This is a genomic window from Nocardia australiensis (assembly GCF_020733705.1).
Classification (GTDB): Bacteria; Actinomycetota; Actinomycetes; order Mycobacteriales; family Mycobacteriaceae; genus Nocardia; species Nocardia australiensis.
Window position 1 is genome coordinate 747,095 of record NZ_JAJFZM010000001.1, and the last position, 115,343, is coordinate 862,437.

77 protein-coding genes and 4 tRNA genes (2 of these 81 running past the window's edge) are annotated in these 115,343 nt (G+C 65.5%); 29 read left to right on the top strand and 52 right to left on the bottom strand.

The features are described from left to right. From LKE06_RS03385 to mftA, 7 genes are all read right to left on the bottom strand, one after another. Positions 1–17,818, bottom strand: partial view of a non-ribosomal peptide synthetase gene (locus LKE06_RS03385; protein ID WP_227997138.1) — the 5' portion only. Its footprint begins 7,580 nt before the window's first position; only the first 17,818 of its 25,398 coding nucleotides appear in the window; the start codon lies at positions 17,816–17,818; its stop codon lies off the left edge, out of view. Beyond that, entirely contained in the window at positions 17,818–35,799 is a 17,982-nt protein-coding gene (locus LKE06_RS03390) for a non-ribosomal peptide synthase/polyketide synthase (protein ID WP_227997140.1), read from the bottom strand. Before LKE06_RS03390 ends, LKE06_RS03385 begins: the two co-directional genes overlap by 1 nt. Before the next feature lie 460 nt (positions 35,800–36,259). After that, a complete protein-coding gene (locus tag LKE06_RS03395) occupies positions 36,260–37,630 on the bottom strand; it encodes a GAF domain-containing protein (protein WP_227997142.1) in 1,371 nt (456 codons plus the stop codon). Positions 37,631–37,756: 126 nt separating this feature from the next. Continuing rightward, positions 37,757–39,238 carry a mycofactocin dehydrogenase MftG gene (gene mftG / locus LKE06_RS03400; protein ID WP_227997144.1) on the bottom strand — a complete coding sequence of 494 codons (1,482 nt, stop codon included), beginning with the start codon at positions 39,236–39,238 and terminating at the stop codon, positions 37,757–37,759. An 18-nt stretch (positions 39,239–39,256) separates the two neighbouring features. Further along, positions 39,257–40,657, bottom strand: coding sequence for a mycofactocin biosynthesis glycosyltransferase MftF (mftF, locus tag LKE06_RS03405; RefSeq protein ID WP_227997146.1), 1,401 nt, complete (start codon positions 40,655–40,657; stop codon positions 39,257–39,259). Between the two features lie 335 nt (positions 40,658–40,992). After that, the gene (mftC, locus tag LKE06_RS03410) at positions 40,993–42,540 is read right to left on the bottom strand and encodes a mycofactocin radical SAM maturase (RefSeq protein WP_227997148.1); all 1,548 of its coding nucleotides are present in this window, start codon (positions 42,538–42,540) and stop codon (positions 40,993–40,995) included. A 14-nt stretch (positions 42,541–42,554) separates the two neighbouring features. Beyond that, entirely contained in the window at positions 42,555–42,653 is a 99-nt protein-coding gene (gene mftA / locus LKE06_RS32855; protein WP_227999262.1) for a mycofactocin precursor MftA, read from the bottom strand. 329 nt (positions 42,654–42,982) lie between these two features. On the opposite strand from mftA, the gene mftR2 reads away from it, so the two are divergent. Continuing rightward, positions 42,983–43,621: a mycofactocin system transcriptional regulator MftR2 gene (gene mftR2 / locus LKE06_RS03420; RefSeq protein ID WP_227997150.1), complete on the top strand. Its 639-nt coding sequence runs from the start codon at positions 42,983–42,985 to the stop codon at positions 43,619–43,621. A gap of 61 nt (positions 43,622–43,682) precedes the next feature. Then, a complete protein-coding gene (locus LKE06_RS03425; protein ID WP_227997152.1) occupies positions 43,683–44,738 on the top strand; it encodes a ferredoxin--NADP reductase in 1,056 nt (351 codons plus the stop codon). A 9-nt stretch (positions 44,739–44,747) separates the two neighbouring features. Here the strand turns inward: LKE06_RS03425 and LKE06_RS03430 are convergent, their stop codons facing one another. The 3 genes from LKE06_RS03430 to LKE06_RS03440 form a co-directional block, all read right to left on the bottom strand. Next, positions 44,748–45,488, bottom strand: a complete 741-nt coding sequence (locus LKE06_RS03430) for a DNA alkylation repair protein (protein WP_227997154.1) — start codon at positions 45,486–45,488, stop codon at positions 44,748–44,750. A 92-nt stretch (positions 45,489–45,580) separates the two neighbouring features. Continuing rightward, positions 45,581–46,342, bottom strand: coding sequence for a glutamate racemase (locus LKE06_RS03435; RefSeq protein ID WP_227997155.1), 762 nt, complete (start codon positions 46,340–46,342; stop codon positions 45,581–45,583). 12 nt (positions 46,343–46,354) lie between these two features. Beyond that, complete coding sequence (locus LKE06_RS03440; RefSeq protein WP_227997156.1) at positions 46,355–47,581, bottom strand: NAD(P)/FAD-dependent oxidoreductase; 1,227 nt, start codon at positions 47,579–47,581, stop codon at positions 46,355–46,357. A 175-nt stretch (positions 47,582–47,756) separates the two neighbouring features. Here LKE06_RS03440 and LKE06_RS03445 point away from each other — a divergent pair, with 175 nt between their 5' ends. The 3 genes from LKE06_RS03445 to LKE06_RS03455 all read left to right on the top strand — a co-directional run bounded on the left by LKE06_RS03445 (position 47,757) and on the right by LKE06_RS03455 (position 50,053). Continuing rightward, a complete protein-coding gene (locus LKE06_RS03445) occupies positions 47,757–48,113 on the top strand; it encodes an SPW repeat protein (RefSeq protein ID WP_227997157.1) in 357 nt (118 codons plus the stop codon). Then, positions 48,113–48,751, top strand: a complete 639-nt coding sequence (locus tag LKE06_RS03450; RefSeq protein ID WP_227997158.1) for a TetR/AcrR family transcriptional regulator — start codon at positions 48,113–48,115, stop codon at positions 48,749–48,751. Before LKE06_RS03445 ends, LKE06_RS03450 begins: the two co-directional genes overlap by 1 nt. Positions 48,752–48,859: 108 nt before the next feature. Beyond that, entirely contained in the window at positions 48,860–50,053 is a 1,194-nt protein-coding gene (locus tag LKE06_RS03455; protein ID WP_443678126.1) for a lipase family protein, read from the top strand. A gap of 86 nt (positions 50,054–50,139) precedes the next feature. Here the strand turns inward: LKE06_RS03455 and tuf are convergent, their stop codons facing one another. The 7 genes from tuf to hppD form a co-directional block, all read right to left on the bottom strand. Continuing rightward, positions 50,140–51,330 (bottom strand): elongation factor Tu, encoded by a 1,191-nt coding sequence (gene tuf, locus LKE06_RS03460; RefSeq protein WP_227997160.1) that lies wholly within the window; start codon positions 51,328–51,330, stop codon positions 50,140–50,142. Between the two features lie 138 nt (positions 51,331–51,468). Then, positions 51,469–53,571 carry an elongation factor G gene (gene fusA / locus LKE06_RS03465; RefSeq protein ID WP_227997161.1) on the bottom strand — a complete coding sequence of 701 codons (2,103 nt, stop codon included), beginning with the start codon at positions 53,569–53,571 and terminating at the stop codon, positions 51,469–51,471. 137 nt (positions 53,572–53,708) lie between these two features. Then, a complete protein-coding gene (gene rpsG, locus LKE06_RS03470) occupies positions 53,709–54,179 on the bottom strand; it encodes a 30S ribosomal protein S7 (protein ID WP_040739280.1) in 471 nt (156 codons plus the stop codon). 1 nt (position 54,180) lies between these two features. Continuing rightward, positions 54,181–54,555, bottom strand: a complete 375-nt coding sequence (gene rpsL / locus LKE06_RS03475) for a 30S ribosomal protein S12 (protein ID WP_067527016.1) — start codon at positions 54,553–54,555, stop codon at positions 54,181–54,183. Between the two features lie 346 nt (positions 54,556–54,901). Next, a complete protein-coding gene (locus LKE06_RS03480) occupies positions 54,902–55,453 on the bottom strand; it encodes a DUF3558 domain-containing protein (protein WP_227997162.1) in 552 nt (183 codons plus the stop codon). Between the two features lie 26 nt (positions 55,454–55,479). Continuing rightward, positions 55,480–56,007, bottom strand: a complete 528-nt coding sequence (locus tag LKE06_RS03485) for a DUF3558 domain-containing protein (RefSeq protein WP_227997163.1) — start codon at positions 56,005–56,007, stop codon at positions 55,480–55,482. 69 nt (positions 56,008–56,076) lie between these two features. Further along, on the bottom strand, positions 56,077–57,279 hold the full coding sequence (gene hppD / locus LKE06_RS03490; protein ID WP_227997164.1) for a 4-hydroxyphenylpyruvate dioxygenase: 1,203 nt from the start codon (positions 57,277–57,279) through the stop codon (positions 56,077–56,079). 141 nt (positions 57,280–57,420) lie between these two features. Here hppD and LKE06_RS03495 point away from each other — a divergent pair, with 141 nt between their 5' ends. After that, positions 57,421–57,945, top strand: a complete 525-nt coding sequence (locus LKE06_RS03495) for an Lrp/AsnC family transcriptional regulator (RefSeq protein ID WP_227997165.1) — start codon at positions 57,421–57,423, stop codon at positions 57,943–57,945. Between the two features lie 171 nt (positions 57,946–58,116). Here LKE06_RS03495 and LKE06_RS03500 read toward each other — a convergent pair whose 3' ends face one another. After that, positions 58,117–59,091 (bottom strand): NADPH:quinone oxidoreductase family protein, encoded by a 975-nt coding sequence (locus LKE06_RS03500; RefSeq protein WP_227997166.1) that lies wholly within the window; start codon positions 59,089–59,091, stop codon positions 58,117–58,119. Between the two features lie 150 nt (positions 59,092–59,241). Between LKE06_RS03500 and LKE06_RS03505 the strand changes: the two genes are divergently transcribed. From LKE06_RS03505 to LKE06_RS03515, 3 genes are all read left to right on the top strand, one after another. Continuing rightward, the gene (locus tag LKE06_RS03505; protein WP_227997167.1) at positions 59,242–59,538 is read left to right on the top strand and encodes a type VII secretion target; all 297 of its coding nucleotides are present in this window, start codon (positions 59,242–59,244) and stop codon (positions 59,536–59,538) included. Next, complete coding sequence (locus tag LKE06_RS03510; RefSeq protein ID WP_227997168.1) at positions 59,535–60,686, top strand: transglycosylase SLT domain-containing protein; 1,152 nt, start codon at positions 59,535–59,537, stop codon at positions 60,684–60,686. The genes LKE06_RS03505 and LKE06_RS03510 overlap by 4 nt, the downstream gene beginning before the upstream one ends. Before the next feature lie 428 nt (positions 60,687–61,114). Then, the gene (locus LKE06_RS03515; protein WP_227997169.1) at positions 61,115–61,846 is read left to right on the top strand and encodes an acyl-[acyl-carrier-protein] thioesterase; all 732 of its coding nucleotides are present in this window, start codon (positions 61,115–61,117) and stop codon (positions 61,844–61,846) included. A 57-nt stretch (positions 61,847–61,903) separates the two neighbouring features. Here LKE06_RS03515 and LKE06_RS03520 read toward each other — a convergent pair whose 3' ends face one another. Beyond that, a complete protein-coding gene (locus tag LKE06_RS03520; protein ID WP_227997170.1) occupies positions 61,904–63,574 on the bottom strand; it encodes an FAD-dependent oxidoreductase in 1,671 nt (556 codons plus the stop codon). Between the two features lie 179 nt (positions 63,575–63,753). On the opposite strand from LKE06_RS03520, the gene LKE06_RS03525 reads away from it, so the two are divergent. Continuing rightward, entirely contained in the window at positions 63,754–64,245 is a 492-nt protein-coding gene (locus tag LKE06_RS03525; RefSeq protein ID WP_227997171.1) for a SixA phosphatase family protein, read from the top strand. A 7-nt stretch (positions 64,246–64,252) separates the two neighbouring features. Here the strand turns inward: LKE06_RS03525 and LKE06_RS03530 are convergent, their stop codons facing one another. Beyond that, positions 64,253–64,456: a hypothetical protein gene (locus tag LKE06_RS03530; protein ID WP_227997172.1), complete on the bottom strand. Its 204-nt coding sequence runs from the start codon at positions 64,454–64,456 to the stop codon at positions 64,253–64,255. Between the two features lie 58 nt (positions 64,457–64,514). Here LKE06_RS03530 and LKE06_RS03535 point away from each other — a divergent pair, with 58 nt between their 5' ends. The 4 genes from LKE06_RS03535 to LKE06_RS03550 all read left to right on the top strand — a co-directional run bounded on the left by LKE06_RS03535 (position 64,515) and on the right by LKE06_RS03550 (position 67,365). After that, positions 64,515–64,883: a VOC family protein gene (locus tag LKE06_RS03535; RefSeq protein WP_227997173.1), complete on the top strand. Its 369-nt coding sequence runs from the start codon at positions 64,515–64,517 to the stop codon at positions 64,881–64,883. Positions 64,884–65,143: 260 nt separating this feature from the next. Continuing rightward, on the top strand, positions 65,144–65,863 hold the full coding sequence (locus LKE06_RS03540) for a GNAT family N-acetyltransferase (protein ID WP_227997174.1): 720 nt from the start codon (positions 65,144–65,146) through the stop codon (positions 65,861–65,863). 204 nt (positions 65,864–66,067) lie between these two features. Further along, positions 66,068–66,379, top strand: coding sequence for a GNAT family N-acetyltransferase (locus tag LKE06_RS03545; RefSeq protein WP_227997175.1), 312 nt, complete (start codon positions 66,068–66,070; stop codon positions 66,377–66,379). Next, entirely contained in the window at positions 66,376–67,365 is a 990-nt protein-coding gene (locus LKE06_RS03550) for a pirin family protein (protein ID WP_227997176.1), read from the top strand. Before LKE06_RS03545 ends, LKE06_RS03550 begins: the two co-directional genes overlap by 4 nt. A 280-nt stretch (positions 67,366–67,645) precedes the next feature. On the opposite strand, the gene LKE06_RS03555 is transcribed toward LKE06_RS03550, so the two are convergent. The 15 genes from LKE06_RS03555 to rplJ form a co-directional block, all read right to left on the bottom strand. Beyond that, entirely contained in the window at positions 67,646–71,599 is a 3,954-nt protein-coding gene (locus LKE06_RS03555) for a DNA-directed RNA polymerase subunit beta' (RefSeq protein WP_227997177.1), read from the bottom strand. A gap of 108 nt (positions 71,600–71,707) precedes the next feature. After that, positions 71,708–75,217, bottom strand: a complete 3,510-nt coding sequence (gene rpoB, locus LKE06_RS03560; RefSeq protein WP_227997178.1) for a DNA-directed RNA polymerase subunit beta — start codon at positions 75,215–75,217, stop codon at positions 71,708–71,710. Positions 75,218–75,661: 444 nt separating this feature from the next. Beyond that, positions 75,662–76,420, bottom strand: coding sequence for a hypothetical protein (locus tag LKE06_RS03565; protein ID WP_227997179.1), 759 nt, complete (start codon positions 76,418–76,420; stop codon positions 75,662–75,664). 11 nt (positions 76,421–76,431) lie between these two features. Next, the gene (locus tag LKE06_RS03570) at positions 76,432–77,295 is read right to left on the bottom strand and encodes a hypothetical protein (protein ID WP_227997180.1); all 864 of its coding nucleotides are present in this window, start codon (positions 77,293–77,295) and stop codon (positions 76,432–76,434) included. Between the two features lie 53 nt (positions 77,296–77,348). Then, positions 77,349–78,590, bottom strand: coding sequence for an MCE family protein (locus LKE06_RS03575; protein ID WP_227997181.1), 1,242 nt, complete (start codon positions 78,588–78,590; stop codon positions 77,349–77,351). Further along, positions 78,587–79,810 (bottom strand): MCE family protein, encoded by a 1,224-nt coding sequence (locus LKE06_RS03580; protein WP_227999263.1) that lies wholly within the window; start codon positions 79,808–79,810, stop codon positions 78,587–78,589. Before LKE06_RS03580 ends, LKE06_RS03575 begins: the two co-directional genes overlap by 4 nt. 14 nt (positions 79,811–79,824) lie before the next feature. Beyond that, entirely contained in the window at positions 79,825–81,093 is a 1,269-nt protein-coding gene (locus tag LKE06_RS03585) for an MCE family protein (protein ID WP_227997182.1), read from the bottom strand. A 1-nt stretch (position 81,094) separates the two neighbouring features. Further along, positions 81,095–82,114, bottom strand: coding sequence for an MCE family protein (locus LKE06_RS03590; RefSeq protein ID WP_227997183.1), 1,020 nt, complete (start codon positions 82,112–82,114; stop codon positions 81,095–81,097). After that, on the bottom strand, positions 82,115–83,191 hold the full coding sequence (locus LKE06_RS03595) for an MCE family protein (RefSeq protein WP_227997184.1): 1,077 nt from the start codon (positions 83,189–83,191) through the stop codon (positions 82,115–82,117). Next, positions 83,188–84,537, bottom strand: coding sequence for an MCE family protein (locus LKE06_RS03600; protein ID WP_227997185.1), 1,350 nt, complete (start codon positions 84,535–84,537; stop codon positions 83,188–83,190). The genes LKE06_RS03595 and LKE06_RS03600 overlap by 4 nt, the downstream gene beginning before the upstream one ends. Beyond that, complete coding sequence (locus LKE06_RS03605; RefSeq protein ID WP_227999264.1) at positions 84,534–85,334, bottom strand: MlaE family ABC transporter permease; 801 nt, start codon at positions 85,332–85,334, stop codon at positions 84,534–84,536. Before LKE06_RS03605 ends, LKE06_RS03600 begins: the two co-directional genes overlap by 4 nt. 69 nt (positions 85,335–85,403) lie before the next feature. After that, complete coding sequence (locus LKE06_RS03610; RefSeq protein ID WP_227997186.1) at positions 85,404–86,198, bottom strand: MlaE family ABC transporter permease; 795 nt, start codon at positions 86,196–86,198, stop codon at positions 85,404–85,406. Between the two features lie 11 nt (positions 86,199–86,209). Beyond that, positions 86,210–87,286, bottom strand: coding sequence for an ABC transporter ATP-binding protein (locus LKE06_RS03615; protein ID WP_227997187.1), 1,077 nt, complete (start codon positions 87,284–87,286; stop codon positions 86,210–86,212). Between the two features lie 258 nt (positions 87,287–87,544). Then, entirely contained in the window at positions 87,545–87,925 is a 381-nt protein-coding gene (gene rplL / locus LKE06_RS03620; protein ID WP_227997188.1) for a 50S ribosomal protein L7/L12, read from the bottom strand. A 65-nt stretch (positions 87,926–87,990) separates the two neighbouring features. Continuing rightward, positions 87,991–88,536, bottom strand: a complete 546-nt coding sequence (gene rplJ, locus LKE06_RS03625; protein WP_227997189.1) for a 50S ribosomal protein L10 — start codon at positions 88,534–88,536, stop codon at positions 87,991–87,993. A gap of 339 nt (positions 88,537–88,875) precedes the next feature. On the opposite strand from rplJ, the gene LKE06_RS03630 reads away from it, so the two are divergent. Further along, positions 88,876–89,094 (top strand): hypothetical protein, encoded by a 219-nt coding sequence (locus LKE06_RS03630; protein WP_372477278.1) that lies wholly within the window; start codon positions 88,876–88,878, stop codon positions 89,092–89,094. Positions 89,095–89,106: 12 nt separating this feature from the next. Here LKE06_RS03630 and LKE06_RS03635 read toward each other — a convergent pair whose 3' ends face one another. From LKE06_RS03635 to LKE06_RS03685, 11 genes are all read right to left on the bottom strand, one after another. Next, complete coding sequence (locus LKE06_RS03635; RefSeq protein WP_308188291.1) at positions 89,107–89,610, bottom strand: NADPH-dependent FMN reductase; 504 nt, start codon at positions 89,608–89,610, stop codon at positions 89,107–89,109. A gap of 184 nt (positions 89,611–89,794) precedes the next feature. Next, positions 89,795–90,508, bottom strand: coding sequence for a 50S ribosomal protein L1 (rplA, locus tag LKE06_RS03640; RefSeq protein WP_227997191.1), 714 nt, complete (start codon positions 90,506–90,508; stop codon positions 89,795–89,797). Between the two features lie 103 nt (positions 90,509–90,611). After that, on the bottom strand, positions 90,612–91,046 hold the full coding sequence (gene rplK, locus LKE06_RS03645) for a 50S ribosomal protein L11 (RefSeq protein ID WP_227997192.1): 435 nt from the start codon (positions 91,044–91,046) through the stop codon (positions 90,612–90,614). A gap of 54 nt (positions 91,047–91,100) precedes the next feature. After that, a complete protein-coding gene (nusG, locus tag LKE06_RS03650) occupies positions 91,101–91,898 on the bottom strand; it encodes a transcription termination/antitermination protein NusG (RefSeq protein ID WP_372477344.1) in 798 nt (265 codons plus the stop codon). Between the two features lie 121 nt (positions 91,899–92,019). Next, positions 92,020–92,412, bottom strand: a complete 393-nt coding sequence (gene secE / locus LKE06_RS03655; RefSeq protein WP_227997193.1) for a preprotein translocase subunit SecE — start codon at positions 92,410–92,412, stop codon at positions 92,020–92,022. Between the two features lie 46 nt (positions 92,413–92,458). Then, positions 92,459–92,531 (bottom strand) — tRNA-Trp (locus LKE06_RS03660). 230 nt (positions 92,532–92,761) lie between these two features. Beyond that, positions 92,762–93,826 carry a fused (3R)-hydroxyacyl-ACP dehydratase subunits HadA/HadB gene (locus tag LKE06_RS03665; protein ID WP_227999266.1) on the bottom strand — a complete coding sequence of 355 codons (1,065 nt, stop codon included), beginning with the start codon at positions 93,824–93,826 and terminating at the stop codon, positions 92,762–92,764. A gap of 187 nt (positions 93,827–94,013) precedes the next feature. After that, entirely contained in the window at positions 94,014–94,184 is a 171-nt protein-coding gene (rpmG, locus tag LKE06_RS03670; protein ID WP_011211653.1) for a 50S ribosomal protein L33, read from the bottom strand. Between the two features lie 42 nt (positions 94,185–94,226). Beyond that, positions 94,227–94,302 (bottom strand) — tRNA-Met (locus tag LKE06_RS03675). An 85-nt stretch (positions 94,303–94,387) separates the two neighbouring features. Continuing rightward, positions 94,388–94,460 (bottom strand) — tRNA-Thr (locus tag LKE06_RS03680). 143 nt (positions 94,461–94,603) lie between these two features. Beyond that, positions 94,604–95,095, bottom strand: a complete 492-nt coding sequence (locus tag LKE06_RS03685; protein ID WP_227997194.1) for a YajQ family cyclic di-GMP-binding protein — start codon at positions 95,093–95,095, stop codon at positions 94,604–94,606. Between the two features lie 170 nt (positions 95,096–95,265). Here LKE06_RS03685 and LKE06_RS03690 point away from each other — a divergent pair. Further along, a tRNA-Tyr gene (locus LKE06_RS03690) sits at positions 95,266–95,348 on the top strand. Positions 95,349–95,478: 130 nt separating this feature from the next. On the opposite strand, the gene htpX is transcribed toward LKE06_RS03690, so the two are convergent. Together htpX and LKE06_RS03700 are read right to left on the bottom strand one after the other, a co-directional pair. Further along, positions 95,479–96,360 carry a zinc metalloprotease HtpX gene (gene htpX / locus LKE06_RS03695; protein ID WP_227997195.1) on the bottom strand — a complete coding sequence of 294 codons (882 nt, stop codon included), beginning with the start codon at positions 96,358–96,360 and terminating at the stop codon, positions 95,479–95,481. A gap of 95 nt (positions 96,361–96,455) precedes the next feature. Further along, a complete protein-coding gene (locus LKE06_RS03700) occupies positions 96,456–97,478 on the bottom strand; it encodes a polyprenyl synthetase family protein (protein WP_227997196.1) in 1,023 nt (340 codons plus the stop codon). Between the two features lie 196 nt (positions 97,479–97,674). Here LKE06_RS03700 and LKE06_RS03705 point away from each other — a divergent pair, with 196 nt between their 5' ends. From LKE06_RS03705 to LKE06_RS03735, 7 genes are all read left to right on the top strand, one after another. Beyond that, complete coding sequence (locus tag LKE06_RS03705) at positions 97,675–98,973, top strand: geranylgeranyl reductase family protein (protein WP_227997197.1); 1,299 nt, start codon at positions 97,675–97,677, stop codon at positions 98,971–98,973. 122 nt (positions 98,974–99,095) lie between these two features. Beyond that, positions 99,096–99,518, top strand: coding sequence for a helix-turn-helix domain-containing protein (locus LKE06_RS03710; protein ID WP_227997198.1), 423 nt, complete (start codon positions 99,096–99,098; stop codon positions 99,516–99,518). 63 nt (positions 99,519–99,581) lie between these two features. Continuing rightward, complete coding sequence (locus tag LKE06_RS03715) at positions 99,582–100,013, top strand: VOC family protein (RefSeq protein WP_227997199.1); 432 nt, start codon at positions 99,582–99,584, stop codon at positions 100,011–100,013. 50 nt (positions 100,014–100,063) lie between these two features. Next, entirely contained in the window at positions 100,064–100,507 is a 444-nt protein-coding gene (locus tag LKE06_RS03720; RefSeq protein WP_227997200.1) for a DUF3592 domain-containing protein, read from the top strand. 71 nt (positions 100,508–100,578) lie between these two features. Continuing rightward, positions 100,579–101,721 (top strand): glycosyltransferase family 4 protein, encoded by a 1,143-nt coding sequence (locus LKE06_RS03725; protein ID WP_227997201.1) that lies wholly within the window; start codon positions 100,579–100,581, stop codon positions 101,719–101,721. A 67-nt stretch (positions 101,722–101,788) separates the two neighbouring features. Further along, positions 101,789–102,499 carry a demethylmenaquinone methyltransferase gene (locus tag LKE06_RS03730; RefSeq protein WP_227997202.1) on the top strand — a complete coding sequence of 237 codons (711 nt, stop codon included), beginning with the start codon at positions 101,789–101,791 and terminating at the stop codon, positions 102,497–102,499. 104 nt (positions 102,500–102,603) lie between these two features. Further along, positions 102,604–106,848: a bifunctional nitrate reductase/sulfite reductase flavoprotein subunit alpha gene (locus LKE06_RS03735; protein ID WP_227997203.1), complete on the top strand. Its 4,245-nt coding sequence runs from the start codon at positions 102,604–102,606 to the stop codon at positions 106,846–106,848. 120 nt (positions 106,849–106,968) lie between these two features. On the opposite strand, the gene LKE06_RS03740 is transcribed toward LKE06_RS03735, so the two are convergent. Continuing rightward, the gene (locus tag LKE06_RS03740; protein WP_227997204.1) at positions 106,969–107,235 is read right to left on the bottom strand and encodes a maleylpyruvate isomerase N-terminal domain-containing protein; all 267 of its coding nucleotides are present in this window, start codon (positions 107,233–107,235) and stop codon (positions 106,969–106,971) included. A 177-nt stretch (positions 107,236–107,412) separates the two neighbouring features. Here LKE06_RS03740 and LKE06_RS03745 point away from each other — a divergent pair, with 177 nt between their 5' ends. Beyond that, positions 107,413–107,628, top strand: a complete 216-nt coding sequence (locus LKE06_RS03745; RefSeq protein WP_227997205.1) for an Rv3202a family protein — start codon at positions 107,413–107,415, stop codon at positions 107,626–107,628. Positions 107,629–107,652: 24 nt separating this feature from the next. On the opposite strand, the gene menD is transcribed toward LKE06_RS03745, so the two are convergent. From menD to LKE06_RS03760, 3 genes are all read right to left on the bottom strand, one after another. Further along, the gene (gene menD / locus LKE06_RS03750) at positions 107,653–109,296 is read right to left on the bottom strand and encodes a 2-succinyl-5-enolpyruvyl-6-hydroxy-3-cyclohexene-1-carboxylic-acid synthase (protein WP_227997206.1); all 1,644 of its coding nucleotides are present in this window, start codon (positions 109,294–109,296) and stop codon (positions 107,653–107,655) included. Between the two features lie 175 nt (positions 109,297–109,471). Further along, entirely contained in the window at positions 109,472–109,918 is a 447-nt protein-coding gene (locus tag LKE06_RS03755) for a DUF6918 family protein (RefSeq protein ID WP_227997207.1), read from the bottom strand. Positions 109,919–110,004: 86 nt separating this feature from the next. Beyond that, entirely contained in the window at positions 110,005–110,661 is a 657-nt protein-coding gene (locus tag LKE06_RS03760; RefSeq protein ID WP_227997208.1) for a PaaI family thioesterase, read from the bottom strand. Between the two features lie 104 nt (positions 110,662–110,765). Between LKE06_RS03760 and LKE06_RS03765 the strand changes: the two genes are divergently transcribed. The 5 genes from LKE06_RS03765 to LKE06_RS03785 form a co-directional block, all read left to right on the top strand. Continuing rightward, positions 110,766–111,659 carry a 1,4-dihydroxy-2-naphthoyl-CoA synthase gene (locus LKE06_RS03765; RefSeq protein WP_227997209.1) on the top strand — a complete coding sequence of 298 codons (894 nt, stop codon included), beginning with the start codon at positions 110,766–110,768 and terminating at the stop codon, positions 111,657–111,659. After that, a complete protein-coding gene (locus tag LKE06_RS03770) occupies positions 111,659–112,051 on the top strand; it encodes a VOC family protein (protein WP_227997210.1) in 393 nt (130 codons plus the stop codon). Before LKE06_RS03765 ends, LKE06_RS03770 begins: the two co-directional genes overlap by 1 nt. Before the next feature lie 286 nt (positions 112,052–112,337). Further along, a complete protein-coding gene (menE, locus tag LKE06_RS03775; protein WP_227999267.1) occupies positions 112,338–113,462 on the top strand; it encodes an o-succinylbenzoate--CoA ligase in 1,125 nt (374 codons plus the stop codon). A gap of 229 nt (positions 113,463–113,691) precedes the next feature. Next, complete coding sequence (locus tag LKE06_RS03780; RefSeq protein ID WP_227997211.1) at positions 113,692–114,681, top strand: ATP-binding cassette domain-containing protein; 990 nt, start codon at positions 113,692–113,694, stop codon at positions 114,679–114,681. Beyond that, positions 114,678–115,343: the 5' portion of an ABC transporter permease gene (locus LKE06_RS03785; RefSeq protein ID WP_227997212.1), read on the top strand. Its footprint extends 186 nt past the window's final position; the window shows 666 of its 852 coding nt (coding positions 1–666); the start codon lies at positions 114,678–114,680; its stop codon lies off the right edge, out of view. Before LKE06_RS03780 ends, LKE06_RS03785 begins: the two co-directional genes overlap by 4 nt.

The following is a 115,343-nucleotide window of genomic DNA, read 5'->3' on the forward strand; positions in this document are numbered from 1 at the left end:
CACCGGTCACGTAGCCGACGAGGTGATCGCCGGTGGCGGTGATCCGCGCGGCGGCCTGCGTGACACCGGATACCGAGGCCAGCGCGGCCTCGATTTCGCCGAGTTCGATGCGCTGGCCACGGAACTTCACCTGGAAGTCGGTGCGGCCCAGGTATACCAGCTCGGCAGTGGCGCCGCCGGTGTCCCAGCGAACGAGGTCGCCGGTGCGATACATCCGTTCGCCCGCGCTACTGAAGGGGTTGGCGACGAACCGGTCCGCGGTCAGATCGGGCCGCCCGTGGTAGCCGCGCGCGAGTTGCGCGCCCGCCAGATACAGCTCCCCCGCTACACCGGGCAGCGTCGGGCGCAACCGCGAATCCAGCACGTAGACCCGGCTGTTCCATTCCGGCCTGCCGATCGGCATGACAGCGCGATCGACCTCACCGGTGACGTCGCGGTAGGTAATACTCACCGCGGCCTCGGTGGGGCCGTACAGATTGTGCAGCCGAGCCGTACTGACCGCGCCGAACGCTCGCACGGTTTCGGCGGGCAGCGCCTCACCGATGACGAATACCGTGTGCAGGGGGGTGAGCGCGCTGGGGCGGGCCTGTCCGGCGAAAACGCTGAGCATGGACGGCACGAAGTCGGTGATGGTCACGCCGTGTCCGGCGATGACGTCGGTGAGATAGCCGGGATCGCGATGGCCGTCGGGGGTGGCGAGGACGAGCGTGGCGCCGACGCGCAGTGGCAGGAAGTAACCCCAGAGCGACACGTCGAAGGTGGTCGCTGTTTTCTGCAGGTACACGTCCGCGGCGCACAGTCGGTATTCCGACTGCATCCAGGTCATCTGGTTGACGATCGCGGCATGGGAAATGCTGACGCCCTTGGGTTTTCCGGTCGAACCCGAGGTGAAGACGACATACGCGGGATTGTCCGGATGGATCGGCGCGATCCGCTCGTCGACCGAGATCGGATAGTCCGAATAGCCGTCGAGATCGACCGCGTCGACACTGATAGCCGGGCCGGTATAACCGTAATCGGCGCGATCGTTCGCGGTGGTGAGCAGCGCGACCGGTCGCGCGGTGTCGAGTATGTGCGCGATGCGGCGCGCCGGATGATCGGGGTCGATCGGCACGTAGGCGCCGCCGGCCTTGAGTACCGCGTACATGGCGATCACCAGATCAGACGAACGCCGGATCGCCAGTGCGACAAGGACTTCCGGACCCACACCGGCGGCGATGAGATGTCTGGCAAGCCGGTTGGTTCGCCGGTCCAGTTCGCCGTAGGTCAAGGTGTTGGCGTACGTGCTCGAGTCGGAGTCATTTTCGGGCGCGAAGATCAGCGCGGGCTCGTCCGGGGTGGCCGCGGCCTGCGCCTCGAACTCGTCGAGCAGCATCTCCGAGACAAAGGCGGTGTGGGCCGAATCGTTCCATTCGGTGACAACCCGGTTCAACTCACCGGATTCGAACAGGTCGATATCGCCGAGCACCTGGTCCGGGTCGGCGGTCACGGCGGCGAGCAGCCGGGTGAAGCGGGCGGCGAGGGTCGCGACGGTGGCGTCGTCGAAAAGGTCGGTGGCATAGCTGAATCGCAGCGCATCGCCGGTGACGGTCAGCTGGAGATCGAATCGTGTTGTCTCGTAATCGAAGTCGTGTTCGGCCAACGTCACACCCGCTAATTCGACCGCGACCGGTGCGAGGTTCTGGAAGAAGAGCGCAACCTGGAACAGCGGGTGGCGGGCTTCGGATCTCGGCGGATCCAGCACTTCGACCAGGCGCTCGAAGGGCACGTCGGCGTGCGCGAACGCATCCAGATCGGCATCACGCACCCGGCTCAGCAAGGCCGCGAAGGTGTCCGAACCGGGCACTGCGGCGCGCAACACCAGGGTGTTGACGAACATGCCGACCAGATCGTCGAGCGCGGCATCGCCGCGACCCGCGATCGGCGCACCGATAGCGATATCGTCGGTGCCCGACAGCCGAGCCAGCAGCGCGGCCAATGCGGCATGCATCACCATGAATTCGGTGGCGTCGAATTGCCGTGCGATGGTGGCGATTCCGTCGCGGGTCGGGCCATCGAGGGCGACCGTGGTGCTGGCGGCGGCATGGCTGGCAACCGCTGGGCGCGGCCGATCGCCCGGCAGGTCGAGCTGTGCGGGCAAGCCGCGCAGAGTGGCTTCCCAATACCGCAGCTGCCGCGCGGCCACCGAATCCGGATGGCCCTCGGCGCCGAGAACTTCGCGCTGCCACAGCGCGTAATCGGCGTATTGGACGGGAAGTTCGGTCCAGATCGGCGCGCAACCGGCGGCACGTGCCGCGTACGCGGTGGCGATATCGCGAGCCAACGGCCCCATCGAAAAGCCGTCCGCGGCAATGTGATGCACGACAAGCGCGAGCAGGTGCTCGCTGCGCGATAGCCTGGCCAGGCCGATGCGCACCGGTACGTCGCTGGTTACGTCGAAGGGCCTGGCCACCAGTTCCAGCAGCGCGGCATTCACATTCGCCGGGTCGATGGCCACAATGGGCGGCACATGAGTGGCATCGAGGATGTGCTGGAACCCGGTGCCGCCGATGTCCGGGTAGCTGGTCCGCAAGGTTTCGTGCCTGCCGACCACATCGGCTAGCGCGGTGGCGAGCGCGCCGGCGTCGAGCGGTCCGGTCAGCCGGATAGCGACCGGGATATTGTTCACCGTCTCATCCGGATCGAAGCGGTTGAGGAACCACACGCGCTGCTGCGCGGGTGAGAGCGGAACCGATTCCGGTCGCGGCCGTGTGCTGAGCTTCGGGCGGCTGCCGATGCCTGTGAGTCGTGCCGCGCGGGCGGCCAGCCCTGCGACAGTAGGGGTTTCGAACAGCAGTCGCACCGGAATGTCGGCGTCGAGCGCCACGCCGAGCCGCGCGGTCACCTGGGTCGCGATCAGGGAATTACCGCCGAGGGCGAAGAAATCGTCGTCGGCTCCGATCCGTCCGATACCGAGCAGCTCGCCCATGATTCGCGCGATCGTGTGCTCGGTGCCGGTTTCCGGCGCGCGATAGGCGACCGTATCGAAGACCGGTGCGGGCAAGGCACCTGTGTCGAGCTTGCCGGAGGCGTTGAGCGGAAAGGCATCGAGCACGACGAACGCCACGGGCACCATGTACGCGGGCAGCGCGGCACCGATTTCGGATCGCACGCCGTCGAGGTCGATGCCGGAATCGCTGGCGATCAGGTATGCGACGAGCTGCTCGCCGAGCCGATCGTCGGTGCGCACCACGACAGCCGCCTGGTCGATGGCATTCGACGCGGTGAGCGCAGCCTCGATTTCGCCGAGTTCGATACGCAGGCCGCGCAGTTTCACCTGGAAGTCGGTGCGGCCCAGATAGTCCAGCACGCCGTATTCAAGTCCGTCACGGCGGACCGCCCGCCAGCTGACCAGGTCGCCGGTGCGGTACATCCGCGCACCGGGCGGGCCGAACGGGTCGGCCACGAAACGCTCGGCGGTCAGGTCCGGGCGTGCCACGTAGCCGAGAGCCAACTGCGCACCGGCCAGATACAGCTCGCCGGGGACCCCGGCCGGTACCGGTCGTAGACGCGCGTCGAGCACCAGCAGCCTGGTGTTGAACACCGGCCTGCCGATCGGGACGGACACGGTGTCGGCGTCGGTCACCTCGTGGTAGGTGACATCGACGGCCGCTTCGGTCGGGCCGTACAGGTTGTGCACATGGGCGCCGGTCAGTTCCCGTGCCCGTTGCGCGGTCGAGGCGGGCAGTGCCTCCCCGGAGGCGAACAGCTGCCGCAGTGTGGCGCATTCACCTGCCCGCACCGCGCTCAGGAATATCGCGAGCATCGATGGCACGAAATGCGCGACGGTAATGCGTTCCCGCGCGATCAGCCCGGCCAGGTAGCCGGGGTCGCGGTGACCGTCGGGCCTGGCGAGCACCAATCGCGCACCGATCTGCAAGGGCCAGAAGAACTCCCACACCGACACGTCGAAAGTAGCGGGTGTCTTCTGCAACACCACATCGGTGCCGGTCAGCCCGTATTCAGCCTGCATCCACACCAGTCGGTTCACGATCGCGCCATGGCTGACCGCGACTCCCTTCGGACGGCCGGTCGAGCCAGAGGTGAAGATCACGTACGCCGGGTGACCCGGCGTCGGCTCGCCGATCCGATCCGACGCGGTCAATGGGGCCGGCGCGTATCCGTTCAGATCCAGGCGGTCGATCCGAACCTGACGCACGAGAGTGGTTTCCAGGTCGCTGCCCGATGTCAGTACGCACAGCGGACGAGCGGTGCGCAGCACATAGTCGATGCGGTCGGCCGGGTGATCGGGATCCAGCGGGACGTACGCGCCACCGGCGACGGTCACCGCGTACATACCGACGACCAGGTCGATAGAACGCCGCATGCCGAGCGCGACGAAGGAATCCGGTCCGACACCGTTGGCCACCAGCCAGCGGGCCAGGCGATGCACTCGACCCGCGAACTCGCCATATGTCAGGGTCACGGAGTGACTCGATGGGGGGTGGCGGTCGGGCGACGGGTGGGCCAGCGTCACGGAGTGACTCGATGAGGGGCGGTGGTCGGGCGACGGGTGGGCCAGAGCTGTTGCCTCGAAGGTCAGCGCCACCGCGTCCGGTGTCCGCATCACCTGGTTTTCGAACAGCGAGGCCAGCGTGCCCGTCGCCGTCACCGGGTAGGCGGTGTCGTTCCACCGCTCCAGTACCAGCGTGCGCTCCGTGGCGTCGAGCAGTTCGATATCACCGATGCGGATGGTGGCGTCGGCGACGACGGTTTCGAGGATCCGCACGAATCGCGACGCGAGTGTGTCCGCGGTGGTGCGGTCGAAAAGATCTGTGGCATAACGCAGGACGGCGCGCAGCGCGGTTCCGGTGCCGGCCCGATATTCGGTGAGCTCGAGGGCGAGATCGAATTGTGCGCCTGGGTTCTCGATGGGGTAGGCCGACACCTCGAGGTCAGGTAGCCGCAGGACGGTGTCGTCACGATGCTCGAAGGTGAGCAGTGCCTGCACGATCGGTGAATGCGCCTGCGATCGAACCGGATTCAGCTCATCGACGAGTCGCTCGAACGGCAGCTCGGCATTGGCGAAGGCGCGCACATCGGTGTCGCGCACCCGGCCGAGCAGTTCGGTGAAGGGTACTGCGGCCGGCACTTCGGTGCGAAGGACCAGCGTATTGACGAACATGCCGACGAGGTCGTCGAGGGCCTGCTCGGCGCGTCCGGCGATCGGGGTGCCGATCGCGACATCGTCGGTACGGGCCAGCCTGGCCAGCAGCGTGGCGTACGCCGCGTGCACGACCATGTAGGACGAAACTCCGTGCGCACGGGCCAGTTTCGCGACGGCGTCGGTCAACTCGACCGACACCACGAACTCGACGGCGGCGCCGCGACCGGAGGCGACCGGTGGGCGGGGTCGGTCGGTGGGCAGCTCCAGCACCGGCGCGAGACCCGCGAGCTCGGTGCGCCAATGCGCGATCTGCTGCGCGAGAACCGAATCCGGGTCGTCGGCCGAGCCGAGTACCGCACGCTGCCACAGCGTGAAGTCCGCGTACTGGACCGGCAACGGCTGCCATTGCGGCGCGAGATCCGCGGCGCGGGCGGTATAGGCCACCATGAGATCGCGGGCCAGCGGTGCGGTGGAGACGCCGTCGGCGGCAATGTGATGCACCACCACCGCCAGCACATGGTCGTCGGCTTCGAGCCGGAACAGACGGGCACGCACCGGAATTCGGGTACGTAGGTCGAAGCCGGTTACGGCGATTTCGAATATCGCGCCGGGCAGATCGGCCTCGGCGGTCTCGAGCAGCGGCAGTTCCACCCCGGCGGCGTCGGCTCCGGCCAGTACGACCTGTTCGGGACCATCACCATCGGAAGGGAATACCGTGCGCAGCGATTCGTGCCGATCGATCACATCCCGCAATGCCGCCCGCAGCGCCTGCTCGTCGAGTGCGCCCCGCAATCGAATGGTCATCGGGATGTTGTAGACCGCCGAATCGGGATCGAGGCGATTGAGCAACCACATCCGGGTCTGGGCCAGTGACAATGGAATACGCGACGGCCGAGGCATCGCTACCAGCGGCGGCAGCTTCGCCCGCGGCGTCCGCGTCGCGCGGACGGCAAGCTCCGCGACGGTGGGTGCCTCGAATACCTCTCGCACGTTCAGCTCGCAGCCGAGGGCGGCATTCGCCCTGGCTACCAGCCGCATGGCCAGCAGGGAATTGCCGCCACGCGCGAAGAAGTCGTCATTGGCGCCGATCGGCACATCGGCGCCGATCAGGTCACCGATCAGGGTCGCGAGCACGGACTCGGCGCCCTCGTGTGGCGCGCGGAATTCTATTGCCGGGCCGGTGAATTCGACGGCCGGCAACGCGACACGATCGAGCTTGCCGACGGTGGTGCGCGGCATCTCGTCGAGCACCACCACATGCGCCGGAACCATGTAACCGGGCAGCTGGGCGCGCACCGAATCGAGCACCGCCTCCGGCGACAGTCCGGCTCCGGACACATAGCCGACGAGCCCCTCGGTGCCCGCGATATCGCGGGCCAAAACCACTGCGGCATTGGCGACCCCGGTCGCGGCTAGCAGGGCCGATTCGATTTCGCCGAGCTCGATGCGCTGGCCGCGCAATTTCACCTGGAAATCATTGCGGCCCAAGTAGATCAGATCACCATCGCGGTTCCAGCGCACCAGGTCGCCGGTGCGATACATCCGCGCGCCGGGGACACCGAACGGATCGGCCAGGAACCGCTCTGCGGTGAGACCGGTGCGGCCCTCGTATCCCCGCGCCAACTGCTCACCCGCCAGATAAAGCTCACCTGTCACACCGGTTGGGACCGGGCGCAGTCTGGCGTCGAGAACGTAGGCGCGGGTGTTCCAATTGGGTTGGCCGATGGCAACATCCGGACCGCGATCGGCGTCGGTGAATTCGTGGTAGATGGTCGAGATGGCTGCCTCGGTCGGCCCGTACGCATTGTGTATGGCACCGGAGACGTTGTGCACAGCTCCACCGACATGCTCCCGCAGCGCCGCCAGCAGCTCCGGCGACAGCGCTTCGCCACCGCAGTGCAGGTGACGCAATGAGTGCAGCGCGTCCGCGTGGCCCTCGGCGATCAGGGCGGCGAGCACCGATGGCACGTGCTCGGCGATCGTGATCGCGTGCGCGCGCATCAACCCGGCCAAGTAGTCGAGGTCGAGATGTCCACCGGGTCGTGGTACCACCAGCGGCGCACCGACGGCGGCGGGTAGGAAACACTCCCACACCGACACATCGAAACTCAGCGGAGCACGCTGCATGATCCGATCCGTGGCGGTGACCTCGTACCTGGATTCCAGCCAGCGCAATTGGTTCATGATGGCCCGGTGACTGGTGGTCACGCCCTTGGGGGCGCCGGTCGAACCGGAGGTGAACAGCACGTAGGCGGCATTGTCCGGCCGCAGCGGTGCACGGCGGTCGGCGCCGCGAATCGGGTCGCCGCTGTAGCTCGCGAGGTCGAGCCGATCGACCGACACCAGCCGCGCACCGTCGGGAACAGGCACCGTCGCACCGCCGACAGCGAGCACCAGTCGCGCCGAGGCCGTGTTCAGAATGTGCTCGATGCGATCGGCGGGGTAGTCCGGGTCCACCGGCAGGTACGCGCCGCCCGCCTGCACGATCGCGAACATCGCCACGATCATGTCGACCGATTTGTGCGCGGCAAGCCCGACGATCGCATCCGGGCCGACGCCTTCGGAAATGAGCCAGCGGGCAAGGCGATTGGCTCGATCGGCGAGTTCGCCGTAGCTGATTCGGGTGCCCTCGAAAATGACCGCGATATCGTCGCGACTCGCCGCGACCCGCCGGTCGAGCAGATCGCCGAGGGTTTCCCGAGGCAGCCGGTGCATGGTGGCATTGCGGTCGGCCAGCAGCTTGCCACGCTCTGCCACCGACATCAGTTCGACATCGCCGACGATCGTGCGTGGGTCGCGCACGATCGCGCGCAGGACTCGCTCGAAACCGGCGAGGAATTCGGTGACGGTGGGCTCGTCGAACAGGTCCGTCGCATAGTGCAGGTGCACGTCGATGCCGTCGGCGGCACCGTCGGCGTCGTAACGGTCGGTCAGCGTCCAATCCAAGTCCAGTTGAATGGGGCCTGGGCCCGCGTCGATCGCGGAGATGTCGAGACGATTGAGCCGGAAATCCGGTTTGGCTTGGTTCTGCAGGGTCAAAGACACCTGATACAGCGGTGCGTGTGCCTGCGAGCGCACCGGATTCAGCACCTCGACGAGCTGCTCGAACGGCACTGCTGCGTGGTCGAACGCGGCGAGATCGATGTCACGAACCCGCGCGAGCAGTTCCACGAGCGGCGCGCCGGGGTGCACCTCGGTGCGTAGCACGAGCGTATTGACGAACATGCCGACGAGATCGTCCAGCGCCTGCTCGCCGCGACCCGCGACCGGCGTGCCGATGACGATATCGGTGGTCGCGGCAAGCCGGGCGAGCAAGACCGTCAGCGCGGTGTGCAGCACTATGAAGGGTGAAACACGGTGTGCGGCAGCGATATCCTGGATTCCCCTATGCAGCGCGCGGTCCAGTTCGCCGGTTATCGCGGCGCCCCGATAGCTGGCCACGGCGGGGCGCGGACGGTCCGTGGGTAAGGTGATCACCTCGGGTGCATCCGCCAAACACCTTGTCCAGTAACGCAATTGATGAGCAAGCACCGAGGACGTGTCATCGCCGCTGCCGAGCGTGGCACGTTGCCAGATCGCGAAGTCCGCGTACTGCACCGGTAGCGCGCCCCATGCGGGCAGCAGGCCCGCACAGCGCGCCACATACGCGGCGGCCAGATCACGGGTGAGCGGGGCGACCGACCATCCGTCGGCGGCGATGTGGTGCACGACGAACACCAGGATGTGCTCATGCGCGGTGGCCGGTTCGCTCGGCGCGTTCGCCACCCGCAGCAGGCGCACGCGCAGCGGCACCTCGGCGGTGACGTCGAACGCGGTCCGAGCCATCCCTGTGACGATCCGTTCCAGGTCACCGGCACCGATGGACTCCGCGACCAGCTCGACCAGGCGGGTGCCCGCGGGCAGCACCAGCTGCGTGGCCGCACCGTCACGCTCCGGATAGAGGGTGCGCAGCGTCTCGTGACGGCCGATCACGTCGGCGATCGCGTCCTGTAGCGCGGGCACATTCAGTGCGCCGGTCAGCCGCAACGCGAACGGAATGTTGTATCCACCGCCGCGCGCGTCGAACCGATTGAGGAACCACATGCGCTGCTGCGCGATCGACAGCGGAATCACGGTACCTCGATCCTGCGGTACCAGCGGCGGCAACGGCTGCCGCCGCGGCCCCGATTCGGTAATGCGGCGGGCCAGCTCACGCACGGTCGGCGCGTCGAAGACCGCGCGCACCGCTACCTCGGCACCGGTCGCCTTGGTGAGCCTGGCCGCGAGCTGGGTCGCGATGAGCGAGTTTCCGCCGAGGGCGAAGAAGTCGTCGTCCGCGCCGACGCGTTCATACCCGAGCAGTGCGGCGAAAGTTTCCGCCACAGTGGCCTCGGTATCGCCTATGGGGGCGCGGAATTCGACCGGATCGAGGACGGGTTCGGGTAGCGCACTGCGGTCCAGTTTGCCGACCGGGGTCAGCGGCAGCTCGTCGAGCACCACGATCGCCACGGGCACCATGTGCGCGGGCAGCGTCTGCGCGGCGAATTCGGTGAGCTCCACCGGATTCGGCGCGCGTCCAGCCTTGCCGAGCACGTACGAAACCAACATCGTTGTGCCGGTGGGATGTTCGCGACCAAGGGTGGTCGCGAAGTCGACATCCGGATGCCCGGTCAGCACCGCGTCGATCTCGCCGAGTTCGATGCGGAAGCCACGGATCTTCACCTGGAAGTCCGAGCGGCCGACATAGTCGAGCGCACCGTCGTGCCAGCGCACCACATCGCCCGTGCGATACATGCGGGCTCCGGGTTCACCCCACGGGTCGGCCACGAAACGGTTCGCCGAAAGCCCGGGGCGGTTTCGATAGCCGCGCGCCAAACCGCCGCCCGCCAAATACAATTCGCCCGCGACGCCCGGCGGAACCGGGTTCAGTCGCGCATCCAACACCAGCGCCGACATGCCGTGCACCGGTGTACCGATGGTGATGGGATTACCCGCGACCAATTGCGCGTAGGTGGAGATGATCGTGGTCTCGGTGGGCCCGTAGCCGTTGAAATAACGTCGGCCCGGCTGCCATGCGGCCAGCAGTTCCGGCGTCGTCACATCGCCGCCGACCGACGCGACCAACAGCTGGCGCGCATCGGCGGGAGCCACGGTGCCGAGGACCGCCGGGGGGATGATCGTGTGCGTGACGCCCTCGGCGCGCAGCAATGCCCCGAGGGCGTCACCGCCGATAATGTCCGGCGGCACGATCACCAGGGTCGCGCCGACCGAGAAGGCACACACCCATTCGAGCACCGACGGGTCGAAGCTCGGCGAGCAGATATGCAAGAACCGGTGCTGTGCGTGCAGCCCGTACAGGCCGATCGCGTAGTCGGCGAGGCCACCGAGACCGGCGTGGGTCACTGTGACGCCCTTGGGTAGCCCCGTCGAACCGGACGTGTAGATAACGTAGGCCGGGTGCCGCATCCGCAGCGGTGTCCAACGGTCGGCATCGGTCACCGGTGCGGCGGAGGCGCTCGCGCACAGCTCATTGGTCGCGGGATCGTCGAGCACCAGCCATGTCACATCGGCGGGCAGCGCGGCGACCTGGGCGGAGCCGGTGATGCCGAGCACCGCCTCGGAGTCGGCCAGCATGTGCCGCACCCGTTGTGCGGGATAGTTGGGGTCGACCGGAACATGCGCACCCCCCGCCTTGGCCACCGCGAGGACCGCGGCGACCATCTCGTAGGAGCGTGGAAGGGCTATGGCGACAAGGCTTTCCGGTCCGACGCCGCGACCGATCAGTACCCGCGCAAGGCGCGAGGAATAATCGTCGAGCTCGCCGTAGCTGATCGAACGGCCCGCGTAACGCACCGCGACCCGTTCCCGGCCCAACCGCACACCGCGCGTGAGCAACTCCGGCAGCAGTGCGGTGGCCATGACCTCATCGCCGTGCACGTGAGTGAGCGCGGCGTATTCCGCCTCGTCCAGCAGTGGCAGATCACCGACCGGGGCATCGGGCCGGGCGACGATTTCGGTGAGCAGCCGGGTGAAGCGTTGCGCGAATACCCGCACGGTGGCCTCGTCGAACAGGTCGCGAGCAAAGCTGAACTCGGCCGATAGACCATCGGAGGATTCGCGAATGGCTAACGCCAGATCGAACTTCGCGGCATCGAACTCGACATCGACGACCTCGACTCGTAGGCCCGGGAGTTCGAATCTATTGTCGGGCAGGTCCTCCGAGGTCAATGCGACCTGGAACAGCGGGTGGCGGGCGGTGGAACGCACCGGGTTCAATAGCTCGACCAACCGCTCGAACGGCAGGTCGGCGTGTGCGAACGCCTGCAGGTCGGTGTCTCTGGTCCGGTCGAGCAAGGCGCCGAAGCTCGAGTGTCCCGGTACGTGGGATCGCAGCACCAGGGTATTGACGAACATGCCGATCACGTCGTCGAGTTCGGTATCGCCGCGACCGGCGACGGGGGTGCCGATCGCGATATCGTCGGTGCCCGACAGTCGCGCGAGCAATACCGCGAGCGCGGTCTGCACAACCATGAACATGGTGGCGTTCTGTGCGCGCGCGAGCTGCCGTAACCCTTCTCGCAGCTCGGCGTCGAGCGAAAATGCCACGCGCCCACCGGCATACGATGGTGTCGAGGGCCGGCGCCGATCGGTGGGGAGATTCAGTTCGTCGGACAGTCCCGCGAGGGTGACGCGCCAATATTCGGCCTGTGCCGTAATGAGGCTGTGCGGATCGGATTCCGAGCCGAGCAGCGCACGTTGCCACAGGGTGTAGTCCGCGTACTGCACGGGCAGCGGTGTCCAGCTCGGCGCGCGACCGGCGATACGCGCGGCGTAGGCCATCATGACGTCCTGGGTGAGCGGTCGGATCGACCAGCCGTCGGCGCTGATGTGGTGAGCAACGAAAATGAGCACGAATTCCGGAACGGGGCCGGTGATCCGGAACAGCTCGGCCCGCAGCGGGATTTCGCTGGTCACGTCGAACCCGGCCGCGACCACGTCGGTGAGGCGCGCGAGCAGCTCTCCTTCGGCTACCGGCGTCAACGTGAGGTCGGTAATCGCCTGTGTGGCAGGCATAATCAGCTGGTGGGCGATGCCATCGCGCTCCGGGTAGATCGTGCGCAACGACTCGTGCCGTTCGATCACATCGGCGAGGGCGTGGTGTAGCGCGTCGATATCGAGTTCACCGGTCAACCGGACGGCGACCGGAATATTGTGCACCGCCGAGGCGGCATCGAACCGACTGAGGAACCACATCCGCTGCTGCGCCAGCGACAAGGGAATCAGCTCGGGGCGCCGCTGGGCAACCAGCCGGCGCCGTGGTGCGGCCGTCGCGGTCATCTCGGCGACGATGGCGGCGAAACCCTCGACCGTGGACGCCTCGAACAGTGCACGAACCGGAACACGTAAACCGAGGGCGGCCCCGGTCCGCGCCGTCACCGCGGTGGCATCGAGCGAGCTGCCGCCGAGTGCGAAGAAGTCATCGTCCAAGCCGACCCGCTCGACCTCGAGCACCTCCGCGAACACCGACGCCACCAGGCGTTGGGTCGTATCGATCGGCGTACGGAACCGCTCGGCCCGCAGTTGCGGAAGCGGTAGCGCCCGGCGATCGAGCTTGCCGCTGGTGTTGAGCGGGAACTCGTCGAGCTCGACCAGCGCGGTCGGCACCATGTACCCGGGTAACCGTCGCGTCAGGCCCGCCTTCACCGCGTCCAAATCGAGTTCGCCGCCTGCCGCGCGAATCACATAGCCCGCCAGGTAGTCACCGGTTTCGGCGCTGACCAGCCGCACCACGGCCTGACTCACCTCTTCGGCGGCCAACAGCGCGGTCTCGATCTCGGCGAGCTCGATGCGCTGGCCACGGAACTTCACCTGGAAGTCGACCCGACCGAGATAGCCGAGTTCACCGTCATAGCTCCAGCGCACCAGGTCACCGGTTCGATACATTCGCCCACCGCTGCCACCGAAGGGGTTGGCGACGAAGCGATCAGCGGTGAGATCCACGCGGCCGTGATAGCCACGGGCCAGCTGGTCACCAGCCAGATACAGCTCGCCGGGCACGCCGATCGGCACCGGGTGCAGCCGCGAATCAAGGACATATACCTGGGAATTCCACTCCGGCTCACCGATCGGCACGAAGGCGGTGTCGGCGATGGTCACCTCGCGGTAGGTGATCGAAACGGCTGCCTCGGTAGGCCCGTACAGGTTGTGCAGCGCGGCGTCGCTGACCGAGTCGAAGGCGGCGATGGTCTCGGGTGCCAGCGCCTCACCGATGACGAAAACATCGCGCAACGAATCGAGTTCACCTGGCTCGGCGTGCGCGGCGAATACCGCGAGCATGGACGGTACGAAGTCGGTCAGCGTGACACCGTGGCGGGCAATGGTTTCCGCGATATAGCGCGGGTCGCGGTGCCCGTCCGGTGCGGCGAGCACCACTGCGGCCCCGGAACGAAGCGGCAGGAAATAGCCCCATAGCGATACGTCGAAGGTGGTCGCGGTCTTCTGCAGGTACACATCACCGCGGCGGGTGCGGTACTCGTCGTGCATCCAGGCCAGTTGGTTCGCGATGGCGCGATGCTCGATCGCGACGCCCTTCGGCTTGCCGGTCGACCCGGAAGTGAAGATCACGTAGGCGGGATGTTCGGGTCGAAGCGTGGCGAGGCGTTCACGGTCACCGACCCCGGCGGCCGAATATTCCGACAGATCGAGCTTGTCGAGTTGATGCAGGCGCACTGCGGCCGGGACAGTCGGCGGTAGCGCGAATCCGGTGTCGGCGGTGGTGAGGACCGTGTGCGGGCAGGCCGAATCGAGAATATGCCGGACGCGTTCGGCGGGATGGCCGGGATCGACCGGGACGTAGGCGCCGCCGGCCCGAAGCACCGCGTACATGGCGACGACAAGTTCGATCGAGCGCGGCATCGCGAGCACCACCAGGGATTCCGGGCCGACACCGGTGGCAATGAGCATCCTGGCCAGGCGGTTGGCCCGATCGGAAAGCTCGGTGTAAGTCAGCTGGAAGGTGTCGCTCGACTCGCCGGAATCGGCGACCAGCGCAATGGCATTCGGGGTGCGCCGCACCTGATTGTCGAAACCCTCGTGCAGGAAGCGGTCGGCCACCTTGTGCCCGCTGGCATTCCAGCTGGCCGTGACATAGTCGAGTTCGCCCGCGTCCAGGAGCTCGATATCGCCGACCACGGCATTCGGGGTGACGGCGATCGCGCGCAGCAACCGGAGAAACTTCACACCGAACTCGCGCACGGTGGCCGCGTCGAACAAATCGGTGGCGTAGGTGAATTCGGCGCGATAGCCGTTGTCCGCCGAGCCGCTGTCGGAAATCGTCAGCTGCAGATCGAATTTCGCGAAGCCGGGATCGAAGTCGACGAACTCGGCGTCGAGACCGGGCATACTCAGCGCGACCTGGCCCATGTTCTGCATGAACAGCGCGACCTGGAACAGCGGATGCCTGGCCTGGGAGCGAGCCGGGTTGACCACCTCGACGAGGCGTTCGAAGGGGATGTCGCTGTGCGCGAAGGCGCGCAGGTCACGGTCGCGGGCGTGCGCGAGGAGATCGGCGAAGGAGTCCGCGCCGCGTACCTCGGTGCGCAGTACCAGGGTGTTGACGAACATGCCGACCAGGTCGTCGAGCGCGCGATCGCCGCGCCCGGCGACCGGGGTGCCGATGGAAATATCCGAGGTGCCGCAGAGCCGGGCCAGCAGGGCCGCCAGGACGGCGTGCAGCACCATGAACGGCGTGGCCCTGCATTCGGCGGCAATGCGATCGATGGCGGCCCGCAATTCGGCGTCGATGGCGAAGTCGTGGGTGGCGCCGCGATAGGAGGCGGCGGCCGGGCGTGGACGATCGGCGGGCAGATCCAATTGTGCGGGCAGATCGGCGAGTTCGGCACTCCAGAAGGCGAGCTGACGACCGGCCACCGAGCCGGGATCGTCCTCCTCGCCGAGCACCCGCTGTTGCCACAGCGCGTAATCCGCGTACTGCACCGCCAGCGGCGCCCAGTCCGGGCGCTGTCCCCGGCTGCGCGCACCGTAGGCGGTGATCAAGTCACGCATCAGCGGGCCCATCGAAACGCCATCGGCGGCAATGTGATGCACGACCAGTACCAGCGTGTGATCCCGCTGCCCGCAGCGCAGCAGCCGTACCCGGACTGGAACCTCCTGCGCGACATCGAATCCCTGCCCGGCGACCGCCAGCACGGCGCCGACCAGGTCCGCCTCCGGCACATCAGCGGGCGACAGCTCCACCGTTGCGGGGATCGGATTCACCTGCTGCACCGGACCGGTCGCGATCTGCGGGTAGACGGTGCGCAGGATTGCGTGCCGCGCGACAACATCGGCCATCGCCTCCGACAGCGCCGTGATATCCAACGCGCCGCGCAGCCGCAGGGCGACCGGAATGTTGTCCACCGCAGCGGTATCGAAGACGTAGGCCGCCTCCGCGTCGGTGCCGAATCGGTTGAGGAACCACATCCGCCGCTGCGCCGGTGACAGCGGAATATGTTCCGGCCGTGGCCCGGCCACCAGCGGCGGGCGCGCAACCGGTGCCGTGGTCGCGGACAGTGCCGCAAGCGCGGCCACCGTCGGCCGGTCGAAGAAGTCACGGACATCGACGGTGATCGACAGCGCCGCCCCGACCCTGGCGATGGCCCTGGTCGCCAAGAGCGAATTGCCGCCGAGGGTAAAGAAATCATCGTCGGCGCCGACCCGGTCCAGCTCGAGCAACTCAACGAAGATCGCGGCGACGACGCGTTCGGAATCGGTCGTGGGTTCACGGTATTCGACAGCGCCGGGACCGAATACCGGCTCCGGCAGCGCGCGGCGGTCGAGTTTGCCATTGGCATTCACCGGCATATCGGCGAGCACCATGACCAGCGAGGGCACCATGTACTCCGGTAGGTGCGCTCGAGCGGATTCCAGCAGCGCACCGGAATCGACCGCCGTACCGGCGTTCGCGACCACGTAGCCGACCAGATGGTCGCCACCTGCGTGCTGACGCAACACCACCACGGCCTGCGCCACCTGCGCGTTACGCAGCAGGGCCGCTTCGACCTCGCCCAACTCGATGCGCAGCCCGCGCAGCTTCACCTGAAAGTCGGTGCGGCCCAGGTATTCCAACTCCGCCCGGCCGCCGTCGACGCCGGGCAGCCAGCGGGCCAGATCGCCGGTGCGGTACATCCGGTCGCCGGATGGCCCCTCCGGATTGGCGACGAACCGGTCGGCGGTGAGCGCGGGCCGCGCCACATAGCCACGCGCCAGCTGCACACCCGATAGATACAGTTCGCCGACCACCCCGCTCGGCACCGGCCGCAGGTTCTCGTCCAGCACAAGCAGTTCGGAATCGTCCGCGGGCGCGCCGATCGGCACGGATGCCACGTCCGCCGCGGTCACCTCATGCGAGGTGATATCGACCGCGGCCTCGGTCGGGCCGTAAGTGTTGTACAGGCAGGCGCCACTGATCTCGCGGAAGTCCGCCGCCGTCGCGGCCGGGAGTGCCTCACCGGAGGCGATCACCAGCCGCAGCGTGTCCACGGCCGCGGTGTCCGCTCGATCGATCTCGGCGACGAACACCGCGAGCATCGACGGCACGAAATGCGCGACGGTGACCCGGCTTTCGGCAATGGCGCGAATCAGGTAGGCGGGATCGCGGTGGCCCTCGGGCAACGCGATCACGAGCCGGGCGCCCACCTGTAGCGGCCAGAAGAACTCCCACACCGACACATCGAAGGTGAACGGTGTCTTCTGCAACACCACATCGTTCGCCCGCAGCCGGTGCAGGCGCTGTCTCCAGCGCAGGTTCGAGACTATCGATCGGTGCGAAACGGCGACGCCCTTGGGGCGGCCGGTCGAACCCGAGGTGAAGATGACATAGGCGGTGTTGTCGCCGAGGGGGCACGGCCAGTCGAACGATTCCGGCGCGGTGCGGTCGAACCGATCTATCCGCAGCACTGCCACATCGTCGGCCAGTCGCGGCTGGTCGCCGGTCGTGGTGAGCACCAGTACCGGCGCGGCGACCTCGAGCACGTAGGCGATGCGCTCGGCCGGATGGTCCGGATCGATCGGAAGGTAGGCACCACCGGCCTTCAGGATCGCGTACATACCGACGAGCAGTTCGACCGACCGTCGAACAGCGAGGCCGACCAGCGCATCCGGGCCCACGCCGAGACCGACCAAATGGTGGGCCAGTGCGTTGACCCGGTCATCGAATTGGCCGTAGGTCAGGCTCGTGCCCGCGAACTCCAGCGCCACCGCGTCGGGTGTGCGCCGCACCTGCGCCTCGAACTCGCTGATCAGGGTCTCGGTCGGCGCGAAATCCGTGCCGAGCACACCGGCGGCGGCCTCGAGCGCATCGTCGAGCAACTGTTCGAGGGCTTCCCCGAGCGCGCCGTCGGACGAATCCAGCAGCGCGGGCAGCTGCCCCGACACCACCACCGGCACCAGCGCGTCCGGGCCGAGCGCGCCACCCATGGCCTCGTCGAGCGCGGCGATCTCGGTGGCCAGCGTTGCGTAGGTGAGCGTGCTGTCACCGTGCCGGAGCGCGACTCGATCCGATTCCAGCTCGGCGACCGTCGCGATCAACCCAGGCAGGTCGTCGATTCCATATGCCCGGCGCAATGCCGAATGAGGCAGCGCGGCGACATTATCGCCGAATCCGCTGGATGTGACCGATTCCGCGTGCGACATCAGCTGTTTCCTTCCGAGTTGGCGACGATGGCCTGTGCTTGGGTGCGCAATGCGCGCAGGGCGGCGGCGAGACCATTGCCGCCGAGGGCGGCCAAGACACCGGGCACCAGCCCCGCGAGTGCGACGTTCACCAGGGCGTCCGGCTGCACAGCGGCGCCCATTGCCTTGGCGGTAGTCGCGAGTTTGTCGGCGAGCTGTTCGTAGGTGACCGTCTGCCCGCCGTGTTCGAAGGCAACCGTCGCGGGCGCGAGTTCGGCGGCGGCGGCGATGAGCTTAGGTAGTTCGGCCGTCGTCGGTATGGGACGCCGTTGTTCATCAGCCGTACGGATATCGATGGCCCGAATCGCCACCGACGGTTGCGCGACGATGATCGACAGCACCCGCAGTAGTCGGTCGGCGAGCAGCCGCACGGTGCCCGCGTCGAAAACGTCTGTCGCGTAACCGAATCGCATGGCGAGCCCGGACGATTCTCCCGCCGAGCCGAACCGTTCGACGGCGGTGAGATGCAGATCGAACATTGCCTCGGCCACCTCGAGATCCAGCGCCTCGACACGCAACCCGGGCAGCTCGACGCTCCCGCCCGGCATGTTCTGGAAGGTGAACATCACCTGGAACAGCGGACTGTAGGAACCGGTCCGCGCCCGGCCGAGCGCGTCCACCACTCGCTCGAACGGCACGTCGGCATGTGACAGTGCCGCCACATCCCGATCGCGCGCCTGCCGGAGCAGATCGGCGAAACTGCCGCGCTGATCGATCTCGGTGCGCAGCACGACCGTATTGACGAACATGCCGACCAGGTCGTCGAGTTCGCGTTCACCGCGACCCGCGACCGGCGCGCCGATGGCGATATCGCCGGTGCCCGACAGCTTCGCGAGCAGTACCGCGAACGCACTGTGGATCACCGTGAACAAGGTGGTGCCGTGCTCGGCGGCGATCTTCGCCATGCGACCGGTCGTCGCGGCGTCGACAGCGAAATCGACTGCCGCTCCCAGCATTTCCCGTCGTGCTGGTCGGGGACGATCGGTGCCCAGTGTGAGCACTTCGGGCAGCCCGGCCAATTCGGTTCGCCAGTACGCGAGTTGATGTGACAGCAGACTCGCGGCATCGCGCTCGGACCCGAGCACCTCGCGCTGCCACTGGCTGTAGTCGGAATACTGGATGGCCAGCGGCGCCCAATCAGGCGCCTGACCTGCCGCGCGAACGGTATACGCGCGCACCAGGTCGCGGGTCATGGGGGCGACCGAATAGCCGTCGGCGCCGATGTGGTGCGCGACCACGACGAGAAGGTACTCGGCTGTGTCGTCCCGGCCGATCGGCAAGGTGTCGGTGTGCGCCGTCTCGAACAAGGCGATCCGCACCGGTGGCGCGATCGTGATATCGAAACCGGTAGCGACGAACTGTGCGACTCGAGCTTCGAACCCGCTGCGTGGCAGCCGAATCGGGGTCAAGTCCACGTCCACGTGGATGGCGTCCAGAACCTCCTGAACCGGGCCGTGCTCGGTGTCCGGATACCTGGTGCGCAGCGCCTCGTGTCTATCGAGCACATCACCGACGGCGGCCGTGAGTGCGGGTATATCGAGGTCACCGGTGATCCGCAAGGCAGCGGGAACGTTGTATGCCGAGGATTGCGGCGCCAATCTATTGACCACCCACATTCGCTGCTGTGCCAGCGACAGCGGTACCGGGGCGGCACCCGAACGGGGCACGAGCGCGGGTCGGGCGTCGGTGCCGTCCAGCTCGGCTAGATGTGCCGCGAGCGCCACCACCGTCGGGGCCTCGAAAACGGCGGCGACGGGGACCCGGACGCCGAGCGCGGCACCGAGTCGGGCGGCCAGCCGCGTCGCCATCAGCGAGTTGCCCCCGAGGGCGAAGAAGTGGTCGTCCAGACCCACTGTCGCGGCACCGGTCACGGCGGCGAAGGTGTCCGCGACCAGCCGTTGCAGGTCGGTGCCCGGTGCCCGGAAGGTGGCCTCGGCGAATACTGGCTCGGGCAGCGCCGCGCGGTCGAGCTTGCCATTGGCATTGAGCGGCAGCGCGGCCAGTACGACAATCGCGGCGGGCACCATATACGCGGGTAGTTCGGCCGCCACAGCCGTCCGCAGCTCACGAGCCAGACCCTCGGATTTGATCGAATCTGCTTCCGGTACAGCGACATAGGCGATGAGTCGGACACCGGCACGGTCGTCGTCGCGAGCAACCGTGACGGCCGCACGGACCTGCGGTAGTCGCCGCAGCGCGGTCTCCACCTCGCCGAGTTCGATACGGAAGCCACCGATCTTGACCTGGAAATCCGACCGTTCGAGATATTCCAGCGTGCCGTCGGGTCGCCTGCGAACGATGTCACCGGTCCGGTACATGGCCGCACCCGTCGTGAACGGATCGGCGACGAACCTGTCCGAGGTCAACGCCGGCCCACGCTGGTAACCGCGCGCCAATTGCGCACCGGCCAAATACAATTCGCCCGCCACGCCGATAGGCACCGGCCGCAGCCGGGTATCGAGGACATGCACCCGGCTGTTCCAGGCCGGGCCACCGATCGGCACCACGTGTGCCGGATCTTCGCGCACCTCGAAGGCGGTGATCGATACCGCCGCCTCGGTGGGACCGTACAGGTTGAACAGCCTGGTGCCAGCGCAGCGACGCCGGAACTCGATGGCGGTCGCGGGCGACAGGGCCTCGCCGATGGCCAGCACCCGTCGCAGCGACACCGGCAACGGCGCATCCGGCGCGACGGCGAGCAGCATATCGATCAGCGAAGGCACCGCGTGCAGCACGGTGACGTCGTGGCGTCCGATCAGCGCGACCAACCGGTCGGGGTCGCGTTCGGTGCCCGGCGCGGTCACCACCAGCCGACCGCCCGTCACCAGCGGCGACCAGAACTCCCACACCGACAGATCGAAGGTGGCCGGGGTTTTGAGCAGCACGCTGTCGCGCGCCCCGAGCGCGAAAGTGTCACGCAGCCAAGCCAATTGGTTGACGATGGCCGAGTGCGTCACGGTAACGCCCTTGGGTAGACCGGTCGAGCCAGAGGTGAAGATCACGTACGCCGGGTGAGCCGGGCGTAGCGGTCGAACCCGTTCGGTGTCGCGGATCGGTAGCGCCGAGAACTCCTCGAGCTGGAGACGGTCGATTTCCAGTGCGGCCGAGCCGGTTTCGATCCGAACGCCATCAACCGAGGTCGTCAGTACGCAGGTCGGCGCGGCTGTCGCGATGATGTGGCCGATCCGGTCGGCAGGATGATCGGGATCGATCGGCACGTACGCGCCGCCCGCGCGCACCACCGCGTACATCGCGGTGAGCAGCGCCACCGAGCGTCGCATGGCGAGCACGACGGTGGACTCCGGCCCGACCCCTTCGTCGATCAATTTGCGGGCGAGCCGATTGACCGAGGCGTCGAATTCCGAATAAGTGATCGCGGTTTCGTCGGTCGAGGTCGCGTCGATGAGCGCGACGGCGTGCGGTGTCGCCGCGACCTGCGCATCGAACAGATCCGCGAGCGTCATCGGCTCGACCGGGTGCGCGGTGCGGTTCCACTCGTCGAACAATCGGGCGTCCGGACCGAGCAGATCCAGGTCACCGACGGCGGTATTCGGCGCGGCGGCAACCGATTCCAGAACACGCAGTAGCGCCGCCGCGAACCGCTCGGCACTGCCCGTCTCGAACAGGTCGGTCGCGTAGCCCAGCGACAGCTCGATACCTTCGGGTGCGCCATCGACGCTGTAGTTGTCCACAGCGAACAGATGTAGGTCGAATTGCGCGACGTCGGTCTCTAATTCAAGCGCACGCACCTCGAGTCCCGGCAACCGCAGGCTGCCGCGCTCGTGGTTCTGGAAGGAATAGCCGACCTGGAACAGCGGATGACGGGCCGTCGACCGCCGCGGGTTCAACACCTCCACCAACCGTTCGAACGGCATGTCCGCGTGCGAGAACGCGGCGATATCCGCCGCGCGGGCCCGGCCGACCAGTGTTTCGAACGGCTCCGCGCTATCGATATGGGTGCGCAGCGCGAGAGTATTGACGAACATGCCGATGACGTCGTCGAGTTCGGCCTCGCCCCGGCCCGCGATCGGCGTACCGACCGCGATATCCGAAGTGCCGGACAATCGCGCGAGCAGTGTCGCGAAGGCGGCGTGCACCACCATGAACAGCGTTGCGCCGCTGCGCCTGCCGAGTGCGATGAGGTCGGAGTGCAGCGCCTTGTCGACCGAGACGGCGACCTTGGCGCCACGCAGGCTTTGGCGCGCCGGACGGGGGTGGTCGGTGGGCAAGTTCAGCTGGTCGGGCAGTCCGGTCAGCGTCTCGGTCCAGAAGGCGAGCTGGCGTGCCGACAGCGATGCGGGGTCGGACTCGGCGCCGAGCAGTTCGCGTTGCCACAGTGCGTAATCCGCGTATTGCACGGCGAGTGGCGACCAACCGGGTGCGGCGCCTTCGCGGCGCGCGGTGTAGGCCGTCATCAGGTCGCGCACGAATGGCGCCACCGACGATCCGTCGGCGGCAATGTGATGCAAGACCGCCGCGAGAACGAATTCGGAGTCGCCGGGGTGCGCGGAGTCGCCGCCTGGGGTGTCGCTACCGGATTCGCCGGGAACCGTCGCGCCGCCGGCATCCTGAATCACGAACAGCCGCAGCCGAATCGGCACATCGACGGTTACATCGAACGTGGTGGCGACCAGCTCCCCTATCCGCTCCGCGAGCCCAGCGGCGGATACCTGGATCGGATACAGCGACGCGACCGCCCGCGCCACCGGCATTACCAGCTGCGTGGCTTCGCCGTCGATTTCCGGGTAGCTGGTCCGCAATGACTCGTGCCTGCCGATGACATCGCCGAGCGCGGCTCGCAATGCCGCGATATCGAGGTCTCCGGTCAACCGCAGCGCCACCGGGATGTTGTAGGCGGTGGAGGTGCCCTCGAAGCGGTTGAGGAACCACATTCGCTGCTGGGCGGGCGAGAGCGGAATCCGCTCGGGGCGCGTACCTGCCACCAGCACGGGCCGCGCGCCGACGGCGTCCTGCCCCGCGATCAGGGCGGCGAGGTCGGCGACGCGAGGCGCCTCGAACAGGGCGCGCACGCCGACGGTCCGTCCGAGTGAGGTGCCGATCCGTGCGGCGGCCTTGGCAGCCAGCAGCGAGCTGCCGCCGAGTGCGAAGAAATCGTCGTCGGCGCCGACCCGGTGCGTAGTTTCCTGGCCGGAACCGGCGACGTTGTGTCCGAGCACGTCGGCGAATACCGAGGCGATGATCTCCTCGGCTATGGTCGCTGGTTTGCGGTAGGTGCTGGTCTCGAAGGCCGGTGCGGGCAGCGCGGCGCGGTCGAGCTTTCCGTTCACCGTCAATGGAATCCGATCCACCATCACGACGGCGGCGGGCACCATATGTTCCGGCAGCCTGCGCGAGAGCGCTTGGCGCAACCACGCGGTGTCCGAGCGCTCGCCACCGACGACATAGGCGACGATGCGCGCCTCGTCGACGAGGTCGGTGCGCACGATTACCGCCACCTCGCTGACGGATACCGCTGTCTCCGCGAGCACCGCCGCCTCGATTTCGCCGAGCTCGATGCGGAAGCCACGCACGTTCACCTGCTGATCGGCGCGGCCGAGGTATTCGAGTTCGCCCTCGGCACTCCAGCGGGCCAGATCGCCGGATCGGTAGGCCAGCGCGCCGTCGCCGCCATACGGGTCGGCCACGAACCGGCTCGCGGTGAGCGTGGGCCGTCCGAGGTAGCCGCGCGCCAACTGACCACCGGAAACGTAGATTTCGCCGGGTACACCCACCGGTACCGGCCGCAGGCGCGCGTCGAGCACCCGCACCGCGAGGCCCGGTATGGCACCGCCGATGACGCTCGCCGACCCGCTGCCCGCCTCGATGGCGCGGTAGGAGACGTGCACCGTGGTTTCGGTAATGCCGTACATATTCACCAGCCGCGGCAGCTGCGGGCGCCTGGCGAACCATCCGCCGAGTCGTTGCGGCTCGAGTGCCTCGCCACCGAAAATCACGTAGCGCAGTGCCAATTCACGTGGCTGCTGCTCGGCCGCATCCGCGGCGATGAGCTGGTAGAACGCCGATGGCGTCTGGTTGAGCACCGTGACCCGCTCGGCGGCGAGCAGTTCCAAGAATTGCTGCGGCGAGCGTGCGGTGAAGTAGTCGACCACCACGAGAGTGCCGCCGTAGAGCAGTGCGCCCCACAGCTCCCACACCGAGAAGTCGAATGCGTAGGAATGGAACAGTGTCCAGACATCCGAGGGACCGAATTGGAAGCGACCGTCGGTGTTGTCGAGCAGGCTCAGCACATTGCGGTGCGGGACGACGACGCCCTTCGGCTGCCCGGTGGAGCCGGAGGTGTAGATGACATAGGCGACATGCGCGGGATCGAGCGGTGCGCGTCGATCCGCGTCGGTCACCGGCGCACCGTCGAAGATGTCCAGATCGACGGCGTCGATATCGATGACCGGCCCGCCGAACCAACCGCGCGCCAAACCCGTTGCCGCACTGGTGATCGCGCACACCGGTCGGGCGTCGTCCAGCACGTATTCGATGCGGTCGGCCGGATAGTTGGGATCGATCGGCAGGTATCCGGCACCGGTTTTGACCACGGCGAGTAGACCGGCGATCAGTTCCACCGAACGCGGCAGCGCGACCGCCACCAACCTTTCCGGTCCGACCCCGGCGGCAATCAGCCTGCGCGCGAGCCGGTTGGACCACTCCTCCAACTCGCCGTAGCTCAACGACCGGTCGCCGGACCGGACCGCGACGGCCGCTGGGTCGATCGCCGCGGCACGCGTGAATCGGTCGGCAATGGTTGCGGGCGCACTGGCGATCGAGGGTGCGGTGCCGGCCCACTCATACAGTGCTCGCTGCTGTTCTTCCGCGCTGAGCAGTTGGATATCGCCGACGACCACCGTGGCGTCCGCGGCAATGGCGGCCAGCACCTGGGTGAATCGCCGAGCCAGCACCGCGATCGTATCGGCATCGAAAAGATCTGTGGCATAGCCGATCTCGATGTCCATGCCGTCCGAACGGCCGTCCGCGTCGGTCGATTCGACCACCGTGAACTGTAGGTCGAATTTGGCGACCGCCGCGTCGAACTCGACCGGCGTCACCACCAGCCCATCGGCCGCCAGCCGTGGCAGCGCGAAGTTCTGGAAGCTCAGCGCCACCTGGAACAGCGGATGACGGTTCTGTGCCCGAGTCGGCGCGAGGAGTTCCACCAGCCGCTCGAACGGGATGTCCGCGTGCGAGAGTGCCTCGATGTCCTTGGCACGCACGGTGTCGAGCACCGTCTCGAAGCGTGCTCTCGGATCGATATGGGTGCGCAACACCAGGGTGTTGACGAAGATGCCGACGAGCCGGTCCAAGGCGGCCTCACCGCGACCTGCGACCGGGGTTCCGATCGCTATGTCTTCGCCGCCCGAGAGCCGCGCCAGCAGCACCGCCAGTGCGGCGTGCACCGTCGCGAACAGCGTCGCTTCCCGCTTGCGGGCCAGCTCGCTGAGTTCGCTGTGCAGGTCGGAATCGATGCGGAAGCGGTGGGTGCCGCCGCGATAGGACGACACCGACGGGCGCGGGTGGTCGGCGGGCAGTTCGATCCGCTCCGGCAGTCCGGCGAGAGTGGCACGCCAGTATTCGAGCTGGTGGTGCGCCAACGATGCCGGATCGTCTGTGGTACCGAGGGTTTCGGCTTGCCACAGCGTGTAGTCGGCATACTGCACCGGCAGCGGCGCCCAGGTGGGAACCGCACCGGTTCGGCGCGCGGCGTAGCCGGTCATGAGGTCGTCGGCCAGCGGGCCGAGGGAGAAGCCGTCGGCCGAAATATGGTGCAGGACAAGCAGGAGCACATGCTCGGCTGACTCGTCGAGCGCGAATAGCGCCGCCCGTAGCGGAGTTTCACTGGTCAGGTCGAATGTCTCCGCCGCAAGTGCGGCGAGTCGATGAGCGAGTTCGGATCCGGCGACCCGTTGCACCGGTAGCTGCGCAACAGCCTGCGCCGCAGGCACAATCACCTGCTGCGCGCCGTCATTCCCGTCCGGATAAACCGTCCGAAGCGTCTCGTGGCGCGCCACCACATCCGCGAGGGCGGCGGCCAATGCCGAGACATCCAACTCCCCGGTCAGGCGCAATGCGACGGGGATATTGTCGACGGCGTCGCCGGGACCGTCATGCGCGCCGGCCAGGAACCGATTCAGGAACCACATGCGCTGCTGGGCGGGTGAGAGCGGAATACGTCGCGGACGTGGGCGCGCGGTCAACGCGACCCGGCGACCAGCGCCGTGCCTGGACTCGGCGGCCGCCGCGAGCGCCTGGACCGTCGACGCCTCGAACAGCAGCTTCACCGGCAGCCGCGCGTCGAAGTCGGCACCGAGCCGGGCCACCACCCGGGTGGCGTTGAGTGAATTGCCACCCAATGCGAAGAAGTCGTCATCGAGTCCGACCCGATCCACACCGAGCACCTCGGCGAAGACCCGCGCCACACTATGCTGCGCCGCCGTGGTCGGCGCGCGGAAGGCCGTGGTTTCGAATACCGGTGCGGGCAATGCCTTTCGATCCAGCTTCCCGGAGGCGTTCAGTGGGAACTCGTCGAGCACGACCGTCGCCGAGGGCACCATATAGCTGGGCAATCGCCGGCCGAGAGCGGCTTTCACCGCATCCGCCGCAACGGTCGACGCCGGTGCCGCGACGACATACGCAACCAGTTGATCGCCGCGCAGCACCACCACCGACTGCGCGACCGCATCCATGCTGTCGAGCGCGGATTCGATTTCCCCGAGCTCGATGCGCAGCCCGCGCAGCTTGACCTGGAAGTCCGTGCGGCCCAAATACTTCAGCGCGCCGTCGCCGGTCCAGGCCACCAGGTCGCCGGTCCGGTACAGCCGGGTCCCCGCCGCACCGAAGGGGTTCGCCACAAACCGATCGCTGGTCGATCCCGGGCGAGCCACATAGCCGCGGGCCAACTGGGCACCGGCCAGGTACAGCTCCCCCGGCACGCCGGGCGGCACCGGCCGCAGCCGCCCATCCAGCACATACACCTGTGTGTTGAATACCGGCGCACCGATCGGCACCGTATCGGTGTCGGCATCGACCACCGCATGGGCGGTGACATCAACGGCTGCCTCTGTCGGCCCGTACAAGTTGTGCAAATCGGCACCGGTCAGTTCACGTAGTCGCTGTGCGGGTTTGACCGGCAGTGCCTCCCCCGAGGAGAACACCAGGCGCAGCGAATCACAGTGCGCCGCAGCCTCATCGGCCACGAAAGCGACCAGCATGGACGGCACGAAGTGCGCGACGGTCACCCCCGCGTCGGCGATGAGTCGAGCGAGATAGCGCGGATCGCGGTGCCCGTCCGGCTGCGCCAGCACCAGTCGTGCACCAATCTGCAAGGGCCAGAAGAACTCCCACACCGACACATCGAAAGTCGCTGGCGTCTTCTGCAACACCACATCGGCTTCGCTCAGCCGGTGGGCATCCTGCATCCACACCAGGCGATTCACGATCGCCGCATGCGATACCGCGACTCCCTTCGGCAGTCCGGTAGAACCCGATGTGAAGATCACGTACGCGTCGTGGCCGGGCAACAGCGCACCCAGCCGGTCGGCGTCGGTCAACGGTGCGCCGGAGTAGTCGGTGGTATCGAAGAGATCGATATCCAGCACCGCCCACGCGCGCGAGCCGGTCTGTCCCAATGCCTCCGGGGACAGGTCGAGCCCATCGGACGAGCGGGTCAGCACACACACCGGCCCGGCCACGCGCAGCACGTTCGCCGTCCGCTCGACCGGATGGTCCGGATCCACCGGCACATACGCCGCACCCGCCGTGAGCACCGCGTACATGGCGACGACGAGGTCGACCGAACGCGCCATCCCCAGCGCGACGGTGCTGCCCGGCCGGACGCCGATCGAGACAAGCAGCCGGGCCAGCCGATTCACCCGCGCGGCGAATTCCGCGTACGACAACGACTCGCCCTCGAAGGACACGGCGGTAGCGTCCGGGGTGGTGCGCACCTGTACCTCGAACAACGACACCAGGGTCGCGTCGGTGTCCACCGCGTGCGCGGTCGCGTTCCAGCCGTGCAGGACCGAGGCACGCTCCGCGGCGGTCAGCAACTCGACGTCACCGACCAGCACCCACGGATCGGTAACGACCGCGTCGAGCACCCGGTGCAGCCGGGCAGCCAGCAGGCGGATGTTCGGCGCGTCGAACAGGTCGGTGGCGTATTCGAAGACCGCCGCGATTCCGACCGGCGCACCATCCGGGCCCAGCGCTTCGGTCAGCGTCAGTTGGAGGTCGAATTTCGCTGTCCGCGTGTCTATATCGATGGCGGAAACCTCGAGCCCGGCCAACTCCAACGCGGCGTGCGCGGTGTTCTGGAAGTCGAGCATCACCTGGAACAGCGGGTGCCTGGCCGCGGATCGCGGCGGGTCGAGCACCTCGACCAGCCGCTCGAACGGCACGTCGGCATGCGCGAAAGCCCGCAGGTCACCGTCGCGCACCACGGCGAGCAAATCCGCGAAGCGCAGGTCCGGGCGTACGTCGGCACGCAACACGAGGGTGTTGACGAACATGCCGACCAGCTCGTCGAGGGCCTGGTCACCGCGTCCCGCGATCGGTGTGCCGATCGCGATATCCTGCTGCCCCGCGAGTTTCGCCAGCATGGTCGCGAACGCCGCGTGCATCACCATGAACAGCGACGCATTCGATCGGTCCGCGAGCGTGCGCAGCCGCGCGTGGGTGGCGGCATCGATGGTGAACGTGTGCCGGGCACCACGGCCGGACGCGATCGCGGGGCGCGGCCGATCGGCAGGCAGGTCGAGCACATCGGGTAGCCCGGCGAGTTCGGCGGACCAGTACCGGATCTGCTCGGCCATCGGCGAACGCGGATCATCCTCGGCGCCAAGTGTTTCCCGCTGCCACAGCGTGTAGTCGGCATACTGCACCGGCAGCGGCGCCCACATCGGCGCGCGGCCCGCGCATCGGGTGGCATAGGCGGCCATGAGGTCGCGGGTGAGCGGCGCGATAGACCAGCCGTCGGCGGCGATGTGATGCATCGAGACGACGAGGACATGTTCCTCGGTACTCGTCCGCAGTAGCGACAGTCGCACGGGCGCGGCCGTGTCGAGCGCGAAAGGCATTGCCGCAATGGCACGGACCCGATCCGGCAGGCCGGTGGCGTCGATCGCCTCCGCAATCAGCGTAACGGGCACCGTGTCGAGCGGAAGCACCTGCTGGCGCGCGATGCCGTCGATGGCCGGATAGCTGGTCCGCAGTGTCTCGTGCCTGGCGAAAACATCGCCGATCGCATCGGCCAGTACGGCATGGTCGAGGACACCGCGTAGTCGGACCGCGGCGGAGAGATTGTTCGCCACCGAGTCGGCGTCGAACTGGTTGAGCAACCACATCCGCTGCTGCGCGTAGGACAGCGGCACCACCTCCGGACGAGGACCGGCGACGAGCAGAGGCCGGGCAGTGTTGCCCGGTGCCGGCAGATGTGCCGCGAAGGCGCCCACCGTGGGGTGTTCGAACAGCAGCCGCACCGGCACGTCCGTACCGGTCGCCGCCGCGACTCGCGCCGCGATCTGCGTGGCGACCAGCGAGCTTCCGCCGAGTGCGAAGAAGTCATCGTCGAGCCCGACGCGGTCGAGCCCGAGTACCTGGGCGAACGACTCGGCGACGGCGCGTTCGGCGGCGGTAGTCGGCGCACGAAATGCCTTGGCGGCCAATACCGGATCCGGCAACGCCTTGCGATCCAGCTTGCCGGAACTGGTCAGCGGCATCTCGACCAGCGCGACGTAGGCGGTCGGCACCATATAGGACGGCAGCGCGGCGCGTAGCCGCTGCTCCAGTACCGAGGTCAGTTCGGCCTCGGGGATAGTGGTGACCACATAGGCGACGAGCAGTTCGCCGGCGGCATGCGCGTATATCCGCACCGCCGCCGCCCGTACATCCGCCGCGGCGGCCAACGCCGCCTCGATCTCACCGAACTCGATGCGCTGACCGCGCAGTTTGACCTGAAAGTCGCTGCGCCCCAAATACTCGAGGTCTCCGGCACGAGTGCGCCGCACCAGATCGCCCGTCCGGTACATCCGTGCGCCGGGCGGCCCGTACGGATCGGCGATGAAACGTTCGGCACTCAGATCGGCACGGCCGTGGTAGCCGCGCGCCACCTGTACCCCCGACAGGTACAGCTCACCAACCACGGTCTCCGGCACCGGCCGCAACCGTGTGTCCAGCACCAGTGCCCGGCCGCCACGGACCGGAAGCCCGATCGGCACTACGGCACCGCTGGTCGCCTGGACCGGCGCGTGAGTGGCATGCACGGTGAATTCCGTTGGCCCATAAAGGTTGTGCAGCTCGGCCGCGCTCACGGCGGCGAACGAGGCCGCCGCCTCACCCGTCATCGCCTCACCCGCGACAAATATCGTCCGCAATGATTCGATCGCGGGCGCGGGCGCGACATCGGCGAACACCGTCAGCATCGACGGCACAAACGATGTCATGGTCACCGAATGCGCGGCGATCACCGACGCGAGGTATCCGCTGTCGCGGTGCCCATCATGCTCGGCAACAACCAACCTGGCGCCCCGGACGAGCGGCGCGAACAATTCCCACACCGAAACATCGAAGGTTGCGGGCGTTTTGAACAACACCACATCGTCGTCTCGAATGCCGTACTCGCCGACAATCCACTCGACCTGGTTGACCATCGAGTCATGCTGGACAGCCACACCTTTCGGCCGACCGGTAGATCCAGAGGTGAAGATGACATAGGCGGTGTTCCCACCCCGCAGCGGACGCGCCCGCTCCGAATCCCGCACCGGCGCGGACGAATACCTCGCGGTATCGACGGCGTCCACCGCGAACACAGGCTCGTTATCGCGAAGCCAGCGACCGGATCGGCCCGCGTGTCGCATTTCTATAGCTGGCGTCCGCGAAACATCCACCGTCGCAACAGCTTCGCTGATCCAGCCATCAGCCGACCGTGTCAAAACGCAGGCCGGGCGGGCCGAGTCCACGACATGAGCGATCCTGGCCTCCGGCTGGTCGGGATCGACCGGGACATAGGCCCCGCCCGCCGTCAGCACCGCGTAAGCGCCGATAACCAACTCCGCCGAGCGCCGCATGCCGAGGACCACCAGCGATTCAGGACCGACACCGGCACCGATCAGCAGCCGGGCAAGCCGGTTGACCTGCGCCGACAGTTCGGCATAGGTGAATACGCGATCCCCATCGACCAACGCGACAGCATTCGGTGCCCGACGCACCTGCGCTTCGAAGCCATCGAGCACAGTGGACGCGGCGGCCTCGCTCGAGGACGGCCCGCGCCCCAGTTCGATCGCCCGCCGCGCCTCGGCGGCATTCAGCAGTGGCAGATCGCCGACCGGAACATCCGCGTCGCTCGCGATCGCGCCCAGCAATCGGACCAACCACCGCGCGTAAACCGCGATCGTGGTCTCATCGAAAATGTCTGTCGCGTAAGTAAATTCCGCTTGGATCCCCGTCGGCGCCGGACCATCCCCGAGTCCGGCACCGGCGAAGCCTTCGGTAATCGTGAGCTGTAGGTCGAACTTGGTCGCTCCGGTATCCAGCGTACTGGTTGTCACCGACAATCCCGGGAGCTCGACTGAGATGTCCGCCGCATTGTCGAAAGCGAGCAGCACCTGGAACAGCGGATGACGTGCCTGCGAGCGCGGCGGATTAATGGCTTCGACGAGCTGTTCGAACGGCAGTTCCGCGTGACCGAACGCCGCCAGGTCCGCCTCGCGCACCCGCGACAACAGCGTTGAAAAGGTGGCCGTGTTGTCGACCGAGGTCCGCAGCACCAGCGTGTTCACGAACATGCCGATGAGGTCATCTAGTGCGCGATCGCCGCGACCCGCTATCGGCGTGCCGATGACGATGTCATTGCTGCCCGACACCCGCGCCAGCAGCACCGCCAGCGCGGCGTGCACCACCATGAAGTTCGAAACACCATGGGCACGAGCGAGATCGGTAATCGATTGATACAGGTCGTTCGTCAGCTCGAAGCGATGGACCGCACCGTGGCCGGACGAGACGGCTGGGCGCGGCCGGTCCGACGGCAGGTCCAGCTGATCCGGCGCGCCCATGAGCGCGCCGGTCCAGAATTCCAGCTGCCCGGTCAGCGGCTGTTCGCGCTGCCACAGGCTGTAGTCCGCGTACTGCACCGGCAGCGGCGTCCAGCCGGGCAGCTCACCCGCGCACCGCGCGTGGTAGGCCGTCATCATGTCGCGTGCCAGCACGCGCAATGAAAGTCCGTCTGCCGCAATATGATGCAGCACCAGTGCAACCGCGAAACTTTCGTCGTCCATGGCGAAAACCCGGACCCGAAGCGGAATCTCCCGTTCCAGATCGAAACCGCGAGCGGCGAACTCGAACAGTTCGGCATCGAGCGCGTCCGCGTTGATCGTTTCGATGTCACCGAAAACCTCGGCAGCCTCGAGAACGATCTGTTGTGCGGCAATACCTTCGGCCACCACGGCGCTGCCGGCCGTTACGCCGGGAAAGATTGTCCGCAGCACTTCGTGCCGGACGACAACATCACCGAGAGCCGCCCGCAACGCCGCGATATCCAATGCGCCACGCAACCTGACAACGAACGGCATGTTGTAGCCCGCGCCGGCACTGGAGAACCGGTTGAGGAACCAGATCCGCTGCTGGGCCGCAGATAGTGGAACCAGCGGCGGCCGCGGACGCGACCGCAGCACCGCGACCGCGGGCTCGCCGCCGGTTCCACCCGCCCGCTCGATCAGTTCGGCGAGCTCGGACACCGTGGTAGCGGTGAACAGCTCGCGAACCCCGAGCCGGCAGCCCAAATCGGCGCCGAGCCGTGCGGCCACCGCAGTGGCCACCAGACTGTTGCCGCCAAGTGCGAAGAAGTCGTCCCCCCGGCCGACGCGCTCGTGGCCGAGTACCTCACCGAACACCCGCGCGACCGCCGCTTCCACCGGCGTCACAGCGGCCGCGTATTCGGTGGTTGTCCGCTCAGGTGCTGGTAGTGCGGCCCGATCGAGTTTTCCGGACGCATTGACCGGCAGCGCCTCGAGCACCACGAATGCCGCGGGCACCATATACGCGGGCAGCGCCGCGATGGCGGCCGCGCGCAGGTCCCGGGCAGCGACTGTGCCCGGCTCGGATTCGACCGCGTAGGCAACCAGTTGCTCGCCGACCCCGGCGTCGTCACGTACCACCACCACCGCACGGACTACCGAATCAACGGTGCCGAGCACCGTCTCGATCTCACCGAGTTCGATACGCAGACCACGGAGTTTGACCTGAAAATCGGTGCGGCCCAGGTATTCCAGCTCACCATGTGTGCTCCAGCGCACCAGATCCCCGGTGCGATACATCCGGTCGCCCGGCGTCGAAGGCCCATCGGGGCTGCCGAAGGGGTCGGCAATGAAGCGGTCGGCGGTCAGGGCCGGCCGGGCGAAGTAACCCCGGGCGAGCTGTACCCCCGACAGATACAGCTCACCCGGTGCCCCGACCGGTACCGGCCGCAGCCGCGAATCGAGTACATAGAGCCGGGTATTGAACACCGGCGCACCGATCGGCACCGCGACGGTATCCGCATCGGTCACCTCATGGAAGGTGACGTCGACGGCCGCCTCGGTCGGTCCATACAAGTTGTGCAGCCGCGCACCGGTGAGCACACGCAATCGCTGTGCCAATGGCGCGGGCAGCGCCTCACCGGAGGCGAAAACCATCCGCAACGAGCTACGGCTCGTGAATTCCTGCTGCGCGAGAAAGGCTTCCAGCATGGACGGCACAAAATGGGCGGTGGTGACCCCGAATTCGGAGATGATCTCGCGCAGGTAGGCCGGGTCGCGATGCCCGTCCGGCTGCGCCAACAGCAGCGTCGCGCCGATCTGCAAGGGCCAGAAGAATTCCCACACCGAGACGTCGAAGGTCGCGGGCGTCTTCTGTAGCACCACATCCTCGGAGCCGAGAGAGTACACCGACTGCATCCACACCAAGCGGTTCACGATCGCCTCATGGCTGACGCTCACCCCCTTCGGCACGCCGGTCGAGCCGGAGGTGAAGATCACATAGGCCGGATGCCCCTGACGCAGCGGGGTAGTGCGTTCCCGATCCCACACCGGGCCGCCGGAAAGACCCTCGTCGAGTTGATCCATAGACAGCACCGCGACACCGGAAATATCCAGCGCGCCAGTAGGTTCGGCAGTCAGTACACAGGCTGGTCGGGCGGTGGCCAGGATGTGTGCGGTGCGGTCGGACGGATGGTCGGGATCGAGCGGAACATATGCCGCCCCCGCCGCCAGCACCGCGTATATCGCGACAACGAGCTCCGGCGAGCGCCGCAGATACAGCGCGACCGAAGACTCGGGACCGACCCCCAGACCGATCAACTGCCGGGCAAGCCGATTGCCGCGCACCGATAGTTCGCGATAGCGCAGCGTGCGGCCGGACCCGTCCGCGCAGCGCACGGCCACCGCGTCCGGTGTCCGCGCGACCTGCGCTTCGAACATCGAAACGAGCGTCTTGACCGGGGCGGAGTGTCGGCGCAGTACCGCGCCTACGTCGTAGTCGGTCGCATTCCAGATCCTGGTGCTGACCTCGAGTTCCAGCTCGGTCGCCACCTCCACCTCGGCCATGGGCCTACCGGTGGCGGTACCGAGCAGTCGCTGCAAATATTGCAGGAAGCGCGCGTGGTGGCGGGCGAGTTCGTCGGCGCCGTACAGATTCGGATTCGCCTCGAAATCCACGTGCACACTGTCGCGTTCGCCGTAATAGACGTTGAGGCTGAGATCCTCCACCGGCCCGGTCGAGAGCACATGCATGCGGGCGACGGTGTCAGCGAGGGTCAGATCGTTGCCGAACAGCATGATGTTGGCCATCGGCCCGAACAGCGCGCGCTGCGCGGGACGGCCCTCGTGCTCGCCGTCGCGCCGAATGTCCTCGTGCCGATAACGCTGATGACGCAGCGCGCCCGCGACCTCGACCCGTGTCGCCCGCAGCAGCTCACCCCAGGTCACCGCCGCCGTCACGCCCGCGCCGACCGCAAGTCGCAGCGGCACGATATTGGACAGCATGCCCGCCGAACGTCGCATCACCGCCGTCGTGCGCGCGGTCACCGGCAGGCTCAGCACGACCTCATCGCGATCGGTGAGCCGCCCGAGGTAACCGGCGAACGCCGCGAGCAGCACCACCGCGAAGGTTGAATCCTGGCTCGCGGCAAGGATATTTATCTTTTCGACCAGTTCGTCCGGCAATGCCCGGCCGACGATCAGATTGGTCGCCGCACGTGGAGCGCTGCGCCCATCGAGACTGGTCGTGCCGTCGAGCCCGGCCACCCGCTCGGCCCAGTGCGCGCGATCGGTCTCATAGCGGGAGCTATCGCGGTAGGCGAATTCACCCTCGACCAGCGCGGCCAGCCGGCCCGGCGTCGCGGCGGGGACCTCGGTGCCGAGCATCCGTGCCGTATACCGCTCGGCCACCCGATTGCTGCTGGTCAGCGCACCATACCCGTCGAAGGCAATATGGTGGGCCCGCAGATACCAGAAGTAACGCCGGTCGGCGACCCGCAACACCGCGCATTCGGCGAGTCGATCGGCGATCATGTCGATCGGCGCGCTCATATCGGCCCGCATCCACTCATGTGCGGCGGCAACCGGATTCGCGTGCTCACGCAGGTCGATCACCTTGATATCGAGCGAGAGTTCCGGGTCGACGCACTGGTGGGGCACCCCACCGGATTCGCCGAGACGCACCAGGATCGACTGGCACTCGTGAGCCGCCTCGATCGATACCTCTTGCAACACAGCGACATCCAGCTCGCCCCGCACGTCGACGTACTGCGCGATATTGATCGGCACATCGGGATCGATCAGTTGGGCATACCAGACGCCCAGCTGCGCCGGAGCGAGTGGAAACGGTACGGGAGGCGACGGCACCGCCTCGATATGGGCGGTCTCATCCGGCCGTGCACCGAACTCACCCAACTCCACACCGTGCACCAGAGCCTCCTCATATGGCGAAACAACAGCTGTTCGAACGTTTTTCGAGCACAACGAATAAGCCTCTACAGCAGAGGTTTTCGAGTGATTCGGGAAAGGCGATGCACCGAGAGCGGCAATCGCGCGATGTCCCGCAGAGTGCGTGAAATGGGTCGGCGCCCCAGTGGGGCCGCCGCCGTGGCGAACGCACATCGTCACGGTTGCGCCTAGCTTTTGATCGTTCCTCCAACTCCGCCGCCGTGATGGCGGGCGGGCTCCGCGACTATGTCAGCTGTGTCACATGGATGTCATCCACGCATTGCGAACATTAGGCCCTTCGTTAATAAAAAGGAACTTTTTCCCCAAAAAAATCTGGACGGTCGTCCAACGGCATTCACGGGGACGAAAATCGAGGACAGAGCCGTCTTCGCGACCAGGTGACGGCCGCGGATGTGAGGTACTGCACTTTCAGATATGCAGACTATGAGCCGGAACGTTGCATCCGCGTTGCATCCGTGCCCAGGCGCCGGTCGAGCACTCGAATCTTGGCCTCGATCTGCGCGTACAGTGGCGAATCCCGATCAACGGTCGACCGATAGGCCGCCCATGCCGCGGCGTCGTCACGCCCCTCGGCGGCGGCAGTCCACCGGCGCAGCACCGCGGCGTCGTTGGAACTGAGCACCGCGGTGCGCAGGCGGACACGCAACTCGTCGCGAAGGTCGACGATCCCCGGCGCGGTCGAACGCGGCAGCACGGGTCCGGCATAAACGCGTAATGCAGTATCGACATCACCGGAGTCGAGGGCGGCGCGCAAAGCATCCACATCAGTTGCGACATGAACCCGCAACCGGTAAGGGCGCGAGCCGAACACCGTCGGACCGACCACCGAACGCAGCCGCGATATCGCGGCACGGATGGTGCCGTTATCCAGATCGGTGTCATCGAGCAGGAGCGCGAGATGGTCGGCTCCGAGACCCTCCGGGTGTTCGGCGAGCAGCAGCAGGATCTCAGCATGCCGCTGCGACAATGAAACTCGTTCACCGGCCACGGTCAGCAGTGGCTGCCCCTGCCCGAGTACATCGAGACCGAGCCGGTCCGAGGCGACCGAATCGGCGTCGCGATGTCCGGGCCGATGCGAGGAACCATGCTGCCCCGCCCGCATCGCGGTCAGCAGCAGATCCATTTCCGCGGCGGTCGAGGTTGCCTTGACCAATGCCAGGATCTCCGGCTTCGCGACCCGGACCCCACCCGCGATCATCAGCACCCCGACCAACCTGCCGTCGGGATCGTGTACGGGCGCCGCGGCCCCGGTGACCTGATGCATCCGATGGAGAAAATGCTCCGGGCCGTGAATCCACACCGCCCGTCCGGTGCGAACCACCAGACCGACGGCATTGGTGCCGATGCGCCGTTCGCTCAGATCATCGCCTGGCCGCAAACCGATTTCGGCGGCCGCTTCCACCTGATCGGAGTTACCGTGCACCGAGAGCACGCGACCGAACTGATCGGCCACCACGACGATAAGGCCCGTCCGGGCCGTGTCCTGGACGAGCAGCTTGTCGATCAATGGCATCAGCGCAGCAATCGGATGTGCGTCCCGGTAGCGCTGTAGATCCGCGCCTCGCAGGCCACGCCCGTCCAGCACGTCCATCGGATCGATACCGCCACGCACACTGCGCAGCCAGGATTCGAGCACGAGGGGGCGCAGCAAACCGGCAAGCTGCGACAACTGCTCGCCGCCCGCGCCAAGGTATCCGTGTGCTTGTGCGGCATAGGCTTCGAGGGCGCCGAGTTGCGTGCCGGGTTCGACGCCGTGCCGTGGGGGCCGCCCACCTGCAAGATTGCTGACCATTTGCCTTTTCTTTCCGCCCCGAACTGTACCGGCGAGTATTCCGGGGCACGGACGGATGCTTCCCTTTGTCCGTCAGGTCACACCCGATTCAGCTCCCGAACAATTGTGACCTACCTGTCTTTCAGTTCACGCCGCAAGGAATTCGGCCGCGCGCTCGGCAATCAGGACCGTCGTCGCCTGCGGACCACGGCTCAACGCCACCGGAACAATCGACAAATCCACTACCGACAATCCGATTACGCCGTATACCGCGCACCGCTCGTCCACCACCGCGCGCTCGTCATCGGCAGTTCCCATCCGGCAGGTTCCGGACAGATGTTGCGAGGTTGCTAAATTCGCCCGCAGCCACATATTCGCGTCCGAGCCCGCGGCATCCGGTAGTGGATTGCGCACTCGGGCCGACGGTATTCGCCGCAGCAATTCGATCGCCGCGGCGGCGGCATCGGTCAACCGGATCCGATCGTGCTCAGCCGAGAGGTAGCGGTGCTCGATAAACGGTGGCGCGGCCGGATCGGTCGAGCGCAGCCGCAGCACTCCAGTGCTGTGCGGACGCATCAATGCGACACCGAGCCGGTAGTCACCCGGGGTGAACGAGACGGTATAGGGACGCAGTTCGATGTCGTCGAGAATCGACACATACTCCAGCGCAACCGCATTCGGCATGGGAATCTCCCTCCCGAGCCGATAGTCGATACCGATTTCGAGATGGTCGGTGAACCCGGCGCCGACCGGGGCGGAATGCAGCACCGGAATATCCAGTGCCCGAAGATGCCGCGCGGGGCCGATACCCGAGCGTTGTAGCAACGACGCCGACTCGATCGCGCCTGCGCACACCACGATCCGATCGGCCCATGCGGTGCCGGATTCACCGTCACGCACATAGTCCACACCGACGGCACGCGTGCCGTGGAATCTGATGCGGGTCACCCGCATTCCACCGGCCACCGTGAGATTCGGCCGGAACATCACCGGCAGCAGATAGGCCGAGCCGGTGCTGACCCGCATCCCATCCTCGATATTGCACGGCACCGGTCCGAACCCATTCGCGGGGCCGGAGCCGGGTAGCGCGTTCAGGTCGGCGATCGCGGGGATGTTCGATGCCGTGCAAGCCGCCGCGAATTCGAGGCTCAGCGGCACCGGCTCGGCAGGGCGGTGCACCGGCATCGGTCCGGTCCGGCCGTGCCCTGGACGGTCACCGAAATCTAGATCGCGCTCCAGCCGCTGATAGACGGGCAGCACGGAGTCGAACGTCCACGTAGTCGAGCGGCCCAATTCCCGGCTCCACGCCGCGAAATCCGCCGCGGTGGCGCGGACGAAATAGCTACCGTTGACCGCACCGGAGCCGCCGAGCACACTGCCCCGCACGATATTTCCATCGATTGCGTGACCCGCTTCGTCCATGGCCAGAGTGACCGGGTAGGTCCGCAGCCACGGCGCCCCGGCGTCGATGGGCATCCGGGTGGCGTCGAGCAGAGCCGAAGGCATTCGCGCGGCGGTGGCCCACACCGGGCCCGCCTCCAATAAGCACACGGTGTGGCACGGATCTTCGCTCAGCCGGGCCGCGAGGACACAGCCCGCCGTGCCACCACCGACGATCAAAGTGTCCATCTACATCAGCGGTCCGAATCAGCTCGACGGCGGCGTCGGTTTGAGCGCCTTCAGGCTGCGGGCGCGAAACGCGCCGACCCACAACCCAGTTCCGTAGGCAATATCGTCCACCCGCTTGTACGCCACATATCGGAACGGATCCAGCCCGCCCGCGTCGCGATGGGTGAACCAGTCCGCCAGGCCATCCGCGATGGCCATGGTGACCGCGATCTGCCTGATACGCCGGGACGCGAGCATGGCCAGCATGGTGACCGGCCAATAGTGCCGGCACATGGCCGAGGCCAAACGCCATATGCCGGCGAAGAATCCACGCGAAAGATAGATCGCGGCAATGCGCGTGGGGTTGTCCAATTCCGCGAACACCCGACGCAATCGGACCAACGCGGTAGCGAGGGTCAGCAACCCGCCGAATACCCCCCACTTCGACAACGTGGCGAACAACATCGCGGCGACCACGGTCCATGACGGCAGCGACAGCGGCGACACGGCGCCCGAATGCCGCTCCCCCAGCGGTGCGGCCCCGGTGCCGTAGAACAGTTTTCGGCCGAACCAGGCGCGGAAGGAGATTCGGTGATCGTGCGCCACGTGCGCGGCGGGCTCATAGCGCAGCCGCCAGCCCTCCCGCTCCAGCCGCCAGCACAGATCGACATCCTCGGCCACCTGCATGGACTCGTCGAAGCCACCCTCGGCAAGCAGCGCATGGCGGCGCACAAGCAGTGCCGCGCTGGGCACATAGGACACCAACCCACGCGACTGCACGGCCGACTCCCGCCGACCCAGATCGAGCGAGGAGCGCGTGTGTTCGTAGCGAGCCAACGCATTCGACTCGGCGTCGAGCGCGACAATCCGCGGGGCTACCAGCGCGACCTCCGGGTCGCTGAAGTGCCCGAGCATCACCTCGAGCCAGCCACTGCGCGGCACCACGTCGGAGTCGAGGAAGGCGACGAAATCGGTTGTCGCGGCCCGCAATCCGGCATTACGCGCGGCGGCGGGCCCCTGCTTGCGATCGTGGCGCAACACGGTTACCCGGCATCGGGCACCACGATTATCCGGGATTCGGACCGGCTGATCGGAGCCGTCGTCGACAACGATCACATTGTGCCCGCGCAATGCCGCGAGCAGCCGGATGAGTCCATCCACATTGTTGTGCAGTGGAACGATCACGGTCACGTCCTTCGGCGAGGGCAGCAACCGAGGACGCGGATTTCCGACACCGGAGTCGAGCAGGCGTCTGGCGACGACGGCGGACTTCGGGCCGTCGACCTCCAGGTACCCGTCGCCGATCATCTCGGCGGCCTCCGGGGCAAGTCGCAGCAACCGGGCGGGCGAACCGCCGATCAGGATGCGTCCCCCGGAGTATGCGCGTACCCGTGGATCGATCCGCACCCCGAATCCGTCGGGCAGGCGATCATGGCGCATTCCTGGCATGCTAGGCGGACTTTCGCGCATAGACATCATCCACTCGGAAAAAAGGACAGAATTCCGCGCGAATCCGCAGCCGCCGAGCCCGAAATCCCATAGCCGAACCTAACTGCCCACAAGGTGAACTCGCAGTTCCGGGGATAGGCCGAGCCGCTGAGGTGGCCGTGGGCCCAGCTTCGGCGGCCCAGCGCGCGGCTCCCGCCGCCGAGTGTTGCCGAAAGGTCGCTAGCGACCCGGTCGACAGACTCGGCAACGGGATAGCAATCATTTTCGCGACCAGCGGTAGCCATCGCCGATCGCACCGTCAGCGCATTGATGGCTACCGAACAGGCTCACGTCAGCGGGCTCTCGTCGCAGGCGCGCGAGGGACGTTGCTCCGGGGTGCCGACCGGCCGCGATACCGACAGTGTGAGCGGAACCGGCACGGACTTTCGCGAACCCGGCTTGCGCGCGGGCGTCCGCCGGGAATGGTCGACCGACGAGCGCGGAATCATCCGTCCTGCATCGGCCAACGCCGCCTCACCGTAGCCCTGCACGCATTCCGGATCAGGTCCGTCGGCGGGCAAGCCGGTGAAGAACTTCGCCGCCATGCAGCCGCCCCGACACGAGTCGTAATGGGCACAGCCCGAGCACGCGCCACCACCACTGGGCTCACGCAGCTCGGCGAAGAGCTCCGATTCCAGCCAGACATTGCCGAAACCGCCGTCCGCCACCACGTTTCCGGCCAGGAACCGATCGTGGATGGCGAACGGACAGGCGTACACGTCGCCGAGCGGATCGACCAGGCAGACCACCCGGCCCGCGCCGCACATATTCAGGCCGGGCAGCGCCGAACCGAACGCGGACAGATGGAAGAACGAGTCGCCGGTGAGCACACCGTCACCGTTGCGAACCAGCCAGTCGTAGAGCACGCGCTGCTGCTCGGGCAGTGGATGCAGCTCATCCCAGACGTCCGCACCGCGCCCCGATGGCCGCAACCTGGTCAACCGCAGTGTGGCACCGTACTTTTCGGCAATCGCCTTGAACTCGTCGAGCTGGGCGATGTTGTGACGGGTTGCCACCACCGACAGCTTCGCGTCCTCGAACCCGGCCGCGGCCAGATTCTCCAGCGCCCGAATCGCCATGTCATAGGAACCCGGGCCGCGCACCGCGTCGTTCACGGCGGCATCCGCACCGTCCAGCGAAATCTGAACGTCCACATAGTCGCTCGCGGCGAGCCGCGCCGCGACCTCGGGCGTGATGCGAACTCCGTTGGTGGAGAACTTCACTCCGACATGGTGCGCGGTCGCGTAGTCGACCAACTCCCAGAAGTCCGGCCGCACAGTGGGTTCGCCACCACCGATGTTCACATAGAACACCTGCATGCGCTCGAACTCGTCGATCAGCGCCTTGCACTGCTCGGTGCTCAGTTCGCGCGGATCACGCCTACCCGAGGAGGACAGGCAGTGCACACAGGACAGGTTGCACGCGTAGGTCAGTTCCCAGGTCAGGCAAATCGGTGCCGCCAGACCGGTTTCGAAACGGTCGATCAGGCGCACGCCGCCAGCGGACGGCGCGACCACCCCCACTTCCGGCACAGCGGCGCGCGCGACCGGCGTGGCGAGTGCGCTGCCCGCAGCGGCGGGGGCAATCATGTCCGAGTCGGCCAGCTGCGCCAACGCCTGAACATACGGTCCGGCAATATCATCCGATAAACCCGCCGCCCGCAGCGCGGTACGCGCGGATGCGTGGGCGGGCAGCGACCGCACGATATCGAGGATCTGCGGGCTTTTGAGAAACGAGAGCTTGCGCGTGCCGAAGTGGTAGAGCAGCGCACCGAACGACTCCGGCCGCAATGCCACCCGGGGATGCAACTCCCAACGCTTATCGAGATCGAGCATGGTCGCTCCGCCCGTCAGTAGACGCCGCACATGCCGTCGATGGAGACCTCTTCGATGAGGGTCTCCTCGATCAGCGGGGCTTCCTCGGTCGACCGCCCCTGGGCCGACGCGATCGGTCCGGTGCTGTCGGTGTCGGTGTGTCCGAGTGATCCGTATTCCGGCATGCCTACCTCCGAGATGACGATCGATGTACGGCCACCCGATGTAGCCGTGGCCACACAATAACGTCATCCACTGACAAAATGGAACAGAATTCGGCCAATGAATCCGGACCAGCCGGCAACGTCCCAAACAGTGGACACCCGGTCACCCCCGGCCTGGACCGCATGCCAGGTCCCCGAGCACGGCGACCACGGCCGCGACCGCGCACTCTAGACTTTCCGATAACAAGTAGCTGAACAGGACGTGACGGGCGCTGCGCGCTCGCGGTGGTAGAGGTGGCATGGGAGTCGGACGAACGCAGGCGAGCGGGGGCGGCCACACGCTGTCGGAGTCCGAAATCGTCGAGGCCGCGCTTCGAGTGGTTCGCGAGGACGGCGTGGAGAAACTGTCGATGCGGCGCCTTTCACGCGAACTCGGCGTTTCCCCCATGGCGCCGTACTACTACGTCGCCGACAAGCGGGAACTACTCGACCTCGTCGCCACCGCCGCGCTGACCGGAGTCCGCAAGCCAGCGCCCGAATCCGGGCCGTGGCAGCAGCGGCTGCGCGAGCTCATCGACCAGATCGACGAAAAGCTGCGCAAACACCCCGGCCTCGGCGATGTGCTTATCGAGCAGATGCTCGGCAAACAACTCGACCTGATCGCCGCCCTGATGGAGATCCTCGACGAAGCCGGCTTCTCCGACCGCAATGTACTCAACGCCTACGCGACCATCCACACCTACTTGTTCGGCAGGAGACGGGTGAACCCACGCGATCGGTCACCGATGTCGGAGGTCGCTCTGCCGAAGGTGGTGGCGCGTGCCACGAAATACATGCCTGACCTGCGCGGAAAGTACGCCTACGATTTCGGCGTGGAGGTTTTGATAGCCGGGCTCGAGGCCCAGCTTGTCCGGCAGCCGAGTCCCGACGTACGATGAAACTGAAACACGTTCTAGTTTTGTCGGCCACGGCCGGCAGTGCCAGGTTCGAGAGGACGAAATGACAACCGTCGAGGTTCCACACGGTTCACGTTCGGTCGTGCTGCGGATATCCGCCGTCATCACCGAGACCCCCGACACTTGTTCGCTGGTCTTCGACGTCCCCGACGAACTGGGCGAGCGTTTCAGCTACCAGCCGGGCCAGTTTCTCACCCTGCGTATTCCGAGCGACCTCACCGGTTCGGTGGCACGCTGCTATTCGCTGGCCAGCTCGCCCTACACCGACGACCGGCCGAAGGTCACCATCAAGCGCACCGTGGGCGGCTACGGGTCGAACTGGGTGTGCGACAACGTCAAAGCCGGTGACGAGCTCGAAGTGCTGCCGCCATCGGGGGTTTTCACACCAAAGGACCTCGACGAGGACCTGCTGCTGTTCGGCGCGGGCAGCGGCATCACGCCGGTGATGTCCATCCTGAAATCCGCGCTGGCTCGCGGTAGCGGCAAGATCGTATTGGTCTACGCCAACCGCGATCACGAGTCGGTGATCTTCGCGGCCGAGCTACGCGAGCTGGCCGACAAGCATCCGCAGCGGCTGACGATCATCCATTGGCTGGAGTACCTACAGGGGCTGCCGACACCGGACGCGCTGGCCACCCTGGTCGCGCCGTACGCGAGCTACGACGCCTTCATGTGCGGTCCGAAACCGTTCATGGATCGGGTGCACGACGCACTCGCCCGGCTCGACGTCCCGCGCTCGCGCACACACGCCGAGGTGTTCAATTCCCTTGCTGGGGACCCGTTTGCCGACCAGGCGCCGGTCGAGGTCAGCGATGAGGACGCCGCGAACGCCGCCACGGTCGAGGTCGAACTCGACGGCGAGGTGCACGAGCTTTCGTGGCCGCGTAAACAGACGCTGGTCGACATCATGCTGGCCAAGGGCCTCGACGTGCCTTACTCCTGCCAGGAAGGTGAGTGCGGTTCCTGCGCGTGCACGGTACTCGAGGGCAAGGTCGAGATGGCGAACTCCGAGATCCTCGACCCCGAGGACATCGAGAACGGCTACATCCTCGGCTGCCAGGCCCGCCCGGTCACCGACCACCTCAAGATCCAGTTCTGAGGCGGTCGACTACTGTGCGCGATAGTGCGCGCGCAGGGCCGGGTCCAGTCGTTCGACGGCGTAACTCAATGCGGTGCGACCCATTTCGGTCGCATGCCGGTCCAGAAAGCCGATCAGCAGCTTTTCGTCGACACGCTTTCCGACCTCGCGCAGCATCCAGCCGAGCGCCTTCTGAATGAGGTCGCGACGGTCGTCGAACAACCGCTCGCATAATTCGAAGGTCGTATCGGCCTCGCCCGCCTTGATGAACGTGAAACTCGACAACAGCGCGACTCGCCGCTCCCAGAGTGAATCGGCGGCGGCGAGTTCGAAAAGCAGATCGCGCGGCTTGTCGAGCAGCCATGGGCCGATGATGTTTTCGGCGGACACGTCGATAAGGTCCCAGTTGTTCACCCGGCCCCGGCGCACCGCCGCGAGGTAAAACCGCACCAATGCCGCGCGGGCGGTGTCATCGAAGGCCTGCGGCTTGGACACGGCAGCGAACCTGGCGTTGAGAATGATCAGCGCCGTGAGCCGCTCCTCGTGCACCGGACTGTCGAGCAGTACGTCGATATCGGTGAGTGACAGTGCCACACAGCGTTTCGCGATCGAACGAGTTGCCGGCACTCGAACGCCGATGAAGACATCACCCTCGCCGTACTCCCCGGGGCCGGTTTTGAAGAACCGCTGTAGCACGATCGCGTCGGCGGGATCGGCGACCTCCGCCAGCGCCGCGCGTACCTGCGCGACAGTCGAAAACCCTTCGGTCATCAAACCCCCTACGTCCGATCGTCGGGCACGACTCGCAGGCGATTTCCGGCCCGGTCTATGGCCATGCACCGCGAGCGGCAGCATGCCATCGATCAGCCCTGCGCGCCCAGAATTCGACCGGACTCGAAAGCTGAGGCACCGGCCGGCAGTGCGCCCGGCCTGCCGCTATTGAGCACCCGCACTTCGCCGTTGCCCGTGGTGGGCCGCCCCAGCGCCTCCATCCGCCGAATCGTCTGTGCGGCAACGGCTTGCGCGCTGTCGAACAGTCGCACGCCGTCGGGCAGCGCCGCCACGATGGCGTCGATCACCAGCGGATAGTGGGTGCAGCCGAGGACTACACCCTCGACATCGGCAGGCGACTGGGCCGCGGCCAGCTCGATGGACTCCCGTGCGGCAACCAGATCACCGGAATCGATGGCGTCAGCCAAACCGTGGCATGCGACGCCGACGACATTCGCGTCCCGACCGAAACGGGCGATCAGATCCGACTGATAGCGGCTGGCCGTGGTGGCCGCCGTCGCCCACACCGCCACCGATGAGCAGACCGCGGCAGCGGGTTTGATCGCGGGCACGGTGCCGATCACCGGAATATCGGGGCCGACCTCGGCACGCACATGCTCCAACGCGGTGACGCTCGCCGTATTGCACGGGATCACGATCACCTCCGCGCCGAGCTCGATCGAGGCGCGTGCGGTCCCGACCACCCGATCGATCGTCCACTGCTCGGGCTTGGGTCCCCACGGCGCGCCATCCGGATCGAGCTGCAGCAGCAGATCGACATCCGGTCGAAGCTTGCGCAGCCAGGCGGCCGTCGGCAGCAGCCCGAGGCCCGAATCAATGAGCGCGACGATCACTCGACCAACCTATTAGGCCGTGCCCAACAGCTCCGCCACCGGGGCACCCGCTGCGATTTTCGCGCGCACCTTCATCACCTGTGACGTCATGCCCGCACCGACCACCCCGGTGAGGTTGCCATCCTGGTGGTAGTAGGCGAGGAACTTGCGGCCGTCGTCGGAAACGATATCGACCTCGTCGGCGGCGCTCGGGGTGCCGAGGGCCTGAATCTTCACGTCGTACTGGTCACTCCAGAAGTACGGCACCCGCGCCGCGGTCGGCGGTTCGGCGCCGAGCAACGCGCATGCCAGCAGCTTCGCCTGCTCACCCGCATTGGTCCAATGCTCCACCCGCTTGTGCTGCCCGGTCGCGTGCAGCCAGGCAGCGACGTCACCGACCGCCCACACACCATCGACAGAAGTACGCCCAACCTCGTCTGCGAGCACGCCGCCTCCGGCCGCCGGATCGGCCAGTGCGATACCCGAATCGGCCAGCCATTCGGTAACCGGTCGCGAACCGACACCGATGACAACCAGATCCGCGGCCACCTCGCTGCCGTCCGAAAGCCGCGCGCCCCGTACTCGATCGGCGTCATCGGCCAGGAAGGTATCGAGCCCGGTGCCACAGCGCAGATCCACGCCCTCGGCACGATGCATCCTGGCGACAAGCTCGCCGACCTGCTCACCGAGCACCGAAGCCAGCGGCGTCGGTTGGGGTTCGATCAGCGCCACGGCCACACCGCTCGCCCGGAAGCTCGCCGCGAGTTCACAGCCGATGAACCCGGCGCCGACTACCAGAGCCGTACCGGCACTGGACAATTCGTCACGCAAAGCGGCGGCGTCGGCGAACCCGCGCAGCACGTGTACCCCCTGCAAATCCGGCAGGCCCGGCAGCCGGCGCGGCCGCAGGCCGGTCGCGATGATCAGCTGCGCGTAGTCGAGCGTGCCGCCGTCGGCCAGCGCCACCTGCCGCGCAGCGGTATCCACACCCACCGCGACAGTGTTGCGGCGCAGGTCGATTCGCTTCTCGGCGAAGAACTCCGCGGGCCGAAGCGTGGTGTCATCGGTCTCGCCGCGCACGAACTGCTTCGACAGCGGCGGCCGGTCGTAGGGCAACCGCGGCTCGTCACCGACGAGGATCACCTCCCCCTCGTATCCCGCGCGGCGCAGCTCCTCTGCGGTACGCAGACCGGCGAGTCCCGCGCCGACGATAACGATCGGCCCGGTGTGGCCGTTGGCATCCGTAACTGAAGGTGACACGCAGCTCACCCTAACTTCCGCCCGGTCGGCCACCACGGTGAGGCCCGTCACTTTCACCATCGCGGGACTGTGCGGTTGATCGGTGCCCAATCGTATCCGTATCGATATTGATCGGGCGGTCAATCAGAGTTGAATGCATAGCAGGAGAACAACTCGAATCCGCAGGAGGTACCCCATGTTCACCGGAAGTCGCACACAGGACTACCTGGCCGTCGTGCTGGGCGTCTTCGCCGCGCTGTCCCCCCTCTGGGTGGAGACGAACAACAACGGCATGTGGTCGCTGATTGTGCTCGGCGCACTCGTCGCACTCGCCGGCCTCGCACAGATCTACCGGCCCGCCATGGAAGCCACCGATTACGCCATGGGACTGTTCGGCGCTCTACTGTTCATTTCCCCTTGGGCGATGAACTACACCGCCTACCGCGGCGCATCATGGACCGCATGGGTAATCGGGATAGTGACGGTAGTGGTCGCAGTCGCGGCGCTGCCGACGGTGTCGGGGCGTCTGCACGACATGGCTCCGCACCACTGATGCCGATGCCGAAGCCCGGTCGCCGGACAGGAGCCGGGCATCGCCGCAGCGCCAAGGTGGACGGCGACGCCCGGCAACTCATCCTGGATGCGGCGGAGAAACTATTCGCGGCACAGGGATTCGACGCCACCCCAACCGCAGCCATCGCGGGCGCGGCCGGTGTGCCCAAAGGGCTCGTCTTCTACTATTTTTCGACCAAGGATTCGATCCTGTCCGCCCTGATGGCCGAGCGGGTACCCAAGCATCCGATCGCCGATATCGACACCGTGGTCGCACCCGGTGACCCCGCCGCCAGCCTGGTGAATCTCGATGCCGCGCTCAATTTGCGCGATCACCACTCCTCGGTGCTGCGCGTCATCATGTGGCGCGAGGCCGATACCCATCCCGACGTCCGGCGCCAGTTACGCAGGCTGCGTGACCAAATGCTCGATGCCACCACCCGCGTCCTGCAAGCCAGTGCCTCGGCACCAGTCCAACCCGGCACCCTGCGCGCCTGTGCCGCCGCCTGGGTGTCGGCCATGTTCGCGATCGCCAGCACCGATCGACTGCACGCACTCGACGGCGTGCCGCTACCCACCGCGAAAGAGCTATTGGAGGTAGCCCAGGTTGTTGCCGCGGGTATGACTCAGTTGGGCTGAATCCGGTGAGGCGCGCCTGACCCATCACCTCGACCGAACGTGATATTAACTCCGTTTGTGCAGATCACGAGAGTTTCTCGGAATCGCCGTCGGCCCGCTTCCCGCGGCATGCTGATGACCTGTCTACTAGTAGGCGCCCTCGCGGCAACCATGGCCGGCACGGGCACCGCGCACGCGGTGCCGATCTATCCGGTAGCCGATCCGGACCCCTTCTATGCCGCACCACCCGATATCGCCGACAGGCAACCGGGTGAGGTGCTCGACAGCCGACCGATGCCGACCCCGCTGATATTTCCGGGGACGACCGTCAGGCTCATCAAATTCCGCTCGACCAACTCGAGTGGCGGCCCCATCGCGGCGACCACCACGGTGCTGACACCGGCCAATCACGCCCCCGGCGGACCGCTGCTTTCCTATCAGCACATCATCAACGCGCTCGGCACGAAATGCGCGGTATCCCGGGCGCTCTACAGCGACGATCCGAACATCCAGGTCAGAGAAGCGGTGGTGCTCAACGGGCTGCTGGTACGGGGATGGAGCATCGCCCTGCCCGATCATCTCGGACCGACCTTCGCCTACGGCGCAGCGCGACTGGGCGGCCAGATCACCCTGGACGGCATTCGCGCGGTCCGCCAGGTCCCCGAACTCCAGGCACACGACAGCCCGATCGCGATGGCGGGCTATTCCGGGGGCGGCATGGCCACCGCGTGGGCGGCCGCGCTCGCGCCGAGGTACGCACCCGAGCTCGAAATCGTCGGTGCCGCAACGGGTGGCGTACCCATGAACATGGTGAAAATGCTGGAGGGCGTCGGCCTCGATCCGCATCCCGCATTCGGCCTGCTGATGGCGGCCGGATTAGGACTCGAACGGGAATACCCTGATCGATTCCCGATCAGCGACTACCTCAATTCGCGCGGCATGGCGATCAGGCAAACGCTGGCCAACGGCTGCACCAACGAGATACTCGCGGCCGGCGCCGGACACGGTATCCGCGATTTCGCCAGCAGTACGTCATTGATCAGCGACCAGACCGCGCGGGGCGTCGTCGAGGAGAACAGCCTCGAACTCTTCGACGGAATACCGAAAATCCCCATATTCGAATGGCATTCGCCCAGTGACCCACTCATCCCGATCGACGCCATCCGCACCACCAACAATCGATATTGCGCGGCCGGCGTCCGCCTACAGACCGAACTCACCAATTCCCCCGACCACCTCTCGGCCGCCGTCTTCAGCATCCCCTCCGTACTCGCCTGGCTCACCGCCCGCGCCCAAGGCGAACCCGCCCCGAGTAACTGTTAGTCGGCGAAGGTCAGCTCGTCTCCCGAAACGCAAGCGGCGCCGCTCCTTTCGGAGCGGCGCCGCTTGTGTTCAGTGATTGGAGAGAATCACTTGATGATCTTCGTGACGCGACCGGCGCCGACGGTGCGGCCACCCTCACGGATCGCGAAACGCAGGCCCTCGTCCATGGCGACCGGCTGGATCAGCTTGACGGACATCTCGGTGTTGTCACCGGGCATGACCATCTCGGTGCCCTCGGGGAGGGTCACAACGCCCGTCACGTCAGTCGTACGGAAGTAGAACTGCGGACGGTAGTTGTTGAAGAACGGCGTGTGCCGGCCGCCCTCGTCCTTGGACAGGATGTAGGCCTGGCCCTCGAACTCGGTGTGCGGGGTGGTGGTGCCCGGCTTCACGACGACCTGGCCACGCTCGACATCTTCACGCTTGATGCCACGAACCAGCAGACCGACGTTGTCGCCGGCCTGGCCCTGGTCGAGCAGCTTGCGGAACATCTCGATACCGGTGACGGTGGTCTTGGTGCTCTTCTCGCGGATGCCGACGATCTCGACTTCCTCGTTCACGTTGATGATGCCGCGCTCGACACGACCGGTGACGACGGTGCCACGACCGGTGATCGTGAAAACATCCTCGACCGGCATCAGGAACGGCTTCTCGGTCTCACGAACCGGGTCCGGGATCGACTCGTCGACCGCGGCCATCAGCTCCAGCACCGAGTTGACCCACTTCTCGTCACCCTCGAGCGCCTTCAGACCGGAGACCCGCACGACCGGCGCGTCCTCGTCGAACTCCTGCGAAGCCAGCAGCTCGCGGACCTCCATCTCGACGAGCTCGAGGATCTCCTCGTCGTCGACCATGTCCGACTTGTTCAGCGCGACCAGGATGTAGGGCACGCCGACCTGACGGGCGAGCAGCACGTGCTCGCGGGTCTGCGGCATCGGGCCGTCGGTGGCAGCGACCACGAGAATAGCGCCGTCCATCTGCGCCGCACCGGTGATCATGTTCTTGATGTAGTCCGCGTGGCCCGGGGCGTCGACGTGCGCGTAGTGGCGCTTCTCCGTCTGGTACTCGACGTGGGAGATGTTGATCGTGATACCACGAGCCTTCTCCTCCGGCGCCTTGTCGATCTGATCGAAGGCCGAGGCCTCGTTCAGGTCCGGGTACTTGTCAGCCAGCACCTTGGTGATCGCTGCAGTCAGCGTGGTCTTGCCGTGGTCGACGTGACCGATGGTGCCGATGTTGACGTGCGGCTTCGTCCGCTCGAACTTCGCCTTCGCCACTGTGGTGTCCTCCTGGACTTGTTGGTGCGTGCAGTTGCAGCAGTGCGGTTTTTTGGATCATCCCCGCATGCGCGAGGAATGGGGTCGTACTGACTCCCGGCTGATGGGGGCAGGCTTGCCACCGGCCCCCGATCGGAATTACTCGCCGGTCGCCTTGGCGATGATCTCCTTCGACACGTTGGCCGGAACCTCCGCGTACGAGTCGAACACCATGGAGTAGTTCGCCCGGCCCTGGGTCTTCGACCGCAGGTCACCGATGTAGCCGAACATCTCCGAGAGCGGAACCAGCGCCTTGACGACACGGGCACCACTGCGTTCCTCCATGGCCTGGATCTGGCCACGGCGGGAGTTGAGGTCGCCGATCACATCGCCCATGTACTCCTCGGGCGTGATGACCTCGACCGCCATCAGCGGCTCGAGGATCACCGGACCGGCCTTGCGGGCCGCTTCCTTCAGTGCCTGCGAGCCGGCGATCTTGAAGGCCATTTCCGACGAGTCGACGTCGTGGTATGCGCCGTCGAGCAGCGTGACCTTCAGGTTCACCAGCGGGTAGCCGGCGAGGACACCGTACTGCATGGCGTCCTGCGCGCCCGCGTCCACCGAGGGGATGTACTCGCGCGGCACACGCCCACCGGTGACCTTGTTCTCGAACTCGTAGGTCGCGCCGTCTTCGCCGATGAACGGCTCGACCGCGATGATGACCTTCGCGAACTGGCCGGAGCCACCCGTCTGCTTCTTGTGGGTGAACTCGAGCTTCTCGACCTTCTTGGTGATGGTCTCGCGGTAGGCCACCTGCGGCTTGCCGACGTTCGCCTCGACCTTGAATTCGCGCTTCATCCGGTCCACCAGGATGTCCAGGTGCAGCTCGCCCATACCGCCGATGACGGTCTGGCCGGTCTCCTGGTCCAGCTTCACGGAGAAGGTCGGGTCCTCGTCGGAGAGCTTCTGGATCGCGGTGCCCAGCTTCTCCTGGTCGGACTTGGTCTTGGGCTCGATGGAGACCTCGATGACCGGGTCCGGGAAGGTCATCGACTCGAGCACGATCTGAGCATTCGGATCGCACAGGGTGTCACCGGTGGTGGTGTCCTTGAGGCCGATCACCGCGTAGATGTGGCCCGCGGACGCCGCGGCGACCGGGTTCTCCTTGTTGGAGTGCATCTGGAAAAGCTTGCCCAGACGCTCCTTCTTGCCCTTGGTCGAGTTGATGACCTGAGCGCCGGAGTCAACCTTGCCCGAGTACACCCGGACGTAGGTCAGCTTGCCGAAGAACGGGTGCACCGCGATCTTGAACGCGAGCGCGGCGAACGGCTCGTCAGCGCTCGGCTTGCGGGTGAGTACCTCGTCCTCTTTGCCCGCGGCATGCCCTTCCACGGACTCGACGTCCAGCGGCGAGGGCAGGTAGTCCACGACGGCGTCGAGCATGGGCTGCACGCCCTTGTTCTTGAACGCCGAGCCACACAGCACCGGGTAGAGTTCGGAGGACACCGTCATCTTGCGGATGGCGCCCTTCACCTCGTCGACGGTGAGGTCCTCACCGCTGAAGAACTTGTCCAGCAGCGCCTCGTCGGATTCGGCGACGGTCTCCAACAGTTCCTGCCGGTACTGCTCGGCCTTCTCGACCATATCGGCCGGGATTTCCTGGACGTCGTACTTCTCACCGAGCTTGGTCTCGCCGGTCCAGACCTTGGCATTCATCTCGACCAGGTCGACGACACCCTCGAAGGTGTCCTCCGCGCCGATCGGCAGCTGGATGACCAACGGCCTGGCACCCAGGCGGTCCTTGATGGTCTGCACCGTGAAGTAGAAATCCGCACCGAGCTTGTCCATCTTGTTGACGAAGCAGATCCGCGGCACGTCGTACTTGTCGGCCTGCCGCCACACCTGCTCGGACTGCGGCTCGACGCCTTCCTTGCCATCGAAGACGGCAACGGCGCCGTCGAGCACGCGCAGGCTTCGCTCGACCTCGACGGTGAAGTCGACGTGGCCCGGCGTGTCGATGATGTTGATCTGGTTCTGGTTCCAGAAACACGTCACCGCCGCCGAGGTGATGGTGATGCCGCGTTCCTGCTCCTGCTCCATCCAGTCGGTGGTCGACGCGCCGTCATGCGTTTCGCCGATCTTGTAGTTCACACCGGTGTAGAAGAGGATGCGTTCAGTTGTGGTCGTCTTGCCCGCATCAATGTGGGCCATGATGCCGATGTTGCGGACCTTGTTCAGGTCGGTGAGCACGTCCTGTGCCACGGAAATCTTCCCCGCTCGTAGCTAGATGGGATTTTCGGGGACGACCCTGTGGTCGTCTCTATGTCAACGCCGGAAGCGGCGGGTAAGTGCCGCGTCCAGCTGTGCCTCCCGACCCAGAACCACGGGTCGGACAGACGTCACCAGCGGTAGTGCGCGAAGGCCCGGTTCGACTCGGCCATCTTGTGGGTGTCCTCACGGCGCTTCACCGAAGCACCGAGGCCGTTGCTGGCATCGAGGAGCTCATTGGCCAGACGCTCGACCATGGTCTTCTCGCGGCGAGCGCGGGAGTAGTTGACCAGCCAGCGCAGGGCCAGGGTGTTGGAGCGGCCGGGCCGCACCTCGACGGGCACCTGGTAGGTGGCGCCACCGACACGGCGGGGCTTCACCTCGAGGGCGGGCTTGACGTTGTCGAGCGCGCGCTTGAGAGTGACGACCGGGTCGGTGCCGGTCTTCTCGCGCGCCTGCTCCAGCGCGCCGTAGACGATGCGCTCGGCGGTGGACTTCTTGCCGTCCAGCAGGATCTTGTTGACCAGCTGAGTGACCAGCGGCGACCCGTAAACCGGGTCGTTGATCAGCGGACGCTTGGGTGCGGGGCCCTTGCGTGGCATATCAGCTCTTCTCCTTCTTGGCGCCGTAACGGCTGCGGGCCTGCTTGCGGTTCTTCACACCCTGGGTATCGAGCGAGCCACGGATGATCTTGTAGCGCACACCGGGAAGGTCCTTCACACGACCGCCACGCACAAGCACCATCGAGTGCTCCTGCAGGTTGTGGCCTTCACCCGGGATGTAGGCCGTGACCTCGACCGCGCTGGTCAGGCGAACGCGCGCGACCTTACGCAGCGCGGAGTTCGGCTTCTTCGGGGTCGTGGTGTACACACGAGTGCACACGCCACGGCGCTGTGGGCTCCCCTTGAGGGCCGCGGTCTTGGTCTTGGTGACCTTGTCGCGACGACCCTTGCGGACCAGCTGGTTGATGGTTGGCATAGACCGGCTTTCCTTAATTAGTTAACGCGGTGTCTGGAACTAAATGTCTGTTTTCAGTTGGCAGCGTTCACGGGCCCCTTCGCGGTCACGCAAGCTATCGCCTCCGGGGCCGTCGTTCACGCTGCGGTCATCGAGCTTTCACCCGCACGCCCAGCCGCGTTTCTCGCGTCCCGAGGTCGGGCGTGTCGCACGCCTAGCAGGACCGGTTTTCCGGGCACGCTTGGAAGGTCGGCCGCTTTCGCTGGCTTACAACTGCGCACGAACTTGCCCGCATGCTTCCGGGCACAGCGGTCCACGATACTCGCGGCCCCGACATGGGGTCAAAGTGGGGTGGAAGCCACCGCTGCTACCTGGCCAGATTCAGGGTCAACTCGACCAGCTTCTGCGCCCCGGCGCAGGGATCGGGATGCCCGGAACCAGGACGGTAGTTGATCCACCAGCCGACGATGCCGGTATCCGCCGCGCTGGCGGTGACACCGCAGGAGTCCGGATCATTGGGCCGTCGCGTCTGTACTGCGCGCTGGCCCTGCACGGTGACGTTTTCGGTGGTGTAGCCGAGCTTGTCGTTATTGGCCTTCTCGTTGTTCAACGAGCCGACCTCATACCAGTTCAAGGTAACCATGGCCATCCCGCCGGGCGCATCCACCACGTCCCACATGCACACCGCGCCGTTGAACGACCCCTCCACGTCGGTGGCGTTCCCGACCGCGACGCCGATCTGATCGCTCGAGACCACCTCACATTCGCGCAGCAATTTATCGAAGTTGGTGTTGATCGAGCTGCCGCTCCCCGCGGGCAGCGCCGAACCGGACACCGTCTTCCCGCAGCCCGCCGTAGCCGCGACCGCGAGCGCGGCGGCCACGGTCGCCGTGATCCGCACGACCGAACGTCGTTTCATCCTCGATCCCCTCATCGCGGGCGGCTTCACTGCAACCTCTGCACGGTCAGTTCGGCCAGTTTGCGAGTCTTGTCGCACGGATTGCCGGTCGCCCCGAAAAGACCGTAGGACATCGACCATTCGAAGAAATCGTCGTCGAGCTGCACCGCGAGATCGCACACCGAACCACTCGGATCCAGCGCCTGGAAACCCTTGCGTCCGCCGACATCGATGGTGTCCGGATTACGTCCGACACTGGACACCCACGCCTTCTCCCGATCGATCGGGCTGCCCCGGTACGAGGCGAAAGTGACACTCGGCGAGGCGAGTCCAGCCGACTGCCAGTTGCAGCCGACCGAATTCTTGTAAACCTGCGAGACCCCGTTCAGCCCGGCGATGCCACGCACCTCATCGTCGGTGACGTGACCGCACTCCCCCACGAACGGCCCGAGCGTCGCGACCTTCGGGGGCGGGCGCAGCGGAGTATCGGAGGACTCGGAGTCGCCGCTGGACCCGCAGGCCGACAACATCAAAGCCAGCGTCATACCGGTGACGATGGCCGACAGAATCCGCATGCGATGAACTCTACCGGCGTCGCCGATGGTCCACCCGGCTCCGAACCGGAGCAGCGCCGGTACGGCTACTTACAGGTTGCCCCGGGCTTCCTGTTCTCTTTCTATCGCCTGGAAGAGGGCCTTGAAGTTGCCTTTCCCGAAGCCGAGGGAGCCGTGGCGCTCGATCAGTTCGAAGAACACGGTGGGGCGATCGGTGATGGGTTTGCAGAAGATCTGCAGTAAGTAGCCGTCCTCGTCGCGGTCGACGAGGATGCCGCGGCGTTGCAATTGCTCGACAGGCACGCGGACGTGACCGATGCGAGCGCGCAGTTCGGGATCGGAGTAGTAGGCGTCGGGGGTTTCCAAGAATTCGACGCCCTCGCGGCGCAGAGTGTCGACACAGTCGAGGATGTCGCCGGTGGCCAGCGCGATGTGCTGGACGCCGGGACCTCGATAGAACTCGAGGTATTCGTCGATCTGTGAACGTTTCTTCCCGGCCGCGGGTTCGTTGAGCGGGAACTTCACCCGATGATTGCCATTGGCGACGACCTTGCTCATCAGCGCCGAATAGTCGGTGGCGATATCGTCGCCGACGAATTCGGCCATATTCGTGAAACCCATGACGTCGCGGTAGAACTCGACCCAGCGGTCCATCATGCCGAGTTCGACATTGCCGACGACGTGGTCGATCGCCTGGAACAGCCGGGTCGACGTGCCCGCACGCGGCTGATAGTGGGAATGGCGCACGATATAGCCGGGCAGGTAGGGCCCGTAGTACCTGGAACGATCGATCAGCGTGTGCCTGGTCTCACCGTAGGTCGCGATGGCGGCCGACCGGACGGTGCCGAATTCGTCTGTGTCGTCGTGTGGTTCGACCAGAACCGTCGCACCGTGGGTGCGCGCCCATTCGATACAACGGTCGACATCCGGCACTTCCAGTGCGATATCGACGACGCCGTCACCGTGCCGATCATGATGAGCGACCAGCGGACTGTCAGGGTCGACGGCGCCGGTTATCACGAATCGGGCCGCACCGCTGCGCAGTACATACGCCTTGTGATCGCGATTGCCGGTCTCCGGTCCGGAGTACGCCTCCAGCCGCATGCCGAAAGCGGACTCCAGGTAGTGCGCGGTCTGCGTCGCATTACCGACCACCCAGACCAGGGCATCCCACCCGGCGACCGGGAACGGATCGACGCTGTCGTCGTGCTCGACCAAGCCGACGAGCCTGCGCAGCTCGCCGTCGGTGGGTAGGGCCGTCGGCCGATGATTCGGCAGGTGCTCGATGGTCATGTTCCAAGGAAATCTCCCCCCTCGCGGTAGGCAATAGCAGTGGATTTCGGTAGACACTCTGGCGAATTCGGCTAGCTGGCCCCCTGGAATGCTGGACAATTTGAATAGCTTTGCCGAAGCAGCGCCCGAACGGAGGCCACCATGTCGCACACGCCGGCCAGACTCGACGAACTCGACCTCGCCATCCTCACCGCGATGCACGACTACCAGAAGGCGGGCATTCTCGAACTATCCCGCCGCACCAGGGTCGCGCGAGCCACCGTGCAGTCCCGGATCGGGCGGATGGAGGAATCTGGGGTCATCGCCTCCTACGACCCGCAGATCGACGTCACCGCAGCGGGTTTCGATGTACAAGCCTTCGTCACATTGGAGATCGCGCAGGGCGCGCTGGACACGGTGACCGCCGAGCTCGACGCGATTCCCGGCGTGCTGGAGGCGTACGCGACCACTGGGTCCGGTGATGTGCTGTGCCGGATCGGCGCGGATTCGCATGCCGGATTACAGGCGGTATTGCTGAGCATCGACCGGACCACCTCGGTGGTGCGGTCGCACAGTGTCATCGTGCTGTCGACGGTGATCACGCGCCGCGCGCTACCGCTGCTGCACACGCTGACGCCCACGGGTACCACCAAGGCGCCGGCCTATCGGGACCTGCGCGAACGATAGGTCAACGGCGCGTGAGCCGGGTCAGCGCACTCGGCCACAGCCGCGCCAGGTGCGGGCGGGCCTGGCGACACCGAACCGGATACGTCAGCCGAATCCAGCTGCCCCGGACACTCTCGTTCGAACCGAACCTCATCGCACGTTGCGTCCAATGCTGCCCGGCTCCGCCGCGGGTCAGCGCAGGGTAACGACGACTTTGCCGGTGGCGGTGCGGTTCTCCAGGGAGGCAACGGCCTCGGCCGCCTGCTCCAGCGGGTACAGCACCGGCTCCGGCGGCGCGATCTTGCTGGACGCGAGCAACGGCTCGACCTCGGCCCACTGCTCGGTCAGGTAACCGGGATGGGTCATGACCCACTCGCCCCAGGCCGCGCCGGTCACCTCGACGTTCTTCAGCAGCAGCCGGTTCACCTTCACCGTCGGGATCTCTCCTGCCGTGAAGCCGACAACCAGCAGTCGGCCCGCCGAGGCCAACGAGCGAATGCTGTCGGTGAATCGGTCGCCACCCACCGGGTCGAGCACGATGTCGACGCCACGGCCACCGGTCAGCTCCTTGACCGCCGCAAGCCAGCCATCGGTCAACACCACATCGGTCGCGCCGTTGGCCCGGGCCACCTCGGCCTTCTCTTCGGTACTGACCACGGCGATCACCCGGCCCGCACCGAGCGCGACGGCCATCCGCAGGGTCGAGGTGCCGATCCCGCCCGCGGCACCGTGCACCAGCACGGTCTCCCCCTCGGCCAGCCTGCCTCGATTACGCAGGCAGAAATGCACGGTCAGATCGTTGAACAGGATGCCTGCCCCGGCCTCGAGGGAAACGTTGTCCGGCAACCGGAACACCATCTGAGCGGGCGCCACCGCCACTTCCGCCATGGCATTGCCGAGCAGCGTCAGCGCGACCACCCGATCCCCCGCCTTGACATGCGCGTCCTGCGGCGCCTCCCGGACGATGCCCGCCACCTCGCCACCAACCACGAAAGGCAGCTCCGGCTTCATCTGATACAGCCCACGCGACATCAGCACATCGGGAAACGCCACCCCGGCCGCGTGCACATCGATGACCACGCCCCCTGGATAACCCGCGGGCTCCGGGATTTCAACGATCTCGACCGCTTCGGGCCCTTCCAACTTGCTGACCTGAGCTGCACGCATATGCCGACCTCTCTGTCCACTCGCCGGCGCGGTATCCGTCGACGACGTTGTGGTCCAACCTAATCGCCGCTCGGCGGGACCTGTCCAAACGGCCCCGTTTTGCTATGCTGGCCGCGACTTCAAGGTCGGGCGGGAAGGGGGATTCCTACTATGCAGGTCGATCCAGGGGCGCTGCAATCGTTCGCACAGAACCTCGGCACCGAGGCGGGCGCGGTTACGCAGCTCAATGCGGGCGAAGGCTTCGGCGTCGCGAGCAACGCGCTATCGGGCACCGAGTTCGGTGGCGCCGTCACCCAAGCCACGGACGTGGTCGATCGCTGTCTGAAGCGGATCGGTGAACGTCTCACCACGGTCGCCGAGAATATGCACAATTCGGCCAACGCTTACGAGTTGACCGAGGAAGACTTCGCGACCAAGCTCCGCACGATCGGACTGGGGGTGCCATGACCCTCACCGTTCCCGACGTCGAAAAGTGGGAGCCCGACCACCTGACCTCCGCGGGAACCCAGGCGAAGACGATCTCTGCCAACCTCGACACCGCCGTGGCAGGCGGTAGCGACAAAACCCGCGGACTGAACTGGTCCGGCACCGCAGGCAACGCGGCGAATACCAGGATGGACACCGAAAAAACGCGTGCTTCCACCGTCAGCGCGGCATTGCTCGAACTACAGACCGCGTTCACCTCCCAGGTGGAGAACCTGAAGAACGCCAAGAGCAAGGTGCTGTCCCTACGTGACCTGGCCACCAATCCCGCCAGTACAGCGGCAGGTACCGAACCCGCCCCCGGCTTCAAGGTCGAGGCCAACGGCACCGTCACCGCCGACGACAGAATCGCCAAAATCACCGCCCTGATGAATGGGCAGCAAAAGGTCGACGAATCCCTGCGCATTCAACGCGAGGCCGCGCAATGGCAGGTCGACATCACCAACGCACTCCAGCAAGCGGAAGGCGTTGCGACACAAGCACAAACGCAGGTAACCCAAGCCGTCGCCAAACTCCGAGCCGCCTACGACGGCCTCGGCGACCCGAAATCCGGCACCGCACCGGCCGCAACACCCACCACGCCGGCCAGCACCCCGGCCGCGAATTCACCGAGCTCATCGGGCGTCTCGAATTCATCGAGCAATTCAAGTCACGTGACCGGCAACCACAACAACAGCTTCTCCGGATCGTCCTCGGGGACACCGCATTCCAGTGGTTCGAGCTCGGGAGGCCCGAGCGGGCCGATGCCAACCGGCGATAAAGCGAAATGGATCCAAGAGGCGCTGAAGGTGCTGAAGGACATGGGCTACGACACCAGCGATCCGAATCTGGTGGCCGATATCTCGACGATTATCGAGAAGGAGTCCGGCGATAATCCGCACGCGTTCAACGGCTGGGACTCCAATGCCGCGGCGGGCACCCCGTCAAAAGGCTTGATGCAGACAATCGACTCGACCTTCAACGCGCATAAGGCGCCTGGGCACGACGACGTCTGGAATCCCGTGGACAATATCGTAGCGGGCGTGCGGTATGCCACCGATCGTTACGGTTCCGTTCACGATGTTCCCGGGTTGGTCGCTATGCGATCGGGCGGACCGTACCAGGGCTACTAACCTTCCGGACTGCTACGAGCGAATGTTCGCGAGGAGTGCCCGATTATCGAATCATCAACTTCATTAGCCAGGTGCGTGTATTTGGTTGATCGCGACCAGGCGCCCATCCGGGCCGATACCGTGCAGGGCGGCGACGTCGCGTTCGGTCCATGCAGGTGGTCAGGTCTGCCTGGCGCTGGATGCCGGCTGCGACGAGGGCTCATTCCGCGGGCTTTCCGAGTTTGGCGGGCAGGTCGGAGTCGGTCATGAGCCCACGATGCCTCCTCGGGTGGTATCGAGGTGGTAGAGACGGCTCGGACGCGAGGGTGTGACGTACGCCCCGTAAAGTCATCTCAGAACAAGCACCGCACGAGAACGCGGCACAACGTGCAGCGCGAGGAGCACCAGTGTCACTCGATCAGCCACTCGCCCCGCTTCCCCAGGAGGGAATGGGCTTTGCTTCTGCGTGGCCCATCCGGGCTGGCGATGTAGATCCGTATAACCGGCTGCGATTCGATGCCGTCGGCCGCTATCTGCAGGATATCGCCGGGGAGCAGCTGGAGCAGACCATCCTCAGCCGGACCGATCCCAACTGGATCGTCCGGCGCACTGTCGTCGATGTGATCCGGCCGATCCTGTGGCCCGATCGGGTGCGGCTGCTGCGGTGGTGTTCGAGCATGTCGACCAGGTGGACGAATATGCGAGTGCGGATCACCAGCGACAACGGCGGATTGATCGAGACCGAGGGTTTCTGGATCAATATCAGCGAGTCGAGCAATATGCCCGCCCGAATCAGCGACGATGGCCTGGTCTACCTCGCGCAGACCACCAACGAGCACAGATTGCGCTGGCGGCCGTATCTCACCGAGAGCACACCGGGCGAATCCGATACCGATATGCCCTTTCCGGTGCGTGCGACCGATATCGACCAGTACAACCATGTAAATAACGCCTGCTACTGGCAGGCGGTCGAGCAGTTCCTCGCCGAGTACCCCAAACTGCTCGCGGCGCCGCACCGTGCGGTGATCGAGTATGTGGCGCCGGTGCTCGCGCGTCAGCATGTGACCGTCCGCAGCCGGTATGAGCCCAGTGACCGGGCCGGGCATCCGGTGCTGCGTTTGTGGTTCGTCGTGGGCGGGACGACCACCACATTGGTCCGCATCATGCCGCTGCCAGTGTGAACAAACGCTCCACCGTCTCTCCGCGTCCGATGCCGAGCGCGGAGAGACGAGCCAGAACTAGCCTCGTGCGGCCTTGAGCAGGTCCTCGCGAGTGGTGAACTTGACCCGGGGCCGGCCCGCGCTCCTGCCCGCGGCCTTTTCGGCTTGGTCGATCGCCTTCCAACCTTCGCGGTCGACCAGATCGGACTGCCGCTCGCCGAGCAGCGCCTTCAAGGCGGCCCGATCCCCCTGTGGCGCACCGAGTTTACCCGTGGTGAAATCGGCGATCAGCTGCTCGACCGTTTCCTCGGAATCGATGCGGTTGGAGCCGATGACACCGCGCGGACCGCGCTTGATCCAGCCGCTGACATACACACCGGGGACGGGTACGCCGTCGGCGCCCAGCACCCGGCCGTGCTCATTGGGCACCACGCCGCGACGCTCGTCGAATGGCAGCTCGCCGACCGGCTCGCCGCGGTAACCAATCGACCGAAGCACCAGTGCGGCGGCCAGGCTGTCGGTGCGATCGGTCGCCCGCGCCACCAATTGGCCATTGTCGCTGACCAATTCGTTGTGCACGAATTCGACCGTCTCGACGTGATCGGTGCCGGTCAGCGCAGTCGGCGAGGCCAGGTAGCGGAACACGATCCGCTTGTTTGCCCGATCGCGGCTACCGGCGGCGTATTCCTCGGCGAGGGTGTACTTGAGCCGCAGCGACGGTTCGACATTCGGATCATCGAGCAGCGCCTGGCTGCCCGGGTCGAGCACCAGCTCGGCCTCGTCGACGACAATGTCGATGCCCTTCAGATGAGTCAGCGCCAGAAACTCCGGCGAGGTGTAAGCCGCCTGCAGCGGGCCGCGCCTGCCGAGCACGACGACCTCGCGAATATTGCTTCCGCGCAAGGCATCAAGTGCGTAGTCGGCGATATCGGTCTTGGCCAGTTCTTCCGGGTCCACGGTCAGCACCCGCGCGACATCGAGCGCGACATTGCCGTTGCCGACGATCACCGCGCGCTCGCCCGACAGGTCGAACTGCCGGTCGGCGTAATCGGGGTGGCCGTTGTACCAGGCGACGAACTCGGTCGCGGAATGGCTGCCGGACAGGTCCTCACCCGGGACACCCAGGTGACGATCGGTGGCCGCGCCGACCGCGTACACCACGGCATGGTGATACGCGAGCAGTTCGTCATGGCTGATGTGGGTACCGACCTCGACGTTGAGGTAGAACTGCAGCGTCTCGCGGCGGAACGCCGACTCGAACAGGTTCGAGACGGTCTTGGTGCCGGGGTGGTCGGGAGCCACACCCGCACGGACCAGCCCCCACGGTGTCGGTAGCCGGTCGAACATCTCGACCTGCACATCGGCACGGCGCAATAGCTCGTCGGCCGCGTAGCAGGCCGCGGGCCCGGCGCCGACGATCGCGACGCGCAGGGTGCCCAGTTCCTTCGGCGGACGCGCGGGTGTCACGATCGGATCGAAATTCGATTCGAGCGGGTGACGTTCGAAGTAGGCGGCGTTGATATCGCGATACCTGGCCAGCGACGCGGTCAGATCGTCCTCGGAGAAGATGGCCTCCACCGGGCACGCGTCGACACAGGCACCGCAGTCGATACAGGTGTCGGGGTCGATGTAGAGCATCTCGGTCGTCGCGAATTCCGGCTGATCCGGAGTGGGACGAATGCAATCGACCGGGCACTCGGAGACGCAGCTGGCGTCGTTACAACAACGCTGCGTAATTACGTAGGCCATAGTGTGCAGATCCTCGAAAATGTACGTGGGCTGTAGGCCACCCAGGGGTTGAAGGTGGGCACGGCGTGACGGCGGCGGGGTCCGCGGGGATATCCCACGAGCCACCGCATTGTGACGCCGCTTTCAGTTTGCCTCGAGTGTGGTCGAGACCTCGCGCCCGGAGGGCTTACGGTATCCCCATGGCGCGGACTTTGATCCTCATGCGGCACGGCAAGTCGGCTTATCCGGACGGTGTCGGCGACCACGAACGCCCACTCACCGCTCGCGGCCAGCGCGAGGCCGCGCTGGCCGGACAGTGGTTGCGTGCCACCCAGCCACCGATTGACGCGGTGCGGTGTTCGACCGCGACCCGGACCCGGGAAACCCTTGCAGTCGCGGGCATCGATGCTCCGGTCGTGTATGAGGCGGGGATCTACGAGGCGTCGCCGCGGACGCTGATCGAGCTGGTTCAGCTCAGCGACGACGAGGTATCGACGCTGCTGGTGATCGGGCACGCACCTGGGATGCCGTGGACGGCATGGGAGCTGGCGAGCAATCGGGAGTCGGCGCAGGTTGTCGATCTCAGCCGCAAGTTCCCCACGTCCGCGCTCGCGGTACTCGAATTCGACCGTCCGTGGCCGGAGGTGGCACCGGGCACCGGCGATCTGGTGCGGTTCCACATCCCACGCTGAGGTTCGCTCAGCGCAGCAGTTTCCCGCCGACCACTACGACGGCGCCCAGGATGACGAGCAGCACGAACGCGGCGAAACCGCCGAGCAACCACCACACGACGCCGAGCGCCAATACGAACGGCGCCACCACGATCGCGGTGATCACCGGGCTTTCCTTGACCGTGGCCCACGCCGAACGCACTCTGACCCGGTCGATGTCCTTACCTGGCATATTCCCAGGGTAGGCCGGAGTGCCGGAATTTGTCGGTACCCGGTGCCATGCTCGGCGAATGGATTGGAAAATCGAGCTGATCGCGATTCCCGTGACCGATGTCGATCGCGCCAAGGACTTCTACACCAAGATCGGTTTCAATGCCGACCACGACGCGAGTCCCACCGCCGACATCCGTTACGTGCAGCTGACACCGCCGGGTTCCGGCTGTTCTATCTGCATCGGCCGTGGCGTCACCGAGGCGGCTCCCGGCAGTGTCGAGGGCATGCAGGTGACCGTCGCAAGCGCGGAGGAGGCTTATCAGCAGCTCGTCGCGGCCGGTGTCGAGGCGACGCCGGTGAAAGACATGGGCTGGGGCCTGTTCACCTTCTTCGCCGACCCCGACGGCAATAAGTGGGCCGTTCAGGAGTTGCCGAAGCGCGACTGAACCGACCGGCTTGCGGGCCGCCCGCACACGCGGACACGTGTGGCGCTGAATAGTGCCCGCTGCACCGTCTCTTCGTTCGATGTATCGAATGTGCTGGTCGCCAGCGCGACACCGTCGGCGGACGACCCAAAATCGCATGCGATCTTCGCCCAGTCATGCTGGGATCAATCGCTATGAATGATCATCCCCTCAATGAAGCCGACTTGATGGACAGGATGGAACGGAACCTGGCGGAACATGCCTGCCACCTGCATCGGAGCATGACTGGTGCGGCCGTCACCGAGGCAGGTGACCTCCTGATCGCCGACAGCGGCCTGGACGACGACACTTTCAACATCGTTGCCGCGGCCCGCTTCACCGCCGCCACCGCCCCGGCACGTATCACCGAGACCGCTCGGACACTGGCCCGCACTGGCCGCCGTTTCTCCTGGTGGGTGGGGCCTACCTCGACACCACTGGACCTCACCGCCCGCCTGACGGCGGCCGGTCTGTCGGCGTCCGAACGCGAGACGGCCATGTGGGCCGAGCTGGACGACACCCTGCAACTGCCCGCCGTCCAAGGACTGGACATCCAGAGGGTGGCCACGCCCGAACAGCTTGCCGACTACGCCACGGTTCTCGCCGCGAACTGGGACCCGCCTGCTGACACCGTCCGCCGCTTCTTCGCCCAGGCCGCCCCGCATGCACTGGCCGCGCACTGCCCGGCCCGGTACCTGGTCGGCTACATGGAGAGCCGTCCGGTCTGTTCGGCTGAAGTGTTTCATCACGCGGGGGTCGCCGGTATCTACAACATCTCCGCCCTGGCCGCCCACCGCCGACGTGGCTACGGCGGTGCTATCACGCTCGCGGCACTCCACACGGCCCGCGACCGAGATCACCGCATCGCGGTCTTGCAGGCGTCAGCCGACGGTGAGCCCGTCTACCGCCGCCTGGGGTTCCGCTCCTGTGGCCAGTTCACCGAACACACCATCAACTCCTGAACCACCTGAACTCCACTGGCCCTCCGCCCGCCCCGGCGGGCCGGGAATAACAACCGCGCGAAGATCCCGAAAGCATGATGGTCCCGTCCGGATCGGCGAACAGCTACTCTTCCGGACGGGGTCGCGACGCATCGTGAGTACGCTTTCGCACAGAAGCATTTGCCGGATCAGACGCCGGGTACGTGCACGGAAGGAGAACTCGATATGACCGAAGCAGACTCGGCGAGCAAAGTTGTCCGCAATGGCGACAAGAACCGCTACGAGGTCTATTACGGCGGTCAACTGGCCGGTTTCAGCGAGTACGAGGAGCGCGACGACGAGACGGTGTTCATCCACACCGAGATCGACGACGCCTTCTCCGGCAAGGGCCTCGGCAGCACCCTGGCCGAGCAGGCCATCGAGGACGTGATCGCGCGAGGCCGAGTAATCCGCCCGCTGTGCCCATTCATCAAGGCATACCTCGACAAGCATCCGCAGTACGACGAGCACGTCATCGGCAAAGGCACCACCAGATGAGCGATCTCGATCCGTGTCCCGCTGAGGTGCTGTGCGAGGCCGGACCGTGCCCAGGGCCGGTGGCGGAGTTCTATCCGGCCCGCGAGGTACCGCTCGGCGGCGTGCGTGGCGTTTTCGTGGAACGTGTACTGCCGCAACGGGATCTGCCCACAGTCGGGGCTTGGTGTTTCCTGGATCATTTCGGGTCGCCGACGGTCACCGATACGGGCGCGTCGCCCAATATCGACCCGCACCCGCATATCGGATTGCAGACGGTCACCTGGCCGTTCGACGGGCATATTCGGCATCGCGATTCGGTCGGATCGGACGCTGAGATCCAGCCGGGTCAGCTGAATCTGATGACATCGGGGCGGGGTATCGCGCATTCCGAATACCAGGTCGACGGCGCGCCCGCCGGACACGGGTTGCAATTGTGGATCGCGTTGCCCGGCAACCGAGCTCGGATCGACCCGCATTTCGAGCAGCATCGCGAACTACCGGTCTATTCCGTGCCCGGAGTGCGTGCCATTGTGCTCATCGGCTCGCTGGGTGGCTCGACCTCACCCGCGATCGCCTACACGCCGATCGTCGGCGCTGACATGCGGATCGATGCGGGCACCGAGACCTCAATACCGCTCGAACCCGGCTTCGAGCACGCGGTGCTGGTGATCGAGGGCAGCGTCGAGGTGGACGGCGTCGAGGTCGAGTCGGGCCCGCTGTTGTATCTGGGCACGGGTCGCACCGAACTGCCGCTGGCCAGCGCGTCCGGCGCCCACTTCGCGCTGATCGGTGGCGAGCCGTTCGACGAGGACCTGGTGATGTGGTGGAACTTCGTCGGTCGCAGCCATGAGGAGATCGTGGCGGCCCGAAATGATTGGGAGAACCGGAATGTCGAGCGTTTCGCCGGCATCGCCGGGCACCCACCCGAACAACGCATTCCCGCGCCACCGCTGCCCGGCCTACACCTGAAACCGCGCAAGCGGCGAATCGGGCCCGCCCGGTCCTGAGCACCCCATGCCGAACCGCAGCACCAGCCTCGGCGAATGCGTTTGCCGCGGCGGACATTCGACCACGGTGTGGATCACGGCGGCCGAGTCGCCATCACCGTCAGCGTCGGACCGTATACGGTCAAAGTCGCCTGACTCGAGCCGTCGACGCGACCGGAAAGTCCCGGCGGCCTGATCGACCCAGCCCACCGCAATTGGCGCATTCGAACCGACCCCACAACGCACATCGGCCCCCGCTCCTTCACGGAGCGGGGGCCGAATGGTATTGCTACCTACCGTTTTACCGGTAGTCGCTGAAACCGTAATCGTCCAGCGGGACCGCGGCACCGGTGGTCTGGCCGAAGCTGTCCGGGCTGTAGTAGGTGTCGTCGTAGGACGGCACCGCGTACGCGGCGGCACGGGCTTCTTCGGTCGGCTGCACCTGGATATTGCGGTAGCGGTTGATGCCGGTACCGGCCGGGATCAGCTTGCCGATGATCACGTTTTCCTTGAGGCCGATGAGCTTGTCCGAGCGGCAGTTGATGGCCGCGTCGGTCAGGACTCGGGTGGTCTCCTGGAAGGACGCCGCCGACAGCCACGAATCCGTCGCGAGCGACGCCTTCGTGATACCCATCAGCACCGGGCGACCCGCCGCGGGCTCATTGCCCTCGGCGACGACGCGACGGTTGGACGCCTCGAACTCGGAACGCTCGGTGAGCGAACCGGGCAGGAACTCCGTGGCACCGGAATCGATGATCGTCACACGACGCAGCATCTGGCGCACGATCACCTCGATGTGCTTGTCGTGGATCGACACACCCTGGCTCCGGTACACCTCCTGGACCTCGTGAACCAGGTGGATCTGCACCTGACGGGGGCCCATCACGCGCAGCACCTCATGCGGATCCGCCGCGCCTTCCAGCAACTGCTGGCCGACCTCGACGTGGTCACCGTCCGAGAGCAGACGCTCGCTGCCGTCGTCGTGCTTGAACACACGCAGCCGCTGACGCTTCGAGAGCTTGTCGTAGACAACCTCATCGCCACCGTCATCCGGGATGATGGTGATCTTGTAGAAGCGATCGTCGTCTTCCATCCGCACGCGACCGGAGACCTCGGCAATTGGCGCCTTGCCCTTCGGCACACGAGCCTCGAAGAGCTCCTGCACACGGGGCAGACCGCCGGTGATGTCATCGCCCGCGACACCACCCTGGTGGAAGGTACGCATGGTCAGCTGGGTACCGGGCTCACCGATGGACTGCGCGGCCACGATGCCGACGGCCTCACCGATGTCGACCAGCTTGCCGGTCGCCATCGAGCGGCCGTAGCAGGTCGCACACACGCCGGTGCCGGTGGTGCAGGTCAGCACGGAGCGGACCTTCACCTCGGTGATACCCGCGTCGAGCAGCGCCTCAATGGCCGGATCGCCGAGATCGGCGCCCTTACCGACCACGACCTTGCCCTTGGCATCCACCGCGTCCGACGCGAGCGTGCGAGCGTACGCGGAGGTTTCCACGTGCGCGTCCCGGATCAGCGTGCCATCGACCTGCTTCTCCGCGATCGGCACCACAATGCCGCGCTCGGTGCCGCAGTCGTGCTCGCGCACGATGACGTCCTGCGAGACGTCCACCAGACGACGGGTCAGGTAACCCGAGTCGGCGGTACGAAGCGCGGTGTCGGCCAGGCCCTTACGGGCACCGTGGGTGTTGATGAAGTACTCGAGAACGGTCAGGCCCTCACGGAACGAGGACTTGATCGGCCGCGGGATGAACTCACCCTTCGGGTTCGTCACCAGGCCCTTCATACCCGCGAGGGTACGGGTCTGGGTGAAGTTACCGGTCGCGCCCGAGTCGACGATCGTGATGATCGGGTTGTCGGCCGGGTAGTGCGCACGCAGCGCCGCACCGACCTCTTCGGTCGCTTCCTGCCAGATCTTGACCAGGGCGTTGTTGCGCTCCTGGTGATCGAGCGCACCACGCTGATACTTTCTCTCGATCTGGTCCGCCATGGTCTCGTAGCGTTCCATGATCTCGGTCTTCTCCGGCGGCACGAGCACGTCGGACATCGAGACCGTCACGCCGGAACGGGTGGCCCAGTGGAAGCCCGCGTCCTTCAGCTTGTCAACGGTCTGCGCGACCACGATCATCGGGTAGCGCTCGGCCAGATCGTTGATGATCGTGGCCTGACGCTTCTTCGGCATCGGCTCGTTGATGAAGGCGTAGTCCGCCGGGAGCAGATCGTTGAAGATCACGCGACCGAGGGTGGTCTTGGCAATCCACGCGTCGCCCCGGTTCCAGCCCTCCGGGAACAGCACCGCCTCGGTCTCCTTCGGCGGACGCTGGTCGTCGAGGCGCACCTTGATCAGCGACCGCACGGTGAGCTCACCACGGTCGACGGCCATCTGTGCCTCGGCGGGCGAGGAGTACACGCCGAACTCGGCGGAATCCTTTGCGGCCGGCTTGTATTCGCCCTTCGCGCCCTCTTCGAGGCGGGTCAGGTAGAACAGGCCGGTCACCATGTCCAGACGCGGCATAGCCAGCGGACGACCCGAGGCAGGCGACAGGATGTTGTTCGAGGACAGCATCAGGATGCGGGCCTCGGCCTGCGCCTCCGCGGACAGCGGCAGGTGCACGGCCATCTGGTCACCGTCGAAGTCCGCGTTGAACGCTTCACAGACGAGCGGGTGCAGCTGGATCGCCTTACCCTCGACAAGCTGCGGCTCGAAAGCCTGGATTCCCAGACGATGCAGCGTCGGTGCCCTATTGAGCAGCACCGGGTGCTCGGCGATGACCTCTTCGAGGACATCCCACACCTGGGGACGCTGACGTTCGACCATCCGCTTGGCGGACTTGATGTTCTGCGCGTGGTTCAGGTCGACCAGACGCTTCATCACGAACGGCTTGAACAGCTCCAGCGCCATCAGCTTGGGCAGACCACACTGGTGCAGCTTCAACTGCGGGCCGACCACAATCACGGAGCGACCGGAGTAATCCACGCGCTTGCCGAGCAGGTTCTGGCGGAAACGACCCTGCTTGCCCTTGAGCAGATCGCTCAGGGACTTCAGCGGGCGATTGCCCGGTCCGGTGACCGGACGGCCGCGACGACCGTTGTCGAACAGCGCGTCCACGGACTCCTGCAGCATCCGCTTCTCATTGTTGACGATGATCTCGGGCGCGCCGAGGTCGATCAGTCGCTTGAGGCGGTTGTTGCGGTTGATGACGCGGCGGTACAGGTCGTTCAGGTCGGAGGTCGCGAAGCGGCCACCATCGAGCTGAACCATGGGACGCAGCTCCGGCGGGATCACCGGGACAGCGTCGAGCACCATGCCCATCGGCGAGTTGCCGTTGGTCTGGAAGGCCGCGACAACCTTGAGCCGCTTGAGCGCGCGCAGCTTCTTCTGGCCCTTACCGCTGCGGATGGTCTCCCGCAGGTTCTCGGCCTCGGCGTTGATGTCGAAGTTCTCCATCAGTTTCTGGATGGACTCCGCACCCATTGCACCGGTGAAGTACTCGCCGTAGCGGTCGACCAGCTCGCGGTAGAGCACCTCATCGACGATGAGCTGCTTGACCGACAGCTTGGTGAACGTGGTCCAGATCTCCTCGAGCCGGTCCAGCTCGCGCTGGGCCCGATCGCGCAGCTGACGCATCTCGCGCTCGCCGCCGTCCTTGACCTTGCGGCGGACGTCGGACTTGGCGCCCTCGGCCTCCAGCTGAGCCAGATCGGCCTCGAGCTTCTGCGCGCGCTCCTCGAGATCGGCGTCGCGCTGATCGGCGACGGTCTTCTTCTCGACCTCCATCTCGGCCTCGAGCGTGGAGAGCTCGTTGTGACGCAACTCCTCGTCGACACCGACGATGACGTAGGCGGCGAAGTAGATGATCTTTTCCAGATCCTTCGGCGCCAGATCGAGCAGGTAGCCCAGGCGCGAAGGCACGCCCTTGAAGTACCAGATGTGGGTGACCGGAGCGGCCAGCTCGATGTGGCCCATCCGCTCACGGCGCACCTTGGCGCGAGTGACCTCGACGCCACAGCGCTCACAGATGATGCCCTTGAAGCGGACGCGCTTGTACTTACCGCAGTAGCACTCCCAGTCCCGGGTGGGACCGAAGATCTTCTCGCAGAACAAGCCGTCCTTCTCCGGCTTGAGCGTGCGGTAGTTGATGGTCTCCGGCTTCTTCACCTCGCCGAAGGACCACTGGCGAATGTCTTCGGCGGTGGCAAGGCCGATCCGGAGTTCATCGAAGAAGTTGACGTCTAGCACGTAACTTCCTTTCCCCTGTTCGGGTCGAATTCGAGCAAAAGTTCACTAGTGGGTAAAACGCTGTTGGCGCGAATGCCGTTCGTGGAGAACGACATTCGCGCCGACCGCCTAGTTCGCCAAATCGTCGACGGTGGCTGCTTCGTTCCTGGACAGGTTGATGCCCAGGTTTGCCGCCGCGCGCTCCAGGTCCTCGTCGTCGCCGTCGCGCATCTCGATCGCGGCGCCGTCGGAAGACAGCACCTCGACGTTGAGGCACAGCGATTGGAGTTCCTTGAGTAGCACCTTGAACGATTCCGGGATGCCCGGCTCCGGAATGTTCTCGCCCTTGACGATCGCCTCGTAGACCTTCACGCGGCCGACCACGTCGTCGGATTTGATGGTGAGTAGTTCCTGCAGCGTGTAGGCGGCGCCGTAGGCCTGCATGGCCCAGCACTCCATTTCGCCGAAACGCTGACCACCGAACTGTGCTTTACCACCGAGCGGCTGCTGGGTGATCATCGAGTACGGGCCGGTCGAACGGGCGTGGATCTTGTCGTCGACCAGGTGGTGCAGCTTCAGGATGTACATGTAGCCGACCGCGACCGGGTACGGGAACGGTTCACCGGAACGACCGTCGAACAGCTCCGACTTGCCGTTCGCGTCGACCATGCGCTCACCATCGCGGTTGGGCAGCGTCGCGCCGAGCAGACCGGTCAACTCCTCTTCGCGGGCACCGTCGAAGACGGGGGTCGCGATGTTGGAGTCCGACGGAGCCGCCAACATCTCTTCCGGCAGCGCCTTGGCCCAATCCGGACGGTTCGCCCCGTCCGCGTCGGCCCCGACATCCCAGCCTGCTTTGCCGATCCATCCGAGGTGGGTTTCCAGGATCTGGCCGATGTTCATACGACGCGGCACACCGTGGGTGTTGAGGATGATATCGACCGGGGTGCCATCAGGCATGAACGGCATGTCCTCGGTCGCGAGGATCTTACCGATAACACCCTTGTTACCGTGACGACCCGCGAGCTTGTCACCATCCTGGATCTTACGTTTCTGCGCCACATACACGCGCACCAACTCATTCACACCAGGAGGCAACTCGTCATCGTCCTCACGGGAAAACACCCGAATACCGATAACCTTGCCCGACTCACCATGAGGCACCTTCAGCGACGTATCACGCACCTCACGCGCCTTCTCACCGAAGATCGCCCGCAGCAACCGCTCCTCCGGCGTCAACTCGGTCTCACCCTTCGGGGTGACCTTACCGACCAGGATGTCACCATCCCGCACCTCGGCACCGATCCGAATAATGCCCCGATCATCCAGATCAGCGAGGACCTCATCGGAAACATTCGGGATATCCCGCGTGATCTCCTCAGCACCGAGCTTGGTATCACGCGCATCGATCTCATGCTCCTCGATATGAATCGAGGTCAGCACATCCTCCTCCACCAGGCGCTGCGACAGAATGATCGCGTCCTCGTAGTTATGGCCCTCCCACGGCATGATCGCCACCAGCAAATTCTTGCCCAGCGCCATCTCACCGTTCTCGGTGCACGGACCATCAGCAAGCACATGCCCCTGCTCGACCCGCTGCCCCTCATCCACAATCGGACGCTGGTTAGCACAAGTGCCCTGATTCGAACGCGCGAACTTCCGCATCCGATAAGACTTACGAGTGCCGTCATCAGCCATCACAGTGATGTAATCAGCCGAAACCTCCTCGACCACACCCGACTTCTCGTTAACAACCACATCACCCGCATCCACAGCCGCGCGCAACTCCATACCGGTACCCACAATCGGGGACTCGGAACGAATCAACGGCACAGCCTGACGCTGCATATTCGCACCCATCAAGGCACGATTCGCATCATCATGCTCGAGGAACGGAATCATCGCCGTCGCCACCGACACCATCTGACGCGGCGACACATCCATATAATCGACCTGAGCGGCCGACACGAACTCGACCTCTTCACCGGCGCGGCGCACGAGGATCTTCTCCTCGAGGAAGCGCCCCTCGGCGTCGACCGGCGAGTTGGCCTGCGCACGGACGTGCCGGTCCTCCTCGTCGGCGGTCAGGTACTTGACCTCGTCGGTCACCTTGCCGTCGATCACCTTGCGGTACGGCGTCTCGATAAAGCCGAACGGATTGACCCGCGCATACACCGACAGCGAACCGATCAGGCCGATGTTCGGGCCTTCCGGGGTCTCGATCGGGCACATCCGGCCGTAGTGCGAGGAGTGGACGTCACGGACTTCCAGGCCGGCACGCTCACGCGACAGACCACCCGGGCCGAGTGCCGAAAGGCGGCGCTTATGGGTCAGCCCCGACAGCGGGTTGTTCTGGTCCATGAACTGCGAGAGCTGGGAGGTTCCGAAGAACTCCTTGATCGCCGCGACGACGGGGCGGATGTTGATCAGGGTCTGCGGCGTGATCGCCTCGACATCCTGAGTCGTCATCCGCTCACGGACCACACGCTCCATACGCGACAAACCGACCCGGATCTGATTCTGAATCAGCTCACCAACAGTGCGCAGGCGACGATTACCGAAATGGTCGATGTCATCAACCTCAACCGGAACCTCGGCACCACCAGGCGCGGTCATCGCGCGATCACCCGAGTGCAAGCGCACCAGGTACTCGATCGTGGTGACGATATCTTCCTTGGTGAGCACCGATGCGGTGATCGGCTCACCCAGGTGGATGCCCAGCTTCTTGTTGATCTTGTAGCGACCAACACGCGCCAGGTCGTAGCGCTTCTCCTTGAAGAACAGGTTCTCCAACAGGGTCTGCGCGGACTCCTTGGTCGGCGGCTCACCCGGACGCAGCTTGCGGTAGATATCCAACAACGCCTCGTCCTGACCGGCGGTGTTGTCCTTCTCCAGCGTCGACATCATGATCTCGGAGAAACCGAAACGCTCGACGATCTCCTCGTTCGTCCAGCCCAGTGCCTTCAGCAGGACTGTCACGGGCTGACGACGCTTGCGATCGATACGCACACCGACGGTGTCGCGCTTATCGATATCGAACTCCAGCCAGGCGCCGCGGCTCGGGATGACGCGCACGCTGTGCAGGTCCTTCTCCGTGCTCTTGTCGACGCTGTGGTCGAAGTAGACACCCGGCGAACGCACCAACTGCGAGACGACGACGCGCTCGGTGCCATTGATGATGAACGTGCCCTTGTCGGTCATCATCGGGAAATCACCCATGAAGACCGTCTGGCTCTTGATCTCACCGGTGTTGTTGTTGATGAACTCCGCGGTGACGAACAACGGCGCCGCGTAGGTGATGTCTTTGTCCTTGCACTCATCGATGGAGGCCTTGACCTCTTCGAAGCGCGGATCGGAGAAGGACAGGGACATCGACCCGGAGAAGTCCTCGATCGGCGAGAGCTCCTCGAGCACCTCCTCTAGTCCGCCCGTTAGCCCGCCGTCGCCGCGAGCCGCGGCCTTTTCACGCCATGAAGGCGAACCGATCAACCATGCAAATGAGTCTGTCTGTAGATCGAGAAGTCCGGGCACCTCCAAGGGTTCACGGATCTTCGCGAAAGACACCCGCAATGGGGCTCCGGGGATTCCGGCAACTGCCTTGGTCTGGGTGGAGACTGCCAAGATGCGTCCTTCCAGCACCTCACGCGCGTCGCGTGGTGGTCCGCGACCGTCGCTTGTCTGCTACGAATTCCGCTGGTTACGACCCGAACGAAACCCGAACAGGCAACAACGGAAGCAACACCGGAAGGGTGGAACTTACGTGTGCAAATCGAGGAATGGACAGGAGGCAGCCAGCGCAACGTCCAAAACTACACCACCAAAAAGGCGGGTGTCAACATGCCCACCTCAACGAGGTGTCAAAGTACCACCGGAACGGCTCTATGTACGGCGGCGCGCCGCGTCCGTGGTGGTCGGCACGCCGGGGTCCGAAACGCTGGCTGCGTCGGGAGCCACGGGGCGCTGAGAGCCACTGTGACAGCTGCCGCTGTTGTGAACAGCGTGACGGGTCAGGCGAAACTCGTCAAGTGGCAGCACCGTCGAGATCGCCTGGCGCACTGCGAGATCACCCGTTTGGCCTGGGCTTCAGTTGCGATCGACGATGTCGCTGGCCAGCCAGTGATCGTCCTTTTTCTCCATCCGCAGCACGACCGGGCCGGACGCGCTTTCCTGCGCGACGCCGTCCTTGCTCGCGCTCACCACCATGTTCACCAGCAACTCGGCCCGCTCGCTGGTGAGCAAGGTCACCCCGATCGGCTTCGCATCTACATTTGCGCTGGTCTGAGCCTGTTTGATGGCGTCGATATTGGTGTCGGCATATTTGTCGAAATCGGTGAGCATCTGCCCGGTCAGCACCTGCCGCACCGAGTCCTTGTAGCCGTCGAGCTTCGTCACGTCATAGGCGAAGACAGTGCGCAGGGCATGCTCCGCGGCGGCGCTCACTTCCTCGGTCGCCTTGGTGTTCACGAACGCCTGATTCGAATCGTCCACACCGGGCCGAAAGGCCGCGAGCACCGCGAAACCGGCGAGCAGCACCGTCGCGACGACGCAGGCGATCACCGTCCACCAGCCCCGGCCAAGCGGCCGTCGCCGCGCCGGTACAGACCGCACCGGCGACTCGGACTTGACGAGGTCTACCGTCCCGGTGCCGCCCGCAACCCGAGGGCGTCGAGCGGCGGGACGCGCCTGCGCGGGACGGCTGTTACCGGTGGGCCTGCGGTTGGGCGTGACTTGCTCGACCGCGGCGGTGGTAGGCCGCTTCGCCGATCCGGCGCCGGATACCGCGCGATCGGTGGCGGACCGATTCCTTGGAGTGACCCGGTTGACAGGTCGTTTGGATGCCATGATCGGTCCTCCTACGAGCCGGGCTTGGTGGGGGGCGCGGGTAGCGGGGCGGCAGGCGCACTCGGCGCGCCCGCAGCTTCACCCGGCTGCGATGCGTCCAGTGGCACCGGTTGACCGAGCGATTCCGCTTTCTCCGCCTTCCAGACGTCGCCGTCCTTGATCATGTCCAAGGTCCAGGACTGCCGGAAGCTGACCGGGGCGGCATTGGGCACGCTGCGGGTCACCTGCAGCACCACAAGCGCCGAAGCCCGATCCTTCTCGGAGTTCAACGACGTCAGCGAGGCACCGAGCACCTTCGACTCCAGCTTGGTCTTGGCCTCGGCGGCCGTCGTACGCAGCTGTTCCTGCCCCTTGGTCGCCTCATCCAGCAACTGGCCGCTCATCGACGACTGGATCAACTTGATGGAACCGTCCACGTCGGAAGGATTGATCGACATCAGGTTGATCGCGGCCTGACGAGCATCGGTCAGCGCGGCATCGCGCGCTTCGGTGCGCGGGCCGTCGGTGAAGTACGCGGCACGCACCCAACCGGCCCCGAACCAGGCCGCAACGGCCAGCGCGATGATCACCGCGACCGCGGCTACCGCGGTGACGGCGGCCGGAGGTCGCCGAACCATCGCATCAGCCGCCTCGCCGGCCGGTACGGAATCCGGCGACGTCGCGGTAGCCGACGAGTCGGCGGTCACGGCGTCAGCGATCGGCACCGCGGCAACGGAATCGGCGGCTGCCGCAGCGCTTGATTCCGTGGCATCGGGCGCGGCGGACTCCGGCTGTTGTTCGGAAAGATCCGGGCTCACGACTTCCACCTCGCTGACGCTCGGCTCCGTCGTGTCCCCCGGCGCTGTGCCTTGGGTTCGCTCGCTGCGCTCACTCACGACTGCACACCCTAACGTCGGTAATTATTGCGGCTGCGCCGCATCGGTCCTGGTCACCGCTTCGGTGTGACCCCCAGCAGAGTGGCCATCTGTACGGCGATCGGGTTCAGGTTCAACTTGTCCGGATCGGTCTTGGGGTTGGCGTCCCACGGCTGCACGATGCTCGGGTCGGCGAGATCGGCCCGCGCGCCACCGCGTACGGCGGTCGGATTCCCAAACGGCACGGTGCATTTCGCGTCCCGATTGAACGGGAATTCGTCACGCGTGTCATCGAAGTCCGGGTTCTCCCGCTTCATCTGCTCGAGGATCTGCTGGGTCCCCTCGTAGCCCTGGGTGCAGGCCGGCGGGTTGTTGGTTTCCAGCACCAGTCCGAAGTGGGTGGTGCCGTCGCCCGGCGCGGTAGCGGAGGCCCCGATGGACAGCTGTGGCAGCATCTGCAGCAACGGGCGCAGCGCGTAGTTCTTGGGTGAAATCGCCGTAAACAGCTGCCGCAGGTTCGCCAGGTCCTCGGTAAGCGGTGTGCCGCTCTCCTTCAGCAGGGCGTCGAGTTGCGCGCCCGCGTCCGTGCCGGTGCCGATCAGCCTGCGCAGATCCGGGTCGCTGGAGCGCAGCTGGGCGGTCAGGAGGTCGAGGCCATTGCTGAACTGGCGGATGGCACCGGACTGCTCGGCCTGTGTGCCGAGGGCGATGCGGCCATCCTGGATCAGCTGGATGGTCTGCGGCAGCGTCTCGTGGAAGGTCTCGGTGAACTTGTTCAGCGAGTCGACGAATACCCGCAGATCGTCACCCTTGCCATCGAACGCCTTACCGAGCTCGGTGATGGTGGTGTTCAGTGCCGTGAGATCGACCGAGCGGGTGAAGGTGTCCACGCTCCCGACAAGTTCCTCGACCGATACCGGTGTCGTCGCCGACGTGATCACCGAACCGTCGCGCAGATATGGGCCCTGATCGGTATCGGGTTGCAGATCGACGTACTGCTCGCCGATGGCCGAGCGGTTCGCGACGACGGCGTGCGCCGATGCCGGGATCTTCGGCGCGCTGGAATCGATGACGAGATCAAGCGCCACACCGGAATTGGTGAGTTCGAGATTGTCTACCCGTCCGACCGGGACACCGCGATAGGTGACCTCGGCGCCCTTGTAGAGGCCGCCGGTCCGGGCCGCCTGCACCTGCACGCGGTATTCGCTGAGACCGAACATGTGATCGAGGCGAATGTACTTGGCGCCGACGAACACCACGCCGACCACAGCGATCATGATGAAGGCGATCAACTGGTATCGCACCAGACGACTCATCGCGGAGCACCCCCGATGCCGAGCTGGTCGAGAATCGCCCCGAGCGGATCCGTCGGCGGCGCAACGCCGTTCGCGGGCGCGATGGCCATATTCGGCGGCAACGGCAGAATGGAGACAGTCGGCCAGCCGGGTCGCGGACCGTTACCGTTGTAGTACGGGTTCGACGGATTCACCGGCACCTCCGGACCGAGCGGCGGGATATACACCGGATCCCCCTTGCCGACACCGAGATTGCTCAACGTGACACCGATCTGCTGATCCACCGACAGCCAGGTATTCACCTGTCCGCCGAAGGTGCTCTCCAACGTCGCATCGGGGAACGGGTAGGTCGGCACCAGCGGCAACGCCGTCACCAGATCGGGTGCGGCACGGCCGAGTTCCTGCAGCGTCGGACGTAGTGCGCGCAGATCGGTGATGAGGTCGTTCTTCGAGCGATCCAGCACGTCGAAACCGGCCTGGCCGACCCGATCGAGCTGGGCGAGCAACGAAATCAGCTGGGGGCGTTGTTCGTTCAGGATCTTGATGCCCTCGGGCAGCTCGTCGAGGATCTTGGCGATCTGACCGTTCTGGGCGGCCACGCGGTTGCTCAACGTCGCGAGACCGTCGATGGCCCTAGTGATGTTGTCAACCTGGTCGTCGAGCCCGCCGATCAGCGTGTTCGCCTGTTCCAACAGCGATCGCACTCGATCCTCACGACCACCGAGCGCCCTGTTCAACTCGGTGATGATGGGTTGCAGTTGTGCGACACCACCACCGTTGAGCAGCAATGACATTGCGCCGAGCACCTGCTCGATTTCAGTGGCGTGCCGGGTATTGGCGACCGGTATCACCGAGCCGTCGGTCAGCTTGTCCGGGTCCGGTGCCGTCGGTTTGGTCAGCTCGATGAATTTCTCGCCGAGCAGATTGGTCTGCTTCACCTCGGCGTGCGCGTTGGTGGGCAGATCGACCGAGGAATTCACCACGGTCCGCACGCTCGCGGTCCACTGGTCCGCGCCGAGGACAATCTCTTCGACCCGGCCGACGGGCACACCCTCGACCTTGACCGCGGACTGCGGCACCAGATCGAGCACATCGTCGAACTGGATGTCGATATGCATCGGATGCGTGCCGACATCGGCGCCACCGGGCAGCGGAACGCTGTAGATGCCATCCGACGAGCATGAGGCGATCAGTAAGCCGACCGCGCTCAGTGACACCACAGCGACACCGCTGCGCTGAATTCTGTTGCGGATACTCACCGGCCACCTCCCTGTGACGGCGGAAGCTGGTCGGACGGCGTCCCAGGAACGGTGCCCGGCACCGGAGCGCGCTGCTCGTTGTCACCGCTGAGAATGCCGAACGGCAAGATCAGCGACGGCGTCTTCACACCCGCGGTGATCTGATCGGTGATCTCCTTGCAGTGATCGAGAAGTGGGCGCATCTGCTTGCCGAGCGCCTCGAATTTCGGATCGCCGGGCATCAGCTTGCTCAGGTCGAGCATCTTGCATACCGCTCCGAACGGGTCCTGCAGATCGGTGAAATTGGCCCGCATATCAAGCGTGCCCGACTCACCATTGTGCACATTGATCAGATTGCTCAGCGCCAGCGGCAAAACCGGCAGCGCGGCGGCCAGATCATCGCGCTTGTCGGAGAGGGTCTTGGTCAGCTGGGTCAGCGCCTGCGCGTTGTCCGCGATCAGGTCCCGGTTATCGTCGATGAACCTCGCGACATCGCCGAGGCCGACCGAGAGCAGATTCAGGGCCTCACCAAGGTTCTGGCGTTCACCGGCGAGGAATCCGGAGAGATCCGCGAGCTGGGTATTGAACTCGCGTACCTGCGCATCGTTCTGGCTCAGCATGGTCACGAAGGTCTGCAGGTTCTTGACGGTGTCGAAGATGTCTCCGCGCGCGTCCGACAGATACCGTGCCGCGTGCGAGAGCTGAGTGAGGCTGTTGGACAACGCTTCTCCGTTGCCTGCCAAATTCGCCGCCGAGGTACGCACGAGATCGTTCACCGCGCCATCGGCGTTGGCGCCGTTGGGGCCGAGCGCATTCGACAGTTCGGTGATGCTCTGGTACAGCTGATCGACCTCGACGGGAGTCATCGTGCGCTCACGCGGGATGGTCGCGGTGCGCGCCATCTTCGGCCCACCGGTGTAGACCGGCGTCAGCTGGATATAACGGTCGGAAACCACCGACGGGGTGATCTGCGCGGCCTTGGCTTCGGCGGGCACATCGTATTTGCGGTCCACACTCATGACGACCCTGACCTGATCGCCCATCGGATCGACCGAATCCACCGACCCCACCGGCACACCAAGGATGCGCACGTCCGAACCCTGATAGATACCGACGGAACGATCGAAATAGGCGGTGATCTTGGTGGTCGTCGCACGATCGAACAACCACCACAGGACACCGGCCACCGCCACCGCGACCACCGCGACCAGCGCGATGGCGATCTTGGTACCGCGCCCGGACGACCGTAGAGCGGTCAAGGGTTCTTTTCGCCAGCTTGCCGCCATGTCAGTTACCTTCCAAAGGGCCAAGCGAACGCACCGGCGGCCGATCGCCGGGGATCTCCGGCAGACCCGGCGGAATCAGGTTGACGATCACCGCATCGAACCAACGGCCGGTACCGAGCACATTGGCGTAGAGGCCGTAGAACGGGGCCGCCAGCTCCAGCGTCTTGGAAATGTTCTGCTGGTTGGAGTTGAGCAGGTCGATGGATGCCTTCAGGTTGGTCAGGGCCGGGCCGATCTGCTCCTCGTTATCGTGCACCAGCGCCGACAGCTCCGATGCGACCGTCTTGGCGCCGGCGAGCAACTGCGAGATCGCCTGCTGGCGCACATTGAGTTCGGTAAGGAGCTGACCGCCAGAGGCCAGCAGGCGCTCGAACTGGGCATTGCGATCCGCGAGAACCTGGGTGGTCTGTTTGGTCGCGGCGAACATCCGCTTCAGTTCCTCGTCGCGTTTACCGAGGGTTTCCGAGAGCCTTGCCACACCATCGATGGAATTGCGGATCTCCGGCGGTGTCGTCTCGAACGCGTCCGAGAGCACCCGCATGCTGGTGGCGAGCTGCGCGGTGTCGATCTGGTCGATGTTCTTCGCCGCGTCACTGAACGCGTCTACGACGTCGTAGGGAGACACGGTGCGCGACAACGGGATTCGCTGACTCGGATCGGCGGGCTCGGCCCCTTTCGGATCCAGCGCCAGATACTTCTGACCGAGGACGGTCTTGATCTGGATGGAGGCGGTGGTCTCGTTGCCGACCCACGCGTCCTTGGTACGGAAGTCGATGAGCACCCGGTCACCAGCCAGCCGCACGTCCGAAACCGCCCCGACCTTGACGCCCGCGATCCGGACCTCGTTCCCCTTCTTGACCCCGGCCGCTTCGGTGAACTCGGCGGTGTATTTGGTGCCCGCGCCGATAAGCGGCAGCCGGTCGAGGAAGAACGCCGACACCGTTACCAACAGCACCATCACCAGGCCGAGCACACCGAGGAACGCGGGGCTGCGCTTGCCGAGCAGGATCCGGTCGTCCATCTAGCGCCCCTTCCCACTGCAGCGTGGCGCGGCGTTGGTGTAGAGCGGCTGGTTGATCGTCGGCAATCCGGACGGCAGGTTGAGCTGCGGCGCATCCGCCGACCCCGGTCCGACGACAAGGTCGATTCCGCACAGATAGAACTGGAACCACGAGCCGTAACTGCCGGCCCTGCCGAGCTTTTCCATCTTGATCGGCAGGTTGGTCAGTGCCTGGTTCACGTCGTCCTCACGCTCGTTGAGAGTGCCGGTGAGCTGGTTGAGTCCGGCGATCGAACCTTGGAGCGAGGGGCGGGTAGGAACCAGCAGATCGGCGGTGGCCGAAGCCAGATTGCCCAGCGACGTCACCGAACGGCCGATCGTGTCGCGCTCAGCGGCCAGCCCACTGACCAGTGCTTCGGTATTGACGATCAGCTGATCGAAGTTGTCCTCGCGCTGATTGATCGTGTCGAGCACCGAGGTCAGGTTCTTCACGAGTTCACCGATCACGGCGTCCTTGTCCGCGATCTTGTTGGTCAGGCTCGCGGTGCTCGCCACCAGATCCTTGATGGTGCCCTGTTCGCCCTGGAACACCTGGATGATCTCGAAGGACAACTTGTTCACATCGTCGGCGGTGAGTGTTTGGAACAGCGGCCGGAAGCCGTTGAACAGGGTGGTCAGGTTCAATGCCGGACGGGTGTGCTCCAGTGGAATGGTCGCGCCCTTGTTGATCTTGCGGCCCTGTTCGCCCGCTCCCTGCTCGAGTGCGATGTAGCGCTGGCCGACCAAGTTGCGGTAGCGAATGGTCGCAGTGGTGGAGGCGGGCAGCCAATTACGGTCGGACAGTTCGAATTTCACCTCGGCCAATCGCTTTTCCACGATCGAGACCTTGGTGACCGTACCGACTCGGACACCGGCGATGCGCACGTCGTCGCCCACGTTGAGCGACGTGACATCGGTGAAACTGGCCTTGAACTCGGTGCCACGGCCGCTGTAGTTCGCGATGGACAGACCGAGCACGGTGGTTGCGAAAATCGTGACGAGCACGAAGATGACCAGCTTGGTCAGCGGCGATCCCACGCCACGCAGCTTCTGTTTCATCGCACGCTCACCTCGCTTCCGCGGAATGCGGGCGCCCCGATCCGGGTCACCCAGCCGGGCACCTGGTCAGGTGAAACACCGTTCGCCGCACCATAGATCGCGCCGAGGGTCTGCTGCTCTATGGGCGATCCCGCTGCGGTCGGTGTACTTCCGGCCGGGTAGACACCGAATTGTGGTGCTTCCAGCTGTCCGGTCACCTGGTCACCCGGATTACGGCTCGGCACCGCATACGATCCGTCATTGTTCGGGCCGCCGGTGTACTGCCCCGGGTCGACACCCTGCGGGTATTCCGGCACACACCACGGTCCACGGTCGTCGAGCCAGCGTGGCTCGTCCTGGTTGGGCAGGTACTTGCCGCGGGTATTGACCAGCTCGATCGTCACCCGGGAGCCGGGACGGTCGGTGCCCTTGCCGAAGAGCCTGTCGATGCGCGGCTTCATCTTCGCGAAGTTCGCCAACGCACAGGCGTAGGTCGGCGAGTAGGTCGCAAGCAGTTCCAGCGCGGGCCGGGAATCGGCGGCCAGATCAATGATGTTGTCGTGGTTAGCGATCAGGAAGTCGGCGGTGTTAGCTGCGGACGGAGTCAGCGTGGCCAGCAACGTGTCGATCTGCGAACGCTTCTGCACGATGGTCGCGTTGGTGGTGCGCAGGTTGTTCAACGCATCGACCAGCTGTGGCGCGGCATCGGAGTAGGTCGCGGCCACATCGGCGAAACTCGCCAGATCCTGTTGCAGATCCGGCATCACCACATTGACCTCGCGGAAGATAGTGTCCAGCTTGTCCAACGTCTCACCAAGTGCCAGCCCCTGCCCCGACAGCGCCTGCGACAGCGAACCGAGGGTGGCGGCGAGATCCTGCGGCGGAATCGCCTGCAACAGTGGCAGCAGATCGTCGAGCAGCTTGCTGATCTCGATCGCGTTGCCGCTGATGTCCTGGTACAGGGTCACGCCGTTGGTCAAATGGTGCGCGCTGGGTTCGTCTGGGATCACCAGATCCACATACCGCTCGCCGAACAGCGTCTTCGGCAGCAACCGCGCCGTCGCGTTCACCGGAATCTGGCTGGCCTTATCCGGTTCGAGCGCGAGCTCCAGGGTGACGGTGCCGCCCTCGGATCGAGTCGACCGGACCTCACCGACATTGACCCCACGCACTTTGACATCCGCGTCGCGGGTGAGCGCATTGCCCACGCTGTCGGTGATGAGGTCGACGTCAACGGTCTTCACGAATTGCTTGTTGTAGATCGCGATGGTGCTCCACAGAAACAGCGCGCAGATCACGAAGAAGGCAATTCCCAGAATGCGCACGCGCAGCTTCGCAGTGGAGCGCCAAGCTGTCACCGCACTCATCCGGCAACCCGCACTGTCGTCGTGGTCCCCCAGATTGCCAGGCTCAGGAAGAAGTCGAGCACATTCACGAGCACGATCGCCGCACGCACCGCCCGGCCGACCGCTACGCCGACCCCCGCGGGTCCGCCGGTGGCATGAAAGCCGTAATAGCAATGCACCATAATGATTACGAACGCGAATACCAGCACCTTGAGGAACGAATACAACACGTCCTCTGGTGGTAGGAACAAACTGAAATAGTGGTCATACGAGCCGCTGGATTGTCCGTTGAACCAAATACTGATCATTCGCGACGCCAGGAAAGTACCGAGCAAACCCACGATGTACAGCGGAATAACCGCGAGGAATCCGGCTATCACGCGCGTGGTGACCAGGAACGGCACGCCCGGCACCGCCATCACTTCTAGCGCGTCGATCTCCTCGGAAATTCTCATGGCACCGAGTTGCGCGGTGAAACCACAACCGACCGTTGCCGATAGCGCGAGCGCGGCCACCAGCGGCGCGATCTCGCGGGTATTGATATAGGCGGTGAGGAAGCCGGTCAACACCGAGCTACCGAGCGCATCGAGCGCCTTGAAGCCTTGCAGGCCGACCACGACACCGACCGAGCCGGACATGAACACGATGACGCCGATGGTGCCGCCGATAACGGCCAGCGCACCGGTCCCGAAGGTCACCTCGGCCAGCAGCCGCATGACCTCCTTGCGGTAGTGCACAGCGGTACGCGGAATCCAGGCGATGGCGCGGCTGTAGAACGACATCTGCTCGCCCGCGCGATCGATCACATTCAGTGGCATGCGGGCGATTTCACCCGCCCGGCGGGCGGACTTGGCCAGGACCGGGTTGCGATACGAAGTGGCCACCGGTCAGGCGCCCTTGGCGGGGACGACCTGGAGATACACCAGGGTGAGTACCAGGTTCACGAAGAACAACACCAGGAACGTGATCACCACGGATTGGTTCACCGCGTCACCGACTCCTTTCGGGCCCCCCTTGGGATGCAACCCTTTGTACGCGGCGATTACGCCGGCGATCAGACCGAAAACCAGCGCCTTGATCTCACCGATCCACAGGTCCGGCAGCTGCGCCAGCGCGGAGAACGAGGCCAGATAGGCGCCCGGTGTGCCGCCCTGCAACAGCACGTTGAAGAAATAGCCACCGGCGATACCGACAACCGACACCAGGCCGTTGAGCAGCAGCGCCACCAGCGTCATGCCGAGAACCCGTGGCACGACCAGCTTTTGCACCGGGTCGACACCGAGCACCTCGAGCGCGTCGATCTCCTCACGAATGGTGCGCGAACCGAGATCCGCGGCCACCGCCGACCCGGCGGCACCCGCGATGATCAGCGCGGTGACGACCGGGGCGGCCTGTTGCACGGTAGCGAGCACACTGGTTGCGCCGGTAAAGGACTCGGCACCGAGCTGCTTTATCAGCGAGCCGGTCTGAAGCGCAACAACTGCGCCGAACGGGATTGCCACCAGCGCACTGGGCAGAATCGAAACACTCGCGATGAACCACGACTGTTCGATGAACTCGCGCAACTGAAAAGGCCGTTTGAACGTCTTGCGCACAACATCTAGGAAGAGCGCAAAGATATTGCCGGCCTGGGCAAACCCCGACTCCAATGGAGTCCGCAATCGCGCCAGGTTGGAATTCACGATCGCAGATGTTACCCGCTAGTTGTGTTGTGGCGCACGGTAGTGTCGAACGACCCACCCTGGTATCCGCCCCAGTCACCATTCTGATACGCCATCACCTGCGTGTCATCGTTCTCCGCAAGTGACTCACGAATCGCCGCTTGGGCCGCGTGCGGGAGGGTGTGCAGGATCTCGCGCACCCGCGCCTTGCGGCGCTGCACTGCCTGCCGGATCGGCATGCCGGGGGTCGCCTGCATCTGCGGATAGATGCCCTCGACGGCCTCGACGCCGCCGTGATGATGGCCGGCGTCGACCATCGCCTGCTCGTGCGCCATCTGCGCTTCGTCTTTTTCCTCGCTCATGCCGATCGGCCCCAGCATGCTGCCGTGCAGGAACTGCTTCACGACCGGCTCGTCGCTGGTGAGCAGCACCTCGCGGGGACCGAACATGGTCAGGTTCCGCCTGAACAACATGCCGATGTTGTCGGGCACCGTACGGGCGAGGTTGATGTTGTGCGTGACGATGAGAATCGTCGCGTCGATCTGCGCGTTGATGTCGATCAGCAACTGGCTGATGTAGGTGGTACGAACTGGATCGAGACCGGAGTCGGGCTCGTCGACCAGGATGATCTGCGGATCGAGTACCAGTGCGCGTGCCAGCCCGGCACGCTTGCGCATACCGCCGGAGATCTCACCAGGCAGCTTGCCTTCGGCCCCGAGCAGACCGGTCAGCTCCAGCTTCTCCAGGACGATCTTCTTGACCTCCGATTCCGGCTTCTTCGTGTGCTCGCGCAGCGGGAAGGCGACGTTGTCGAAGAGGTTCATAGAGCCGAACAGCGCGCCGTCCTGGAACAGCACGCCGAATAGCTTGCGAATCTCGTACAGATCCTTGTTCGAGCAGGTGGTGATATCGACGCCGTCGATGAAGATCGATCCCCGCTCCGGACGGAGCAGACCGATGAGAGATTTCAGGAACACGGACTTACCAGTACCCGACGGGCCGAGTAGGGCACTGACCTCACCCGAGGGCAGCGTCAGGGAGACATCCTGCCAAATCCGCTGCGAGCCGAAAGACTTCGTAACACCCTCGGTCCTGACCTCGATGCCCACGCCAACCTCCACAATTCTCAGCGAGCAGCCCACCGGCGTACCACGAAATTCGGCTGTCGCGGTGTGTCGCGTCACAGTGGGTTCGGCCACTGTATCCCATGGACGAGTCGCGGCACACCCCAACCTGACTGAAGAGTAACCCCCTCCCAACGCTCCAGATAATCGCACCGCCTTCGCATGGCGTCGGACAAACCAAACGGGCGGCCCCCCACTGGGGACCGCCCGTCGGCGACTATTTCGTATTCGAGAAGTCGCGAATTACTTGACGGAGACCTTGGCGCCGGCCTCTTCCAGCTTCGCCTTGGCGGCCTCGGCCGCATCCTTGGCAACCTTCTCCAGGATCGGCTTCGGGGCACCCTCGACCAGGTCCTTGGCTTCCTTCAGGCCCAGACCCGAGACGATCTCACGGACCACCTTGATGACCTGGATCTTCTTGTCGCCCGCACCCTCGAGGATGACGTCGAACTCGTCCTGCTCTTCGGCGGCCTCAGCCGGGGCACCGGCGACACCGGCGGCGGCGACGGCGACCGGAGCAGCCGCGGTGACCTCGAACTTCTCCTCGAACTTCTTCACGAAGTCCGACAGCTCGAGCAGGGTCATGCTGCCGAAGGTCTCGAGCAGTTCGTCAACGTTGGCCATGATGTTGTTCCTTTCGGTAGTTGATGTCTCGATGGGCGAGCCGCACGCGAATCACCCGGTGTGGGTTATTCAGCGGCGGCGGTTTCGCCACCGGCTTCGGCCTGCTTCTTCTCCACGAGCGCGGCGGCCAGGCGGGCCACCTGCGATGCGGGAGCGTTGAACAGACCAGCAGCCTTCGCCAGGTTGCCCTTCATGGCGCCGGCCAGCTTGGCCAGCAACACCTCGCGGGACTCGAGATCGGCGATCTTCTCGACCTCGGTCACGGACAGCGGAGCGCCGTCCATGTACCCGCCCTTGATGATGAGGGCCTTGTTTTCCTTGGCGAAGGTCTTGAGCGCCTTCGCCGCGTCGACCGGCTCGCCCTGAATGAAGGCGATCGCGGTCGGTCCGACGAACAAGTCGTCAAGTCCTTCGACGCCCGCTTCCGCGGCCGCACGCTTGACCAGGGTGTTCTTGGCGACGGAGTACGTGGCGCCCGCGCCGAGCGCGCGACGCAGATCGGTGAGCTTGCCGACCGACAGGCCACGGTATTCCGTGACAACGGTGGCCGTCGAGCTCTTGAACTGCTCCGCGATCTCTTCGACCGCAGTGACCTTCTCGGGTTTTGCCATACTTCGCCTCCTCTCTGGGTGTCGGTTCGTTATTACGAACTACCAAGCACCAGGGGTCAGCTGAAAAAGCAAACGCCCCGAACGCAGAGCGTTCCGGGGCGCAATAGGATGATCGACCCGAGCGAACTCGGACCAATTCCCAGCCTCAGATCTCCCTGCGTGGGCCGCCGGCGGCTGCCGGACCTTCGGCCGAACCCAGGCGGGAACGGCGACCAACGGTCTTCGGTAGAACGGATTGGGTAGCGATCGAACTGGTCGATAACTGTCGTTCAGACTACCCGCAAGGCCCACCATCTGCCAAAACGACCCCTCCGAAGGGCGAATCCGCACCCATTCGGGTTGGCGCCATTCTTCGAGGCACAGCGCGAAAATCTGATCACGGCGATGAAAATCGCGGCATTGCGGGATTCTCATGCCGCGTCACTGGTGGCCGCAGGCGCGGTCGTCGTGTGCGCGCTTGTCGTCGCGATCTTGCTGCCGTGGGGCGGGCAGCAGGGCGATTCGGTGCTGCTCGGCTGGCGCAGGACCCCGCAAACCCTGGACGATCGGCCCGAATAGAGAAGCTGCGATTCATACCGGTACGGCGAGGGCCTCATTGGCAGCGGCCGTTTCAGACGCGAGCCGCGTGCCGAACCAGGCGTTCGAGCGCTTCGAGCGCGCCGGTGCGGAATTCGGCGGTGGCGACCAGCCGTCCGGTCCGACGGCGTCGCGGGCCACCGGCAGTCTGACGCAGGTCTGCGGGTCGACATCGGCGCCGACGTAGCCGAGCACGCTCGTCAGGGTCATGGCGGCCCCTTCGCCGCGACCCGGCGCCGCCACGATGAGAAAGGCCGTCGGCTTCTCGTAGAGATCGCCGGTGCCCACTGTCCAGTCCAGCAGGTTCTTGAAACTGCCCGGCAGGGTTCCCGCGTATTCGGGCGTGCACAGCAGCACGGCGTCGGCGCGCGAAAGCTGTTCGCGCAGCGCGACTACCGACGGATGGCCGGTGCCGTCGTCGTCTGGGCTGAAGGCGGGCAGGTCGATCAGGCCGTCATACCACGTGGTTTCGACGCCGCCAGGGGCGATCGCCCGCACGGTGCGCAGCGCGGCCGAATTGGTCGAAGCACTGCGCGTACTTCCCGAGATCAGCAGAACAACGGTCACACCATGGGCCAACGGCCGCTGCGGGCGTTTTAGTCCGGCACTATCGACTCCGGGAAACCGCAACGGCGGGAACGCGATTCGCGTTCCCGCCGTTGCGGTTCAACTCAGGTGCTGCTTACGCGTCCTCGTCGAGGAGGTTGCGGGTGCGGTTCGGGTCCACCGGGATGCCCGGTCCGGTGTTCGTCGAGACCGTCACCTTCTTGACGTAGCGGCCCTTGGCGGTCGACGGCTTGGCGCGCAGGATCTCATCCAGCGCGGCACCGTAGTTCTCCACCAGCTTGGCATCGTCGAAGGACGCCTTGCCGATGACGAAGTGCAGGTTGGCCTGCTTGTCGACGCGGAAGTTGATCTTGCCGCCCTTGATGTCGTTGACGGCCTTGGTCACATCGTTGGTGACCGTGCCCGTCTTCGGGTTCGGCATCAGGCCACGCGGTCCGAGGACACGCGCGATCCGGCCGACCTTGGCCATCTGGTCCGGGGTAGCGATCGCGGCGTCGAAATCGAGCCAGCCGCCCTGAATCCGCTCGATCAGATCCTCGGCGCCAACGGCGTCCGCACCGGCGGCCTCGGCCTCGGCGGCCTTCTCGCCGGCCGCGAACACGATGACGCGGGCGGTCTTGCCGGTGCCGTGCGGCAGGTTGACCGTGCCACGGACCATCTGGTCGGCCTTGCGGGGATCCACACCGAGACGAACGGCGACCTCGACGGTCGCGTCGGTCTTGGTGGAAGCGGTCTCCTTCGCCAGCCGCGCGGCGGCGAGCGGGGAGTAGAACTGATCGCGATCGACCTTCTCGGCCGCGGCGAGATACGCCTTGCTTCGTTTTGCCATGTTTCTCTGTCCTTGTTCTGAGTCAGAAGTGGTTATCGGGCCTGGCCGGCCCTCCCACTCGATCTACTGGTCAGCCCGCTTGTGATCACGGGCTTCGCTACCCTCAGCCTTCGACGGTGATACCCATCGAACGAGCCGTACCCGCGATGATCTTCGCCGCCTGATCGATGTCGGTGGCGTTGAGATCCTCGGCCTTGGTCTTGGCGATCTCCCGGACCTGGTCCATGGTGACCTTGGCGACCTTGGTCTTGTGCGGCTCGGCCGAACCCTTCTGAACACCGGCGGCCTTGAGCAGCAGCCGGGCGGCGGGCGGGGTCTTCAGCTTGAAGTCGAACGTCCGGTCCTCGTACACCGAGATCTCGACCGGAATGACGTTGCCACGCTGCGACTCGGTCGCGGCGTTGTACGCCTTGCAGAACTCCATGATGTTGACGCCGTGCTGACCGAGCGCGGGGCCCACCGGAGGGGCGGGGTTCGCCTGGCCGGCCTGGATCTGAAGCTTGATGATCCCGGCGAGCTTCTTCTTCTTGGGGGGCATCTTTCTTTCCTAGGTGTCTGTTTTCCTTGCTCTTTGCAAGATTTAAGGGGGCAGCTAGATCTTCGCGACCTGCGTGAACGCCAGCTCGACCGGGGTCTCGCGACCGAAGATCGACACAAGCACCTTGAGCTTCTGCTGCTCGGCGTTGACCTCGGAGATGCTGGCGGGCAGTGTTGCGAACGGGCCGTCCATCACGGTCACCGACTCGCCAACCTCGAAATCGACCTCGATGACCGGCTTGGCCACCACGTCCGCGGTGCCGCCCTCGCTGCTGGCGGCAGCGGCGGCAGCAGGCTTCTTCTGCTGCTCCACGGCGGGCACCAGGAACTTCACCACGTCGTCGATGGACAACGGCGAAGGCCGTGAGGTCGCGCCGACGAATCCGGTGACACCGGGGGTGTTGCGCACGGCGCCCCACGACTCGTCGTTCAGTTCCATCCGGACCAGGATGTAGCCGGGCAGCACCTTGCGGTTGACGTGCTTGCGCTGGCCGTTCTTGATCTCGGTGACCTCTTCGGTCGGCACCTCGACCTGGAAGATGTAGTCCTCCAGGTCCAAGTTCTGCACGCGGGTCTCGAGGTTGGCCTTGACCTTGTTCTCGTAGCCCGCGTAGGAGTGAATGACGTACCAGTCGCCGGGAGCGCGGCGCAGCGCCGCCCTCATCTCAGCGGCGGGATCGGCAGGCTCCGCGTCGATCGGCGCGAGCTCTGTGTCAGCGGGCTCGGATTCGTCCACAGTCTCTTCGGCGTCCACAGCATCGACCTGCGCGGGCTCCTCTACGGAGTCGGAGGTTGCCTCCACGGCGTCGTCGACCGGGAACTCGTCGGTTGTGTCGTTCTCCGGGGTGCTCACTGGGGCACTCGCTTCCTGTGTCGTCACGTACATCCTCTGCGTGCCGGGGCCGGGCGCGCGACGGAAATCGCTCCGTCCGTGTCCGCCCCGGGGATCGGCTACCGCCATCAGCGTCGTTGTGCTAGCCGAACAGCCAGTTGACACCCTTGATGAACGCCAGATCCAACCCGCTGATGAACGCGACCATAAAAATCACGAACACCAGAACAACGCTCGTATAGGTGACCATCTGTTTCCGGTTGGGCCAGATGACCTTACGCAGTTCCGCGATTACCTCGCGAAGGAACTTGATCAAGCGCTTGAACGGGTTACCCGTCTTGCGCTCGGCCCGATCGGTCTTCTTGGTTGCCTTGCGCAACGACGGCCGCTCGATCGTGGCGACCGCGCCCGAATCGGACGACGCACTGCGTGTCCGCCGAGCGGACCGCTTGCCGCTCGGCCGACTCACCGAGGCGGTGTCGTCGCCATCGTCGGCCGCATGCGCGCCGCGGCGAGTATCCCGCTCGTCGCTCATGCGTGCGCCTCGCTCACGTCGATCCTTTCGTCGCTGGCATCCAGGGCAGGGGCGACAGGACTTGAACCTGCAACCTGCGGTTTTGGAGACCGCTGCTCTGCCAATTGAGCTACGCCCCTTCGGCTGGACGATCATGGCTGTCCAGCCACTGTTCTTATTCAGTTGTGTCCTGTTGTCACACAACGCGCGCTACTCCGGCAGTTGCCGGCCCCGTGACAGTCCTTCGGAAGTCGCTTCGTCCGGACCGTCTGGAACCAGCCCTACAGAGCAGCGCGCAACGGCTGGTGACCCCAGAAACCTGAGTGTACGTTACCGGCCGCGGCATTAGCCAATCAGGGTGGACCGACGCTTATGCCAGCTGCACCGTAGCGGTTGCGCGACCGAAGATCTTCTTGCCGAGCGACCTCGCCACGATCGCGACGACAGCAGTCCGCGATTCCGGATCGACCGACTTCACTTTACCCGTGAACTCGACCTCGGCAGGCTCCTCGGTGCCCACATAGACGGGGCTGGTAAAGCGGACGTTGTACTCCTTGACGGCACCGGGATCGCCGAGCCACGACGTGACGAAACCGCCACCGAGACCCATGGTGAGCATGCCATGCGCGACCACATTGTCCAGGTCGACGAGCTTGACGACTTCGTCGCTCCAGTGGATCGGGTTGGCGTCGCCTGAGACACCGGCATAGTTCACCAGGTCACCACGGGTCACACGGACGGTGCGCGGTGGTAGCTCGTCGCCGACGGTCACCTCGTCGAAGCTGATCGCACGCCGACTCGGGACGATCTCGGCGGCCTGGGCGGTAGCCGCCGGAACGGGCGCGCCGTCGACCTTGGTACGCGGATGGTGACCGGGGGCGTCCTCATCGATGCCATGCATCAACACATTGCGGACCGCGCCCTGCAGATTGGGATCGATATCACCGCCACTGCGGCCGATCAACGTGGTGTAAGTGGTGAGCACCAGCTCGTCGTTCGCCGTCACGATGTTCTTGGTGACGATGATGTCGCCACCGAACGCCTGCCGGAACGAGTGCAGGTAGACATCGCAGACCAACTGGTCGCCGACCTTGATCGGGCGGTGGAATTCCAGGATCTGGTCGGTCTGCATGATCTGGCTCAGGTCATAGCCCGTGACAATATTTTCGAACAGCTTGCGCTGCGCCAGAATGCCGACCAGGGAGATAAAGGTCAGCGGGGCAAGCAGGCCGTCATAGCCGTACTCCTGCGCGACGTCTTCTTCCCAGTGCACCGGGTGGTAGTCCTGCACGGCGCGGGCGTATTCACGAACCTTCTCGCGGCCGACCTCGTAGTAGTCGTCGACGCGATAGTGGTGACCGACCATGGCCGCTGCGTGTGCCGCCGGATCGAGGATCTCGTCCGTTCCGACCGCTTCGTCTGTACCGGTGTTGATTGTCACGGGAGGACTGTACCTATCTGACCCCGCTGCCGGAGTCGGCGGAGCGTCCACGCCACCGCATTCGCGCCGCAAAACGCATCAGGGCCGGACATTCGTCCGGCCCTCGCAGTTGTCACGGCCCGAGTAACCGGGAGACGATCTCCCGGAGTCGATCTACGCGGCAGCAAGCACGCGTAGCGGACTAGCGGGATTCGCGGTGCGCCCGGTGCGTGCCACAGTTCGGGCAGAACTTCTTCAGTTCCAGCCGATCCGGGTCATTGCGCCGGTTCTTCTTGGTGATGTAGTTACGATGCTTGCACTGCTCGCAGGCCAAGGTGATCTTTGGCCGGACATCGGTGGACTTCGCGGCCACGACATTCCTTCTTTCGGGTCAACCAGATGGTCTGATCGGTTTTGGTAGCGATGGCCGGACTTGAACCGGCGACACAACGATTATGAGTCGTTTGCTCTACCGACTGAGCTACACCGCCACGGTCGCATTGCCTACGTGCCGCGCCCGGCCCCACAATTGTGGAAAATAGCGATGCCGAGTCGGTCACCACCGGCAATCCGGCGAGCCCCCTAACGGAATCGAACCGTTGACCTTTTCCTTACCATGGAAACGCTCTACCGACTGAGCTAAGGGGGCATGACTACTTCCGCACCGTGGTCCAGCTACTTGACTCCGGCGCGGCGAAGTCTTGAACGAGGTTACACACTCACCGGTCGCAGTTCCAAACCGGGTGGTCAGAGCGGTATTGCGGCGGCCAAACAGACAGGCCGCCGACCACGCTACCGGTAGTTGACGAACTGCAGCGCGATACCGAAGTCTTCGCCCTTCAACAGCGCGATGATCGCCTGCAGGTCATCACGCTTCTTGCTGCTCACCCGCAGCTCGTCGCCCTGGATCTGCGCTTTCACACCTTTGGGGCCTTCATCGCGGATCTTCTTGGATATCTTCTTGGCGTGCTCGGTGTCGATGCCCTGCACCAGCGTGCCGGTGATCTTGAAGGTCTTTCCGGATGCGACCGGCTCGCCCGTGTCGAACGCCTTCAGCGAGATATCGCGCCGAATCAGCTTCTCCTTGAACACCTCCAGCGCGGCCTTGACCCGCTCCTCCGCCTCGGCGGTCAGCACGATCTTTTCCTCACCGGACCATTCGATCCCCGCCCCGGTGCCACGAAAGTCGTAGCGGGTGGTCAGCTCCTTCTCCGCCTGATGCAGGGCGTTGTCGACCTCCTGCCGATCGACCTTGCTGACGACATCGAAAGACGAATCAGCCACACTGCGCTCCTGTTCTTACGGCCCGACGGGCTCACGTACACCGATGCTCCGGTCTTGATCAGTTCTACCCGGCAGGCCGACGGTAGTCGCGTCGCACGGCCGTTGGCCAGCCGGTTTGCATTCGGGGTCGGGGTTCGTTGTAAGCTGCTGTGCGCGCCGAGAAGCGCAACGGCAGATTGCCCGAGCGGCCAATGGGAGCAGACTGTAAATCTGTCGGTGAAAGCCTACGTAGGTTCGAATCCTACATCTGCCACCGAATAACCCCCGTCGATCATGATCGACGGGGGTTTCCCTTTTCCTGGATGTTCGTGGAGACGCTACGCGCCTATGAGCAGGAGCTGGCCGTGGAACACGACTGAGCGGGACCGCGCGGCGTTAAGCGATCAATAGTTGCGGTTGCCGCCTGCCATTTCCTCGAGGCGGGCGATCCGATCCGCCATCGGGGGGTGCGTGGAGAACCAGCGAGCGGCGCGTTCACCCGCCCGGAACGGGTTGGCGATCATCAGATGGGACTGCGCGGTCAGCTGTGGTTCCGGCGGCAACGGGGCGGCTTGGACACCGCGTTCCAGCTTGCGTAATGCGGACGCGAGGGCCAGCGGATCACCGGTCAGTTCGGCTCCGGATTGGTCGGCCTGATACTCACGAGAGCGGGAAACGGCCAGCTTCACCAACGTGGCGGCGATCGGGCCGAGCAGCGAAACCAGCAGCACGCCGAGGATATTGGTCCCCCCGTTGTTACGGTTGCCGCCGAACATCGACGCGAAGAACGCCAGGTTGGCCAGGCCGGAGATGACCGCGGCCATGGCGCCCGCGACCGAGGAGATCAGGATGTCGCGGTTGTAGACGTGCGAGAGCTCATGGCCGAGCACGGCACGCAATTCCCGTTCGTCGAGAATCTGCAGGATGCCGGTGGTGCAGCAGACCGCGGCGTGGCGCGGGTTGCGGCCGGTGGCGAACGCGTTGGGGGCAGTGGTCGGGCTGATGTAGAGCCGCGGCATCGGCTGGCGCGCGGCCGTCGCGAGCTCACGCACGATCCGGTACATCACGGGGGCTTCCAGCTCACTGACCGGCTGCGCGTGCATGGCCTTCAACGCGAGCTTGTCGCTGTTGAAATACGCATAAGCGTTCATGCCGACGGCGAGCAGGATCGCCAGTATGAGGATGGTGGGGCTGCGGAACATCGCACCTGCGAACACGATCAACGCCGACAGGCCGACCATGAGCCCGAACGTCTTCAACCCATTCGCATACCCATGCCCGTGCATACGTCTCCTCGCCCACTCCCCCGTTCTTCGAGTGCCCTACAGGAGATCAACGACGGATCCCCATGGCAAAGTTCCTGGGGAAATACGTGGCGAACTCAACCCACGCGTTCGATGGTGTAGCGGACCAGGTGCACGAGTGCCTCATTGGCGGGACCGGCGGGCAGCGCGGAAAGTTCGGCGTATGCGAGGTCCGCGTAGTCTTGCAACTTTTCCTTGGCCAGCACCATGCCGCGCGAACGGGCTAGCAGCCCGAGCGCCTCCTCGACCTCGTCGTCGCTCTCCAACGGATGGGCAAGGAGTTTCCGCAGCCGATCGCCCTCGGCGCCCTCCTCACGCAGTGCGTACAGAACCGGCAGGGTGTGCACCCCTTCGCGCAGGTCGGTGCCGGGGGTCTTACCGGATTGTTCGGCCGCCGAGGAGATGTCGATGATGTCGTCGGAGATCTGGAACGCGGTGCCGACGGCGTCACCGAGCCGGGCCAGCCGTTCGACGTGTTCGGCATCGGCGCCGGAGAAGCTGCCGCCGAAGCGCCCCGCGGCGGCGATGAGCGAGCCGGTCTTTTCCCAGACCACGCGCAGGTAATGCTCCACCGGGTCCTGGGACTCGCGGGCACCCATGGTCTCGCGCATTTGACCGGTCACCAATTCGGCGAAGGTTTCGGCGATGATCCGTACCGCGTCGGGGCCGAGCGTCGAGGTCAGTCGCGACGCGTGCGCGAAGAGGTAGTCGCCTGCGAGGATCGCGATGTTGTTGCCCCAGCGGGAGTTCACGCTCGGGGCGCCACGACGCATCGAAGCCTCGTCCATGACGTCGTCGTGGTAGAGGGTCGCCAGGTGCACCAGTTCGACCACGGTGCCCGCAGTGATCAGGGCGGGATCGGTCGGGCGTGGCCCGAGTTGCCCGGTGAGGATGGTGAACAGCGGACGGAATCGCTTGCCGCCGGCCTTGGCCAGATGTAGCGCCGCTTCCTGGAGAAAGGTCTCGCCGTCCGACAGCTCATCGATCAGGAGCTTTTCGACGTTTTCCAAGCCATTGCGAACCGTCGCCGCGAGCTCGGGACCACCGAGATCGACCCCGGCAACCACCGTGCCCTCGGCACTCATTGCTGATGTGCTCATTTCTTCTCCCAGCGATGCGTCCGACCCCACGGTAGAGAACCTAGCGTGTCCCCGCCCGATGGCCCCATGAACACCGTCACTATGCGGTCTATCAGACAATTTTGCACCGTGTTTTCAGTGGAGTGCCGCAGCGGCGGGTCGCGGGTGACCTATCCACCGTCGACATCAATAAACCTGCCCTGCAAGTATTGAGCGCATGGGTTCACCGGATGTCACACCCGTAGGCCAGGACGGGGATACACACGGCGCACTGCCCGCCCGGACCGAGGTGCTCGTCGTCGGGGCGGGGCCGGCCGGGTCAGCGGCGGCCGCATGGGCCGCGCGGGCGGGGCGTGACGTATTGCTCACCGATGCCGCGGTGTTTCCCCGGGACAAGACCTGCGGCGACGGGCTGACCCCGCGCGCGACGGCGGAACTGGAGAACCTCGGGCTCGGTGATTGGCTGCGCGCGCATACGGTCAATCACGGTCTGCGGATGACTGGTTTCGGCCGCGAGGCGCTGCTGCCGTGGCCGAGCGGCTCGTTCCCGACCTACGGAAGTGCGGTTCCCCGAACCGAACTCGATGACAAGCTGCGCGATACGGCAGGGAAGTCCGGGGCCAGGATGCTCGACGGCACCAAGGTCGTCGATGTCACACGCGAGGGCGACCGGGTCACCGGTGTGACGGTCAAGACCGCCGATGGCACCCGGTCGATCGGATGCGAAACGCTGGTTGTCGCCGACGGGGTGCGCTCGCCGATCGGCAAACTGCTCGGCCGGACCTGGCATCGGCAGTACGCCTATGGTGTCGCGGCCCGCGCGTACATCAAATCCGCGCGCAGCGACGATCAGTGGATAACCTCGCATATGGAGCTGCGCGACGCAGACAATGTGCTTGTCCCGGGCTACGGCTGGGTGTTCCCGCTCGGCAATGGCGAGGTGAATATCGGTGTCGGTTCGCTGGCCACCGAGAAGCGGCCATCGCATATCGCCTTGAAGCCGCTACTGGAGCATTACACCTCGCTGCGGCGCGAGGAGTGGCAGTTCGAGGGCTCACTGCGCGCCGTCGCGTCGGCGTTGCTGCCGATGGGTGGCGCGGTCTCGAATGTCGCCGGACGCAATTGGGTGCTGATCGGCGATGCCGCGGGCTGCGTGAACCCGCTCAACGGCGAGGGCATCGACTATGGACTGGAGGGCGGGCACCTGCTCGCGGGGCTGCTCGACGAGCCGGATCTGACCCGGGTGTGGCCGGAATTGCTGTGTGCGCGGTACGGGCGGACATTCTCGGTGGCGCGGCGCATTGCCGGGCTCGCCACCCACCCGCGGATGGTGCCGCTGGGCGGGCCGCCGGTAATGCGGTCGAAGTATCTACAGCGCACCGCGGTTCGCGTAATGGGCAATCTGGTCACCGATGAGGACGTGGATATGACGGCACGGGCTTGGCGGGCCGCGGGCCGGGCTTCCATGCGCGCCGACGAACTCGCGCCGTTCTCGTCCGCTCCTGCGCGTATTTAGCCGACCGGTGGGCGGTCGGTGGCCTGCGTCGCGGCCCGACAGTAGTGTGAAAGGTCGCCGATTGGGTGTTCCCGGGAGTTACCAATGTGCTCACGAAATCAGCGGTTGCGAAACGAGCTCCGATGAGCGGACTGCCAGCGCTCTACCTGCTGCCGCATTTGCGGCGGGCACGTGATCATGCGGATCGCAACTACGCCGAGCCATTGAATCTGGATCAATTGGCTGCTGCGGCAGGAGTTTCCAAATACCACTTCCTGCGAGCGTTTTCGGCGGTCTACGGGAAGACGCCTGCGGCATATCTGGCGGAACGGCGGATCGAGCGGGCGCAGGATCTATTGCGGGCTACCAATTTGACCGTGACCGAGGTCTGCATGATGGTCGGCTACAGCAGCCTCGGGTCGTTCAGCAGCAAGTTCCGGCAGCTGGTCGGGACGACACCGTCGGAGTATCAGGCCAAATTCGCCGACGGCGCACCCAGGATTCCCGGCTGCTATGTCTTCATGCACGGCCTTTCGGACCGTAAACCTCCTGGCCCGCAGGACTAGCGATCCCCGACACCGCAATTTCGGAGAAGCCGGGCGGGCGGGCGGGACAATAGCCTGTAGCTCATGACAAACATTTCGAATGTCTCGCTGGTCACCGTTTATGTGAACGATCAGGACGCCGCCAAGCAGTGGTACATCGACAAACTCGGATTCGTGGAGTCCAGCGACATCACCATGGGCGACAACGGGTTTCGCTGGGTCAGCGTGGTGCAGCCGGACCATCCAGAGCTCGAGGTGACGCTGATGATCCCCGGACCACCGCTGGACGACAATCTCGCCGACGCCATCAAGCGGGCGCTGGCGAACGGAACTCACGGTGCGCTCGGCCTTAAAACCGCGGACTGCCAGAAGGCATTCGAGGATTTGACCGCCAAGGGGGTCGAGTTCATTCAGCCGCCGGCCGAACGCCCGTACGGCACCGAGGCGATCATTCGCGACAATTCGGGAAACTGGCTGGTGCTGGTCGAGCCGAAGGAATTCGTGCGGCCGGAGTAGATCAGCGACCGGGGCTGATGAGTTGCGGCGGCGGCAAGTAGCCTGTGGCGGTGTCGGAAACCAGCCAGTCAGATGGGCGGCCGCCCCGCCTACGACGGGCCAGGATCAGTGTTCTCACCGTCGCGATCGCGATCAGTGTGCTCGTCGGGCTATTGGTGCTCGCCGCCTGGCGCAACGACTGTCTGATCAGCTCGGACAAGGGCGTGACGACCGCCGAGGTGCTTTCGGCCGGACGGCTGCGTTCGGCGGTCATGTTCGTCACGCCCGACGGCGAGACCCACAATCCGAAGGTCGGCGTGTTGTATCCGACAAATCTCACCGCGGGCGAGCGCATCAATGTCGAATACAACCGTGACGATCCCGACTTGGTCCGAGTAGCCGGACGCGATGCGTTCGTAGCGCTGCTGCCCGCACTCTCGGTGCTCATCGTGGTGTGGCTGCTCACGCTGCCGACGCTGTGGATTCTGCGGCGTGTCGGACGTCGGCCCCGATAGTTCGCCGGATTTTTCCGTAACCGTCACGTCTGCGTGACGACACGGCGCGCTGCGCGAGTCAGGCTGGGATGGTGCGCGTAGCCATCGTTTCGGAGTCGTTCCTGCCGAATATGAACGGCGTCGTCAATTCCGTGCTCCAGGTGCTCGACCACCTGGACCGGCACGGTCATGAGGCGCTGGTCGTCGCTCCGGATACACCGCGCGGGCAGCCCGCCGCCCCCCGCTTCTACGGCCGCTTCCCGATACATCGGGTGCCGGCGGTGATGGTGCCGAAAATCAGTTCGCTGCCGGTGGGACTGCCGCAGCCGGGCATTACCGCGGCCATCGCCGCGTTCAACGCGGATGTGGTGCATCTGGCCTCGCCGTTTCTGCTCGGCGCCGGTGGACTCGCCGCGGCGACCCGGCTGGACCTGCCGTCGGTGGCGATCTATCAGACCGATGTCGCCGGTTTCGCCAAGAGTTACGGGCTCGGGCTGGCCGGTCGCGCGGCCTGGGGCTGGACCCGGCGCATCCACGAGGGCGCGACACGAACGCTGGCGCCCTCGCGTGCGGCCGCCGAGGATCTGGCTCGGCATGGGATTGCGCGGGTGCATCGGTGGGGTCGCGGGGTCGACATCGTGCGCTTCACACCATCGGCGCGCCGCGATGAACTGCGCGAATCCTGGTTGCGCGGTAAGGACAGGCTACTGGTCGGGTTCGTCGGGCGACTGGCTCCGGAAAAGCACGTTGAGCGGCTCGCGGTGCTGGCGGCCGACCCTGATATCCAGCTGGTGATCGTGGGCGCCGGACCGGAACGCGATCGGCTCGCCCGCATGATGCCAACGGCGGTATTCACCGGGGAACTCGGCGGCGACGAATTGGCGCGGGCGTACGCGAGCCTGGATGTGATGGTCCACGCGGGCGAACACGAGACGTTCTGCCAGGGCGTACAGGAGGCGCTGGCGTGCGGGGTTCCGGTTATCGGCCCGGACGCGGGCGGACCGCGCGACCTGATCGCGCACTGCCGCGACGGATATTTATTACCCGTCGACCGATTCACCGAGCTACTACCAAGTGCCGTTGCGGCACTGCATGATCCGTCCCTGCGCACCCGATTCGCCGCGTCCGCCCGCAAGTCGGTCCTGCACCGAACCTGGCCGGCCATCTGCGCCGAGCTTATGGGCCACTACGCCGAGGTCTCCGGCATCCGGATCCGGTTGCCGTATACGGCGTGATCTATATGGCATCCCCATTCCGGTGACCGGGGTACCCGACCGGGTGGGCGAGCCTTAGGGTCGTGTGGTGGCGAAAACAGAGCAGCGGGAATCGATTCGGGCCTCGCTGGATAAGCAGCCGCGCGAGGTCGCGTCGATGTTCGATGGGGTCGCGAAGCGGTACGACATCACCAACACCGTCATTTCCGCAGGCCAGGACCGCTACTGGCGCTGGGCAGTGCGTAAGGCGGTGGCGCCTCGGCCCGGCGAGCGGGTGCTCGACCTCGCGGCCGGTACCGGAGTATCCACCCTCGACCTGGCGAAATCCGGCGCCTGGTGTTTGGCGGCCGACTTCTCCGAGGGCATGCTCGCCGCGGGAAAGTTCCGTAATGTGCCGATGGTCGCCGCCGATGCGACCGCGCTACCCTTCGCCGACGATTCGTTCGACGCGGTGACGATCTCCTACGGACTGCGCAATATCTCCGAAAGCGAACAGGCGCTGCGCGAGATGCTGCGGGTCACCAAGTCGGGTGGCCGTTTGGTGGTATGCGAATTCTCCACACCCATCATTCCGGTTTTCAGCACCGTGTACATGGAATACCTGATGAAGGCGTTGCCGAAGGTGGCCCGTGCGGTGAGCAGCAATCCCGATGCCTACGTCTACCTGGCCGAATCCATTCGAGCGTGGCCCAATCAGAAGCAGCTCGCTTTGCGGATCGCCGACGCGGGCTGGTCGTCGGTGAGGTGGCGAAATCTGACCGGCGGGATCGTCGCGCTGCACCGCGCCTACAAGCTCTGAGCGCCCCGATCTCACCGCCACGATTTCCGGGTGAGAGGCAAATTGTCACTTGGCGATAACGCTGGGTAAATGCGCCGCAACCGGCGATCGCCATGATCGAGGGCATGACAGATGCGGCGACGAGTTCGGCGGGCACCGTCGCAACGGCGTGCTCGTACTGCGGAGTGGGCTGCGGCATCACGGTGCGGACACGCGCCGACGAGACCGGTGCGCCGGTCATCGCCAAGGTCAGCGGCGACAAGCTGCACCCGACAAATGCGGGCAGGTTGTGCACCAAGGGCGCTACGCACCTGGAATTGATGCGGACACCGGGACGGATGGAGACCGCCTACCGGCGACCCGAACGTGACCGGACACCGGTTCCCGTCCCGGTCGACGACGCCGTGGGTGAGGCGGCGGCACGCCTGCGCGCCATTCTCGACGAGCACGGCCCGGACGCGATCGCACTGTATGTCTCCGGGCAGATGTCGCTCGAAGCGCAGTACCTGGCGACCAAGCTGGCCAAGGGATATCTGCGGACAACCCATATCGAGGCCAATTCACGACTGTGCATGGCCAGCGCCGGGACGGGATATAAGCAGTCGCTCGGCGCCGATGGTCCGCCCGGGTCCTATGACGATTTCGAGCACGCCGACCTGTTCTTCGTGATCGGCGCGAATATGGCCGACTGTCATCCGATTCTGTATCTGCGGATGGCCGACCGGCTCGAGACGGGCGCGAAGCTGATCGTTGTCGATCCACGACGCACCGATACCGCGGCACGGGCCGATCTGTTCCTGCAGATCGCGCCAGGAACCGATCTGGCCTTATTGAACGGGCTACTGCATCTGCTCGTCGAAAACGGTGATATCGACGCCGATTTCATTGCCGAGCACACGCAGGGCTGGGTAGGAATGCCCGAGTTCCTCGCCGACTGTCCGCCGCGAACGGTCGCCGAGCTCACCGGACTCGCCGAGAAAGATATCCGCACCGCGGCGCGCTGGATCGGCGAGGCAGGCGAATGGATGTCGCTGTGGACGATGGGGCTCAACCAGTCCACGCACGGTACCTGGAACACCAACGCGATCTGCAACCTGCACCTGGCCACGGGCGCCATCGGCCGTCCCGGGAGTGGACCGTTCTCGCTCACCGGCCAGCCGAATGCGATGGGCGGGCGCGAAATGGGCTACATGGGCCCCGGGCTACCCGGGCAGCGCAGTGTGCTCTCCCCCGCCGACCGCGCCTTCGTCGAAACCGCGTGGGGTGTCGCGCCCGGCACGCTGCGTACCGAGGCTGGGCCGGGCACCATCGAAATGTTCCGCGAGATGGCCGCGGGCAAGATCAAAGCCGCGTGGATCATCTGCACCAATCCCGTTGCCACAGTGGCCAATCGGAAGACGGTGATCGCCGGACTGGAGGCGGCCGAGTTGGTGATCGCCCAGGACACGTACACCGAGACAGCCACCAATTCCTACGCCGACCTGCTGCTGCCCGCGACCCTGTGGGCGGAAGCCGATGCGGTGATGGTGAATTCGGAACGCAATGTCACGCTGTTGCAGCGCTCGCTCGACCCGGCTGGTGAGGCCCGGCCGGACTGGCTGCTTATCGCGCAAATCGCGACCGCCATGGGTTTCGACGGATTCGAATTCGGCTCCAGCGCGGCGGTGTTCGACGAAATACGGCAATTCACCAATCCGGCAACCGGATACGACCTGCGTGGCATGAGTTATGACCGGCTGCGAGAAGGGCCGATGCAGTGGCCGTGCGCCGAGCCCGACCAGCCACGTAATCCGATCCGCTACCTGAACGACGGTGTCAGCCAGGAACTTTTCGTTGACGACGCGGGCAACCGACCCCGGCTGGCGTTCGCGACACCGAGCCGCCGCGCCGCGTTCTGGCCGCGTCCGCATATGCCTGCCGAGGAAATGCCCGACGACGACTACCCGTTCATGCTCAATACCGGTCGGCTGCAACATCAGTGGCACACCATGACCAAGACAAGCAAGATCGAGAAGCTCGCCAAACTGAATAGGCAGCCGTTCATCGAGTTGCACCCGGATGACGCGCACCGCCTCGGCATCGCGGGCGACAATCAGGTCGAGATCGCGTCGCGGCGTGGACGCGCGGTGCTGCCCGCACGGATCAGCGACCGGGTGCGGCCGGGCGATTGTTTCGCACCGTTTCACTGGAATGACGAGCAAGGCGAATATCTGACCATCAACGCGGTCACCAATGACGCCGTCGACCCCGCGTCGTTGCAGCCGGAGTTCAAAGCATGCGCGGTGTCGTTACGCCTGGTCGCGCCGATGCCGAAGCACCGAACAGCGGGTGCGCCGAAAGCGCCGGTCATGGCCGGATCCCCGGGTGCGCCAGCGATATTCGGCGCTGGGACCGCGCACCCATTGGCGGTCATGCTCGGACTCGAAAGCGGTATAGCGCCGACGCTGAGCGAGGCGGAGCGGATATATCTCGCTGGGTATCTCTCGGCGCTGCAATCGTTTCCGGTGGCGAAGCTGCCCGTGCTGCCCGAAACGGCACCGTTGACATCGAACGCCAGACTCTGGATCGATGGGCTGCTCGCGGGCTTCTATTCGCGCGCGACGGCCGCGGCAACCGCCGACGGTGCCGCTGCCGAGTCGGCGGCACCGCCCGTCACGGTGTTGTGGGCTTCCCAAACCGGAGCCGCCGAGGAATTCGCCGCGACCGCGGCGCAACGGCTCATCGACAACGGTTTCAGCGCACGGCTACTCGATATGGACTCGTGTGAACTCGACGAGTTGACCGGCGACGTCCTGGTCATCAGCAGCACCTTCGGTGACGGCGGACCACCGGACAATGGCACCGACTTCTGGCATCGGCTGACCGACAGCGCAGCGCGGCTAACGGGCCTGCGGTACGCGGTATTCGCGCTCGGCGATTCCTCTTATGACGACTTCTGCGGCCACGGCCGCAAACTGGACGCGAAGCTGACCGAACGCGGTGGCACGCGCCTGCTGCCACGCGTCGACAACGAACCCGACTACGAGGAATCCGCCACGCGCTGGCTCGACGAGGTGCTGGCTGTCCTCAGTGGCGGTTCCGACACTGCCGGTTCCGACACTGCCGGGACCGAAGCCGGCCCGGATGATTCCGTGATCCGGCCGCGCACCACAGCCGGCCCGAGTAGCAATACCACGGTCGCGATCCGCGCGGCCGCACCAGCACTTGGCCGTAACCGCCGCTCGGCACCGGCACCGTTCACCCGCAGTGCTCCGACCGCCGTCGCACTGGTGCGCAACGAGGTGCTCTCGCACACCACCGCATCGAAGGAAGTACGCCAATTCGGCTTCGACCTGCGCGGTTTGGCAGCCGCCTATGAGGTCGGCGATTCGCTAGGGGTGTGGCCGGCGAACTGCGAGTCGATGGTCGCCGAATGGCTCGATGCCACCGGGTTGGACGGACGTCGCATCATAGAGGTCGACGACCAGGAACTCCCGCTCGCCCAGGCCATGCGTACCAGGTACGACATTACGAAGGTCAGCCACGATCTGCTGAGCTTCATTGCCGAACACAATCCGAACAACCAGCTCGCAAAGCTGCTGCGCCGCGATAATCGCAACGAACTCGACAATTACCTGTGGGACCGGCAGGTGGTCGATGTGCTGCGCGACTTCCCGGTGCGCGCCGATCTGGTCGAATGGCTCGCCACCTTGAAAAAGCTACAGCCGCGCCAGTATTCGATCTCATCGAGTCCGCTGGTGAGCCCGGATGAGGTGCAGCTCACTGTCGGGGTCGTCCGTTACGGAGACCCAGCGGCCACCGGATCAGCGGCACGGCGCGGCGGGGTGTGCTCGACCTTCCTCGCCGACCGTGTCGGCGATCAGGATGCCGCGGTGCCAATCTTCCTACAGCGCGCACCGCATTTCCGGCCACCGCTCGACCCTTCCGCGTCGATGATCATGGTCGGTCCGGGTACCGGCATCGCGCCGTTCCGCGGCTTTCTGCAGGAACGCCGGGCACTTGGCTGCACCGGCCGCAACTGGCTGTTCTTCGGCGACCAGCACGCCGCCCAGAACTTCTACTATCGTGCCGAACTGGAGGACATGTTCCGCTCAGGTTTCCTTACCCGACTGGATCTCGCGTTCTCCCGCGATCAGCGCGAGCGAATCTACGTGCAGCACCGCATGATCGAGCACGGGGCCGAGCTGTGGTCCTGGCTGCGCGATGGCGGATATTTCTATGTCTGCGGTGACGCGCCCCGCATGGCGGAGGACGTCGACGAGGCGCTGCTGCGGATCGCGCGGATCCACGGCAAGCTCGACGAGGACGGCGCCTTGGCGTTCAAGAAGCAGTTGGTCGCCGAAAAACGTTACGTCCGAGACGTTTACTGAGACGGCCCGGCCGAGTGGTCGATTTCGCTTACACGGCAGACGGATTCAGCCAGACGAAATCCGGGAGCCGGTAGTACGCGTCCCTAAGAGTCGTTGGTGCCGTAGGCGCCGTGGAGTTCCCTACCGAGCCCAGGCAGGATCGCGGCCGGTGACGCGATCCAGCACCGGGGCATCGGCCGGTGCCGCGACAACCGGACCGAAGAGGCCGGGGGTGCCCTCGGTGGCGGCTTGCCGAAACGCCTCGGTCAGACCGATCACATGGACGAGCAGGGCGCGCACGGTGGACTCCCCGCACGGTGTCGCGCCGAGGAGCTGGTCCTCGGTGATAGCGCTGACGACTGTTTCGAATGCGATTACGGCGGGGGCGAAATCGAAGTTCGGAAGCATCGGGTCTCCTGGGTGACGGGAACCTCCACAGTTGAGACGATGCGACGACGCGCAACTTATCGACCCTGCCGGGAGACGGGCGAAGTGGATCACCGCGGGTTGCCGCATCGCGCACGGCGGAGCATGCTCGGGGTTGGTAATCACATGCCGGATGCGCCAGCGGAGAGGAGCGAACGAATGGCCGATCGCAGCACACCCCGCAGTACCGGTGAGGTCCCGGAAGCCGACCTCGCCGAGCAGTCCATCCCGGCCTACCCCGACGATGACACCGACGAGCAGGAACTCGCCGCCGCAGTCGACCGGGAAGCGTCGAGCGCGAACCTGGCCGATGTGGTCGAACAGTCGATTCCGGTGCCGCTCGACGACGACCGCGAGGTCGACACCGCGACGTGACCGATTACGCGCTGGGACCGAGCGTCATGGCGCTATTTTGGCGCGCACCGTGGCGTGCAATTCGCGCAGACTCGACCGCTCGGTGACCACCTCGAGCACCCGGGTGCCGTGCGCGTGCCCGGTCAACTCCTCGGCCAGCAGATCCGGATCGACCTGCCGATGCGGAATGCGGTAAGCGGCGCACAGGGCGGCCAGGTCCATGCCGTGCGGCGTGCCGAACACCCGCTCGAATACCCCGGCGTACTGCGGATCCCCCTGCTCGAGCAGCTCGAAAATACCGCCGCCGTCGTCGTTGGCGACCACGATGGTGAGGTCGGCGGGACGCGGTTCGCCACGGCCGATCAACAGGCCGGAAGCGTCGTGCAAGAAGGTGAGGTCGCCCATCAACGCGATGGTGCGTCCGTCGTGATGCAGCGCCGCGCCGACCGCTGCGGATACGGTGCCATCGATGCCGGCGACGCCGCGATTGGACAGCACCCGAACCCCGGGCCGTGGACGCGAGACGAGAGCCGCGTCGCGGACCGGATTGGACGCGCCGAGCAATAACTGATCGCCCGCGCGCAGTGCGTCCATCACGACAGCCGCGACATGCAGGCCGGTCGGCTTCGGGTGCACGGCGAGTTCCGCCCTGACCACCTCGTTGGCCAGCGCGTCGAGCTCGCGGCAGTGCTCGAGCCATTCGGCGCGCGGCGCACCGGCGGGCACCGCCCTGGTGCCGGTGCCGACGACGTTGCCGGATACGTCAGGCCAGCGCGGACCGGTGGTGAGCGCGTACACCGTCACCTCGGGATCGGCGAGCACGTTGGCGACCTGCCGATGCAGCGTCGGACGGCCGGTGATGATGGCCTGACGCGGCTTCAGCAGCGGCAATGCCAGTGGATGCAGCGAAGGGCCGTGCATGGGCGCGGTGGGTTCCGCGACGGTCGGAAGCTGCGCCAATTCCGGTCGCGGCCCGGCACCGTGCCCGGAAATGACGACGGTGTCGGGAGTCAGATCGAGGTCGAGGGGCACATCGAGCGTGGCGTACTGGGTGAGCGTCCACGCCTGGCCGCCATCGCGTCCAAGCGGCGCCGATTCGTTCGACGCGAGGTCGGGTATCAGCGGCTCTCGCAATGGAATATCGAATTGCACCGGGCCCGCATTGCCGGAGCGGGTGCCGCGCGCCGCGGCGAGCACCCGGCAGACCGCTGAGCGCCACAGGCTGTTCTGGTGCACGTAGGGCGGGCAATCGGCGGGCTCTGCTTCGTGCTCGGCGAGTCCGAGGCTGATAGTCGCGCGAACCTGACTGCCGAACAGGCCGACCTGCTCTACGGTCTGGTTGGCGCCCGAGCCGAGCATCTCGTAGGGCCGGTTGGCGCTGAGCACCACCAGCGGCAGCCGCGCGTAATTAGCCTCGAGCACAGCGGGGCCGAGATTGGCCACCGCGGTCCCCGAGGTCATCACCACGGGCACCGGCAGACCGCTGGCGGCCGCGAGCCCGATCGCGAGGAAACCCGCGGTTCGCTCGTCGATGCGCATATGCAGCCGGATCCGCCCGGCCGCGTCGGCGGCCTGCAGGGCGAAAGCCAGCGGCGCATTGCGTGAGCCGGGGCACAGGACGACCTCCCGCACACCTCCGCGCGCGAGTTCGTCGACAACGACTTGCGCCTGCGCTGTTGACGGGTTCACGACTCCAGCCTCCCAGACAGTGCACCTGCCGTCTGCGTCACCCTGCTCACATCGACGCGGGCAGCTACGGAATATGCCGCCCGCGTCCACCACCGGACGCGGGCGGCGCGGATGCGTCGCACGTCGGCCGCCTCGTCTCACCGAGACCCGGCCGTCGCGCGACGCGCAGCCGAAATCAGTTGGCGTGCCGCTGAACCAGATCTCCGAGCCGCGGCAGCGCCTCGATGACATTCTTCTTCGCCGAGGAACGCATCGAGGAGTAGACCTTGCGCAACGCCGGGCGGGTCGACGCCTCGGCACGCTGGTCGGTCACCACAAGCAAAGCCTCGGCGACCTCGTCGGACTTGGCGACGAGCAGATCGGCGAACTGGCCCGATCCGGCCGCCGTGTACTCCTGCCAGAACGGCTCGAGTTGCGCGACGAGCTTGGGCGCCAACGACTCCAGTGCGTCCGGCACGATCGACGGACTGATCTTCTTGACCGCCGCGTAGCCGCCCTTGACGGCCAGGCCAGACGCACCACCCTTGTCCGACACCTCGGCGTCCAGAACCTCCTTGGCGTCAGCCAGGAAGGCTGGGCGCTTGGTGTCGTCGAGCAGGGATTCAGACAGTGCTGCAACCACTTTCAGGTTCCTCCGGAATCAATGTCGATGAACGAGCGGTGGCAACTATACGCACCGGTGCGAGAGGTCACACGACGCTCGTCCGGTCACGGCTGCCACGGCAGCAGTTGCACCATCAATCCTTCGCAATCCGCGAGCACAATGTCCTGCTCATCGACCAATTCGGCGGTGATGAAGGTCTTACGTCCTTCGATACGGTCAACGCGGCCGCGCACGGTCAGCGGCGTCTCGAGCGGTGTGATCTGTCGGTAGTTCACGTGTAGGTACGCCGTGCGACTGATCGGCCTGCCCGCATAGTGCACGATCATGCCGAGCAGATCGTCGAACAGCAGTGGCAGCACGCCGCCGTGTGCCGCGCCGTTGCCACCGAGATGGAAGCGACGGAACTCACCGCTCATCTGAATGCCGTTGGGCCCGGCTTCGGCCACCCGCCACGGGAGCAGCAAAAGGCTGCCGCGCCCGGGCAATTCGACGGCCCGGCCCGCCGGTCCCTGCTGTTCGGGCGCGCGGTAGGGCTCGAGCAGTTCGATCAACTGCTGAGCCCGTGCGAGCGCTTCGGCATACACCTCGTCGTCGGCGTCGACGGAAACCGCGAGGTCCTGCAGGGTTCGCATCGCCGCGACGAACGGCCCGAAATTGGCACCGACCCGCGCAGGCGAGACCTTCGGAAATCCCCCGTGCTTCTCGTACCGGGCTTCATCCACCGCACTCCGGTCGATGACCGGCCTCACTCGCTCGCTCATACATGCACGGTAACGCGTAGTTTTACACCGTCAAGTCGAACGATTCCGAACCCGGAACATGGGCCGGGGCGAAGACGGGTCAGCTCCGGACAATAATCACAGACGTGACGTTCAATCCGAAGCTGTGGCGGCCCGTTCCAGGGTTCGAGAACCTGACCGACATCACCTACCACCGGCATATCGAACAGGGCACCGTGCGAGTCGCTTTCGATCGCCCGGAGGTACGCAATGCGTTCCGGCCGAATTCCGTAGACGAGCTCTACCGCGCGCTCGACCACGCCAGGATGACTTCCGACGTCGGCGCCGTGCTGCTCACCGGCAACGGACCCAGCCCGAAGGACGGCGGATGGGCCTTCTGCTCCGGCGGCGACCAGCGCATCCGTGGACGCAGCGGTTACCAGTACGCCAGCGGCGAGACCTCGGACACGGTGGACCAGGCGCGCGCCGGGCGGCTGCACATTCTCGAGGTACAGCGGCTGATCCGGTTCATGCCGAAGGTGGTCATCGCGCTGGTCAACGGCTGGGCCGCGGGCGGCGGTCACAGCCTGCACGTGGTCTGCGACCTCACCTTGGCCAGCCGCGAACACGCCATGTTCAAGCAGACCGACGCGGACGTCGGCAGCTTCGACGGCGGTTACGGCAGTGCCTACCTGGCCAAAATGGTCGGACAGAAATTCGCCAGGGAGATCTTCTTTCTCGGCCGTCCCTACACCGCCGAGGAAATGCATCAGATGGGCGCGGTGAACAAGGTCGTCGATCACGCGGAACTGGAAACCGTCGCGCTGGAATGGACCGCGGACATCAACGGCAAATCTCCACAAGCCCAGCGCATGCTGAAATACGCGTTCAACCTTGCCGACGACGGTCTGGTCGGACAACAATTGTTCGCGGGCGAGGCGACCCGAATGGCCTACATGACCGACGAGGCCATCGAGGGCCGCGACGCGTTTCTGGAAAAGCGCGAGCCGGACTGGTCCCCCTACCCCAGGTACTTCTGATGGACATTCTGAGCAGCCGAATAGTCCTGCGGCCGGCAAACCACGCCGAGACGCTCGCGTTCTATCGGGACACGCTCGAACTGGCCCCCGCGCGCGAGTACCCGGGCGGCACCGTCTTCTTCGCTGGACAGTCGCTGGTGGAGGTCGCCGCGCACGGCGGAACCGGCGATTCGACGTCCTTCTCGGGCGCGATCTGGCTCCAGGTACGCGACGTTTCGACCGCGGCGGTCGAGCTGGCGTTGAAGGGCATCCCGATCGACCGGGCACCGGCGCGCGAGCCGTGGGGACTGATCGAGATGTGGATCCACGACCCGGACGGGGTACCCATCGTGCTGGTCGAGGTGCCGCAAGACCATCCGATCCGAAGGGATTCGCGCTGGTCACCGGACTGAGCCCGGCGTAATCGGCGGCGCTTGGCCGCAGGCCCGAGTTGCCAATGCCGAGCCCGGCGAGGACGATAGCGCTCGGATGGCCGCCCGACCGCCGATGTCCGGGTATTGCCGCTATATACCCGTCCGACGAATGAATCGCAGTCACGATGCCTGGCGTACCCGAGCCCCATTTTTTCGGCGCGACCACACCTGCCGCGTTGACCCACAGCAAACCGACCCGTTCCGCGTTCGGTGGCGCGGACGTGACACGATCGCAGTCGTGAGTACCACCCTGCGGACCCTGCCGATGCCTTCCGGATCCCGGGTCGGCGACGTGCTGCCCCATTTGCGGGAAGCGTTGGAGGGCAACGGCCCCGCATGGCTGCCCATTCCGACCAGCGACCGTCGCGAAGCACAGCGCCTCAGTGACGTGCTCTCGCCGGGCGAACCGATCGAGGACGGCGTCGCACTCGTGGTGACCACCTCCGGCACCACCGGTGTGCCGAAGGGCGCGCTGCTCGGCGCGTCCGCCCTGCTGGCCAGCGGCGCCGCCACCCACGACTACCTCGGCGGTCCGGGCAGCTGGCTGCTGGCGCTGCCGACACATCACATCGCGGGCCTACAGGTGCTGCTGCGCAGTATCCAGGCGGGCACCGAACCCACCGTGCTCGACGTATCGGGCGGCTTTCTGCCCGAGGCACTGGCCGGTGCCGTATCGAGCATGCGCGGACCGCGCAGATACACCGCCCTGGTGCCGACCCAGTTGGTCAAGGCGCTCGATGCCCCCTCGGCGGCCGCCGCGCTCGCGGAATTGGATGCGGTACTCGTCGGTGGCGCGGCGACCCCGCCGCTGCTGTACGAACGCGCGAAGGCTGCCGGTATCAACGTTGTTCGCACCTATGGGATGAGCGAAACCTGCGGTGGTTGCGTCTACGACGGAGTCCCGCTCGCAGGGACGCGGGTGCGCATCGAGGATGGTCGTGTACTGCTCGGCGGCGACATGATCGCCATGGGTTATCGCAATCAGCCCGATCATCCCGCGTTCGCCGAACCGGGCTGGTTCCGCACCGACGACGCGGGCACTTTCGAAAACGGTGTGCTGAGCATCAGTGGCCGACTCGACGAGGCGATCATGACCGGCGGGCTGCTGGTCATCCCACAGGTGGTCGAGGCCGTGCTCGGCACCCATCCCGCGATCAGTGAATGCGTGGTGCTCGGCCTGCCGGATGAGCGATTGGGCCAGCGCGTGGCGGTCGCGGTGGTACCGACCCCCGGGACCACCCCCACCCTCGAGGAACTGCGCGATCATGTCGTGCGTGAGTTGGACGCCATCGCGGCGCCGCGTGAATTGGCGTTGCTCGACGAGCTGCCGCTGATCGGACCGGGCAAACCGAACCGCGCCGAACTGCTGTCCCGCCTCTGCGCGTCTTAAGGCTGGTCCGCCTCTCCGAGTCTTAAAGCCAGACTCGAGGGCGTTTTGCGGTGGCGTTGGCGGGCGGCGGTTGGATGGTGGGTGAGTTAGCCGGTGCCCGGTGAGTTACCCATGTGCTTGCGAAATCAGTTGTTGCGTTCTTTGGGCATGGAGCATGTGAGGCACCCGCAAGTACGGGTGCCATCGTTGTGCAAGGGCTGTGCAAGAGGGGAGGTTCACAGTTTTATGCATGACTTCATTTGCACCCACTTCAGCACTCGCCGTCGAGGCAGACGAGCTGGTCAAGGTGTTCGGGGAACAGCGCGCTGTGGACGGTGTCAGCCTGGCGGTGCCGCAGGGCGCGGTGTACGGCGTGCTCGGCCCGAACGGCGCGGGCAAGACCACGACCATCAAGATGCTGGCCACCCTGCTACGCCCGGATGGCGGTAGCGCCCGCATCTTCGGACGCGACGTCGTCGCCGAACCGACGGCCGTTCGGTCGCTGGTCGGCGTCACCGGGCAGTACGCCTCGGTCGACGAGGATCTCTCCGCGACCGAGAATCTGATCGTCTTCTCCCGGCTACTGGGCCTGAGCCGGATCGACTCCCGGCGCAAGACCATCGAACTGCTCGAGGAGTTCGACCTCACCGAAGCGGCGAGCAAGCCGCTGAAGAACTTCTCCGGTGGCATGCGAAGACGCCTCGATCTAGCCGCCAGCCTGATCGCGACGCCGCCGCTACTGTTCCTCGACGAGCCGACCACCGGCCTCGATCCGCGCACCCGCGCCCAGATGTGGGAGACCATCCGGCGTCTGGTCCGCGAGGGCGCGACGGTGCTGCTCACCACGCAATACCTCGACGAGGCCGATCAGCTGGCCGACCGGATCGCCGTCATCGACCACGGCCGGGTGATCGCCGATGGCACCGCCGACGAACTCAAGGCGTCGGTCGGTGGCTCGTCACTACACCTGACCCTTGTCGATCGGGCACAGCTCGAAAAGGCCCGGCGCATCGTCAGCGACTTCCTCGGCGCCGATGCCCAGATCACCCCCGAGGCGGGGCGGCTCACCGCGCCACTCGAGGACGCGGGTATGACCGCCGATCTGCTGATTCGCCTGCGCGAGTGGGAGATCGCGATCGACGAGATCACCGTCAGCAAGCCGAGCCTCGACGAGGTCTTCCTTACCATCACCGGCCACCCGGCCGAAGACGACAACGATTCCGAACGGAGCGCGGCATGACCACCCTCACCGCACAGGACCCGGGTAAGGCCGAGGCCGCGCGCCACGCCGCCCCCTTCGCGATCCCTGAGGTCAGCAATAGAATCAGCCTCCGGCAGACCGCGGCGACCTCGCTCACCATGGCCTACCGCGGCATCCTGAAAATCAAGCACAATCCCGAGCAACTGTTCGATGTGACGATTCAGCCGATCCTGTTCACCGCGCTGTTCGCCTACATTTTCGGCGGTGCCATCGGCGGCAGCGTTTCGAACTATCTACCGACCTTGATCCCCGGCATCCTGGTGCAAACCGTGGTCCTGACTTCGGTCGTGACCGGCACCCAGTTGCGCGAGGATATGGACAAGGGCGTCTTCGACCGGTTCAAATCCCTTCCCATCGCCCGCATTTCGCCGCTGGCGGGTGCGCTGATCGCCGATATGGTCCGCTATATCCTGGCGACGACACTGACTGTCCTGGTCGGCCTTGCCATCGGATACCGCCCCCAGGGCGGCGTCGGCGGCGTCGTTGTCGCCGGTGTGGTCATCGTGATCTGCTCATTCGCGATCAGCTGGATCTGGGCGCTGGTCGGCGTAACCGGCAAGAGTGCCGCGGGCGTGCAGGGCATTTCGATGATGGTGATGTTCCCGCTGACGTTCATGTCCGGCGCATTCGCACTCACCAGC

Bases quoted from the DNA above. Each gene is read 5' to 3' on its own strand.
- LKE06_RS03395 (WP_227997142.1), bottom strand. From the start codon at position 37,630: ATGGTCAGCAATCTTGCAGGTGGGCGGCCCCCACGGCACGGCGTCGAA.
- mftG (WP_227997144.1), bottom strand. From the start codon at position 39,238: ATGGACACTTTGATCGTCGGTGGTGGCACGGCGGGCTGTGTCCTCGCG.
- mftF (WP_227997146.1), bottom strand. From the start codon at position 40,657: ATGCGCCATGATCGCCTGCCCGACGGATTCGGGGTGCGGATCGATCCA.
- mftC (WP_227997148.1), bottom strand. From the start codon at position 42,540: ATGCTCGATCTCGATAAGCGTTGGGAGTTGCATCCCCGGGTGGCATTG.
- mftR2 (WP_227997150.1), top strand. From the start codon at position 42,983: ATGGGAGTCGGACGAACGCAGGCGAGCGGGGGCGGCCACACGCTGTCG.
- LKE06_RS03425 (WP_227997152.1), top strand. From the start codon at position 43,683: ATGACAACCGTCGAGGTTCCACACGGTTCACGTTCGGTCGTGCTGCGG.
- LKE06_RS03430 (WP_227997154.1), bottom strand. From the start codon at position 45,488: ATGACCGAAGGGTTTTCGACTGTCGCGCAGGTACGCGCGGCGCTGGCG.
- LKE06_RS03445 (WP_227997157.1), top strand. From the start codon at position 47,757: ATGTTCACCGGAAGTCGCACACAGGACTACCTGGCCGTCGTGCTGGGC.
- LKE06_RS03450 (WP_227997158.1), top strand. From the start codon at position 48,113: ATGCCGATGCCGAAGCCCGGTCGCCGGACAGGAGCCGGGCATCGCCGC.
- LKE06_RS03455 (WP_443678126.1), top strand. From the start codon at position 48,860: ATGCTGATGACCTGTCTACTAGTAGGCGCCCTCGCGGCAACCATGGCC.
- rpsG (WP_040739280.1), bottom strand. From the start codon at position 54,179: ATGCCACGCAAGGGCCCCGCACCCAAGCGTCCGCTGATCAACGACCCG.
- rpsL (WP_067527016.1), bottom strand. From the start codon at position 54,555: ATGCCAACCATCAACCAGCTGGTCCGCAAGGGTCGTCGCGACAAGGTC.
- LKE06_RS03480 (WP_227997162.1), bottom strand. From the start codon at position 55,453: ATGAAACGACGTTCGGTCGTGCGGATCACGGCGACCGTGGCCGCCGCG.
- LKE06_RS03485 (WP_227997163.1), bottom strand. From the start codon at position 56,007: ATGCGGATTCTGTCGGCCATCGTCACCGGTATGACGCTGGCTTTGATG.
- hppD (WP_227997164.1), bottom strand. From the start codon at position 57,279: ATGACCATCGAGCACCTGCCGAATCATCGGCCGACGGCCCTACCCACC.
- LKE06_RS03495 (WP_227997165.1), top strand. From the start codon at position 57,421: ATGTCGCACACGCCGGCCAGACTCGACGAACTCGACCTCGCCATCCTC.
- LKE06_RS03500 (WP_227997166.1), bottom strand. From the start codon at position 59,091: ATGCGTGCAGCTCAGGTCAGCAAGTTGGAAGGGCCCGAAGCGGTCGAG.
- LKE06_RS03505 (WP_227997167.1), top strand. From the start codon at position 59,242: ATGCAGGTCGATCCAGGGGCGCTGCAATCGTTCGCACAGAACCTCGGC.
- LKE06_RS03510 (WP_227997168.1), top strand. From the start codon at position 59,535: ATGACCCTCACCGTTCCCGACGTCGAAAAGTGGGAGCCCGACCACCTG.
- LKE06_RS03515 (WP_227997169.1), top strand. From the start codon at position 61,115: ATGGGCTTTGCTTCTGCGTGGCCCATCCGGGCTGGCGATGTAGATCCG.
- LKE06_RS03520 (WP_227997170.1), bottom strand. From the start codon at position 63,574: ATGGCCTACGTAATTACGCAGCGTTGTTGTAACGACGCCAGCTGCGTC.
- LKE06_RS03525 (WP_227997171.1), top strand. From the start codon at position 63,754: ATGGCGCGGACTTTGATCCTCATGCGGCACGGCAAGTCGGCTTATCCG.
- LKE06_RS03530 (WP_227997172.1), bottom strand. From the start codon at position 64,456: ATGCCAGGTAAGGACATCGACCGGGTCAGAGTGCGTTCGGCGTGGGCC.
- LKE06_RS03535 (WP_227997173.1), top strand. From the start codon at position 64,515: ATGGATTGGAAAATCGAGCTGATCGCGATTCCCGTGACCGATGTCGAT.
- LKE06_RS03540 (WP_227997174.1), top strand. From the start codon at position 65,144: ATGACTGGTGCGGCCGTCACCGAGGCAGGTGACCTCCTGATCGCCGAC.
- LKE06_RS03545 (WP_227997175.1), top strand. From the start codon at position 66,068: ATGACCGAAGCAGACTCGGCGAGCAAAGTTGTCCGCAATGGCGACAAG.
- LKE06_RS03550 (WP_227997176.1), top strand. From the start codon at position 66,376: ATGAGCGATCTCGATCCGTGTCCCGCTGAGGTGCTGTGCGAGGCCGGA.
- LKE06_RS03565 (WP_227997179.1), bottom strand. From the start codon at position 76,420: ATGGCATCCAAACGACCTGTCAACCGGGTCACTCCAAGGAATCGGTCC.
- LKE06_RS03575 (WP_227997181.1), bottom strand. From the start codon at position 78,590: ATGAGTCGTCTGGTGCGATACCAGTTGATCGCCTTCATCATGATCGCT.
- LKE06_RS03585 (WP_227997182.1), bottom strand. From the start codon at position 81,093: ATGGCGGCAAGCTGGCGAAAAGAACCCTTGACCGCTCTACGGTCGTCC.
- LKE06_RS03590 (WP_227997183.1), bottom strand. From the start codon at position 82,114: ATGGACGACCGGATCCTGCTCGGCAAGCGCAGCCCCGCGTTCCTCGGT.
- LKE06_RS03595 (WP_227997184.1), bottom strand. From the start codon at position 83,191: ATGAAACAGAAGCTGCGTGGCGTGGGATCGCCGCTGACCAAGCTGGTC.
- LKE06_RS03600 (WP_227997185.1), bottom strand. From the start codon at position 84,537: ATGAGTGCGGTGACAGCTTGGCGCTCCACTGCGAAGCTGCGCGTGCGC.
- LKE06_RS03605 (WP_227999264.1), bottom strand. From the start codon at position 85,334: ATGCCACTGAATGTGATCGATCGCGCGGGCGAGCAGATGTCGTTCTAC.
- rplL (WP_227997188.1), bottom strand. From the start codon at position 87,925: ATGGCCAACGTTGACGAACTGCTCGAGACCTTCGGCAGCATGACCCTG.
- rplJ (WP_227997189.1), bottom strand. From the start codon at position 88,536: ATGGCAAAACCCGAGAAGGTCACTGCGGTCGAAGAGATCGCGGAGCAG.
- rplA (WP_227997191.1), bottom strand. From the start codon at position 90,508: ATGGCAAAACGAAGCAAGGCGTATCTCGCCGCGGCCGAGAAGGTCGAT.
- rplK (WP_227997192.1), bottom strand. From the start codon at position 91,046: ATGCCCCCCAAGAAGAAGAAGCTCGCCGGGATCATCAAGCTTCAGATC.
- secE (WP_227997193.1), bottom strand. From the start codon at position 92,412: ATGAGCGACGAGCGGGATACTCGCCGCGGCGCGCATGCGGCCGACGAT.
- htpX (WP_227997195.1), bottom strand. From the start codon at position 96,360: ATGCACGGGCATGGGTATGCGAATGGGTTGAAGACGTTCGGGCTCATG.
- LKE06_RS03700 (WP_227997196.1), bottom strand. From the start codon at position 97,478: ATGAGCACATCAGCAATGAGTGCCGAGGGCACGGTGGTTGCCGGGGTC.
- LKE06_RS03705 (WP_227997197.1), top strand. From the start codon at position 97,675: ATGGGTTCACCGGATGTCACACCCGTAGGCCAGGACGGGGATACACAC.
- LKE06_RS03710 (WP_227997198.1), top strand. From the start codon at position 99,096: ATGAGCGGACTGCCAGCGCTCTACCTGCTGCCGCATTTGCGGCGGGCA.
- LKE06_RS03715 (WP_227997199.1), top strand. From the start codon at position 99,582: ATGACAAACATTTCGAATGTCTCGCTGGTCACCGTTTATGTGAACGAT.
- LKE06_RS03735 (WP_227997203.1), top strand. From the start codon at position 102,604: ATGACAGATGCGGCGACGAGTTCGGCGGGCACCGTCGCAACGGCGTGC.
- LKE06_RS03740 (WP_227997204.1), bottom strand. From the start codon at position 107,235: ATGCTTCCGAACTTCGATTTCGCCCCCGCCGTAATCGCATTCGAAACA.
- LKE06_RS03745 (WP_227997205.1), top strand. From the start codon at position 107,413: ATGGCCGATCGCAGCACACCCCGCAGTACCGGTGAGGTCCCGGAAGCC.
- LKE06_RS03760 (WP_227997208.1), bottom strand. From the start codon at position 110,661: ATGAGCGAGCGAGTGAGGCCGGTCATCGACCGGAGTGCGGTGGATGAA.
- LKE06_RS03770 (WP_227997210.1), top strand. From the start codon at position 111,659: ATGGACATTCTGAGCAGCCGAATAGTCCTGCGGCCGGCAAACCACGCC.
- menE (WP_227999267.1), top strand. From the start codon at position 112,338: ATGCCTTCCGGATCCCGGGTCGGCGACGTGCTGCCCCATTTGCGGGAA.
- LKE06_RS03780 (WP_227997211.1), top strand. From the start codon at position 113,692: ATGACTTCATTTGCACCCACTTCAGCACTCGCCGTCGAGGCAGACGAG.